Here is a 97,794-nt window from a genome sequence, read left to right on the forward strand (position 1 = left end):
TGTTACTCACCCGTCCGCCGCTATCCCCGAAGGGACCGCTCGACTTGCATGTATTAGGCACGCCGCCAGCGTTCGTCCTGAGCCAGGATCAAACTCTCCAAAAAGGTAAAAGTGAGACTTTGATCTACGATCAAAGATCCCTATAAAGCCTATTTGTTAAGCTGAATAGCTCAATTTCAAAGCTGACGAGATTTTGCAATCTCATTATAGTCACTTGCGTGACTTGCTGATTGTTTCATTCATTTGTTCAGTTTTCAAGGAGCTTTTTGTTGCTACCGTTTAAAGCGTTAATGCATCGCTTGTTGCGGTGACAAGTACATATACTATCAGGTTTCAAAACGAAATGCAAGCATCTTTATACATCCATTATCTTACAATCTGCAAACCTGCATTGTCATAAGGTTTTTGCGCCAAATCCCCTCTTTTCCCAACAAATGAACGCCGCCTATCCACTCATCAACGCCATTTAATTGAACGTAATCAAGCTCGTAATCAAGAACTCGTCTCCCGTTCTCGGTAAGCTGAAGTCGCCACTTAGCGAAATCGTCAGGAAGCTTCTCACCATGCCCCGGCAGTTGATTGCCCCCTATAAGAGTGACTAGCGGAACCTTGCACAGCCTTACACTATCCAGTATGCCCCAAAACTGCAAATCACCTAGGCCGTAGCCTCTGGAAATTTGACTCACTTGTTTGAAGAGCTCTAGAACGGTCATATCATTATGCCTGATTAGCTCCAGAACGAGCTGCTGAATACCAGACAGACCATTTTGAACCGAAGGGAAACGTTCCATATTAGTTTGTAAGGCTTTTGGGAGAAATGAAAGTGCAGATAGATTTTCTTTCAATATATTGGCCATAGCAAGCGGTTCAGAAGCCGAATAGGCGGTCCATACCCGATTGGCCAGAGACAATTGCTCATCCGCTACAGGATTCCACTTCTCATGAAGTTGTTTCACTTGTTCCACCGAAAGCTGGCCTAGCCCATAAAATGGTTCAACCCCGGGAAATTCACCGATACATAGCAAGGCTAACCGATATGATCGAGGACTTAGATTTGAAAATCGCGATAACAAGTAGCAGAGCATGAGCTGATCATACAGATCATATTCAAACCAAAGTACGACTTCATCTATATCTTGTGCAATAGCATCCAGAGCTTTTTCCTGCTGCAATGTTATTGTAGTAAACGTCTCTAGGGGAATCCGATGCCTCGTCTCCATATATTGCGCTCTTATAGACAGAAGGACGCTGTCAGACATTTGAAGTCCGACAGGTCCTTCATATAAAGATTCACGCCACGCCAAAATATCTCCGGGAATGTCTGATGCACGAAGCTTCTCAGCAAAGGCATCGCCATTCACAATATGAAGCAACTTAGGCACGGCGCTCACTCCTTAAATGTGGATACAAACTATGCTTCACCAAGCAATTGCAGAAGCTCTTGTTCATCGTCAATGATTCTAATGCCCAATTCTTGCGCTTTGGTCAGCTTGCTGCCTGCACTCTCGCCCGCGATGACGATGTCCGTTTTCTTCGAGACGCTGCCGGTGATTTTGGCTCCGAGCGCTTCCAGCTTTTTGGCGCATTCATCGCGTCCCATGGTGCTGAGCGTGCCGGTAAGTACGATTGTTTTGCCGAAAAACGGATTGTCCGGACTAGCTTGAACGATTGCGGGTTCCTCCGCAACCGGGTTAACTCCCGCTGCCAACATACGCTCAATGCTTGACACCATGACAGGGTCATGGAAAAACGTATAGATGCTATCAGCTACAATGCCGCCAACATCCGGAAGGGTAATCAGCTCCTCCGGGGTTGCTTCCATTAGCTTGGCCAGGCTGCGGTAATGGTCTGCGAGCACTTTGGTCGTTGTTTTGCCCGAGTTAGGAATACCTAATGCATAAAGGAAAGAAGCCAAATCGCGGGACTTGCTTTTTTCCAGAGCGTCCAGGAGGTTTCGCGCCTTTTTCTCGCCGAAGCGTTCCAGCTTGACAAGGTCTTCGAATTGAAGGTTGTATAGATCCGCAGGATCACGTACGTCCAGCTCCTGATGCAACTGAGAAGCGGTCATTTCGCTGAAGGTCTCGATATCCATGGCATCGCGCGATGCAAAATGCGCAATACGGCCAACCAGCTGCGGACTGCAGCCCAGTCGGTTGTTGCAGAACAGATGAGCGCCGCGCATCTCCAGCTCGCTGCCGCAGGACGGACAATGCGTCGGATAGACGATTTCCCCGCCGTCATTCTCTTCGGTCACCTTGCCGAGAATTTCAGGAATGACGTCGTTGGATCGGCGAATATACACGAGGCTGCCCAACGCATGCTTCAGGTTCTTGCGTTCGATATCGCCGATGTTATTAAGCGTACAGTTCTGAACAGTGACGCCCGCCAAGTCAACGGCTTCAACTCGAGCCAACGGCGTGATTTTGCCAGTGCGGCCTACTTCCCATGATACGCTTTGGAGGATCGTAGTCGCTTCTTCTGCCTCGAACTTGTAGGCAACTGCCCAACGAGGGAATTTCTCCGTATAACCGAGCACTTCCCGCGTACGCATGTCGGTGAGCTTCACAACGCTTCCATCAATCAGAAAATCAAAACTGTGGCGCTCTTCGGCAATCCGCTCAAGTTCAGCGGACACTTCTTCCATAGTAGCGAAAAACCGCGTACGGTCACTTACTTTAAAATGATTGTCCCGCAAAAACTGCAGCATCTCCGCGTGGTTCGTGAATTGAATATTGTCCGAATAGCCGACATTATAGAAGAAAGCGTTCAGTTTGCGCTCTGCCGTCACTTTGGGATTTAAATTGCGCAGGGCTCCGGCCGCGGCGTTGCGGGCGTTTTTGAGCGGTTCTGCGGCTGTCCGGTTGTAAGCTTCAAGCACAGAGAGGAACATCATGCCCTCACCTTGAACTTCAATCGTTCCCTGATCGTAAGGGATCTCCAGCGGGATGGATTTGATTGTCTTGATTTGGGCTAAAATCCCCTCGCCGACAGTACCTGTTCCGCGCGTGGAGGCTTGAACGAGCTGTCCCCGTTCGTAAGTCAGATTGAGCGTGAGCCCGTCGAACTTCAATTCCACGACATAGGATGGGTCAGGAAGCGGTTGCTCGGGATTTTTGCTGTTGTAATCGGCGATCAGCTTCAGCACTCGCGTATGCCAGGCTTGCAGATCCTCTGCGTTTTGCGCCTTATCCAGGCTCCATAGACGGGAAAGATGACGATGAGGCTCAAATCCCTTGAGGATTTCACCGCCAACACGCTGCGTTGGGGAGGAAGGCAGGGTGACCCCTGTCTCCTTTTCCATTGCGACGAGCTTATCGTACAGTGCGTCCCATTCCTTGTCGGAGATTGTTGGCTTGTCGAGCGTGTAATAGTTATGGTTATGTTGATTGATTTCTTGGATGAGGGTTTTCATTGCCGCGACGGTATCTGTCATTACGGGCTCTTCCTCTCTATTGGTCGATATTTAGATCAAGGTTAAATTACCTTAAGATTCTTTCGTGATTGGGGCGAACTTGGCGAGCAGGCGCTTGAGTCCCACAGGCGCCGGGAACGCGATTTGCAGCTCGGTATCATCGCCCGATCCTTTCACTGAAACGACGGTGCCGATGCCCCACTTGCCGTGCGACACTTTGTCGCCGGCTTTGTAATCCGGCACCGCGCCGCCCGCGGCGGGCTGCGGCGCCCGGAACGCAGCCGGTCTGGCCCCGGCTGCGGGGCTTGGCGCAGCCGCGCCCGAACCCGTCCGGCCGAAGGCGGACGGGCTGCCCCAAGCGGACGAGCCGCCACCGCCGCGGCTCGCTGTGCTGCCGGCAGCGCCGAAGCTGCTGCCGCCGCTGCCCCACGAGCTGGTGCGGCCGGCTCGGGAGAAGCCACCGCCGATGCCGCCCATCGAGACGTTCTCCACGAGTTCCTGCGGAATCTCGGTGAGGAATCTCGATGGGGCGTTAGCAGCGGTGCGGCCGAAGAGCGTGCGCATGCGGGCGCACGTGAGGAAGAGCTCTTCCTCGGCGCGCGTGATGCCTACATAGGCCAAGCGGCGCTCCTCTTCCAGCTCTTCATTGTCGGAAAACGCACGACTATGCGGGAAGACGCCTTCCTCCATCCCGATGACGAAAACAACGGGGAATTCCAGACCTTTGGCGCTGTGCATCGTCATCAGCACGACAGCATCCTTTTCGTCCGCGTCCTTATCCTTGTCCATCGTATCAATATCCGCGATCAGCGCCAGATCGGTAAGGAATGAAACGAGCGACTTATCCTCGTTGCGCTTTTCGAAGTCCATCGTCACGGACAGGAACTCGTCGATATTCTCGAGACGGGCTTTGGACTCGATGGTATTCTCGCGCTGCATTTCCATCCGGTACTGGGATAGCTCCAGCATTTTCTCCGTCAGCTCAGTAACAGACAGGTATTCAACCATACGATTGAGATTTTCAATCATCTCGCGGAAATCCGCTAGTGCGTGCTTCGCTTTGGTATTAATTTCAAGCGCGTCGACTTCCTCCAGCATGGCATAGAGCGAAATGCCTCTGCGTCCCGCCATATCGGCCACTTTATCCATCGTGGTATCGCCGATGCCCCGCTTCGGTACATTAACGATTCGATTCAAGCTGATGTCGTCATCCGGATTGGAGATCAGACGCAAGTACGCGAGAATGTCTTTGATCTCTTTGCGGTCATAGAACTTCACGCCGCCGACAATGGTATAAGGAATATCCGATTTGATCAAAATTTCCTCGATCACCCGGGATTGCGCATTCGTACGATACAGAATCGCGTGATCGGCAAACTTTTTACCCTTCGACTTATTCTTATTAATTTCATTCGTAACGAAGTAGCCTTCCTCATGCTCGGAGTCGGCCTGATAAACTTTGATCGCGCTGCCGCCTTCTTTATCCGTCCACAGGTTTTTGGGCTTCCGTCCTGTGTTGTTGGCAATCACTTTGTTCGCCGCCTGCAAAATGTTCGACGTTGAGCGATAATTTTGCTCTAACAGAATCGTTGTTGCATTCGGGTAATCCTGCTCAAAATTGAGAATATTCGTAATATCCGCCCCACGCCAACGGTAAATGGACTGGTCACTATCGCCCACGACGCAAAGCCGCTTATGCTTATCGGCTAACATTTGACACAACATGTACTGTGCGCGGTTCGTATCTTGGTACTCATCAACATGAATGTATTGAAATTTATTTTGGTAAAAGTCCAGAACTTCGGGAACTTCCTTAAATAGCTGAATGGTCGCCATGATAAGATCGTCAAAGTCTAGCGAGTTGTTGCTTCTGAGCTTTTTTTGATAGAGGGCGTAAATCTTAGCCGTGAGACCTTGGAAGTAGTCGCCGATCTTATTTTCATATTGCTGCGGGGTGATGAGTTCGTTCTTGGCTGTGCTGATTTCGGCTTGGAACGCCTTCGGTTCAAACTTCTTGGTGTCGATGTTGAGCTCTTTGCAGCACGTCTTGATCACCGAAAGCTGGTCGCCGGAATCCAGGATCGTAAAATTCGATGTAAAACCAATACGTGAAATATCTCTCCGCAGAATGCGTACACACATGGAGTGGAAGGTAGATACCCAGATATCGCTCCCCGCTCTGCCAACGAGCTTACCTACACGCTCTTGCATTTCCCGTGCAGCTTTGTTCGTAAACGTAATCGCCAAAATGCTCCAGGGCGCCGCCTTGCGCGTACCGATTAAGTAGGCAATTCGGTGCGTAAGCACGCGCGTCTTGCCGGATCCCGCTCCAGCCATGATGAGAAGTGGTCCGTCAACGGCCTCCACTGCTTTGCGCTGCTGCGGATTCAGCCTTTTGATCGCATCCAAAATATTTACCGTTTCGTTCATATGCTACCTTCCTGTTCTATCAATGTTCACGGTCTGAAGCGCCTGCTCCAGATCATTGTAAATAATGTTGCCGACTACGATCGTATCTGCCACTTCGGCCGCCTGCTGCGCTTTGTCCAGAGTGTCAATACCGCCGCCGTAGATGAGACGGGCATGTTCAAGAACGCTCCGTGTGCGGCGCACCAGCTCCATATCTCCAAAAACACCGCTGTATTCCAAATATACAATCGGCATGTGAAACAGCTTGTCCGCCATACGGGCGTAAGCCGTCACGTCTTTGGCATCCAGGTCGGTGCGGGACGATGTCAGCCGGGCGGCTGTCGCTTCGCTGTTTAATATGATATAACCTTCGGTTACAATTTCATCCCAATTCAAAATCGCGCCATATTCCTTCAGCGCTTCATGATGCTGTCCTACGATCCATTGCGGGTCATTCGCGTTCAACACGACCGGGATAAGGAACAAATCGAATCCGGGCACAATCGCCTCTTGATTGGAAATCTCGAGCACAACAGGAACTTCATACTGACGAACTCTCGCCAGCAGGTCCACGGTATTGTCAAAAGTCACACCGGTCGACCCTCCGACCATGATGGCGTCCGTTCCGGACTGGCACAGCCGATCCAGCGCCTCATCCGATATCTCACGATCAGGATCCAGTTTAAAAACATGCTTCCACTTGCTTATATCGACGATCAATTCTGTCCCTCCGATTAGGCGGCAAAAACGCCATACTACCACCAGTCTATGCTACGCATCCAGGTGTGTCAAATGACAAAAGACGGGCTATACGCCCGCCTTTTCAAGGAATATGCACTTTGCGCGACCTGGTCTAAGTCGGATCGACGTTTTCAACGAAATACAAACATTAGTTCTTATTTCTTCACTTCGATATTGAGAATTTTCTCCACATTGAGATCCGTATGGTCATTTTGCTGAAGTTTGAGCCTGATCTCGTGATTGCCTACCGCCAAATTTGTTAATTTTACAGGCGCGTTCTGAGTAAGCATAGCCTTCTGTTTCCCGTCTACATATAGATGTAAGTGCCCTTGACCTTGCACATTCTTTTGATCCTTATAGTCCGATAAATTAAAATTGGTCGTCGTATAGGTGATCGTGGCATTGCGTCCATCTTGCGTAACGGTTGCTTCAATGGCAGGTTTTGCTCCGGATGGCACAGTTTTCACACTGCTATCAGCACTGATCTGCGCGACCGTTGTCGTCGTTACCTTGGAGCCGCTTGCCCCCGTGATCTCCGTTTCGTCTTTGGAGCCGCAAGCTGTTGTTAGCGCACCTAGCAAGATTAAGGAAGCTGTTCCGTAAATCCACTTTGCTTTCATTGAGCGATCCACATCCTTTTCCATAGTTTGGACATCCTTTGTTCCTTATATATGAGTGACAAGCTGCATCCATACCATGATTATTCAGAAAGTGGGACAAAATATTGAAAACAATGGAAAAAGACGTCCAGCAGCCTGAGTAGCTGAGGACGTCTTTATTGAGCATTTTAGTATCGGTTAAAAACTATATTTGCTTCCCTCATTCTGTCTGCTGCTGTATGTGCCTTCACTTGTCGACGGGCTATGGCTGCTTGTTTGGCTGCGGGCAGCCGTGCCCTGGTTCGAAGATTTACCCGTCAAGCCAGTAATTTCAGAAGAGGTAAGCCCCGGCGGGGAGTAGCTTTGGGTTTGGCCATAACTCTGATCCTGATAGCTCTGTCCTTGCATACCGCTATAGGGCTGCTGCTGATTGTGTATGTTATGCACACTCTGTTGAATCCCTTGGCTGTAAACCGCATTCGGATATGCTGAGCTACTGATTGTTGGCGCGGGTTGGAATGATGTCTGCTGCGGAGCTGCAATTTGATTTTGGCTTTGGCTTGGCTGGAATTGCTGCTGTGTCATAGCCTGATTAGGCTGTTGCTGATAGCCGCCCGCACTGCCGGCTCTGCTCAGATTTTGCTGAACAAAGGACTGTAGCTTGGCTGCAGACTGATTTTGTTTTTGCAGCTCTTGCTGAAGTTGCTCCTGAGCTGCCGGTTGGGTATCATAGCCGCCCAATTTTTGAATTTCTTGAAAAACGGCGGCTTGATCTTGCAAGGTCTTTTGCAGCAAAGTTTGGAAAGCCTGACGAATTTGCGGGTTCGCAGCTTCCAATGTTGCCGTCGTATATTCACGGGCTGTTCTTTTCAATTCGGAAAGAACAAAATTTGCCAGATCCTGTTCTTGTAAATAAACCTGCGGCTGTGCGCCGTAGCCTTGCTGCTGATAATTTTGCTGATACACGGTTCATTCACCTCCTGGATGTACGTAATTAGTGGGTAATGCCGGATTGCTGCTGCAGGGTATTCATCAGAATACTGATGTTATGCAGACGCTCTTGAGAAAGATGAGCCAGCGTTTGCTTCAATGACGGACTTTGACACTCCACAGCACCTTGCACGCAGAGCTTCGTAAGCAACTCCTCATTTTTCAGCGAATCGGTTATGTACGATAGTTCCTTGCCGGATATTGCTTGGTTTCCTTGATTGTACATGCGAATGTTACCCTCCTTTCCATTGCTACCTATATGATTTCCAAATTATCCCGTTTTATGTAACGATGGAAAAAAAGTATAGAACGAAAAGACCGTCCGTTAAGCGCAAAACGCTCAAGGACCGGTCTTTTGTAATTAAGAGGCAGGCTGCTCCGGCTTGCCGGCGTAGACATCCGCGATTTTTTGCACATCTGCGGCTGTGAGCCGGTAAGCCCACTCGCCACCTTGCTTGGCGAGCCAAACTTGATCCTGGTCCAGCTTTCCTTCATAAATCTCTATCGATTCCTTACCATCCGCGGACAATCCGAGCTCCACCTTCAGCTCTCCACCTGCCGTCGGTTTCCGGGCCGAAGGCAGCGGAAGCTGTGTAGTGTGAAGGAAGGTCAGCTCGCTGAGCAGCGGACTGGCCTCAGAGCCCTTCAGCTCCTTATCGCCAAGCTTCCAGTTGGCTTCAGAAGCGACTTTGTCTTTATCCGATTTGGTTAACGTCCAAGTCTGACCTTTCCAGGTCAGCTTTACGCTCTGTACCTTGTCGCTATCAAACTGAAAAGGATTCGTCTGCGCGAAGTCCGCCGGCATCTTGTTTAACTGTTCTAAGGATTGATCACTCACCTGATAAACAACCGGAGATCCTTCCACCATCGCGTAAGAGTACCCTTGGATAGGGAGCGCTGCGCCGACTTGAATGCCTTTTTTCGATCCGTCCTTCATTGTGACTTCGTACACTTGGGCGGGCTTATCCAGACCATATTTGGCCGGATCAGCCGCCTGCTGCTCCACGATCTTTTCCTGATTGACTAATCCCAGAGAGCCCAACCAGCTATCCACCATGTTCGTGTTGATAGGGGCTGCCGCCGGCTTCTTCATCTCCCAGCCGGAGCCGCTGGCGCTGCGGCTTAATTCAATCTGCTGCTCAGCCGTACGCAGACTAAGCGACTGCACATTTTCTTGCTGGATCGTAAGGAGGGTCTTCGGTTCATCTTTCTTCTCTCGAAAGAAGTCTTTGCTCGAAGCGTACCAGAACGCCCCAATACAAATGACGACTAAAAGAATCGTAGGAATAAACCGCTTCATCCTCTTCTCCTCCTCCACCAAATCAATCCGCCGATAATCAGGAACAAGAGCGGTAAGAACACAATCGTCACGAGGAAAATCGTATTCGCCTGGCTAGGCGTAATTAGCGCTTGCTGGAACGCGTCGCCTTGACGCGGACGAATCGTCACTTGGTCTTTTTGCTCCTGCAGCCAGCCGATACTGTTTAGAGCGAAGTCTTTGTTCCCTTGATTCTGAATATCTTGATCCAGCACGAACGTTGATCCGCCCAAAATGACGGCTTTCGGCTTGTTATCCTTACTCTCGATCGCATAGCCGAGGTTTAAAGGACCTTTTACGTCTGAGGCATCCTGTTTCGTTTTGGACTGCGCAAGCAGGTTAATATCGGTTTCACCATAGGCTTTATCCGTTGTGCTGAGCAGCAGCGATTTTGTCCAGTCGCCTGCATTCTCGTCAGCTTTCAGGCTGACAGCCAACGATAACATCGTGACCAGATTGTTGCTGGACAGCTTATTGGTAATATCGTGCGCTCCGTATTCCGGAATAATGGTGAGCGGATCGAAAAGGGACGTTTGCTTCGCTTCGATCGCCACGGCATGCTGGTCTTGAACACCGAACGTGCTCATGATCGAATCGATATTTTTCCACTTGGTCGCCATATCCTTGTTAAAGCCCAGCGCGATGTAAATCTTTCCTTTATCCTTCAAATAGGCATTGATCAGCTCGGTTTCCTTATCGTTCAGGTCATTTTGAGGGCCCAGGAGCATGAGCATCTCCGCGTCGTCCGGGATTTTGCCCTCACGGTACAGATTCAGCTCTTTGACGACGTAATTCGCGCCTTCCAAGCTGCTTCTGAGAATCGTCATCGCGTTAAGCGGGTATTCCTGATGCCCCGAGAGCATATAGACGGTATGCTTTTCCGTGGATGTCAGACTTTTGATGGCCTGCGTAAATTTCTCTTCGCCTGTGAATGTATAGGAGCCATCCTGCTGACCGTTAAACATTTCATAGAAATTCACGGTCTGCTTCTTGTCGCCCAACTCAAAAATAAGCGTGCCGCCCTGATCGACGCCATACTGCTTGGCCATCGAAGGCTCTTTCAGCATATCGTACTGATCATACGTGATTTTACCGCTTTGCTTCTTATATTCAGCCGCCATATCCGTAACTTGACGCGTGATAAAGTCACTGTTATCCGCATTGTTCGTAAAGGCGATGATATGAATGTCCTGATTTAAATTTTGTAGCGTTGTCACCGTCTGTTCGGAGAGCGTAAAATTCTTATTCTTGGTCAAATCAACCTGGAAGCCCTTCAAAGAGTGAAGGAAGATCGTCAGGATGATAAAAATGCCGATCACGGCGATCGAGAGTACAGTCGCATTGGTCCCGCGTATCCATTTATTCATCCGGCTCACCTCCAACGCTTTCTTTCAAGAACTTGAATGCTTAGAACCAGGAATACTGCCGCCAATGTAATGTAAAAGACGATGTCTCCGCCGTGGAGGACGCCTTTTTGCAGATTCGTCATGTGACTCGTCAGCGAAAACTGCCCGATCCATTCTTTCAGCTTGCCGCCAAAGCTATCGCTAAGCCAATCCAGCAGCCAGAGCAGCAGCAGGAGAACAAAGCCGACCATGCCGCCGACCATCTGGTTATTGGTTAAACTCGAGGCAAATAGACCTACGGCCATCATGGCGCAACCAAGCAGGAACATGCTGAGATAGGACAGCCACATGACCGGCTTATCCAGGTCGCCGAAGGCCGACATAATGAGCGGGTAAATCAGGCTGATTGCAACCAGCCCCACTTGCACGACAAGCGCGGACAAGTATTTGCCGATCACAATTTCACTGATGCCCGCCGGCGAGGTAAGCAGCAATTCGTCCGTGCCTTGCCGAAATTCATCCGCGACCAGCCGCATCGTTAAGAGCGGGATGATGAACAGATAGATGAACGAAGTGTTTCCGACCACGGAACGCGCATCGATAATCGGCGGCTGACCGCTAACGAAATTGATATAGAAAAAGAAGCTCGAAAGCAGCACGTAAAAAGCGAACGCCACGTAAGCAATCGGCGAGAAAAAATACATTTGCAGCTCTTTGGAGCAAATGGCCCACACTCTACGCATCGGCGGCCACCTCCTCTTCGTTATCTGAAGGCGCTGCAGCTGTCGGTTCGTCCGTCGTCAGCTTGAGGAAAATATCCTCCAGGCTGAGGCTCTCCCGCTTCATTTCGAGAATCGGGTAGCCGGCCTGCGCCAGGCGGAAGAACAGCGCTTCGCGGATATCGGAACGATCCGCGGAGGTGACGAGCAGCTTCACGGAAGCTGCTTCTGCAGTTTCGGCAGCTGCGTCTGCGGACGCGGCAGCAGGTTCGGTCGGCGCGGCTTCGGCGCCGCCGAGCTCCTTGACCGCTGCGACGGCTTCCAGCCCGCGCAGCTCGGTGATAATCCGCTCGCGAGGTCCTTTGACCTCGAGCGATACCTCGAACGTCTCTCCCATCGTGCGGCCGAGGTTTTCCGGACGCTCGTCGAGGACGACGCGCCCTTGGTTAATAATGAGAACGCGGTTGCAGATCGCGTTGATTTCAGGCAAAATGTGCGTGCTCAGCAGCACCGTATGGTTCTCACCCAGCTCGTGTATGAGCTGGCGAATCTCGATGATCTGCTTCGGATCGAGCCCCGACGTGGGCTCATCCAGGATCAGCAGATCCGGCTTGTGCAAAATCGCCTGGGCTAAGCCAAGGCGCTGCTTGTAGCCTTTGGACAGGGAGCGGATGACCTGCTTCTCGCGCCCTTGCAGGCCAAGCTTGTCGATGGCTTCGCCGACACGCAGCTTTTGCTCCCGCGCCGGTACATCGCGCAGATTCGCAATGAAGCGCAAATAGGACTGTACCGTCATCTCCGGATACAAAGGCGGCGTTTCCGGCAAATAGCCGATCTTGCGCCGCGCTTGCTTCGGATGATCGGCCATCGACAGTCCGTCCACCCATATTTGTCCGCGCGTCGGATTCAGATACCCCGTAATCATTCGCATTGTCGTCGTTTTGCCAGCGCCGTTCGGCCCTAGGAAGCCAACGATCTCGCCGCGCTGCATCGAAAAATCGATGTTATGTACGCCGCGATCATTTTCGTACAGCTTGCTGACTTGTTTGACCTCAAGCATCGAAGATCCCCCATTCGTAACGTTCGTTCATATAAACCATCATCACTATATCCAAACAACAATAAACCAACCTTAAATGAATCTGAAAAATAGATTAAAAAAATGTGTCTAAATTGTGAATGAAAGAGATGGATCATGTGATAATGAGGGAAATGTACGGATCACCTGGATCCGGCTCCCGAGTAGGATCCAAGCCGGTTTCTCGTATGAACGGAAAACTATTCACTCTCTGCCTTTGGCATGACACCCGCGCTACTTAGCGACTCATAGGCTGTATTAGCGAATAGAAGGCTGTTGAGGAGTCATGTGGTACAATGGGCTCTAATCTTCAGCTTAAGAACAACGGTCGCTAGTAGCGAACGATTAGACTCAAAATTTGGAGGAAACATGTAAAATGTGGTTATTGGGAACAAAATTCTTTAACTAAAGAATCATATTCGTTCATTATGGAAACTTGTTCTCTATTCTACCCTTGGCGTGACACCCGCGTTCTTTTAGCGCCTCATAGGTCTGTATTAGCGAACAATAGGCGCTGTTGAGGAGTTATGTGCTATGCTGTGCTGTGCTGTGCCGTGCCATGCTGTGCTGTGCCGCGCCGTACCACTGATGATGATAATTAGCCGTATTTCGATAATTTTTCAGGATGGTGTATCTACCAAACCACATTCCTGGCTAATCAACGACAAGAACCTCCGCCACCACGCTAATGTGGAGACGGAGGTTCTTGAATAAAAAAATTACTTCACCAATTGCCCGCGCGTAACGCCAAGCTGGTTCGTCGCTTTGAGCGATTTCCAAACTTGCGTTCCACTGATCTCGCCGCGGATCGCACGACGGTACAACGAGATGATTTCCTGTACCTTCTCAGGCGACTCTTCCAGGAACTCCACACGGAACGAGCGGATGCCGAGCTCCATGAAATGGCTCAAATATTCCGCGCCCGACTGATCGATCGCATTGTAGACCGTGTTGCGACAGCCTTCATCCACGCGAACCGGATGCGACATGCCAACCCGATCCTGTAAGGATACATGGTGCTCCTCGCAAGGACGTCCACAGTTCGTATAGTCCGTACCTTCGCTCAGGAATGTACAGTACACGCAATGCTCTGTGTGGAACATCGGCATGTGTTGGTGAATAACAACCTCTAGCTTGGACGTCTCGGAGCGTCGCAGCAGATCGACCATCTGCTGAATGTTCAAATCGTACGAAGGAGTCACCTTGGAAAGACCCGCCTCCAAGAACAGCGCTGCGGTTTTGTGATTCGCAATGTTGAGTGAGAAATCGCCGATCAACTGCGGCTTCGGCCCATTCGGATTCTCCCATTGTTGCTTCAGGAAGTAATAAGCTGCACCGGTATTGCGCACCAGTACGGCATCCGGACCAAGCTTCAATATATTGTTAAAATAGCCCGTTTCCCCTGGCATGTGAATACGCGGAGTTACAAGCGCGATCTTGCGTCCGGCGGCATGAACGGCTTCCACCGCTGCAGGGAACTGCTTAATGAATTCAAAGTCCGCGTAAATGAAATTAACGTCTGTTTCCAGCACTGCCTTCACCTGCTCAAGGTTGCGGCAGAGCGCGGTCAACTGAACGTCTTGGGCAGCTTCAGGTACGCTGGCTGCCGGCTGTGGCACATCGTCGTACACGCCGATGTGGCGTTTCTGGTACGAGCGCGGCTTTTGACGCTCGTCTTCCATCAATTCAACAGCGGCGCGGCGCATGCTGTTGAGCTCGCGCATCGGCACGATTAACTCGCCGGCCAGTTGGACATCCAGCTGGTCGAGCTCGTAAATCGTGCCGCCGAGGCGGCCGAACTGCTCCTGAAAGAGCTGTTCGTCCATAGGGCGTTTTTCCGCGCGTACCAGCGGAAGTTCGGACTGCACAAAGACGGTATGGCCGCCGCGGATATCCGTCCACCAGCTTTTGAGCGGCTCGCCTTCTGCGCCGGTCACTTTCACATTAACCGGAAACGTCCGGTATGGCTTGTCGGTCTCGTACGTTTGGCGCAGCCGCTTGTCGAGATGCGGATCATTCGTCTTCCAGATGCGATCGCCGACATGCAGCCGCGACAAGTTCACGTCATTCCGTCCCGGAATGATCTCGATCAGGCCGCCCTCCGCTTCACCTTCGAGCTTCTCACCTCTACGGCGCAAATCGTAGATGCGCCCGCCCTCTTCCTTCTTCGTCGGGTCCCCGGCGTCGAACACGATCCCGTCGCCGCGTTTCACCGGAGCCTCCAGCTCACAGATCACCCCGTCGCGCAGGATCTGCTTGACGCGGCCGACAAACACCCCGCGGCTCTTCGGATACGTCCCCTCGACGAGTTGCTTATTGTTGGTTCCTTTCAGGAAACCAACCGTGAACCCTCGCGAGAAGCTTTGCTCCAGCTCGCGCAGCTCTTCCTTCGTCGGGCGGGGATTCTCCCCGTCGAAGTAGCGGTCGATAGCGCGGCGATACTTGCTCACGACGTTGGCAACATACTCGGGGCTTTTCAAACGCCCCTCGATTTTGAAAGACGTCACGCCGGCTTCGATCAGCTCCGGCACCAGCTCCAACGCCGCCAAATCCTTCGGCGACAGCAGATAAGCTACGTCGCCCATCGGCTTCTGCTCGCCGTCGACCATCAGGTCGTACGGCAGACGGCAAGCCTGCGCGCATTCCCCGCGGTTGGCGGAACGGCCGCCCCACATTTCGGAAGTCAAGCACTGACCCGAATAGGAAACGCACAGCGCGCCATGCACGAAAACTTCCATCGGCAGCTTCGCTTGGTCGCCGATTTGTTTGATTTGCTTCAGGTTATTCTCGCGTCCGAGCACGACCCGTTCGATATCGAACGGCTTCGTAAATTCGACTGCCTCCGGCGACGTAATCGTCATTTGGGTCGACCCGTGAATCGGGAAGTCCGGGGAGATTTCGCGAATCATTTTCACAAGACCGAGATCCTGAACGATGACCGCATCGACGCCCGCATCCACACAAGCTTCGATTAATTGCTTCGCCTCGTTTAGCTCCTCCTCGAATACAAGGATATTGAACGTCAGAAAACCTTTTACCCCATATAAATGAAGGAACGACATGATCTCCGGCAGCTCGTCCATCGTAAAGTTGTGCGCGCGAGCCCGCGCATTGAATTTTTCCACGCCAAAAAATACGGCATCCGCCCCATTGGCGACAGCCGCCCTCAGACAGTCCCAATCCCCCGCAGGGGCTAATAATTCTATATCTTCTCTGCGTATCGTACGCATGGCAGCAAATCCTTTCACAAATAGATCCTTAAGTTTCTCAAGTCTTCTCCTTAGTGTAACAGAAAGGATAGGACGGAAGCTAGGTCAGGGTCAGCGCAAAGTATGGCAGCAGACTTCGGAGCCTGATGTCGCTTTATGAGGGAATTAGAAGGAAATAGTGAAGTGTAGTCTCCGGCTTAAAGTTAACAAACCCCCTTATAAATGCTATAATGGCGAGGATAGTAACCATTTTAGCAATTGAGGGATATCTCTTGGTTTTGTCGAAATTTCGTTTTCACCAGCTGCTTATTGTCATAGCCCTAAGCGTGATCATTTTCTTTTCCATGCTCTTCTTCGTTACCAGAGTTGACGAAATTAGGCTCCTTTATGCAACGAGCGAAGACGCCTACGATTCGGCAGCCTACGGAAATTTCCAGCAAACCCTGCAGGCCGGCGTTCAGCTTGAACGGCAAGATCTGCATACCCTAACAGCGAACAAGCTGGGCCGGTACGACGCTATCTACCTGGATCCTAATCTTGTGCAAGATCCGCGTTGGTCCGAGCAATCCGCCAAATTAATGAAGTATGTAGAACATGGCGGGTATTTATTATTAGAAAACGGGTTCGCTGCCAGCTTCCCGCCAGAATTTCTGGGTGCTGGGCAAGTGGTTGATTTAAAGACAACCAAGGACCATAACGTAACTACACCTAGCTTGAATGCTGGAACGCCGAATTTCGCTTATCCGCAAGTTCCTTATAATCTGCAAGGCATTCAGCAAGTTTTCCAGTTATTTAGCCAAAGCTATTTTAAACACAATACATTGGATAGCCTTCCGGGCTTGAATTGGGGCTACGGTTTCATCCCTTCCTCAGCCCAATCGATCGTGACCTTGGATCAGGTTTCACTCTCCGTGGTGAATCGCGTTGGCGCAGGTGCGGTGCTGATCAGCAGCAATTTCCTGCCGAACCGTTACTTCCCGACGGGTTACGATATGCAGAGCGGAATGGACCCGAATCAAGGCTTCAGTCAGCTTGCACAAAAGTACGACGCACAGAGCAAGCCCGCAGCCGGAACGACTTACTTCTATAGAAGGGCTTTGCCGCTTGAGCCCTATTTTCATTTCGCCTTTGCGGCTGCAAATATGCAATACCGCAGTGAGCTGCTTGCTTATGTTTCGAAGGAAACACTAGGTTACAGTATCAAAAAGATACTGGGCCCCTATGGACGTCCTGCGATGGCGTTCCAGAACCACTTCGAGGCGATGCCCGCCTTCCAGCAAAAAGACGGCATCGCATGGGCGGAGCTGCTGAAAAAGTATGACGAAATCCCATCGTTCACGCTTGTGCGCAATGCCTTCTATTGGGGGCAATGGCGCGAGAGCGTAACCGTGCAGCTCAATACCGGGACGAACGCGGAGCCGAAGTTCGCCGGAGAGCTGCCGGGCTCGGGCTACGCGAGCGGGCTGCATGTGATGGCTGGCGGCAAGCCATTGCGCCAAGCCTTGTTCCCGCAATATCGCGATCTGTCGAGCGCGATCGAGCTGCCCTACCGCGCGTACCCGGCCGCGGCGGATCTGAACGGCGACGGCCGCATCGATCTGCTGGCCGGCAGCGCGGACGGATTCGTGTACGTCTACACGAATCAAGGGACTGAGGCGGCGGCCTACGCGAGCGAGCCGCCGCCTGAGGGCAAGGCGCTGCCGGACACGTTCGGCGCGCCGGAGAAGCTGCTGCTGGAGTCGGGCAAGCCGCTCCAGCTCAGGCCCTACACCACCGTTCACGCGGCAGACGTGAACGGGGACGGGCGCCCGGACCTCGTCGTCTCGGACGAGTCCGGCGCGGTGTTGCAGCTGCCGCAGCTCGCTAGCGGCAGGTTCGGCCCGCCCGCAGCCGTGCGCGCGGGCGGGAAGCCGCTGCAGATGCCCGGGGGGCCTGCAGCGGCAGCCGTCGCCGATGTGGATGGCGACGGCAAGCTCGACCTCGTCCTGGGCGCAGCCGATGGACGCGTGCACTTGTATAAGGGCCGCGGCGCAGCGGCCCTTGACCTACAAGCCGGCAGCGCACTCTTCGCGCTGCCGAACAAGGGCACGCACGCCGCACCAGCGGTACGTGACATGAACGGCGACGGCCGACCGGACATCGTGGTCGGCGGCAGCGACGGTGACCTGCAGGTGTTCCTCCAAGAGACCAACGGCGCTTGGTCCGATGCAGGTCCGCTTACGGGGGCGACCCGCAACCAAGTCGGCAACCACGCCTTGGTGGCCGGCCACTACTCCGTTCCGTTGTGGCTTGATCTCAATCACGACGGAGCGGATGATCTGATCGTCGGCGGTATCGAATTCGGGTCTCCCGTTTCGATCGACGATCCGCAGTTTCCTTATCAGTCTCAGCTGAACGAGTTCATTCAATACGCGAAAGCCAATCACCTGGATCTAGGCCCGCACGTGTTTGTCCATAACTTCAAAAGCACCGAGCAAGAACGTACGGAAGTAGCGCTGCACAAGCGAGCCTTCGATAAACTCGGCATCCCGTGGATGCATCCGGGAGCGAATCAGCATACCTGGCGCATCAATAACGAGGACCGGCAGCAAACGCTACGCAGCGAGCAGCAGCAAAGCCTGTGGTTTAACTTCGGATTTTTGCCGTCGGATTCGCCGGTCATCGCTCGTCCGGATGGGATCTGGTCGCTGCCGTTCCTGCTTCAGGACCAGAACGGTCAGACAGACGCGACCATGCTCATTCATACCCCGACGCCGGTATTGCGGACCGGGGATTACGCAACGACCGATATTTTCGAATCGATGGTTAAATTGGATATGCCGATTGATTATTTCGAGCATATCGAGTACCATTTTCCCGTACCCGCGAAGATCGCCTATTTAACCGAATTTGCCGATTACTTTAATAAACTTCGCACTAATCATGATTATAACTTTATGTCAGAAACCCAGATGGCCCAGTCCTTCTTGACTGCGATGAAAGGCGACGTCATCATCAGTCAATCCTGGGCATCCTATTTATTGGACAAGCTCAAGGATCGCCTTGCCGGCGGCAGCCCGCATTGGCATGCCACATTAACGCCTGATACGACGAAGGTGCCTGGCTTGGCGGGCGATTACAAGGATACACTCGGCGTCGTTATTGATAAAGGCGAGAAGCTGGTCCAGTTCTCCCTGCAAAGCGATTCCGATATCTATACAACTCAAGAAAATCGACTGTATATTGGCCTTTCTAAGCCGACAGCCATCAGCATTCAGCCCGGCAAAGAAAATTTCCATCTTATTCGTTCCAACGTACCGTTCACCTTGTCTCCAAAAGGTAGCGGCTATACCTTGGAGCTGAAATCAGCCGGCTTACAGCAGTTCAAACTTTATAGTCCTGATGAGCTAAGCTTCACTGGCTCAGATGATCTTAAAGTTAAGCACGACGCTGCAGCACGCACTTATACCATAACCCGTTATGGGGATTCCATACAGCTTACCATCTCGAAGGCGCAAACACCTTGATTTCCGCCTTCATTTTCTTTAACTACCCTATGAATCAGGAGGCTTAGCAACATGTCCAATGAAGAACTTGTAACCCAGCTAGAGGAGCATATTCGTGAGCGTTATGAAATTGAAGCAGACGACGACGATTTCGGCGTAGACGTCCACCTTTTTGATTACGGCTTTATCGACTCGATCGGCGCTGCAGCGCTCATCGCCCACATTGAAAAAACATACGGCATCCAAGTAACGAACCAAGATTTAATGCTTTACTCAATGAACACCATACGCGAGATTGCCGATTTTATTTCCAAGAAGACAGGAAGGTAACGAATCATGGAATGTAAAATTTCTTTAGAACAGCTGGCTGAAAGTCAGCATGGGCAAGTCAAATATGCCTCTGCCTTCGTCGATGAGCATATTGAAGATATTTATATCGCTGACGGACATCTCCATATTAAGCACAACTCGCCTAACGGCAACGAAGCCATTATCGAACGTGTAGGCCGCCTCGTTGAGCGTTTTTCCAAAGGTGATTTCGGCTTCAAAGAAAACATTCTGTTCGAGCATAAAGTCGATACTCCTTACGAGGGTGACATTATTGCTGAATTGGTAGAGCGTAAAGCCATTAAAATACTGGAACCCGGTCTCTTTATTTTCCGTGAGCCTTTCTCCAGCCTCATGCGTTTCTTCGACTATTCTTTTGTTACGAAAATCGCCAAGCGATTCGAGGGCATGCAAGAGGAACACTACCCTGCGGTGATTCACGCTGAAACGCTAAACAAAACGAATCACTTTACTTCGTTCCCTGAACATATTCATTTCCTGACGCACCTGCGCGAGGATTTGGATGTGATTGAGTCATTCTCCCAATCCATTCGCGAAGCCGGCGGCTGGAATAAAGATCATACTCTTGAGCTTGACCGTAACATGCCGAAGCCAAGTTTCACCATGAACCCATCCACATGCTATCACTGCTACGAGGGGTTACAGGATGAAACACTTGAAGGTGAAGGCATTGTTGTAACGGCCATCGCCAAGTGCCACCGCTTCGAATCCAAAAACCACAGCGATTTCGGCCGCTTGCTCGACTTCTCGATGCGTGAAATCATTTTTGTCGGCAAACCCGATTTCGTGAAAGAAAATCGATTGAAATCCATTGAATATTTGAAAGAGCTGGCTGTTGAATGGAATGTCGACAGCATGATGGAGATCGCCAACGATCCGTTCTTCACGAACGATTTCCAAGTAAAAGCCTCTTTCCAACGCAATCAAGAGATGAAATATGAGTTGCGCCTGACGATTCCTCATGTGAAAAAGTCCATCGCTTGCAGCTCTGTGAACTTCCACAGCAATACGTTCGGCAATGCCTTTAACATCAAAATGGGCAAACGCAACGCCGTGACCGGCTGCGTCGGCTTTGGCATCGAGCGCTGGGCATTCGCGTTCTTAGCGCAGTACGGCTTGGACGAGCAGCAATGGCCGAAAGCGTTCCGCGAGCAGTACCATGCGTGGCAGGAGAAGGCGCTGTAATGAAAGCCGCAACCTTTCTCAAGAAAAATAGTTTCGTTCTCGGCTTGCTCGCAGCCCTCGTCGTTTCCGACATGCTGATTGCATGGTGGAACCCGATGGTCAGCTCGCGCCGTTTTTACAAAAATGATTTTACCAAAACGCTCTACCATCACAACTGGTCCCAATCGGGACCGGTTTTCTTCGGTAATTCGGCCGTTACCGGCGCTTATATCGAGGAAAAGTCGGAAGCTCGCCTGGTCGAGATGGGTCTTTCTTACGGCAAGTTGACTGATTTAAAGGAAATTTTACAGCGAAATCTATATCAGGTACGGGACGACCTTGTTGTTGGTATCGACGTCCATACGATGATCGACAGCCTGGAAACCGACCCCACTTATCAATGGTTTAAGCCGTGGTATCAGCCGTACGTCTACACATACCGCGATTATTTTCGCGACTCCGGTCAAGAGTTTGCCAAAAATCTGTGGAAAGGCAGTCTTGCCTACGAGCCGCGTTGGATTGATAAAGAGCTGTACCCCGGGCGTAAAGACGATGCCTTTTTGAAAAGCAAGTGGGCCGACTACGACAAGCGCTTCGGTTCCATGACACTCAAAGATTTTCAGGCGAATCTCGATGCGCTTCAATGGGTCATCTCCTATGCGAGTGAGCATCAGCTTCCGATTCGCGTTATCTGGATGCCGTATAACAAAGCCTATGCAGATCCGCCTTATGTCGCTCCGCTCAAGCAGGAGGTCAATCGTCTGCTGCAGGCTGCGAACATCCCTACCCTAGATCTGATGCATACCTATGACCCGCGTTACTTCCATGATCTTGTACACTTGAACCGGGAAGAAGGCGCTCCACTGTTTACCAAGGAGGTTGACGCATGGTTAAAGTCATTCGCAAAACCATCGAAATCTTAGTCTATCTCGTCATGCTGTACCTGGTTTTCGTCTATTTCACTGGCAAGGGCTTGTTCATCTACGAGAAATTCTAGATTTTATCGGCGTAAACGTGGTTAGTAGCGCAAGCTTTTGAAGCGAGGAGTTCTATATCTATGTTTTATATGAATATGAACGCGATTATCGCTATGGCGGGTATGGTCGCCGTTCTGATGCTTACACGGAAGTGGGCAGGAAATAAGCGCATTTTAATGATCATCTTCAGCCTTTGCTTTTTACTGCTGTTCAGCACGAAGCTTTGTCTGTTCTATGCTGTCTATACGGTGGTTAACTATGGCGGCTTTGTTTACTTATGCCGGACGACGGTATGGCGGAAGGCTGCGTTTATCTTTGCGATTGCTGCCAATATTATCGGTGTATTCATCGGGGTTCGGCTATTTGTTATGGATATTTTCCATAATCCGCTGTTCGACGCCATTATCTACTTGGGCCTTATTTATAACGTCCTAAAAGTAATCGATGCGTATTATTTCGCTTATTTCTTCGGCAAAGACGGCCAAGTCCCGGCGATTGATTATGCGAACTATATTCTGTTCATCCCGACGTTCACCTCGGGACCGATTTTGAAATTCCGTGACTTTATGGCGGACAGCAAAAAGCCCTATTCGGTCGATTCAGCCCTATTTGAAGACAGCGTGAAACGGATAATTCTAGGGATGTTCAAAAAAATCGTCGTCGTCACCTGGATGACCGGTATCTTTGATCATGTATTGAAGCAGCAAGAACTGCATACGCACGAATCGTTGTTTTTGCTTATTTGGTTTTACGCACTTATTTACTTCGATTTTTCCGGTTACTCCGATATGGCAATCGGCTTCGGCCGCCTGATGGGGTATACGATGCCCGAAAACTTCAAGCGTCCTTTCCTATCGCCCTCCATGACGCAATTTTGGCGGAATTGGCATGCCACGCTCGGCGACTTTTTCCGGGATCATATCTTCATGTTCTTCTCTCGTTCCGTTCCAACGCGCTGGGTCGCTTCCGGACTTTCTATTCTGATCATGGTGCTCATCGGTTTATGGCACGGGTTTACATGGCTTTACTTCTTCTACGGCTTGTACCACGGCATTATTCTGGCTGTTGAAAATTTGCTTAAAATTACGACGGTGAACAAGAAAAAGGTGTCCAAAACCTATTTCTATTTCCGCTGCTTCGTCACCCAAGCGCTCGTTACAGTTTCTGTCATTATCTACAGTTCCAATTATGAAACCGTGCTTCGCATTTATAAGGGCTTGCTTCATTTTAACTGATTACAATGTTATAATTTGTAATGGTTCTTTTACCTAAATCTGGAGGTGTACGTAATGAAGTTAGGCGTTTTTATGGTTCTTTTTGGCGGTAAATCTTTTGAGGAAGCACTCGATTATATTGCTGCCAAAGGTTTGGATGCTGTAGAAATCGGCACAGGAGGCTATCCGGGTACGGCGCATTGCAAACCGGAAGAGCTGCTTGCCGACGCAGGCAAGCTCAAAGCTTTTAAACAAGCTGTCGAATCCCGCGGTTTGACGATCAGTGCGCTAAGCGTTCACGGTAACCCTCTTCACCCGCAAAAGCATATCGCCAAAGAATTTCATGACGCGATTATACAAACGATTGACCTGGCACAGCGCTTAGAAGTGCCTGTGATCAACACATTCTCCGGCTGCCCTGGCGACCATGAGGATGCGAAGTATCCGAATTGGCCGGTTGCGCCTTGGCCAAACGATTTCCAAGAGATTCTGGACTGGCAATGGAAGAACAAAGTGATCCCATACTGGACTGAAACCGGAAAATACGCTTCAGACCGCGGTATCAAAATCGGTCTTGAGCTGCACGGCGGTTTCTCCGTACATACTCCGGCTACCCTCCTTCGTCTGCGCGAAGCTGTCGGCGATGTGATTGGTGCAAACCTCGACCCAAGCCACATGTGGTGGCAAGGTATCGATCCGGTACAAGCTGTACACATTCTAGGTCGTGCCGGTGCGATTCATCATTTCCATGCCAAAGATACGACCGTTGATCCGATCAACGTCAACCGTTACGGTGTAACCGATATGCAATCCTACTCCAACATGCTAGACCGCGCATGGCAGTTCCGCTCTGTCGGCTACGGCCACGATCTCAAAACATGGGCTGACATCATCAGCGCGCTGCGTCTTGTCGGTTACGACTATGTCGTGAGCATCGAGCACGAAGACGGCCTCATGTCCGTAGAAGAAGGCTTCTCCAAAGCCGTTCAAAACCTGCAACAAGTTCTCATCAAGGAACCTCTTGGTGAAATGTGGTGGGTATAAGCGCATAATCATGCCAAAAAGCCCGCATGGGCTGATCTCTCGATCAGCTCTGCGGGCTTTTAACTGTTTCATAATTCAATTCGTGATTACCAGCCTCTAATCATGACGACATCCATGATGCCGAAAACGATCAAAGAGACTCCCGCGAATCCAAGAGCAAATAGATTTCTTTTCGGTGAGATTAATTGCTTAATGAAAGCAATTGCAATTACAACCGTGAAGATCAGTACATAAATATCAAAACCGCTGTATGTACTTGTTGTTGCTGCCGCTTCAGCTGCTAATAACATTGTGAATCCTCCTCATCGTAACTCGGTGCAAGGCACACGTCCTGCTATTTTACTTCTATGTTAGCTTGAATGGGCACTAGATGCAAGTGATTCCAGCCATGTGTAACAAGTTTGTCACCTTTTGTATAGAATCGCCACTTCCTACCGACAATATAACACATTTAAACGATTTGTATAACAAAAGCTTATACCATTTAAGATCCAATTACGTTTACCTCTCACGCTAAGTATGGTACGATCTAAATACATTCTTACTAAAGATGTCGGAATTAATTTGGCATGCCGCTATGGCTTTTTCAAATAAGCTTATGCTTTCAATGCCAGTTTGTCTGGCGAAAAATGCGAACACTCTAAGGAGGATCTTACAACGTGGCTTACGAACCGATATGGAACCAGGACCCATCTAAATTAAACAAAATGGAATTGTGGAAGCTAGAAAAAGACGGCCTCGATGTTATCCGTACGATTATTGAAGAGTATGCGCATAAAGGCTATGACTCCATTCCAGAAGACGATATGAATCGTTTCAAATGGGCAGGCGTTTACGAGCAAAAACCGAAAGACGGACATTTCATGATGCGCGTTCGCATCAACTCCGGCGTTATGACCAGCGATCAAGCTAGAGAAATGGCTGCGATTGCTAAACAATACGGCCGCGATCTCGTGGACGTTACGACGCGTCAGGCAATTCAATTTCACTGGCTGCGCGTTGAAGACTTGCCGGATATTTTTAACCGACTTGAAAAAGTGGGCTTGTACTCTTATGAAGCATGTGGAGACTGCCCGCGTACGATCGTTGGTAACCCGCTGGCTGACATCGATAAGGACGAACTGATCGATACCAAAGATCTGGTTAATCAAGTGAACGATTTCTTCTTGATGAACCGCGATTTCTCAAACCTGCCTCGTAAGTATAAAATGTCCATCTCTTCGAACATTTATAACTCCGGCCATGCTGAGATCCAATGCTTGGCTTTCACGCCGGCTACTAAAGTCATTGATGGACAAGAAGTGATCGGTTTCCACGTATGGGTAGGCGGCGGTCTCTCTGCGAAACCTCACTTGGCTAAACAAATGGATATGTTCGTGACACCTGAAGAAGTATTGAAAGTGGCTGTCGGTGTAACAACGGTTTACCGTGATCACGGTTACCGTGAAAAACGTCACCATGCACGTTTAAAATTCCTCGTAGCGGACTGGGGCGTTGAGAAGTTCCGTGAGGAAGTTATAAAAGTGATCGGCGAAATGCCTACCAAAGGCGACGACAAAACGGTTGGCTGGCAAGCAGCATACTTCGATGGCGTTCATCCGCAAAAGCAAGAAGGACTGAGCTATATCGGTCTTAGCTTGCCGGTTGGCCGTATTACAGCAGACGAACTTTTCGACCTTGCCCGTATTTCCGACCAATACGGCAAAGGCACCTTACGTGCTACCGTATCACAAAATTTGATTGTCTCCGACATTCCGAACGAGAAAATCGATGAAGTGCTGAAAGAGCAAGTATTTGAGCGTTTGACGCCAAACCCTAAGCATTTCATGAGCCGTACAGTATCCTGTACAGGTAACGAGTTCTGTAACCTTGCTGTCGTTGAGACAAAAGCTCGCGCTGTCAGCGTAGCGGAGTACCTCGATGAGCACGTTCAACTTGATGAAGAAGTGCGTATCCACTTCATCGGCTGCCCGAACGCTTGCGGTCAAAAGCATATTGCGGACATCGGTCTGCAAGGCGCTTTGATCAAGACCCCTGAGGGTATGGTTGACGCTTTCGACATTGCTGTTGGCGGTATCCTTGGACCTGGCGCTCAATTTAATACGACACTTAAAGGTCGTGTTAAAGGCGACAACGTCGGACCTGTCTTGGCTCAACTGATTCACTTCTTTAAAGAGAACCGCAATAATGGAGAGTCCTTCAACGAGTTCTTCAACCGCGTAGGCGCTGGCGCATTCCAAGAGAAGCTTACACAGATTATGGCTGATGCTTCATAATTACAATTGTATACCAAGCCGTATGGAGATTACTCCGTGCGGCTTTTTTACGACATAGGAAAGTATAAGTTTTCGGCTCCCGATAACCGCTTTCTTATTGGCGATAAAACCTACCTCTAAACGCGGTCGCACTTCATTGAATGGCCTCGATAGAGGTTTTCTCATATAGTTTCATCGTTTTAATTGATAATGATATTCATTTTCATTTAATTGTAATAGATTTTTCTACCTTTGTCTATAAAAAAGCAACCCTCGGCCTATTAGGTAATAAACAAACAGCATTCCATGCTGTTAATTTTCGCCAAACTGATCTAATTATCCATTTACCTGCTTTTTGTGCCGGTATTTGAGCTGTAATTTGAAAAAATCCTCTTAGATGGCTGAATTAACAGCAGCTTTTGCAGCTCATTTATCTTTCAAAAGAGATATTCTAAAAAATCAGGCACTATATGCTGAAAATATGATCTATTTACTTCTACTTGCCAGGTTTAGCCCGAGGTTCACGCCATACCCAGACAATGTGCGGTAAAAAAACAAGCTCTGCAATCCCGAAATGGAATCACAGAGCTTGCTTCATCAACAAATCTCTTATTTAAACAACAAGTTCATACAATAAAGTAGACTCTATCGTCTCATCCTTGATCATACTTTCTTTAGCGGCTTGCAGTTCTTTTTGCTGCCAGGCTTGATAGCGATTTGCGTCAATACCTAACGCTGCAATGATATCTTGTAATTCTAAAGTCGGTTTCATCTGAAATCCTCCGTACCCTATTTAATTTTCTCTCTATCGCTATTATCTTATATATTTATTATAGGGTTGATCGCCCAAAGGGGATAGAGGGTAAAAATGTCGAAGCTTGTATGATTCAGTTAAATCTTAACAAAATCCAGATTCAGTGCTCTAATTGAATAAAAAGCTTGGACAACGAGGCATTTCTGCCTCGTATGTCCAAGCTTTTACGCGATTAACCCACCGCGTCTTCTAATACTTCAAGACGTTTGGCATAATTCTCCGATCGCTCACGATCCCGCTCGAGGACCGGTTTCAAGTACTGTCCGGTGTACGAACCGGCCACTTTCACGACATCTTCCGGCGTACCGGAAGCGACGATCTGTCCGCCGCGGGTGCCGCCCTCCGGCCCCAGATCGATAAGGTGGTCCGCCGTCTTGATGACATCGAGGTTATGCTCGATGACCAGTACGGTCTCACCGTTCTCGACGAGACGGTGAAGTACCTTCAGCAGACGATCGATATCGTGGATGTGGAGCCCCGTGGTGGGCTCATCAAGGATATAGATCGTCTTGCCCGTACTGCGGCGGTACAGCTCCGCCGCAAGCTTCACGCGCTGGGCTTCGCCGCCGGATAGCGTCGTTGCCGGCTGGCCGAGAGTCATGTAGCCCAGCCCTACATCGAGCAATGTTGTCAATTTCCGATGAATGCGGGGCAAGTTCTTGAAGAACTCGCAGCCGTCTTCAATCGTCATCTCCAACACTTCAGAAATGCTCTTGCCTTTGTATTTTACTTCCAACGTCTCCCGGTTATAACGCTTGCCTTTGCATACTTCGCAAGGTACGTAAACATCGGGCAAGAAGTGCATCTCAATTTTGATAATGCCGTCTCCGCTGCAGGCTTCACAGCGTCCGCCCTTCACGTTAAAACTGAAGCGGCCTTTCTTGTAGCCGCGAACCTTGGCTTCATTCGTGTTCGCGTAGACGTCACGGATATCGTCGAACACCCCGGTATACGTCGCCGGGTTAGAACGAGGCGTACGACCGATTGGCGATTGGTCGATATCGATCACTTTGTCAACATGCTCCAACCCGTTGATCTCTTTATGCTCACCAGGACGAACCTTGGCCCCGTTCAGATCGCGTGCCAGCGTTTTGAACAGAATTTCATTGATCAGCGTGCTTTTACCGGAACCGGAAACGCCTGTCACGCATGTGAATACGCCAAGCGGCACTTTCGCCGAAACGTTGCGAAGATTGTTTTCCTTGGCTCCCTTCACCTCGATCCACTTACCGTTCGGCTTGCGTCTGGCGGAAGGAATAGGAATGAACTTTTTGCCGCTGAGATACTGTCCGGTCAATGAATTCGGGTCTTCCATTAACTCCTTGGGCGTACCTTGAGCAATCACTTGGCCGCCGTGAATACCCGCTCCAGGTCCGATGTCGATAATATAATCGGCAGCCATCATCGTGTCCTCGTCATGTTCTACTACAATTAAGGTGTTGCCGAGATTCCGCATGTGCTCGAGCGTTTGAATCAATCTCGTATTGTCACGCTGATGCAGTCCAATGCTCGGCTCGTCCAAAATGTACAGAACACCCATCAGACTCGATCCGATCTGCGTAGCCAAACGAATCCGTTGCGCTTCTCCGCCGGATAACGTACCTGCTGCCCGATGCATCGTTAAATAGTCTAATCCGACGTTAACCAGGAAGCCAAGACGGGCTCTAATTTCCTTAAGAATAAGATTAGAGATCGTCAGCTCTTTGTCGGTTAGCACGAGATTCCGGAACCATTCCTCAGCCTCACCGATGGACAGTGAAGTGGCATGGGCAATGTTCTTGCCGTTAATGGTTACGGCAAGCGTTTCCGGCTTCAGACGCTGTCCTTTGCACTTCGGACAAGGTTTAGTGCTCATATAGCTCTGAATGTGCTCGCGAATGCCTTCGGAGAACGTATCTTTAAATCTGCGCTCCAGGTTGCGAATAATGCCTTCGAAGGGAACCAGCGCTTCCTTCGTCGCTCCCATATCGTTCTCGTAACGGAAACGAATTTTTTCTCCGCCTGTTCCGTACAAAATCACTTTCATCTGATCATTCGTCAGTTCTGCAACCGGCATATCGCGCGGAATACCGTAATGTTCGCATACTGCCGCTAAATATTGCGGGTAATAGTTCGAAGTGCTGCCCGCCCAGGCTTCAAATGCTCCCTCTTCAATGCTGAGCTTATTATTCGGTACAAGCAGATCCGGGTCAATGATCATTTGGCTGCCAAGACCGTCGCATTCGGGACATGCTCCGAACGGACTATTGAAGGAGAACATTCTTGGAGCGAGCTCTTCAATGCTAAAGCCGCATTCCGGACAAGCCAAATTCTGGCTGAACATCAGTTCTTCCTGGTCGATCACATCCACAATGACGCGCCCGTTCGCCAGCTTGAGCGCCGTTTCCAAAGAATCGGCAAGGCGTGCGTGAACATCGTCTTTAACAACGATACGGTCAACGACGACATCGATGGTATGTTTTTTGTTTTTATCCAACTCGATCTTCTCAGAGAGGTCAAGGGTTTCGCCATTGACACGAACTCGAACAAATCCTTGCTTCTGAATATCTGTAAACAGCTTTGTATGTTCACCTTTGCGCCCGGATACGAGCGGAGCGAGAATTTGAAGCTTCGTACGTTCCGGATACTCCATGATCCGGTCAACCATTTGTTCCACGGTTTGCGACGTAATCTCAATGCCATGCGTCGGACAATGAGGCCGTCCGATACGGGCAAACAAAAGCCGTAAATAGTCGTAGATTTCCGTTACCGTTCCGACGGTGGAACGCGGATTGCGGCTTGTTGTCTTTTGGTCGATGGAAATCGCCGGTGACAATCCCTCAATGGAATCCACATCCGGCTTATCCATCTGCCCAAGAAACTGTCTTGCATAGGCAGATAACGATTCGACGTATCTACGCTGGCCTTCCGCGTAAATCGTATCAAAGGCGAGCGATGACTTGCCCGAGCCGCTCAGCCCCGTTAGCACAACGAACTTATCTCGTGGAATCGTTACGTCGATATTCTTCAGATTATGAGCTCTCGCTCCTTTAATGACGATATTATCTCTGGACACGAATACCCTTCCTCTCCAAGCCTTTTTATCTATTAAGCTGAAGCCTAAATTAGGCTTCAGCTTTCATTTCCATAATAGCGTCACGAAGCTCTGCGGCTCGCTCGAACTGCAGGTTCTTGGCCGCCTCTTTCATCTCGGCCTCCAACCTTTCGATTAACGAAGCGCGATCTTTCTTCGACATCTTCTCGCCCTTCATCCCGGTGAGATAATCCGCCTTCTGCTCCGCCACCTTCGTTGCCTCGATGACATCGCGTACTTTCTTCGCAATGGTTTGCGGCGTAATACCATGCTTCGCGTTATACGCCTCTTGAATGGTTCGGCGTCGGTTCGTCTCCCGGATCGCTTTATCCATAGAGTCGGTGATTTTATCCCCGTACATGATGACACGGCCTTCAGCGTTACGCGCCGCACGGCCGATCGTTTGGATCAGCGAACGCTCCGCACGCAGGAAACCTTCTTTATCCGCATCCAAGATGGCGACAAGCGACACTTCCGGCAAGTCGAGACCTTCTCTCAACAGGTTGATCCCCACAAGAACGTGGAACGTCCCCAGACGGAGATCACGCAGAATTTGCATCCGTTCGAACGTTTTGATATCGGAGTGCAGATAGCGCACTTTGACGCCAATTTCTTTAAAGTAATCCGTTAAATCCTCTGACATCTTCTTCGTTAGCGTCGTTACCAGGACCCGCTCGTCTTTGCGAATCCGGTCTTGAATTTCTGCCAAAAGATCGTCAATCTGACCCTTGGTTGGTCTTACTTCGATAATTGGATCAAGCAGCCCTGTCGGACGAATGATTTGTTGAACCATTTCCGGACATTGTTCAAGCTCATAGGGTCCAGGCGTTGCTGAAATATATAAAATTTGACTGAGTTTCTCTTCAAACTCCTCAAAGCGAAGCGGTCGGTTATCAAGAGCGGAAGGTAAACGGAAACCATGATCGACCAGCACTTCTTTCCTCGCCCGGTCGCCATTGTACATGGCCCTAATTTGCGGCAGCGTCACGTGGGATTCGTCGACCATAACCAGCATGTCTTTCGGGAAATAGTCCATAAGCGTGTACGGCGTCGCTCCACGTTCACGGAATGTTAATGGTCCCGAATAGTTCTCAATGCCGGAGCAGAAACCCATCTCCTGCATCATTTCCATATCGTAGCGCGTCCGTTGTTCCAGCCTCTGCGCCTCCAGCAGCTTCCCTTGCCCGCGAAGCTCCGCAAGCCGATCCTCCAGCTCCTGCTCGATATTCACGAGCGCTCGCTTCATCGTATCTTCGTGCGTCACGAAATGTGACGCCGGGAAAATGGCGGCATGCTCGCGTTCCCCGATAATCTCGCCCGTTAGCACGTTGATCTCCGTTATCCGTTCGATCTCGTCGCCAAACAGCTCAACTCTGATCGCATGCTCGCCTTGAGAAGCCGGAAAAATCTCAACGACATCTCCGCGCACCCGGAATGTACCGCGCACAAAGTTCAGATCATTCCTCTGGTATTGGATATCCACGAGCCTGTGCAAAATCTCATTGCGCGACTTCTCCATCCCTACACGCAAAGAAAGCAGCAGAGAGCCGTACTCCATCGGCGATCCTAAGCCGTAAATACACGATACACTCGCAACAATGATGACGTCCCGGCGTTCGAACAGCGAACTGGTTGCCGAATGACGCAGCTTATCAATTTCTTCATTAATGCTGGAGTCTTTCTCGATGTATGTGTCAGTGGAAGGAATGTAGGCTTCTGGCTGGAAATAATCGTAGTAGCTGACGAAATAGGAGACGGCATTATGAGGGAAAAATTCTTTAAATTCGCTGCACAGCTGTGCGGCTAACGTTTTATTATGTGCAATGATCAGAGTAGGACGGTTTAGCTTTGCGATCACCTGAGCGGCCGTGAACGTTTTCCCCGTTCCCGTAGCCCCAAGCAGCGTCTGGTACCTATTCCCCGCTTCGATGCTTTTGACAATTTCCTCAATCGCTTTTGGCTGATCGCCTTGCGGGGAAAATTCGGAAACGAGCTCAAACTTCTTTGAACTGACCACAATATCACTCATTAATTATCACCTACCATGGAAATAAATCGGACTTTTATCCTATAAACATTCGTTTTGCAGTTTCCGATAAAGAAGTAGAACTTCCAACATTTCCTTTTTATAAGAATGTTTGTTCTGGTTTTTCCATTATACCCTTTTTGCACATTTGATGCAAACTGGATTATTTATTCTCAACCCAATTTGCATCGTCGATGCAAACTGGATTATTTATTCTCGACCCAATTTGCATCGTCGATGCAAACTGGATTATTTCCCTCGATGCGAACGGCTATATCTACAATTATGCCTATTTACATCTTGCTGCAAACGGCTATATCTTCATAACACCTTTTAGGAGTGGTACAATTATGGATTTAACAACGGTCTTGGGATTACTATTAGGACTGGCAGGTTTAATTGGAGGTTACATGTGGGATGGCGGCCACATCAGCTCCTTGATCATTCCAAGTGCTATGCTGATCGTGTTTGGTGGCACGTTCGGAGCAGTTGCGGTAAGCTTCCCCGGTTCCATTTTGGCGAAAATCCCCAAAGCGCTTGGCATTGCCTTCAAACAGGAAAAACGTGATTCTGTTGCGACCATCGAAGAAATCGTCGACATGGCCACAGTCGCGCGAAGAGAGGGCGTACTTGCTCTGGAGCAGCGCGCTCAAGAACATCCGAACCCCTTCCTGAAGGACGGTCTGTTGATGGTGGTTGACGGAACGGATCCGGAGCTTACGAGACAAATTCTCGAGCTGGAAATGGATGCGGTCGAAAACCAGGTTGATCATATGGCTAAAGTATTCGAAGCCGGCGGCGGCTATGCCCCCACTATGGGTATCATCGGTACGGTCATGGGACTGATTCACGTTCTGGGCAACCTGGAAAACCCTTCAACACTGGGTCCGGCCATTGCTGTTGCTTTCACTGCAACACTCTACGGAGTTATGAGCGCGAATCTGATCTACCTCCCTATCGCAAGTAAAATCAAGCTGCGCGGCAAAGAGATGATGTCCGAAATGGAGCTGATGTTAGAGGGCATTCTGGCTCTGCAAGCCGGTGAAAATCCGGCATTAATCAAGAAAAAACTGACCTCCTTCCTTCATGACAAATCAGCGAAGAACCAAGTAGAGGCAGGTGCTGAAGATGGCGAGGAGAGGTAAGAAGCAGGAGGAGCATGTGAACCACGAAAGATGGCTCATCACCTACGCCGATTTGATCACCTTGCTCCTGGTATTTTTCATCATCATGTACGCCATGAGTAAAATCGATTCCCAAAAGTATGCCGTCCTCGCGCAGGTGTTAAACCTACAGTTCCAGAAAGCAGATTCGGTTCTCGACAAAGGGCACGGCATCAGCGGCCAAATGACGCCAAAACAAGGCGACGCAGACAGTAAAGATAAAGAATTCACGCAACATAATCAAGACGTTCAGAAGGAAGAACACGATAAAAGCAAGCCGGAAGACAGCGAGAAAGAAAAGCGTGAAAAAGAACTTCAAGACCTCTTAACGCAAGTCCAAGCCTACATAACGGATCAAAATATACAGGCACAGGTTTCAGCAAGCGATACCGATCGAGGGGTTGCGATAACCCTTAACGATCTATTCTTGTTCGATCTGGGTAAAGCGGATTTAAAAGCGGCATCTATCCCGATTCTTCAAAAACTCGCGTCGCTATTTCCTACTCTGAACAGCAAAGTCAGCATTGAAGGCCATACGGACAACCTCCCTCTGGCAACAGGCTCCCCTTTCAAAGATAACTGGGGCTTATCATTTGCCCGGTCGTTATCCGTACTTCGTTACTTTAGCGATACGGCCGGCCTTGATGATCATAAATTCATTGCCACCGCCTATGCTGATACGATGCCCAAAGTCAGTAATGACAGCGATGAAAACCGTGCAAAGAACCGACGTGTTGAAATTATCGTTCTGCGTAATGAATCGAATCCTGCCTCTGCCGCAAAATGAAATGAAGACCCTGCCTCTCGCCAAGAGAATCAGGGTCTTTTTGCGTAAGTAGACTTACATGGATTTAGTCGAGTCGTTCGATAGGAGCCCGGTCAACTTACCTCTTAGAAAGGAGAAAAGGTGCAGCGGCCTATGTTCCACATAATAAAGCGCTTGTTGATCCGGAGCCAAAATAATGCCGAGCTGATGGTGTTCACCGGAGAAAATCGCGCGCTGGAGAAAGCGTACTTCACCCTGATGATTCAGTACTTCCAGCTTACAAAAAGCAGCATTCAGCTGCATCGCAGCATGGAGATCGGTTTTGGTTGACACTTTGTGCCCATTTACCTTATGGATGAGCTCTCCCGCTTGGATGCCCAAGTCCTCCGCCGGACTGCCAGGTACAACGGCCAACACCATAAGCCCTTGCTGTGAGTGGACGAAGAACGGCCTTTCCTTCGATTCTATCCAACGATTGTAACCGATGAGAGCTTCATGTAAACCGATGCTCAGCACGGCAGCTACGATGATTAGCGGTGACCAGAAGTGAGCCGCGATTGCGGTCCCGAACAGAATCAAGCCATATAAGTACAATAGGCGGGAACTCATCTGCGTTTGTTTCCGCGGCAGCTTGGAGACGGTCAGCTCGGTGAAGCCGATCATCGCCGGGAATGCAAGCAGCGTCCAGCCTGAGGCGAGGTTAGCGCCAAGCAGCGTCCCCCAAGGAATCCCTTGCGTACTACCTCCGGCCAGCGGTACCAAAAGGAATAGCGGAACCGGCCAGAAGCCCTGAAGCTGGTAGCCGCCGATGATTTTACCCCGCTTCCCTTCGAGGAATAACGGACTCGCCATTCGCGACCCCTGAAATCCGACCAGCAAGCCCTCTAATAGATGGAGGATGGCGACAATCACCAGTAAAGATGGAATATCAGCATTAACCACGATGTCAAGGACCGGGACTGCTTCCTGTAAGCCGGACACATTCGGCAGCCACCCGACAACCGCATGAGCAATGCCCAAGATTCCAACCGCATAAGCAAGGCATAAGAATCTCACACGTACGATTAACAGCACCACCGTAATCGCCCACAACAGAATGACCGCATCCGCTTGCACAGTCACGCCAACGAAGAGCATGACCACAGAGGCGCTCAGACCGCCGATCCAGCCCCAAAGCACCGTGCGCCAAGTCTCGTCCAGCAATGAATGGAGCCTGGTGTGAAACAATTTACGCTCCAATTGCACTTGCTTCCGGTACTGCAGCACGATAAACAAAATGCCTATATAGTAAAAAGGATTCAAAAACAGCTGAAGTACACCATGCAGCAATCTTTCCAAGAGTTGAATCGCCAGATCCATAGATTCGGGGCTCCTTGATGAAAAAGAAATAGGAAGGCTGCCTCTGCAACCTTCCTAAACTATTTCGACCATGAGCGCTTATTTCCTGCCGCTGATGACGAATTTCCAACATCTGATCAACTTTATTTCCCGATCTGTTTTTGCAATTCCTGAACCGCCGCTTTCAATTGCGCATCGTTCTTCGGCTCACGAATTTGCGCCAGGATCGCTCTTTCCAGCTTATTCGCTGTTTCCGTATCCACTTCACCGGTCATCGGCAAACCGTTCGTACGCTGGAACGCCTTCACCGCTGTTGCGGTCTTATCGTTGAAGTAACCGTCCGATCGTTCCGTTGAGAAACCAAGTCCATTGAGCATCAATTGTAAGTTCTTCACATCGTCGCTGTTGCTATCCTGCTTCAGCACCGATTTCTTGGAGAGAGGCGCCGCTTTGAAATAGGCCGGCTGCTCGACCGGAATGTCCGGTTGGATGCCCTTTTTATGGATCCAATTGCCGTTAGGCGTTAACCACTTGTACACGGTCATCTTAATGTTGCTGCCATCGCCCATTTCCTTCTCGAAAGTCACCTGAACGGTTCCTTTCCCGTAGGATGTTTCCCCAATAACTTTGCTGCCTACAGCTTCCTGGAAAGCCCCGGCCAAAATCTCGGAGGCGCTGGCGCTGCCTTTATTCACCAGAACAGTAACCGGGTATTTCTTGCCTGTACCTGTCGAAGGCGTCGGCTCCCGCTTCCCATCGCGGTTCTCGACCTGCACGATCGGTTTACCGCTCTGTACAAACGGATTGACGATGTCTACGACCACATTGAGCAGACCGCCCGGATCGTTGCGCACATCGATGACAAGACCTTTCATCCCCTTTGCTTCAAGCTTCTTCAGCTCTTCCGCGAAGCGCGTTGCCGTATACGCCGAAAACTGGCGGATCTCAATCTTGCCGATTTGGTCCTGGAGCATTTCGGCATAGACCGTTTCCACATCGATATTATCTCGGACGACGATGACCTGAATCGGATCGTTCACGCCTTGTCGGATCAATTCCAGCTTCGCCTGCGTTCCTTTGGGGCCGCGGATTTTCATGACAGCTTGATTGAGCGTGAGTCCGTCCAGCTTATCGCCGTTAACCGAAACGATCACATCGTTGGCTTGAATGCCCGCTTTCTCAGCCGGCGATCCTTTGATCGGGGATACAATGACGAACTTTCCTTCATCGATCGAAACCTCAGCGCCAATACCTTGGAAAGAAGACGAAATACTTTCATCGAATTGTTTCGCTTCCTTCTGATCCATATACACGGTGAACGGATCCTCGAGCGCATCAAGCATGCCGTTAATCGCGCCGTTGACCAGCTTATCATGGTCGGTTTGGGTCAAATACTTGCTCTCGATCAACTGATAAGTCGTCGCGATTTTGTTCAAATCCTTGCTCGAAAGTCCTGAGGAAGTGGCGGCAGAGGCTGCGGCGCTGCCCGCCGGCTTCTCCTTCCATCCCCAGAATGTCGAGGAGTCAACAATCGTTAATGTCAAAATGCTGCTTGCAAACATCGCTAACAAGACAAAAGCAAGCACGGTGCGTCCTTTAAACTGCACAGCGTGATTCACCACCTTTTCATCCATAAACCCGTAAAATACCGAAAGCAGGCTTGCACTGTTGCTGCCAGGAGCCCGCTTTCCGTTCGAGTCCGCCTGTTTAGTATATGACAAGCCATCCTCGTTTTATAACCAAGTTGTCCTATCTCAAGTAGGGTTTGGGATCCACAGGTTTCTCATTGAGCCTTACTTCAAAATGCAAGTGGTTTCCGGTCGATTGACCTGTAGAACCTACGCCTGCAATCTTTTGTCCGCGTTTCACGGTATCGCCCACTTTGACATAAATGCCTTCATTCATGATGTGGCCATATACGGTCCACAAACCTTTGCCATGATCGATGATCACGCAATTGCCATATCCGTTCATCCAGGAAGCATAGATGACGGATCCGTTCTCGGCCGCGCGAATCTCGGTGCCTTTGGGCGCACCCAAGTCAATGCCTTTATGGTTCTCGGACCTTCCAGTTACAGGATTGATTCGAGCAACGAAATCAGAGGTGAGGGGTGCTTGAGAAGCTAAAGGATATCCAAGTTTCCCTCCGGTATAAGTGAAAGGAGATTTCGCCTTGGAAGCGGCTCGTTTCTTGGCCTGTAGATCAGCCTCCTGTTTGGCTAACTGGGTGAGCTGTCTTTCGCTCTCTTCCGAGATGTCTTCCAACACTTTTTCCTGCTTGGTTAAGGAAGCAATCTTCACTTCCTTTTCCTTCTCCTTGGCTTGCAATTCATCACGCACCGCATCCGCTTCCGCGTAGAGCACCTTTACTTCTTCAAGCTGCTGCTCGGTTTCATGCTTCTTTTGCTCAACCATGTCCCGATCTTTCTTATTCGATTCTAGAATCTCTTTATCTTGATTCACAATTGATTTCAGAGCTTCGAGGCGGTTCAAGAAATCGGAAAAACTGGTCGCGCTCATCAGTACGTCCATATAAGAAACAAAACCATTCATATACATGAGGCGCAGGCGGGATTTCAGCATTTGATCGCGACTCTCTACACGAGCCTCAGCCTCGTCCAGCTGCTTGCCGTTCTCTTCAAGCGTAGCGGATACCTGATCAATCTGATTGTTCAGATCGGAAAGTTTTTTGCTTGCCTCGTTCACTTGCGCGATAAGTGCTTTCATGTCCTTGGTGGTTTGCTCTTTCTCGCTATGCACCTTCGATATTTGATTCTCAGCTGCATTCGCTTTCTGCTGTGCTTCCGCCTTCTTCTTCTTAAGCTGAGACAGCTGCTGATCGATCTTTTCCGTCGTTGAAGCAGCGTAACCCGCGTAAGGTACAACCAATGTGCCGGCTATGCCCAGTGACAACAATATGGGCAGAATCTTCTTCTTCAAGCACGTAGCCTCCCCATTTTTCCAAATCAGGCCTGGAACTCTTATTCTAGCGAAACTAGGAATCTATTAATTTAGATTGAAGTTTTGAAAATCGGCTTTCAGAACCGAGAAGGTTGGACGAAAATTGGAGAAGGAGGAACGGAGCGTAGGCAAACCTACGTGAGTACCGGACTTCCCAATTTTCGTTCAAGATTCGATGCCGAACTTCTTCGATAGAATAACTTCGTTATCAAAGTCGGTTTTCAAAACATCCTATTAAACGCGCAAAAATTTACGGACGGAAATCAAGCTGCCCCAGACCCCAATTACCATGCCGATGCCTAACAGAAGCGCAGTTAAGGTGAAACTGATGTCACTGAAAGGCGTCAATTTAATCATCATTAAACTAAGGTCCAGTGAGCCTGTATTCATAAGCTTCCAATACCCTCCCAATATGAGGCCGATTGGAATGACTGAGCCTATGAAACCCAGCAAAGCGCCCTCGATGAAGAATGGCCAACGAATAAAAGAATTCGTCGCCCCTACGAGCTTCATAATGGCGATTTCTTTACGCCGCGCAAGAATCGTAATTTTGATCGTATTCGCAATGAGAAATACCGCTGTAAACGACAATAAAATCACAATGCCGAAACCAACCCAACGCACGATTTCAGTCACTTTAAATAGCGCTTCTACCGTACCTTTGCCGTAATTGACTTTATAGATCGGCTTCGGATCTTTACCAACGTTCAGAGCGCTGATTTGATCCGCAACAGCTGCAACGTTCCTAGGATCGTCCACCTCGACCGTGAACGCGTCGTTGAGCGGATTGTTATCTCCGTCAAACCCTTCCAGCAGCGCCTTCCCGCTTTCCCCCAGCTTACCGCGCAAATAGACAAGTCCCTCTTCCTTAGAGACGAACTTGATCGTCTTCACTTCCGGAATTCCCTTGATTTGACTCTCAAGCATATCGATTTGCGACTGTGGCGTATTGACTTCCAGATAAACATTGATTTCAACCTGTTTCTCAATCTGATTCGCGATATCGTTGACATTCAGCGTAATCAGCACAAAAATACCAAGAATAAATAAAGAAATAGAAATCGAACTGATCGACGCGAACGTCATCCAGCCGTTTCGAATGACATTTTTCGTTCCTTCCCGCAAATGACGGGAGACCGTACTAATCTTCATAGCCGTATTCCCCCCGCACTTCATCACGCGCGATGAGGCCCTGCTCAATGGCAATTACCCTTTTACGCATCGTGTTGACGATTTCTTTGTTGTGAGTGGCCATGACGATCGTCGTACCGCGGAAATTGATTTCCTCCATCAGTTTCATAATGCCCCACGACGTCTCCGGGTCGAGATTTCCTGTCGGTTCATCGGCGATAATGACGGATGGATTGTTAATTATTGCCCGGGCAATAGCCACGCGCTGCTGCTCGCCGCCAGAAAGTTGGGAAGGCAAGGAATTCGCCTTGTCCTTCAACTTAACAAGCTCCAAAACTTCCATCGTACGCTTCTTGATCTGCTTCTTAGGTGCCTCGATAACTTCCATGGCAAAGGCGATATTTTCGAACACGTTAAGTTTCGGAAGTAAACGATAATCCTGGAAAATAACACCAATATTACGGCGCACATACGGAATCTTGCGCTGCTTCAGTTTTTCCAAATTAAATCCGTTAACGAAGATCTGCCCTTTGGTCGGCTTTTCTTCTCTATACATTAATTTCATAAAAGTAGATTTACCTGCGCCGGATGGCCCAACAACATATACGAACTCGTTGCGGTCCACTTTTATATTAATCCCTCTCAATGCATGAGTCCCGTTGGAGTACGTCTTCCATACGTCCTGCATTTCGATCACAATATCACATCCTAATTAAATAGATAGCCTTTATCCTTTCGACATAAAAGCCGAAAATCCTTTAGAGGGTCCAGAAAATTCGTGCCAATTACCCTCATTATATCATTTTTTGAGAGAATATGATTCTTCTACGGCTAGCAATTTCAAGCATTGTTCTTATTGAAGTACTAAAACCCCGTCGCCGGCGATACAAATGGTAGTACAGGCATTCTTGTGTCCTAATGCTTGTATCTGAGTGTAAAGGAGCCGCCGTTCATGCCGCCAACCTCCCCCATTTTATCGCATACTCGTAAATACCTCCTGATTTTATCGTTCATCGTCGTCTTATCAGGCGCTGGCTGGGGAGCACTGTATGCCTACGGTACGGGGCAGAAACTGCCTGCTCATTTTCAGGTTGCCGGGTGGAAAGCCGGCGGTCTTACCCATACTCAATTTCTTCGGCAGTTAGATGAACAGTTGAAAGTTTATAATTCGCTAAAAGTACACCTGGCTTCACCAAGTTCAGAGATTAGAAGCAAAGACCTGACCCTAGCAGAACTAGGATTGGTTATAGATAGAGAAGAGCTCGATGAAGCCATTCAAAAAATGTTTCATGCTTCCGTGATAAACCGTATCGCGGCCAGATGGTCATTGCGTAATGCGCAATTGCCTCTGCGGATGTCTATTGATCCGGACAAACTGAACGCGGCGGTGAGGCAGCGCTGGAAAGAGCTGTACGACCGTCAACCTGTTGCCGCACGGCGTGTTGTGAATCCGGATGACTCCATCCGGTATGAGCCCGAACGTACGGTTCCCCGGCTGGATACGATTACGCTGCAGAAAGAACTTGAATCCGGAATCCCGCCTGTTACTGGATTGTTCAGTGGGCTTGGCCCATTGAAGTTGGCCATTCCCATTTACATAGAACAACCTTCGGTTACCGTAGATTCCCTTAAGAAACAAGGGGTTGAGCGCAAAATTGCAGAATTCGCGACGTCTTTTCCCCTTTCAGGAACAGGCCGCATTCATAACATCCGCTCGACGGCTACTTCGATCCAAGATATGCTGCTTGCGCCGGGAGAAACGTTCGATTACAGCAAAATCATTGAACGAACTGAAGCTCAATTCGGCTATCAAGAAGCGCCGGTCATATTGAATGGAAAGCTCGTCCCCGGTATTGGAGGCGGCATTTGCCAAGTCTCATCCACCTTGTATAACGCCGTGCTCCGGAGTGGCCTTGAAATCATCGAGCGGCGTAACCACTCCTTGCCTGTCAGTTATGTGCCATTAGGACAAGACGCAACCTTCGCAAGCGGATACATTAATTTCAAATTCCGCAATAATACAGGTGCATACTTACTTATCCGGGCAGTTACCACAGATCGCGACGTAACGGTGAAGCTTTTCGGCCGTTCGCCATCCACAGACACTTACGACATCGAATCCAAAATCATTGAAAAGATACAACCTACGATCAAATATTTGCATAATCCGGCCTTGCGATCAGGCTCCACCAAGCCAATCACTCAAGGCAAAGAAGGATATATCGTAGAGACTTACCGCTATAAAAAGGTGAATGGCATCGTAGTCAGCAAAGAGCTGGTTTCCAAAGATCGCTACGCTGCCGTTCCGACACTCGTGGCCTCCAACCTCGGGGACATCAAGCCGGATGAAGGTAATCAGGGCGAGAACAATAGCCAGATTCTGGAGGATGGTGTGAAGGGGCCGAGTTTTAGGTAAATATTTTTAATAAAAGTTGAAAAAGCCGGCTTTCAAAACCGAGAAGGTTGGACGAAAACGGAGAAGGAGGAACGGAGCGAGATGTGAGTACCGGACTTCCCGTTTTCGTTCAAGATTCGATGCGAATAGGCTTCAGCGATATCCTTTGTTTTCAAAGTCGGTTTTTTTAACCTCCGCTTAAAAACAATGACAGGTCATATGACTCTAGATACTAGGTCACTATGACTTTTTTCTTTTATTCTAAGTACAAGAGAGAAAATGTATGAAGGAGGCAGGAAGATGAGTAAATCGGATTACTTCAAAGAATTGAACTATCGGCTGCGCGGACTTCCTGAGAAGGAACGACAAAATATATTGTCTGTATATGAAGAATTGTTTCAAAAAGCACTTGAGAACGGAAAAAACGAGGAAGATGTAGCAGAATCGCTTGGTTACCCAAGAGTTCCGAACTGGGACGCTCCTTCAAAAGAGAAAGCGAACGTAGAGAAGGAACCTATGAAAAAACCTCCGGCGATTGAACAAGAGCCTCCTTATCGGAGACCCGATCCTTTGCCGCCTAAGTTGGAACCGTTTGAACCGGAACGGCATACACCTTATTCCCATTCTTATACCCCTCCATATCCGCCGCCATATCAGGCGAAACCGGAATCTGGCATCAAGGCTATTATTGTCAGCATAGCGCTTGGGTTTTTCAACCTCATTTTCGTCTTGGGGCCTTGGTTCGGCATTCTCTCCGTTTTGATCGGCTTTTTCGTCTCAGGCATTGCCTTGATCATCGCTCCTGTTATTGTTGTCATCGGCAGCTTTATCGATAATGCCGGCAGCGATCTTCGGTTGATTTTCTTTGTCATGTTAGCGTGCTTCGGTCTCGGAATTATTTTAACCACACTCAGCTCCTGGCTGTTCAAATGGTTCTTCAAGCTGACCTGGAGTTACATTCAATTCAACGCCAAACTGATTAAGGGGGCTTAAGCCATGAAACGTGGAGCCAAATTCTTCTTACTGCTCGGCTTCGCCTGCCTGGCCATCGGCATTGTAGGCGGTGCGATCTCGTTTAAGGAAACGGATTTTAGTGCAGGTACGACCAACATCGACATTGAAAAGAAAATTGCTGCAGCAAATATCGACACGCTTACGATTAAAAACGATTTTACCGGCATGACCTTCATTCCCAGTGAGACCGATGAAATCAAGGTTCGTCTCGTGGGAACCGTGACCAAAGACCGTGCGAAAGATTGCACGATCGATGCTGCAACGGAAGGGCCTAACACATGGAGAGTTAACGTTTGCCCGAATAAACATGATAATTTCAATTTCAGCTTTAACTTAGACGAATTGAAGAACCTGATCGCCAATTACGATGATCAACTGAGAACCGAAGTTACGCTTCCAGACAAAATGTATAAAGCGATTACCGTTTCCACAGATTCGGGTATTGTAAATTTAAAAGAAGTGAAGTCCGAATCCTTGACTGTCAACGCGGACTCGGGAGATATCAGAGTGGATCGCTTCGAGGGCAAACATCTAAATCTTCGAGTCGAATCAGGCCTCATTAACGTTGTTGATGGCCAAGGAAATGTGAATCTTCGGGCCAGTTCGGGCATGATTACAGCCAAGCTTCATGATATCGGCGACTCGGTATTACTGGAGGCAGACTCCGGCAGTATTGAACTTCAATTATCGCCTCCGCCTTCGTCAGCCAGCTTCGACGTTAGCGCCGATTCGGGAAAAGCAACGCTAGATGTTGCCGGGGTTTCGATCAAAGAGTCCCACTTCAATTCAGTGAAAGGCATCATTGGTGATGGCAGCAAAAAGGTTAGAGTCAGAGCGGACTCGGGTTTGGTTACCGTTACAGATTAAATAAAAAAGAAAACCTCCAGTGCCACGTGATTCCGTGGAACTGGAGGTTTTTGCGGTTTAAATGGCTTGCTTACTTGCTTTTTTCCAAATACGTCTGAAACCACTCATTCGACTCCTGGAGCACTTGCTCTGCACGGCCGATAGCATCGGACACTTGGTTGCTGGCCGTTCCGCCATAAACGTTACGGGCGTTAACGACTTGCTCCGGCTGAAGCACCTCATAAATGTCGGATTCGAAGAGGGGGGAGAACGTTTTGAACTCTTCGATCGTCATATCGAGCAGGTATTTTTTATTTTGAATGCAGTAGAGTACAGTTTTGCCGATCACTTCGTGCGCCTGACGGAATGGAAGTCCTTTGTTCACCAGATAATCCGCGATATCCGTCGCATTGGAGAAGTCTTGGTTTACGGCTTGTCTCATGCGTTCGGTGTTCACTTTCATCGTGGATACCATTGGCGCGAACAATTGGAGCGCACCCTGCAGGGTACGAACCGTGTCGAACATGCCTTCTTTGTCTTCCTGCATGTCTTTGTTATAAGCTAGCGGCAGCGACTTGAGCACGGTCATCAGACCGAACAAGTTGCCGTAGACGCGTCCGGTTTTGCCGCGGACAAGCTCGGCAACGTCCGGGTTCTTCTTCTGCGGCATGATCGAGCTGCCGGTGCAGAACGCATCATCGAGTTCGATGAATGCGTACTCGGTGCTGGACCAGAGCACCATTTCCTCGCAGAAGCGAGAAAGGTGCATCATAATCATCGACGCGTTAGAGAGGAACTCCAGGATGAAGTCGCGGTCGCTGACCGCGTCCAGGGAGTTCTCGTACACACGGTCGAAGCCGAGCTGCGACGCCACGAAATGGCGGTCGATCGGGAACGTCGTGCCGGCAAGCGCACCGGCGCCGAGCGGCAGAATGTTGATGCGCTTGTAGCTGTCCTGCAAGCGCTCCAGATCGCGCTGGAACATGCTGACATAAGCCATCATGTGGTGCGCGAACAGAATCGGCTGCGCCCGCTGCAGATGCGTGTAGCCCGGAACAATCGTATCGAGATTGTTCTTCGCTTGCTCCAGCAAGGCTTCCTGGAGCTTAATCAGGAGGCCGACGAATTCGACCACCCGCTTGCGCAGGTACAAGTGCATGTCCGTCGCCACTTGGTCGTTACGGCTGCGGCCTGTGTGCAGCTTGCCGCCCACAGGACCGATCAGGTCGATCAGCGTTTTCTCAATATTCATATGAATATCTTCGTTCTGAATCGTGTACTCCAGCTCGCCGCGGCGAATCATGCGCTGTACCTCATGCAGGCCGTCCTTGATCTTCTCCACGTCTTCCGCAGGAAGAATGCCGCACTTGCCAAGCATCGTCACATGCGCCAAGCTGCCTTGGATATCCTCTTCGGCGAGCTCCTTATCAAACAAAATCGATGCCGTATATTCTTCGACCAACTGGTCGGTTTGCTTCGTAAAACGTCCGCCCCAAAGCTTAGACACTATATGATTCCCCTCTCGTATTTACAGCCCAAAGGCTTTCCACGATGGGAAAGCCCGATTTCAAGAGCTATAGATTTATTTGTTCACGTTTTGCTGTACGCCTGAAGATACTTTCAAACGCAATGCGTTCAAGCGGATAAATCCGGCTGCATCGCCTTGGTCGTAAGCTTTGGAAGGATCCGCTTCCATTGTAGCGATATCCGGATTGTACAGGGATACCGGGCTTTTCACGCCGGCAGCCATGATATTGCCTTTGTACAGCTTCAAGCGCACTGTACCTGTTACGTTCTTCTGGCTTTCTTCCACCAGCGCCTGGATCGCCAAACGCTCCGGCGCGAACCAGAAGCCGTTGTAAACCAGCGTCGCGTATTTGGAGATCAGCGAGTCACGCAGATGCATCACATCGCGGTCCATCGTGAGCGACTCCATTTTGCGGTGAGCGGTGAAGAGAATCGTACCGCCCGGAGTTTCGTACACGCCGCGGCTTTTCATGCCGACGAAACGGTTTTCGACCATATCCACGCGGCCGATACCGTGCTTGCCGCCGATTTGGTTCAATGCTTCCATGACTTGCAGAGGCGTCATTTTTGCGCCGTTCAAGCCTACGCAGTCGCCTTTTTCGAAATCAAGTTCCAAGTATTCAGCTTGGTCCGGAGCATCCTCAGGGGATACGCTCAGTACGTACATATCTTTATTGGAATCTGCAGCCGCATCAAACCAAGGATCTTCCAACATGCCGCTTTCGAAAGAGATGTGCAGCAGATTGCGATCCGTCGAGTAAGGCTTCGCTGCCGATGCCGTAACCGGAATGCCATGCTTCTCGGCATACGCGATCATTTCCGCGCGACCCGGGAACTGCTCGCGGAATTCTTCCAGACGCCAAGGCGCGATGACGGACAGCTCAGGCGCCAGCGCCGCTGCTGTCAGCTCGAAGCGCACTTGGTCGTTGCCTTTGCCGGTTGCGCCGTGGGCAATCGCCGTAGCGCCTTCAGCGCGGGCAATCTCGACCATGCGTTTCGCGATCAGCGGGCGCGCAATGCTCGTGCCGAGCAGGTATTGCCCTTCATACAGAGCACCCGCTTGGAACATCGGGTAGATGAAATCCTTCGCGAACTCGTCGCGCAGGTCGTCGATGTAGATTTTGGAGGCGCCGGTTTTCAGCGCTTTTTCCTCCAGGCCGTTCAGCTCATCCGCTTGGCCGATATCCGCAGTAAAAGCAATAATTTCAGCGTCGTACGTCTCCTTGAGCCATTTCAGAATGACAGACGTATCCAACCCGCCGGAATAGGCGAGTACGATCTTTTCCTTAGCCATTTAACAATCTCTCCGTTTCTCCCATTGCTGGAATTAAAATTCTACTGAGCCTTTCCGACAACCATTATATGATTCTATCGGAAAGACTCCTATATCATCGTTGCGGCCATGATGGCCTTTTGCGCATGAAGACGATTCTCCGCTTGATCAAAAATAACCGAGTTCGCGCCGTCAATGACGCCTTCGCTCACTTCTTCGCCGCGATGTGCAGGCAGACAGTGCATAAACAGGTAATCCTGCTTCGCATACTTCACAAGCGCTTCGTTCACTTGATAATTCTTGAAGGCGATTTCCCGCTCCTTCTGCTCGGCTTCAAAGCCCATACTCGCCCATACGTCGGTGTAGACGATGTCGGCATTTTCGATCGCTTCACGCGGATCGGCGGTCACCACAATGCTGCCGCCCGTTTGCGCTGCATTATCTTTGGAGGTCTGAATCACTTGCGCATCCGGCATATAGCCCTCAGGCGAAGCGACGGCAAAGTTCATACCCAGCTTGCTCGCGCCCACCATAAGGGAGTGCACCATGTTGTTGCCATCCCCGATGTAAGCCACTTTGAGCCCAGCGAGCTTTCCTTTTTTCTCCAGAACAGTTTGATAGTCAGCCATGACTTGGCATGGATGGGCGAGATCCGTCAATCCGTTGATAACCGGCACCGTTGCGCCTCTGGCGAGATCGATCACCTTGCGGTGCTCGTAAGTACGGATCATAATGCCGTCGAGGTAGCGTGACAACGTCTGTGCTGTGTCCCACACCGTTTCACCGCGTCCAAGCTGAATGTCGTTCTTACTGAGGAACAGCGCTTGCCCCCCAAGCTGGTACATCCCGACTTCAAAAGACACGCGAGTACGCGTAGACGATTTTTCAAAAACCATGCCTAGCGTCTTGCCTTCTAGTATGCGATGCGGCACTCCTGCTTTTTGCTTGCGTTTGAGCTCGATGCCATAATGAATCAAATATTCGATTTCTTCCGTTGTATAATCGACCAAAGCAAGAAAATCTTTGCCCTTCAGCTGGGCAGCCAATTCTTCCTGTACGGTACTATTCATTTCATCCAACCTCTCTACTGTTAACTCTAACCCGCACTTGCTGCCGAAGCAGCAGCTTTCCGAGCGAGTACTTCGCACATGATGTCTAAACCTTTATCCAAGTCTTCCTGCGGGATCGTCAAAGCCGGCACTAAACGAATTACATTCGGACCAGCCGGAATAACCAGTACTCCTTGTTTATGAATTTCACTAATCATTTCGCCTGCAGGCTGGGTACATTCAATGCCGATCAACAAACCTACCCCGCGTACTTTCGCTACTAACGGATTGCCGGCGAGCTTGCTCTCAAGCTTCTCCACCGTGTAAGCACCCAGCTCAGCTGCGCGTTCAGGCAGTTTGTTAGCGAGCACCGTCTCGACAGCCGCAATACCCGCAGCCGTCGCAATTGGCGTTCCTCCAAACGTAGAACCGTGGCTGCCAGCGCTGAAGCCTTCCGCCAGATGCGCTTTGCCAAGCATAGCACCAATCGGGAAACCTGCGCCAAGACCTTTGGCCAACGTGAAGATGTCCGGTTCAATCCCATAATGCTCGTAAGCAAAAAGTTTACCCGTACGGCCAACGCCCGTCTGGATTTCATCCACGATGAGCAGCAGGTTTTCCTGCTTGCACAGGGCTGCAAGATCTTGAACGAACTGAGGGTCAGCCGGCAGTACGCCGCCTTCGCCTTGAATCATTTCGAGCATGATCGCACATGTTTTATCGTTCACAAGGCTGCGAACAGCCTCGATATCGTTGTAAGGGGCATACTTAAAGCCTTCTGGAAGCGGATGGAAGCCTTCCTTCACTTTATCCTGCCCTGTGGCGGTCAAAGTAGCCAGCGTCCGTCCGTGGAACGACATGTTGAACGTAATAATCTCGTAACGGCCGTTCTGCAGCACCTTTTGCGAATAACGACGCGCCAGCTTGATCGCCGCCTCATTCGCCTCTGCTCCCGTGGAACAGAAGAACACCGCGTCCGCACAGCTGTTATCCGTGAGAAGTTTGGCCAGCTTCTCCTGATTCGGAATGTGGAATAAATTGCTCACATGCCACAGCTGATCGAGCTGTTCCACCAGCTTTTCCTTCACTGCCTGAGGCGCGTGTCCAAGATTCGTCACCGCAATCCCGCTCATCAGGTCAATGTATTCCTTGCCCGTGTCATCCCACAGTCGGCTGCCTTCACCTTTCACCAGCGTAATTGGATATCTTGCGTAGGTTGGAAAGAGCGGGCTTTTTCCCGTTTCCGTCATGTACATTCCCTCCTTTATTGTAAAAAGAAATGCTTCGTCTTGCCTGATGTGCTCCTTAACGCTGAAAAACAGCGTTAAACCAGCTGTTACTTTCGATATTGCCCTTTTAACGCTGTTTTTCAGCGTTATTGGCCATATTCATACCGTGAATCAGCCATCTAATATGCTTTAACGATGAAAAACCGTCTTAAATCCACAAACACTCGCCATGCTCTATACCGCAACGCTGAAAAACAGCGTTAAAAACGTTGGCTGGCAAGCCGTTATCGGTTATCGTACAATGCGCGTGCCGATGCCCTCGCCCTTCAGCGCCTTGCTAAGCACTTGCGGCTCCGCACCATTCACGATGACAACTTCCTGCACCTTGCCCTGTATGCATGCAATCGCTGCGCGAACCTTCGGAATCATGCCTCCGTAAATCTCTCCGCTCGCGATCATGTCTTCAATCTGAGCCACGCTGACCACAGGCAGTACCTGCTTCTCTCCATTCATGATCCCGGGAACGTCCGTCACGACAATCATTCGCTCCACGCCCAAATGGGAAGCAACCGCGCCCGCAGCCGTGTCCGCATTAATGTTGTAGCGCTGTCCGCCATCCGAGCCAAGACCTACCGGTGCGATTACCGGGATATAGCCCATTCCCACGATGCCTTGTATCAGCTCCGCGTTCACCTTCGTCACGTCGCCGACAAGCCCGACTTCATGCGCATTGCTTACCGGCTGGGCTTCAATGAGGTGCCCGTCTACGCCGGACAATCCGAGCGCTGCTGCGCCTGTCAACTGAATGCGTCGCACGATCACTTTGTTGATCTGGCCGGAAAGCACCATCTCAACCACGTCGAGTACGGCTTCGTTCGTTTTACGCAGGCCATTCACGAACTCGGTCTCAATCCCCAGTTTCGTCAGCGTATCGGAAATCGCCGGACCGCCGCCGTGAACGATGACCGTGACGATGCCCTCGTCCTGAAGCTGCTTCATATCCTCGAAAAAACTACCCGGCAGAGCCGCTAACGTACTTCCGCCGCATTTCATTACAAAGCAATTATTTTTCACAGCTTCCGTTTCTCCTTTACCCGTAGAAGTCCAGATTAAGTCCGGTAAGCCGCATTAATCCGCACATAATCATATGTCAAGTCGCAGCCCCAGCCGGTTGCCTGGCCATTGCCCATATTTAAATTCACGTGAATTTGAATGGTGTCCGTTTTCAAATAAGCCAGCGCCGCTTCCTCGTCGAACTTCACCGGACGCGACTGTTCCAGAACGACGATGTCGCCCAAGCGAATATCGACGGTATCCACATTTACCGGCTGTCCCGAGTAGCCGACAGCCGCAATGATGCGGCCCCAGTTCGCATCGGCGCCGTATACGGCCGACTTCACGAGGCTTGAGCCGATGATCGACTTAACGATCTTGCGCGCCGCATCAACGCTCTCCGCGCCGACAACCGTCGTCTCGATCAGCTTCGTCGCACCCTCGCCGTCGCGTGCGATCGCCTTGGCGAGGTATTCGCCAACGTACTGCACGCCTGCGGCGAACGCTTCCCAATCCGGATGATCCGGTGTAAGCGCATCGTTCTCCGCGAGGCCACTTGCCATCACCACGACCATATCGTTGGTGCTCGTATCTCCGTCAACTGTGATCATGTTGAACGTGCTGTCCGTAATCCTGCCAAGCAGCTGCTGCAGGTATTGGCTTTCAATCTTGGCGTCGGTTGTCATAAAACCGAGCATCGTCGCCATGTTCGGGTGAATCATCCCCGAACCTTTGGCCGCACCGGCAATGTGGACTTCCTTGCCGCCAACGACAAGACGGACGCACGTCATCTTCTGTACGAGATCCGTGGTCAGGATCGCCTGGCAGAAGTCGTCGCCGCCGTCTGCCTTCACGCGCTGCGGCAGCTGCTCGATGCCGCTCAAAACCTTGCCCATCGGCAGCAGCTCGCCGATGACGCCCGTACTCGTCACGCCGACGTGGTGCTCCGCCACGCCTAGTGCCTTCGCAGCAGCGGTCCGCATCGTCCGCGCATCGTCCTCGCCTTGCTGACCGGTGCACGCGTTGGCGTTGCCGCTGTTGACGATCATCGCCTGCAGCTTGCCGTCTTGGGCGATGCTTTCCTGCGTCACGCGTAGCGGTGCCGCCTGAAACGCGTTCAGCGTGTATACGCCCGCCGCTGCCGCCGGCACATCACACACGATAGCGCCCAGATCGTGGCGCTCTGTTTTCTTCAAGCCGCAGTGCAGTCCGCCTGCGCGGAAGCCTTTTGGCGTCGTAACTGTGCCCTCCGGCACGACCGTGAATTTCCCCTGACCTGACACTGACATGTTCGCCCTCCGATTATGGATAAACTGGCGCGAACAACAGTCCTGTCGTCTCGTCCCAGCCCATCATGATGTTCAAATTCTGAATCGCCTGACCGGCAGCGCCTTTAACCACGTTATCGATGACCGACACGATCGTGACGCGTCCCGTCCGCTCATCCACCGAGAAACCGATATCGCAGTAGTTCGAACCGGATACTTCTTTGGTAGCAGGGGGTTTGCCGCTGCTGTTCCGGATCCGTACGAATTTACGTCCTTCGTAATACTGACGGTACAGATTCGTGAAGTCCTCAGCTGTATGCTCGCCGTTCACAGAAGCATACATCGTCGACATAATACCGCGCGTCATCGGCACCAAATGCGTCGTAAACGTCGTCACAACCGGCTTGCCCGCCACACGGCTAAGCGCCTGCTCGATTTCCGGAATATGTTGATGCTTATTCACTTTATAAGCCGTTAAATTTTCATTGGCTTCGGAGTAATGAAAGCCGAGATTCAAACCGCGACCCGCTCCGGATACGCCGGATTTGGCATCGATAATAATCGTCGAAGGATCGATCCAGCCCGCTTTTACTGCAGGAATGAGACCAAGCAGCGTAGCTGTCGGATAACATCCCGGGTTCGCAATGAGGTCTGCGCTTTTCACTTCATCCCCAAAAACTTCAGATAAACCATAAACCGCTCTTGCGATTGCCTCTTCAGGAGCTGCCGTGTGCTTATACCATTTTTCATAGTCAGCGCGTGATTTTAAACGCAAATCCCCAGAAATATCGATCACTTTCAGACCTGCTGCAAGCAGCTTTGGCGAAAGTTCCGCGCTAACCCCTGCAGGCGTAGCCAAAAATACGACATCCGCTTTGCCGGCAATCAACTCCACGTTTAGTTCGTCAAGTATATCAACCACAATCTCCTGCAAATGCGGAAAATGATCCGCTAACGGCGCTCCCGCATTGGAAGTCGAGATGACGGAAGTGATATTTACCTGTGGATGCGCCTGCAAAAGGCGAATTAATTCCGCACCGCCATAGCCGGTAGCCCCAATAATAGCCGCTCTAACCGAATTACTCATTAGAAATTCCCCCAAACGTCCCCAAAATATATGTATTATTATACAGTCGTATACATAATAATTCAATGAATTTTTTCACACTGCCATGTGCCCTCGGAAGGCTCCAAAATGAGCATCTGAGCGGTTTTTGTGCATTCGTAACGGATTTTTCCACGACCGTCTACCGTTCCTTTACAAGGTTACCTTTATTCAAATATGCAGTCGCCCATAGCAGTTATCTTATGTAATAGTTATATTATCCCAAATCCTGTACCCCTCTAGCAAATCCTACGCACCGCATAGAGGAATGACCAGATTTTTTATGCTAGAATCCAGCAAAATAGACGTACCTGCGTACGTCCGATTTATTATTTTAGGCTCATGCATGCCGCTTGAACCCTTCACCCAATACTTCATTCGTTTCGCTCAAAATGACAAAAGCCTGTGGGTCCACTGCACGGACCAGCGTCTTCAGACGCGTCACCTCGTTCTGCTTGACGACGACCATCATGACCGTTCGCGACTCTCCCGTATAGCCTCCATGCCCGTTAAGCTCGGTTAGCCCCCGATCCAAATCGTTCAAAATGGCCTTGCGCATGGCATCGGTCTTCTCTGAAATAATAAACGCCACTTTGGCATAATTAAATCCGAGCTGGACGATATCAATCGTTTTCGTCGTGACAAAAAGCCCGATCAGCGCATACAGCGCATTTTCCGGTGTGAACACGAGCGCTGAAGTTAAGATCACCAAACCATCGAAAATGGCCACAGAGAAACCTAAGCTTAACCCTGAAAATTTATGTAAAATTTGCGCAGCCAGCCCAAGCCCGCCGGTTGAGCCTCTTCCTCGGAATACGATGCCGAGACCTAATCCAACCCCAATACCTCCATAAACTGCAGCAAGTAAAGGGTTATGCGTTGGCGTCCCAATGTGAGTGGTTATAAATACGCATAACGGAAAAACAACGGAGCCCACCGCCGCTTTAAGCCCGAACTGTCCGCCCAGCAGCCATAGCGCCAGCAGGAAAATGGGGATATTCAGCCCCCACTGGATAATCGCCGGATTCAATCCGGTGAGATGCTGCGCAATTGTAGAAACTCCGGCTACTCCGCCGGATGCGATTTGGTTCGGATTGAGAAATGCATTAAAACTGGCTGCCATAATCAGCGAGCCCACAACTAGCAAAACATACTCAAAAACTGTATGCAAAGGGCTTCCCATAGGTAAACGCGGTTCTTTTCTGGGCACCGATGGCCCTCCTCTCACAAAAAAACCTACACCGTCAGGTGTAGGATGATCGTCTGGCAATGCTTGTATACGTATGCCGCCGATGGTAGGCAGCTGAGGCTGCGCGGTAATGCGCAGCCTCACTGAGAGCCTATTGTTGTTCTTCCGGTTTGCGAATTTGATGGCGGAGATAGGCGTCGATGAACACATCTAGATCACCGTCCATGACAGCACCTACGTTCCCAGTCTCTGCCGAAGTCCGATGGTCCTTAACCATACTATAGGGATGAAACACATAAGAACGGATTTGGCTGCCCCATGCGATATCCGACTGCTCACCGCGAATCTCGGCGAGCTGCTTCTCTTGCTCTTCGATCTTCTTCTCGTAGAGCTTGGATCGCAGCATCTTCATCGCTTTCTCGCGGTTCTTGATCTGCGAGCGCTCCTGCTGGCAGCTAACCACGACCCCCGTCGGCACGTGCGTGATCCGCACGGCCGAGTCCGTCGTGTTAATATGCTGACCGCCGGCGCCGCTGGCGCGATACGTATCGATCTTGAGATCCTCCGTACGGATCTCGATCTCCGTATCGTCTTCGATCTCCGGCATGACGTCGCACGACACGAAAGACGTGTGGCGGCGGCCGGATGCGTCAAACGGCGAGATCCGGACGAGCCGGTGCACGCCCTTCTCCGCCTTCAAGTAGCCGTAGGCGTTGAAGCCTGTTATTTGCAGCGTGACACTCTTCACGCCTGCCTCGTCCCCAGGCAAATAGTCGAGAACCTCGACTTTGTAGCCGCGCTTTTCCGCCCAACGGCGGTACATGCGCAGCAGCATCTCCGCCCAGTCTTGCGACTCGGTGCCCCCGGCACCCGGGTGCAGCTCGAGAATCGCGTTCAGCCGGTCGTACGGCTGACTGAGCAGCAGCTGAAGCTCGAAAGCTTCGAGCTTCTTTACGAGAGCCGCGATGCCGCCGGCAATCTCGGCGGCAAGGCTGGCGTCGCTTTCTTCCTCCTCGAGCTCGACCAGGACCATCAGGTCGTCGTACTCGGTGGAGAAAGCTTGGAACTGATCTACAACGCCTTTAATGGCGTTGAGCTCGGCGATGGTCTTCTGGGCCTTCTCGTTATCGTCCCAGAAGTCCGGCGCCGACATTTTTTCCTCAAAATCTCCGATCGCTTCCAGCTTATGATCTAAGTCAAAGAGACCCCCGTAATTCGGTTAGTCGCTTTGCTGTTTCTCTCAGGTCTTGCTTTACTTCTGGTTCCAGCATGTCTTACACCTCTTTTATTCTGGTTGTGCCTGGGGCTTAGCTGCCTTGTCCGTGGCACTGCTTAAACTTCTTGCCGCTGCCGCAAGGGCACGGATCGTTGCGTCCGATGCGCTGCTCGTCGCGTACGACCGGCTTTTTGCCGCCTGCTTCGTTCTTAGGATCGATCGCTTGACCTTCCGCTACCGCTTGACGCTCCAGGTTGCTTTGTACATGAGCTTTCATGATGTACATCGCAACTTCTTCACGGATGTTGTCGATCATCTCCTGGAACATTTCGAAGCCTTCAAATTGATACTCGCGAAGCGGATCGGTACCGCCATAAGCGCGAAGGTGGATACCTTGGCGTAGCTGATCCATCGCGTCAATGTGATCCATCCATTTGCTGTCTACCGCGCGAAGCGCCACGACTTTCTCGAACTCTCGCATGAATTCGGCGCCGATTTCTTCCTCACGCTCATCATAACGCTTGCTGACAAGGGCTTTAATATGATCAATAACCTCTTCCTGCTCTTTGCCCCATAGGTCTTGATCGGTAATATGCGATTCTTCGTTCAATAGATTATTATTGACGAAGTTCGCCACTTCTTGCAGTTCCCACTCTTCCGGAATTTGCTCTTCCGGGCAATGGGCTTTCACCACGCGCTCGATCACGGAGTTGATCATACCCTCGATGACTTCTCGGATGTTCTCGGACTCGAGCAGCTCACGGCGTTGTTTATAAATAATCTCACGTTGTTGATTCATGACATCATCATACTGGAGAACGACTTTACGCACGTCGAAGTTGTTGCCTTCCACCCGCTTCTGAGCCGATTCAACGGCACGCGTGATCAATTTGCTCTCGATCGGTTGATCTTCTTCCATACCAAGGCGATCCATCATTGCCATGATATTCTCAGCGCCGAAACGCTTCATCAGCTCATCTTCAAGCGAAAGGTAGAACTGAGAGGAACCCGGATCGCCTTGACGGCCCGCACGGCCGCGAAGCTGGTTGTCGATCCGTCTGCTTTCGTGGCGTTCTGTACCTATAATATGCAGTCCGCCCGCTTCATGTACACCTTCGCCCAGCATAATGTCCGTACCGCGTCCGGCCATATTCGTTGCAATCGTTACCGCACCGGGTTGACCCGCACGGGAAACGATTTCCGCTTCTTCGGCATGGTACTTCGCATTCAGTACTTTATGCTGCACGCCTTTGCGTTTCAGCATCTCGGAAAGACGCTCAGAGTTCTCAATGGACACCGTACCTACGAGAACCGGTTGGTTCTTTTTGTGGCGCTCTACGATTTCTTCAACTACCGCCTTGAACTTGCCGTTCTCTGACTTGTACACAACATCCGGCAAATCTTTACGAATCATCGGACGGTTGGTCGGAACGACGATAACTTCAAGACCGTAGATTTTCTTGAGCTCTTCTTCTTCCGTTTTCGCAGTACCCGTCATACCCGCAAGCTTGCGGTACATACGGAAGTAGTTCTGGAACGTGATTGTCGCCAGCGTCATGCTTTCGTTCTGCACTTGCAGCTGTTCCTTCGCTTCGATCGCTTGGTGCAGCCCATCACTATATCGACGGCCCGTCATAATACGGCCAGTAAATTCGTCAACGATCATTACTTCGTCTTCTTGCACGACGTAATCCACGTCACGTCTCATGATGAAGCGCGCTTTGAGCGCTTGCGTCACGTGATGGTTGATGGTTACATTTTGATGATCGAATAAGTTCTCTATGCCGAACGCACGCTCCGCCTTCGCTACGCCTTCCTCTGTCAGCGCTACGGCACGCACTTTGATATCAATCGTGTAATCCTCTTCTTCTTTCAGCTTGGACACAAAACGGTCGGCCGCATAGTACAAGTCTGTCGACTTGGCAGCCTGTCCCGAAATAATAAGTGGTGTTCTGGCCTCATCGACCAGGATAGAGTCAACCTCGTCAATAACCGCATAGTAAAGCGGGCGCTGAACCATTTGCTCTTTGTAGAGTACCATATTATCGCGCAGGTAATCGAAGCCGTATTCGTTATTCGTTCCATACGTAATATCACAAGCGTAAGCCGCTTGCTTTTCTTCATGAGACAGTTCGTGCAGATTAACCCCAACCGTTAGGCCAAGGAATTGGTAAATCTGGCCCATCTCCGCGCTATCGCGCTGAGCCAGGTAATCGTTGACCGTTACCACATGCACGCCTTTGCCCAGCAAAGCATTCAAATAAACAGGAAGCGTTCCTACGAGCGTCTTCCCTTCCCCTGTTCTCATTTCCGCGATACGGCCTTCGTGCAGCACCATACCCCCGATCAGCTGAACGTCATAATGACGTTTGCCGAGAACACGTTTAGCGGCTTCCCTAACCACCGCAAAAGCTTCCGGCAACAGATCATCCAGATCTTCGCCTTGCTCCAAGCGGTTTCTGAACTCTACCGTCTTGCCCTTCAGCTCTTCATCCGTCAGCGGCTGAATGCTGGCTTCCAGCTCGTTGATATGATCAACAGCTTTCAGCATCCGTTTAATTTCCCGATCATTGGAATCACCAAAAATCTTCTTCACAAGTCCTAGCATCGGTGAACCCCTTTCCCTTGCATTCGTATCCTTAAATTGTAACAGTTTGGCGGTCTTGCCGCAACAAACGCTCGTTTCTTATGGCTGTTTTTCCATTAACTACTACGAATATACGTATAATTTGCGCCATTGTTGCAAAAAGATAACATAACTGCTCATTTTTATAGTATGAAATCGATTATCGGATTGCATGCACAAAATACCCCACAAAGTGAAGTAGCACCTCTGAAGTATATTCCGTCCGCATTGAGCTTTGCTCAATCGGCGTCTAAACTTACCATTTATTTAGCGCTCATGCATCACCGAATTACTTCGATTAGAAGTTTAGACAATACTTTGTGGGGGCCCCAAAAAAAATAAAAAAAGCTTGACCGACCAAAGTCGAGCCAAGCCCTCTATTTCATCATCGTTTCCGGCCTCGCAGAGGCTCGTTTACATCGCCGGCTCTATCAGGCCATATTTGCCATCGTTACGTTTATACACGACGTTTACTTGATCGGTATCCATGTTGGAAAATACGAAGAAAGTATGGCCAACCATGTTCATCTGAAGAATGGCCTCTTCCACATCCATCGGCTTCAAGTTGAAACGCTTGTTGCGAACCAGTTCAAAATCTTCCTCTTCCTCCAAATACATCGTCGGTGAAGTTTCAATTTTAAATAAATCGCGCTTGCCGCCTTCCTGGCGAATTTTACGGTTAGCCTTCGTCTTATGCTTGCGAATCTGGCGTTCTAATTTGTCCACAACCAAATCAATGGACGCGTACATGTCATTATTGCGTTCCTCAGCCCGAAGCAGCACGCCTGCAAGCGGAATGCTTACCTCAATGGCTTGCATACCTTTGATCACGCTTAATGTTACATGCACATCTGATGTAAGGGGAGCTTCAAAGTACCTTTCTAGTCTCGTCAACTTCTTCTCGACATAGTCCCTGAGTGCTTCAGTTACTTCAAGGTGTTCTCCGCGAATGCTAATATCCATGTTCAACATCTCCCTTCCTCACTTACATTATACTACATTCCACCTCATCTTCAAAATTCCTTCATATTTCAATCTAACGATTTATATGCAAAAAAACACCCCGGAAATGCCTCCAGGGTGCTTTGATTACATTCGTGTATTCAAGCGGCTCTCTCAGCCGGATGATTATAATTTGCTAACGTTAGCTGCTTGCGGCCCACGTGCGCCTTCCACGATGTCAAACGATACAGATTGACCTTCCTCTAACGTTTTGAAACCTTCGGATTGGATCGCGGAGAAATGTACGAATACATCCCCACCGTCTTCGCGCTCGATGAAACCATAACCTTTTTCTGCGTTAAACCATTTCACTTTACCTTGCATGCCGTACACATTCCCTTCATTTTCAAATAATGTAAGCCCTTACTTTTCGACTATACCACCCGTCAGCTTGGCATGTCAATTTATTCCTTAACATATTGTTAAATTATTTGAAAATTCCGGTATACACATCCCGTGGATAAGTGAAAAATTTGTAGAACCTTGTCGTATCTAGCGCCTTTACAACTTATTCACAAAGTTATGCACAGGGTTGTGCACATTATCCACAGGTGGATGTTAAGAACTTTAAACCATACTCAATCCGCTTCTTTAAAATAAAAAAAAGGAATACAACGCAAGGTAAGTCGCTCACCTTTGTGTATTCCTTGATTCATTCTATTTTCTTTTATCGACGAAATGACTTTCAGACGAGTAATAAGAATTATATGCATTCTTGGTCTTCTGAGCATTGGAAAGTTTTGATATCTGTGACTCTGCCTCTGATTTATAAACAACCATCCGTTGTATAATGGTCAAGTCATGAGTTAAGATTTTCTGTATTCTTTCGCGTTGAGCTTCAGATGGAACAGAAGTCGAGAATTGACCTAGTTCACTAATAAGCTCGTCTCTATTCTCAACAAACTGCTCTAAAGCTTCCCACTCAATTGAGTCTATTTGCTGCAGGACATCAGCGGTTAGCTGTTCCAACTTTGCAATAACTTCATCCATTTTTTACACCGGAAGCCGTTTGCATAGTAACTAATTTCGATGCTTGAATCCAGGTTTCTTTCAGTTCAATCAGGTGCTGTACAACCTCTTGGGCTTGTTCTGGCGTTTTCTGAATATTTGATTCCATCAAACGATATACGAAATACTCGTATAACTTCAGCAATCCTTCGGCAATATCAGCGTTCCTATCCAGAGATAAAGATAATTCCTGGATAATTTCCTGTGCCCTACACAAATTTCTATTTGCTTCTTCATAGTTATTTTGATTAATAGCTTCGATACCGAACTTGCAAAAACGAATGGCCCCATCGTAAAGCATGATTAATAATTGGGACGGCCCTGCTGTCTGAATTGTAGTCTCCAAATATTTGTTTCGCTGAGCATTGAGCATTCGTATACACTCCTAACTTTCATTACTGTCAACCAAACTGCTTCGCTAGGTTGGCGGATTGTGCATTTAATCTGTTAATTGCCTGTTCCATAGCAGTAAATTGCCGATAGTATCTGTTTTCAATATCAATCAAACGACTGTTATATTTATCAATCTGCTGTCCTAGTTCATTCATTTGCTTACCAAGAATGCTGGTATCATTCAATATGCTAGATACACCAGTACGATCTTTAATGTCATCTAAAGCGTTTTGAAATGTTGTGTACATTCTTTCAGCAATTCCCACATCAGAGCCGTTTGATCCCTCCACGCCATTGGCAGTAAATAAAGCTGTAACTGCATTCGGATCTTCTTCAAGGGCTTTTCTCAACTTCGCCTCGTCATTGAGATATAGCTTTCCCTTCTCTGAGTATAATCCTGTTTCAATTCCAATGGAGCTTAAAGTATTATACTTAGAACTTCCTGTATCTACTTTTCCTGAAGCGGCATAACGCATTTCTGAGATCGTTCTTGTCAATATGGAATCATTTTTCAGCAGTCCGCTTTTCGCTTTTTCTTCCCATAGCTTGATATCATTTTCCTGCATGTCTTTCTTTTGTTCGTCCGACAGAGGCGTATAGTCCCGATACTTCGACTCCCCTACTTTGTCCTGGAGAGATTTGAGCATTTCATTATAGTCTTTGATAAATCCCTTGATCGACTCAATGACTTTGTCAGTATCGGATGTGATATTGATTACAGTGTCAGTTGCTCCGCTTTTCGCTTTCAATGTGAGTTCGACACCATTAACTGTAAGGACATTACTACTTGATGTTGTCTCAATTCCATTAATAAACGCCTTGGCATCGACTCCTTGGGTGGAGTCAACAGTCGGAGTATTACTTGCCGTATCAACCTTTAAGACATTCTGGAGAAAACCGTTATCATCCACAAATTGGATGTGTCCTGTTCCATTAATGAGACCCGTCTCTTTGGATGAAAAGGACACCTTACCATTGCTGTAATAAGCTGTCACTTTAGCGGAGCTACTGTTAATCCGGGATATTATATCATTTAACGAGTCGTTATTACGATTAAAGCTAATGTCAGTGCCATTAATTTTTATCGTGTAATCATCCTTTGTTAGATCACCGGACAGATCAGCATCTTCGTCCACTAACTTCTTGCTGGGATCAAAATTAGTTAAAGGCACATTCCTGATATCACCTGTGCTCCACTTCATCGCAGCCACAGCGACGGTATCTACTTTTACATTTAACGTTCCTGTTGAAGCGGTACCCGTAGCCTTTGCGCTCAAAACAGACGAATCTCCCGTAGTATCCACTTTTTTGGCGGTTAAGGTTGATTCCTTCTTAAACTCAAACAATTTGTTATTTCTGAAATCATACAACTTTGTATTTAGTTCCAGGTAGCTTTCTCGCTGCCATATCGTTGTCTGTCTTTTTTGGGTCAGCTTATCAACGGGAATACGATGAGCTTTCATTAATTCACTGATCATCGTATCAGTATCCATACCAGAAGCCAGTCCGCCAATTCTAAAGACCATGTTTCTTCCCCCTATCTTTTTTCGTCAACTAACAAGCCAGCCATCTCCCAAACCTTGGCCAGAAAATCGAGACTTTTCTCAGGGGGAAGTTCTCTGATGACCTCGCCACTCTCCCGATCCTTGACCTTCACCATAATTTTTTTCGTTTGATCATGAATTGAGAATTCCAAAGATGTGGAAGTGCCCTCCATCGCTTTGATAGCCCTTTCGACGGCACGAATTAATTGCTCGTCACTGATTGTAATTTGGTCTCCTTGTAACTCGGCTTGTCTCATTTCTTTAACCGAATGAATGGAAGATACCGTCTCTGTTTGGGAATATGTTGTTTTCACTTTAGATTCCGGTACAGTCCGTTCCGCACCAAGCGATCTGATTACTTCTCCGCCAATGGACATGTCTGAACTCATATTGAGAACCCTCCACACTGATATAGTCGTACTACTTATATCGGCAGCAACAGGAGGATGTTTTAGATTGAATTTTTAATAAACTTAAATTTTTCCATTAACATGAATCCTTATAGGAGTTGAGTTGCTTTTCCATCAGTCAGCATATAAGATCTGCCACATCCACATTTCGAGTTCATTTGAGAATCAAATGTGAGTCGCTCCCCGCAATCGCACACCCATCCGATGATCTTAGCCGGCACACCCGCCACTAGCGCATAATCAGGAACATCTTTTGTCACAACTGCTCCTGCGGCGACCATTGCTGATTTACCAATGGTACCTCCACAGACAACCGTAGAGTTAGCTCCAAGGGACGCACCTTGTTTAATAAGTGTTGGTAAGTAGGCCTCACTGGTATTTCGGGGAAATGCAGAACGCGGCGTCTTTACATTGGTAAACACCATGCTCGGACCGCAGAATACGTCATCTTCCAGAATAACCCCTTCGTATAAGGAGACGTTATTTTGAATTTTGACGTTATTGCCTACTTTAACGTTACTTGCAACAAATACGTTTTGCCCCAAATTGCAGCTCTCTCCAATGACTGCACCGCTCATAATGTGAGAGAAGTGCCAAATTTTCGTGTTCTTGCCGATTACAGCCCCCTCGTCGACAACAGAAGAAGGGTGAAGGAAATATTCACTCATCGCGGTTCAATCCTTTCAAACTTTTTGAAGCTTCCTCCAAAATGCGGATAACCTCCAAACCATTGGCCCCATCAGAAATAGGCTGTTTCCTCTCGGTAATACACTCCAGAAAATGTGCACATTCCAACTTTAAGGGCTGATCAGCCCCCTCAAACACAACTTCGCATCCATCGTCCCAATTAGAAAGATCGGAGCGAACTCCTTTACGGTGTAGCGTGACAGTTTGCCGCTCTTCGTCATAAACCAGCATTCCGCAGTCCCCGACAGCAACCAAGCGGCGCCTTAATTCAGGCCAAAGCCAGGAGGTATGCAAATGCGCTGAAATTCCATTGTTAAACGACAGGTGCAAATATACATCATCTTCAATATCCAATTGAAGTATCGCCTGGCCGCTGACCGATAAAGCTCTAGGCGGTTGTCCGATCAAATAGAGAAACACTGCAATATCGTGCACGCCGAAGCTCCACAGCACATTTTCGACAGATCGAACCCTGCCTAGCTTCATCCGTTCCTGATGAAGAGATTTCAAAGCGCCGATCACGCCTTGATCTATCAATGACTTCATCTTTTGGATTGCCGGTTGATACATCAGCAGGTGCCCTACCATTAAGATGCGCTGATGTCGTTCTGCAATGGCTATAAGTTCGTTGGCATCGTGAGAAGAGAGTGTAATCGGCTTTTCCACAAACACATCCTTACCTGCTTCCAGGGCATAAACAGCAACTTCATAATGAGTATGCGCAGGTGTAGCAATGACAACACCCGCAGATTCCGTTTTCGCAATCGCTTCTTTATAGTCTTCATACAGTGGAATATCCGGGTAGTTAACGGATAAACTTTCCCGCAAGCCTTTATCGAACTCGGCCACAGCGGCAAGAGCATGTAATTCATTAAATGTACGAACCAGGTTCTTCCCCCACTGACCCGCTCCGATCACGATAACTCGCTGCCCCATATAGTCTCCTTATAACCGGTATATTTTGCTACCAATCGTTCTTCGATCCTTCAATGCGTTCCGTGTATCGAAGATCACCTTGGAATGTTGCGCAATCATTTCGTAGTTAAAATTGGTATGATCTGTCGTAATGACCACAACATCGGCCGCCTCTAGGTTATCAACCATAAGCGGAACCCCTTCATATTTCCTTCCGCGATAAGCAAACCCTGAGATATGAGTGTCACTAAATATAACTTTAGCTCCCTTCTTCTCAAGAATATCCATAATTTTGAGGACCGGGGATTCACGGAAATCGTCTATATCTTTTTTGTAGGCTACACCCAGCAAGTAAACAGTCGATCCTTTAATTGGCTTGGTTTCTTCATTAAGAATCTGACTTATTCTCTCTACTACAAACTCAGGCATACTATTGTTAATCTCACCAGCGACTTCAATCAATCGCGTGTGATAATTGTATTCACGTGCTTTCCATGTTAAGTACCAAGGATCGATCGGGATGCAGTGACCACCAAGTCCCGGACCAGGATAAAATGCCATGAATCCGTATGGCTTGGTTTTCGCCGCATCGATTACTTCCCAAACATCAATACCCATTCTGTCGCATAGTATAGCCATTTCGTTGGCGAGGGCAATATTAATGTTACGGAAAGTATTCTCCAGTATTTTTTCCATTTCCGCCACAGCTGGTCGCGAAACCCGGTGCACCGCACCTTCAAGCACTTGTTCGTATAAAGTAGCCGCAACTTCTGTACATGCAGTTGTCATGCCCCCCACGACCTTCGGGGTATTCTTCGTGTTGAAATTTTTATTACCTGGATCTACCCTTTCAGGGGAGTACGCAAGAAAGAAATCAGTGCCGCACTTTAGGCCGCTGCTTTCAAGAATGGGCTTTACCACTTCTTCCGTCGTGCCAGGGTAGGTAGTACTTTCCAACACAACTAACATACCAGGACGCAAATATTTCGCAATCTGCTCCGTAGACGATTTAACGTAGCTAATATCAGGCTGCTGGTATTCATCAAGTGGAGTTGGGACACAAATCGCTACCACATCAAGATGATTAATTTCGCTGTAATCGGTTGTTGCACGTACACGCCCATCTTTGACCAATTCTCTTAGTTCGTCTTCTACTACATCGCCGATATAATTAATACCTTGATTGACCATATCGACACGATTTTGCTGCACGTCAAACCCAATAACATGATAACCGGTTTTTGCTTTTTCGACAGATAAAGGCAACCCCACATAACCAAGACCAATAACACCGAGAACGGCCGACCTGTCGTTCAGCTTTTCAAGTAATTTCTTATCGATGTTCATGAGTTCTCCTTTATGGCCTTTCACGGCTATTTTAAATTTAGCTGCTACTTCCTGTTCAATGCACTATCTAGTTGCTTTTTATCAGGAAAATTAACTAACACGCCCATCCCTTTATTCTGGAAAACAACCATGCTCCCAATACTAACCGCGGATGCTGACCCGTTAGTAACTACCTCCGCAATATGTTCAATTCGACCGGCTCCACCATGAGCAATAACTGGAATCCCTACAGCATCCGATACCATTTTTACCAGAGATGTATCGAATCCGCTCCATGTGCCTTCTCGATCAATATTCGTTAGAATAATTTCGCCAGCACCAAGCTCTTCTACATACTTGGCCCATTCCAGCAACTTGACTTTTTGCTTTTGAGTACCCGAATGCGAGTAAACGGTATACCCGCTTAATAAACCCTTGCGAACATCAATAGAAGCGACTATGCTTTGTGAGCCAAACGTATTTGCAATATCCAAAATTAATTGCGGTTTAGAAAATAAGATACTATTCAACACTATTTTTTCAAAGCCAGTAAAGAACAATTTTTCTGTTTGTTCCAGGGAGGTGATTCCTCCTCCATAGGAAAGAGGCATAAAACATTCGCTAACCAGGGATCCCAGTATCTTGTAATTGGGTTCCCTGCCTTCGCGACTTGCGGTAATATCGAGAATCATCATCTCATCAACTTCAAGCTCATTAAAAATTCGGCACGTATTGAGAGGATCACCGATATAGGTGAATTTATCGAATTTCGTTGGCTTTACAAGTGAGCTGTCGCGCAACAGCAAGCATGGAATTATTCGTGTACGTAACATGGCATCACCATTCCCTCCATCACAATCGGATGGCTTTCAGTTATAAATCGGCAAAATTGCGTAATAACTTCATACCAAATTTATGGCTTTTTTCAGGATGAAATTGTACACCGTAAATGTTATCTTTTTGGATGCCGGAATCGTAAGTAACCCCATAGTCGGTTCTTAACATGGAGTTTGCTGCATCTTTGACATGAACACAATAAGAATGGACAAAATAAAACCGGAACTCATCATCAAAGCCTTGGGTAAGCGGACTTGAATTCGATACGCTCACCAAGTTCCATCCCATATGTGGAACCTTAAGTTCAGGACGTTCCGGAAAATGGAATCTTGTTGTCTCCGCATCAATCCATCCTAACCCTTTCAATGTGCCTTCTTCGCTGCCATTCGTCAGTAACTGCATTCCTAGGCAGATTCCGAGTATAGGCGTTTTTTCCATTAGCACTTTTTTATCCAATACATCTCTCAATTGAAGCGCGTCTATCTTCTTCATTGCTGCATCAAAATGCCCAACGCCCGGGAGAATGAGTTTAGTCGCTTGCTCAATCATCTGAATATCGGATGTAATGGTTGCTTCAACGCCCAGCCGCTTGAACATATTCACGATGGAACCTAGATTGCCAAGTCCGTAGTTAACGATTGTAATCAAACTAATCCCTCTACTTTTCTCTAGTATCCTTCGATGTATACTTTACATAGAAACTCATAGGTACTAAATTTGCCTTGGCCAGCATATAAAAGAGCGGACGAAGTGTTTCAAACAACGGTTTGTATGTTTTATAATCTCTATACGTTTTGTTTGGAATTCTCATTAGCTCTTCTAACTGTGCGTCAGTAAGATTCATACGTTCTTTAAAGTAGTCGAGCAATCCCTCTTCTGCCTGTGGTGCATGATTAAAGAATATGTCTATCGCCTTATCTCGGGGCATAAGGCCCGATCTGGCAGCGGCAGAAAGACTCAAGTTACGGTTATCAATACCAAACTTCTGATAATTGTAGTAGGTATGCTGCATAGCGGTTATTCTATTCTCTAAGTGATGGCCGCCATAATATTCCCAGCCGAACTCCTTTTGCAAATATTCGCGGGCTTCTTCCTTGGAATAGTCTATATACCAGAATGGGCGTATTTTTCTGATCCGTTTAAATAAAGTCCACTTCATGAAAGATACAAAATCCATCAATGGATAAGTTTTCATTGGTAATTTACCAAACTGTTTATGGATTGATTTGATATATTTGCCGTCAAAGTACATGCTTCCGATCGGGGCTATACCCTCTGTGACAAAGGAATGACCTTCAATAACATATTTAACTCCGAATTTGGAAGCGGCTCGATACATAACTTCTGCTAAAGCCAGGTCGGTAGACGCATCAAGTTCTGGTACACCAGCCTTCATGAAGGATAGAAAAATGTCATCTGCTTCTTTGTTATCAACAACATAAGTAAATAAATCGACGTTAAGCTTGCCAAGAACCTTACGAATATTTTCAGTGGCAATAGCCGTATTCCATGTATTGTCGTAATGTACGGCAAGTGGTCTTAAACCCCATTCAATCACCTTTGCCAAAAGAAACGAAGAGTCTGTCCCACCGGAAACGCCAATGACACAATCATATTTCTTGCCTCTACCGTCTTTCTTTATTTGTTCTATGATTTCATTCAACTTGTTGATACCTTCCGATTTACCGGTTTGGTATTGTTCCAGCAAGTTATCCATCGTATAGCAAAAGTTGCATACTCCTTTATCGTCAAAGGATATACCGCTGATCGTTTCGTCATTGATACAACGACTACATACCTGCAGCTCTTTACCTTTATGAGTAATGGTAGCTTTCATTGTACCTCCCGAAAATAATACTTTTACTCTTTAGAACTGTAATCCAACTCAATTTCTCCATCCGCTCCAAAATGAACTTCACCTATCTTTTTCGCAGGAGTACCGGCAATAATTGTGTAGTCAGGAAAGCTTTTATTAACAAAACTATTGGCTCCTACAACACAGCCATTTCCTATTGTTACGCCCATAGAAATAATGCACATAGGAGCAATATAGCAATTGTCACCGATTTTAGTAGCACCTGATACCTTCCCGTGTTTTCCACCGGATAACGACCATTTAACCGTGTCATGCGTATAAATTTGGACGCCAGATGAAATGCTGCAAAAATCTCCGATGGACAGTCCCCCACCCGAACCGTCCAGCAAGGTATACGGGCCTACCCAAGTATTTTTGCCAATCTTGACATCGCCAAGGAGCATGCAGGAGTCATAAATACTTGTGCCTTCGCCGGCACCAACATATTTCGCCTTCTCCCATCGGTCGAATAGCAATTCATTACTGGGTAAAACCCTATTCCAATCCAGCTTCATTTGATCCCGCTTTTGGTTTAATTCATGGAAGGAAGAGCTCATACATGCAGGCTCCTGAGAGAGTTCGAATACCAGTCAAGGGTGATTTTAAGCCCATCGACAAAATCATATTCTGGCGTAAAGTGCAACACCTCTTTAGCAAGCTCAGAAGAAGCGCACAACTTTTTAACATCTGATTTCCGTTCCGGCCTTCTTTCAATTTCACCTTTATAGTCATAATAGTTGCATATCTCTTGAATAAGCTTATTAATGGAAATGTCATAACCCGATCCAAGGTTAATGATCTTTCCTCTGGACGCCGTATTTTCATAAGCCATCAACAATGCTCTCACCGTATCATTTACAAATATGAAGTCCCTTGTCTGCTCACCGTCACCTTCGATCACGGGCTTCTCCCCAAGAGCAATACGCTTAGCGGTTAGCGGGATGATGGCTGCAAGCGAACCTTCTGCATTTTGCCTAGGGCCATAGTTGTTAAAAGGTCTTATTATGGTACAATCGATATTTTCGGTGTTGTAGAAAGATTGCACCATCAAGTCCGCCGCGGCTTTTCCGGCAGCATAAGGCGTAGTGGGATTCAAAGGATGATTCTCATCCATTGGTGAATATTGCGCGGTACCATATGCTTCTGATGAGGACACATGTACGAGTGTCTTGTACGCGCCTGACTTTATAAGTTCCAGCAGCACATTTGCTATTTCGACATTAACCATATACGCATCGAACGGATTAAAGAAGGAGTAATTCAATGCGATTGTAGCCATATTGAAAACAACTTCAATCTTTTCTCTTTCTATTACGGATCGTACAACGCCAAAATGTCTGGCATCATCTCGGTATACGACAAAACGGTCGTCTGCTGAAGCATCTTTAATATTCTCATTCTTGCCAAGAAAAAAATTATCCAGCACAACTACTTTGCTGGCTCCCCGAATTAATAACAAGTCGCATAAATGACTTCCAATGAAGCCGGCTCCCCCTGTTACAAGAACACGTTTTCCTGCTATGTCTACCATCATAATTACCTCCGGTTATCCGACAATTAAAGCAACTGCTCACGCACTTTTTGAATCATGGTAATAACATCCTCTTGATCTTCATCGCTCATCTGAACGTATAAGGGCAATGTTATGGATAATCTGTCACAAACGTATGCCACAGGCAGATCTTGAGGTGTATAGCCATAGTTGTTTCTATAGTACCCTAACGTATGAACCGCATGTGTACCTTGTCGGGTTGAAATCCCGTTCTCCTCCAAGATAGCGAGTAAATCATTCCTAAAAGCCCCACACTTTTCGATATCATCAAAACCTAACACTTCTGGGTCCAGCATACAAACATAAGACTGATAGGAGTGATAGTAATCTTCCGGTACTTTAGGTGTAATGAGAAACGGCAATTTATCATTTATTAATCTGTTGTAGATTGCAGCTCTCCGATTTCTTTCACTAAGCAGCCAGTCCAATTTCTTAGTTTGTACTAATCCTACTGCCGCTTGAATATCGTTCATGCGGTAATTATAGCCCACTTCATTAAATTCGGGTAAGAGAAACCCTTTTCCAGAATGTCGTTGCTCCGCAGAAACGGATGCTCCATGACTTCGTAACGTTCGCATTCTGTCAGCCAGTGCATCATCATTCGTTAAAATCATGCCGCCTTCACCAGTCGTAATGGACTTGCGAGGATGGAAGCTTAAGCAGGATACATGACCAAATCCGCCTTGATGAATGCCGCCAATCTTTGCACCAACCGCACATGCGGCATCTTCCAATACTTGAAGATTAAATTCAGCAGCGATTTTATTTATTCTATCCATGTCCGCACACAAACCAAATTGATGCACGGCTACAATACCCCATAATCGATTGCCCGTTTTAGCATTGTAAAGTCCGCCATCTTTGGGCGTATACTTATCCTTGATCAGGCGATATATATAATCGGGATCAATATTATAAGTGTCTTTACAAATATCTGCTAAAACAGGTTCGGCTCCCGTCATTTTAATGGTGTTCACGGTAGCTACAAAAGTAAAAGAAGGTGCAATGACATCCATACCTTCTTGAATACCCAATACGACCATAGCTAAATGTAATGCAGTGGTGCAGGAGGTTGTAGCAATGCCATGGCGAACCCCTTCGTGAGCGGCAATTGCTTTTTCAAATTCAGCTACTTTTGGACCTTGAGCGACCCATCCGCTATCCAATACTTCACTTAAAGCATCCTTTTCATCTTGACTGAAATAGGGTATCATAACCGGGATTTTTTTCATTTCGTCATCACTTCCTCAAACTATTCATCGCTTCTTCAAGAATTCTCATAACTCTCAGGGAATGATCCGGCCCTGTAAGCGAAAGATTATTATTCCTAAAACATTCTACGAAATGCAACACACTGTTCTTTAGTGAATCCTCATACTTAATATTCGGAATGAAGATATCCCCCGTTCGGGTCTCTACCTCATAATGACCGTACTCTTCATAGCTAGTGATATCAAACCCATGATCATAGATAGTCAGTTTTTCTGTTAGCTTAACATCATCGAAGATTACCATCTTCTTAGAACCCGCGATCATCATGCGACGTTCTTTCATAGGAGATACCCAACTAGACTTGATATGTGCAATAAAGTTCGGGTATTTTAATGTCAGGTAAGTAATGGATTCTTGACTGCCGTATAACACTTGCCCTAGTGCAGATAGACCATTAGGCTGCTCACCATTTGATAAGTAATCGATCACAGCAATATCATGAACTGCAAGATCTAGCATAGCGTTAACATCTTTTCGAATGGGACCTAGGTTAATTCTTGAGATATCAATATACATGAGCTCGCCTAGTTCACCGTTGTCCAGCATCTTTTTCACATATCGGATTATCGGATTGAATACCATAATATGATCACAATGCACGATCAAACGGCTTTCTTCCGCTATTTTTTTGATATTCTCTGCTCTCTCTACAGTGGAAGCAATAGGTTTCTCTATAAAACAGTGCTTACCCGCATGAAGCGATTCCATAATGATTTGGTAGCTTGGCTCCGTTTGGGTTGCTATAACAACGGCATCAACGTCAGGATGCAAAATAAGATCTTTATAGTTATCTGTGTATATTTCAACCCGATCACCATAAAGTGATCTCGCCCTTTCCAGTCTTGCTGGATTCATTTCACATATGCCAACTAACCGTGCCTCGTCGATTTCAAGAATATTTCTCGCCAGATTGGGGCCCCAATATCCGTAGCCAATAAGTGCAATATTCATCTGAGTCCCTCCCTTTGAGTTCCAACCCTTAAGACATTTATTATGATGACGAAAAGGCAGTGTTAGGGGCTATTTGCAACTACTTTAAAACTTCCCTTAGTCCATCTGCCTTTGAAACTCAATATGGGTTATTCGATATCCACTCTATTTCCATCTTTATCTATATGGTAAAAGTATCGTGCAGGATTTCCCTTAACTAAGGTATAGGCCTCAACGTCCTTGGTAACAACGCTCCCAGCTGCAACCATAGCATATTCGCCGATGGTAACGCCGCAAATTATGGTGCAGTTAGCTCCTAAACTCGCCCCACGCTTTACTAGAGTGGGAGTGATAGTCCAATCATGATGAAATGCCCTTGGTACTTTATCATTTGTAAACGAAACATTAGGACCAACAAAGACATCGTCCTCAATAGTAACGCCATTGTACACCGAAACGGAATTTTGAATTTTGCAATTATCGCCGATCCGCACGTTCGTGTCGATGTAAGTATCTTTTGAAATAATACAATTATTTCCGATTGAAGACCCTTCTCTAATTTGCGCATTGATCCACACTTTTGTGTTTTCACCAATCTGAGCATCACTTGATACTTGTGCAGATTCATGGATGTATACGTTTTTCATTGGCCTCACCTGTTAACAATGGATTCAACGATATAATCCTGTTGTTCTCTAGTTAAATAAGGACTCATAGGTAAACTGACGATTTCTCTGGATACAACTTCAGTAACAGGGTACTCGTTAGGATTGATTTGAAGATAAGACAATGCCTCTTGTCTGTACATTGGAATCGGGTAATGTACCGCAGTCGGAATCCCGAGCGATTGAATGTGCTTAATAAAAGCATCCCGATCTTTTACACGTATCGAATATTGGGCGTATACACTAGTCCGATCGTCTTTTATCATAGGAGTAATAATTTGCTCTTGATTCGCCTGCTGGAAAAGCTCCGAGTAGCGCTTGCCAATCGCATGTCTTTCCAAAATTTCATCAGGGAAGTATTTCATCTTCACATTCAGTACAGCAGCCTGAATTGTATCTATACGCCCATTGATACCAATATATCGATGGCGATACCTTTCAACTTGACCGTGGCCAAGAAGCATTCTAATTTTAGGACCAAGTTCGTCATCATTGGTGAATATCGCTCCGCCGTCACCGTAGCAACCTAATGGCTTTGACGGAAAAAAGCTTGTACAGCCGATCGTCGACAAATTACCGGATTTTCTACCCTTGTACTCCGCTCCAAACGACTGGCAAGCATCTTCGATCACAGTAAGCTTATATCTCTCAGCGATATCATTGATTTCGTCCATATCCGCACATTGACCATATAGACTTACTGGAATAATTGCCTTTGTATTCTTTGAAATCTTCGCTTCGATTAGCGAGGCATCGATATTGTAAGTTTCCGGATCGATGTCAACGAATACAGGCGTTGCGCCTAGCAAGCAAATGACCTCAGCTGTAGCCATAAAAGAAAATGGCGTGGTGATAATCTCATCGCCCGGTTTGATATCCAGAGCCATTAGGCTTAACAACAGAGCGTCCGTTCCACTCGAACAAGCCATGGCGTATTTGGAATCGGTAAATAGAGACAGGGACTGCTCCAACTTTGCAATATCAGGCCCCATGATAAATGCAGTCGATTCCAAGACAGAAGAGAGAGCTTGATTGATTTCATCTTTGTGTCTTTCGTATTGCTGCTTCAGGTCAATAAAGTTAATTTGCATACCCTTAATCTCCATTACGGTTTAATTGTTTTATAAAGATCAATGAATTGTTTGGCGATGATCGTAACTTCATGATGTTCTTGGACATATCGACGCCCTTTCTTCCCAAGTTCCTCACGAAGCTCCCAATCTTTCAGTAATGGAATTAACGCTTCTTTAACTGTATCCGGATTTGCCGAAACAATCGGAAGCTCTTTGGGATAAGTCTCTCTAACATGTTCATTGATATACGTAATGAGCGGTTTTCCCATAGCCATTGATTCTAATGCCAAGATTCCATAGCTTCCGCACAACAACTCATCCAGAACGATATCTGCTTGTTGATATAATTGGCGTGCTTCTTCGTGAGATTTATTCTGAATCAGCATGAATTCAAAGTCGTATGTTTCCTTCAATTGTTCAACAGCTTGTAATATATACTTGGTTCCTTTGATTTCTGGAGAGGTCGGGGCATGAACAACAACTGGCTTTTTCTTTCTAAATTTAAAGCCTTCCAATGGTCGATACAGATCAGTATCAATAGTCTGCTTAATAAAATGAATATTTTTATGATACCCTTTTACATATTGATACAACTCGTGATCGGCTACTACGCAATGATCAATCATCGAACCCATATGCTCTAGTTTTCTCTTAATTTGGTCTTCATCAGCGAATTTAACTTGTACAAAGGGATTCCACTTTCTTGCGATAGATAACATCCTGACATCAGATCCCCAATAATGCATTAATACCGCTTTTTTGGCTTCTTTTAACAAAGGTAAGTCCGAATGGTCTACTCTTAGAGATGTCCCAAAATGGAAATGAAATACATCAAAATGTTCTATCGCTTTTAAAGAAATCTCATTAAGATCCTTCATCATTCTTTCACTATTAGGATTAGCCTGGATATCAAATTCATAGTCTGCATAGTACTTCAAGTAATTAGGTTGATAAGTAAGGCTTTTAGCAAATACCCCTGTTTGATTTAAGCCTCTTGTTAGCAGCGACATCTGGTTAGCAATCTCAATCGTCCCTTGAAGGACCTTAAGATTGTCACCAGCCTTGGTGGTTTGTTGTTCGATGGACAATAGAATGCTTTGTTTGGAGCTATCGGATTGAAGATTAGTAATGACAAGTTTTACAAGGTCAGCTAAGTAAGGGTATATTTCAGCTGCTTCCTTATAATAATCAAAAGCGTTTTTCTGATATCCTTTTGATAAGGCATCTTTGGCAAGGAAAAGGAGTATATAGAATTTATGCTCGACGTGATCCATTGTCTTATACATCATTCTTATACCTTGCATCTGATACAACGAAGCGACAAAGTTCATGCCCGCTTGCAGATAACTCTCAGACAAAGCTAAATACCGATTCGAGAGTTCAGTTTTATTCTGCTTCGTTTCCTCCACAGCTGTTAGAAAGAGAACATTACCAATGGAAGCAATTACTCGGTTAGTATGATGATCGTTTTCTCTTGCATTGGTGTTTTGGACAAACTCTTCAAAAAAACCTCGCAAATCTTTCGAACGGTCTATAACCAGTTTGATGCATTGCTTTATCTTCCCATCAGTCATCTTTTGAAGCAAAGCCCGTACAGGAAATTCCGCATTAATGGCGTAATCAATGACTTGTGAATATGGATTGAGTGGCAGGTTATTAAAATCATTACCATCTATAAACTTCTTTATAAGGGCTTTATCCGTTGCAGAAACTCTTATAGCATTGAACTCTGCGTACTTATCATCACCTTTACTAAACGCCTTGGAAATTTCCTCTACCTGCGACTGCTCCAGTAACGATAATTCATACTCCAAACATTCAATAAAAACAGGAATAAGCTCTTTGTTCTTGAGATTTCTATAATAATGAGCTATGGGCTCATATCTTTCCAGTTTAATCAGTGTACGCATGACTGCGAGACAAGTTTCTCTGCGTTCATCCATATATCGAATATACTTGAGTGCCTCTTCAAACTCTTCCTTATTGAAATAATATTCCACAACTTGGGAGGATGTAGCGGTTGCGATTCTGGAATCTACTGCATGAATCTCAATTCCAGTGAATTGCTTTAAATCAAGTCTATTCTCAAGATAATCGTCATATAGTTGTAAGTAGTTTTTGTAACTTTCTATAGCATCTTCTTGCTTGCCTAATTCTTGACTAGATAGCGCAAGATAATAGTGCATATCAATGTATTGAGGAGAAAGCTCTAGAATCTCTTTACAAATCTCTATACACTTCTCGTAATTCTCATTGTAACTGAGAATTCTACAGTATTCCCCATATACGTAGTAGTATGTCGCTCTTGAAGCAGGCCCCTCATTTTTTTTCACAAGATTGTAGGCTTGTTCCACATAACGTAAGGAATCAGCCGTATCCTTATGCATTAAGTAACTGCGAGCCAGTTGCCACAGATAGTAAATATTTTCTGGATCCTTCTCTAGCTCTTGTAACAACAATGCACTTGTACGCTTAAACTTTTTTTCCATTAGTTCCGCATCGTCGTTGTTATAACCATAATGGTTAATAAGCACATCCGTATTTAGCAAGGGATGCTTGTACCGTGGTTGATTATGAACCGAGCCTTCGTAACGAAAACTTCCATCATTACGAAACAACCGCTCCGAGATATGATAAATATCCCTCGGTGTCTTATAGGATAATATATTTTTTACTTGGAGGCGAATCGTATTTGCTTTATTTAGCTTCTCAAACTTCAAAACTTTAACTAACCCCTCGGGGTCATCCAATTCTTCATCTGCATCAAAAATAAAGATCCATTCCCCTTGAGCATATGAAATTGACATATTTCGCATATCAGAGAAATGGTTATTCCACTCATGAAAATACACTTTCTCTGTGTATCGGCGAGCAATCTCAACTGTACGATCGTTTGACCCGGTGTCAACAATAATCAACTCGGACGAAACTTGTTCCATTATAGGAAGAAGACTATCAAGGCAGCGCTCTAAATTACTTTCTTCGTTCTTCACAATCATGCAGATACTTAGCACATATGGTTTATGCATCTTGTAGAAGTTCACCCCAATACTCGAGTAAAGGCTTTAGTTCATATGATATCAAATCAGCAACATAGAGGTAGTCCTCATTCTCGGATTGCTCCAAAAGCGTGGAAAGTTTAGCGTTGAGTTCGTCCAGATCTAAAAGAGGGTACGCAGATTTAAGGATTGCAACAACTTCAGCTACAACAGAAATATCATCAATGAAATATGCTAATCTTTCATTTGCCTCAGCAAGCTGAAGGCTTTTGAATGAATCTGCGATGGAATCCATTCGTAACGTTAAATTATTAATAAGTTCTGTCAAATTAAGTTTCAGATCATGCAATTCCAAGGGATGTACCCCTTTCAACGAGAAATAGTAGGTATATGTATAGTTATCGACAAAATACTACTAATTCTGAATAGAAGATCACTTGCAAATTAAAGGAAAAAGCCGACTGTTAAAGTCGGCTTTTTCACTCGATATGAAGGGATGCAACCAATTAACGAAGCAATTGAAGTACACCTTGTGGGTTTTGGTTAGCTTGTGCAAGCATCGCTTGAGCAGCTTGGTTAAGGATGTTGTTCTTTGTGAAATCCATCATTTCCTTCGCCATGTCTACATCACGAATACGGGACTCTGCTGCTGCCAAGTTCTCGGAAGAAGCACCTAGGTTATTGATGGAGTGCTCCAAACGATTCTGATAAGCACCCAGCTTGGAACGCTGTGTAGATACATCATCAAGCGCCGCTTGAATAGCTGCAACTGATGCTTCAGCAGCACCTTTAGTCGCAACACTCAGACCATTTACATTAAGAGCAGTAGAACGCATGTCTTCAATGTTAACATTCATGACCTGCGAGGAGTTAGCACCGATTTGGAATGTCAAAGAGCTATCAACCATATCTGTCTCTTTATCACGTGTTGTGACCGTCATTTCTTCTCCAACATAGGAAGCCATTGTTGTTGCAACTGCACCAACAGCACCAAGGGTAACAGTAAATGTAGCTGCGCCAATGGTAACCATGCTTGCTGCACCTTGTAACATTTCCCCAGTAGCCGTTGCTCCTTTTGCGTCCGTAATTTGAACGGTGAAAGAACCACCAGTAGCGCTCGCAACACCTGTAATCTTGATGTTGAAGGAATTGTTTGTCAACGTACTGCTTCCAGCAACTGATGAGAAGACATTGGAGGATTTCTCATTAACAACTACAGTCGCACTGCTCACATTGGTACCGCCAACATTACCGTTCAACAACTTCTTCGTATTGAACTCAGTAGTGTTACCAATACGATCCAATTCTTTAACCAGTTGGTCAACCTCTTTTTGAAGCTCTTGACGGTCAGAGTCAGTGTTCGTATCATTAGATGATTGAACAGCAAGTTCACGCATACGTTGAAGGATGCTATGTGTTTCAGTCAAAGCGCCCTCAGCTGTTTGGATCAAAGAGATACCATCTTGTGCGTTACGTTGAGCTTGGTCCAAACCACGAATTTGTCCACGCATTTTCTCGGAGATTGCCAAACCAGCGGCATCGTCACCAGCACGGTTAATACGAAGACCGGAAGATAATTTCTCAAGGGACTTACCTACTGCTACGTTGTTACCAGTCAATTGACGGTGTGTGTTCAGTGCTGCAATGTTGTGATTAATTCTCATTTTATTCTTCCTCCTTGAAGTTAGGTAGATGAACCCACATCCATGTGGGTCGCTAATTAGAAGGTCGGCCGCCCTTCTAAACTAGCTTCTAAATATTTATATCGGCACATAGTTATTCATAGTTAAGAGCAAAAATAAAAATTTTTGTTGAAAGGATAACTATAAACAATAATTAAAAACAAATGACCCGCAGGAGGGTCACCTTTTACTAAGGATCTCTTCTGGAGCCATAAGTTTATGCGTTGTATGAAGCTTATTCAGCATTATCTTTTTGTTTCTTTATAGCCCCTACAATTTTTATCAAATCCATGATCCCAATTGTCGATTGGGCTGCCTTGTTTGCCTCCTGTATTTGAAGGTAGATTTCTTTCCGGTGCACTTCAATATGCTTCGGCGCTTTGATACCAATACGAATCGTCTCCCCCTCGACATCCAGGACCACCAATTCGATATGTTCCCCAATCATGATTGATTCCCCTTTTTTACGGGAAAGTACTAACATGAGGGTTCACCCTCTCTCACATTGCCCTCATCTTGCAAGACGGTTAGCTTATGTTTTGTTTTATAAGCTGTATCGTGAAGAACAACTTGCTTAGCTTTTCTCAGTTTGGGATTCATGACGATTGGAGCAAGTAAATTCATTGTTATCTCACCGTCGCCGGACTGCTGATGCACAGTAATAATCCCAAATACCATTACGTCCTCTTCAGATTTAATATCTAGCTCATCTTTTGCAATCTGGGACAATTCAAACTCGTATTCTGGGTAAAACGTGAAAGGGTTTGCTATAATAAATGAAATGTTACCATCATCAACAGATTGCAAATAAGAAAACGGTATTTCATCATCAAGATGGAGCAACACAAAACGTGAATAGTCCTCAAAGCCGGGCATACCGCTTGGGAAATGAATAATCTGATCCTCTTGAATTTCAATTTCTCCAAAATGAAGTGTCTCCTGCTTCACCATTACCATCTCCTATCCTAAAAATAAAAAATAAAGGCTGATGTCAGCCTTTTTATGCATTCTTCATATCTTTTGATCGATCACCGGAGGAATAATTTCAACATTTGCATGTTGCATCATATACATCTCTAACTTCCCTCTTTGAAACCTTAATTCTGGCGGGTTCGGATGTGTAGTAAGGTCGATATGACCATCTGTTACGTGAATTTCAGGTTTCCGCGCTGTATACGTAATATCAACATTGTCATAGGACGCCGGGCCTTCATAACGTAATTCCGGAAAAGTAAACACTAATTCCATAGCATTTTCTACGATCGCATTCCGTTTAGAAGTAATATCGGCTAGTCGGTTGCCGCGCTCGACGATTCGAGCAATTCCTTGTAACGCAACATTCTCCGCTTCCGAATATATTCTATTCATGGTCGTAAGAATGCCGCCTCTGCCATACGCATCCCACGCTTTACTCTGGTCAATGTTCAACTCACCTAACGGTTGACTCATTTCAAGCTTGGGAGCTGTGCGCCTCATTTCGAAGGTAGCCTTGGGCTGTTCCTGCTCGATCTTGGCGTGGTCGGCATCTATTCCAAGCTTAGCATACTGTTGTCTGATTTCAATTTGTGGAAATGTAACCATCGTTTTTCGCCACCTTGTTTGCCAGCGATCCCTTACTTATGTTTATCGAAGATAGTCAATTAGACTCGGTTGAATCAGTTTTGAACCAACAGACAACGAAGCTTGATACACATTCTCACTCATTTTCAGCTTAGTGATGATCTCAGCCATATCGGCATCCTCTGTCTTAGACTGAAGGGACTCCAAGTTGATGGATATGTCATCCAACCTATTTTCAATAAATTCAATCCGATTGGTTCTAGCCCCGATCTCGGAACGCATCTCTAATAGCTTCTCCATACGAGTGTCGATTGAATCAATTCCGTTGGAAACAGCCTGATAGTTGCCCGTACCTAAATTAGTAATAAGATCATTTACAATTTTGAACATACCGTCTGTAACTGCCGGGTCTATCGGGTCACCAAATGCCTGGTTTCCTGTGATATTGACAGGAAGCATCATTCCCGCTCCAACCTCAAATTTAATGATTCCATTATCAGTTGCTTCATTTACTGCATTAGCTGCCGTGTATGGCGGTGTATCCGTCATTTGTCCATTAAATACATACTTTCCTTTAAACTTACTGTTCCCTATATCAAGTAGCTGCTTATACAACTCTTCAACTTCGACTTTTAATGCATCCATTGCAGTCTGGGGATTTGATCCATTTGCCCCTTTTACCGCCAACTCACGGACCTTCTGTAACACATCGCCAGCTTGACCAAGCATCGTATCTAAATAACCCAGATTGGAGGTAGCCGCGTCTACATTTCGTTGGTATTGGTCATTAGCTCCAAGCTCCGTCCGATATCTCATAGAGTAAGTAATTCCAACCGGATCATCTGAGGGATTATTAATTCGACGACCTGTGGAAAGTTGTGTCTGTTCTTGATCCATCTTACGGATATTCTTGTTAATATTATTCAACAATTGTGTATTCATCATGCCTTGTGTTACTCTTACCGGCATTCAAATCACCTCACATTTCGATTACTAACGTCCTACTACGCCCATTCCATTAATAACTTTATCAAGCATCTCATCAAAAGTAGTTAACGATCTGGCCGCAGCATTGTAAGCATGCTGAAATTTAATCATATTGGCCATTTCTTCGTCCAGAGAAACTCCGCTTACAGATTGACGCCTCGACTCTACTTGATCAACAAGGTCTTTTGAATTGTTGGCCTGGCGTTTTGCTTCTGAGGTTTGAACGCCTAATTGCCCAACAACCGATCTGAAATAATCATCAACGGTTACTTGATCAGCATCATCTCCCGAGCCAGGAAAACTGAACTTGGCATCTTTAAGCTGAGAGAACAGGACTGCAAGCGTATTATCCCCTTTTACTATCTGTTCGGATGCGCCAGTTCCTGTTGTTCGCATAGAAGAAGCAATTAATTCAGGAGAATCGATAAACGCTGGATTCAGCTGAATATTAGCAGCTGTAAACGTTGTTCCTCCCCCTTTTACCGTAAAGAAATCCCCGCCGACGTAAGGTGATTTAAAGTTATATCCCAGTTTGTGCAATCCATTAACACCGTTCACCTTAACCGTCAAATCGCTAGTTAAAGTCCGAGCAGCTCCACTGTAGGTGACTCCATTTAAAACGGTTCCTTCAGGCAGTACGGATCCTTTCGGGATTGTTACGGTCACCTCTCCGGTCGTCAGCGTACTCGCAATTTTATCAAGTTCTTTAATATAATCCGCTACGTACGTATCTCTTGAAACGATCATGCCGTGAACTTCGCCGCTGTTTAAATCCCCTGATGCTAATGCTTCTTGTAATGACTCACTTGTAACAGGCGTAGGCGCAGTACCCGGTGTCAGAAGGGAGACGCTCCCCATGCTGATATTATATCCTCTGTCTGTTTCTACCACAGAGATATTCACGATATTAGATAAGTCATCCATCAGCAAGTCTCGCTGATCCCTCAGATCATTCGCATCATCACCAAGACCTTCAATTCTGCGAATCTCTAAATTTAATTTATCAACAGATGAAATAATGCTGTTAACTTGGCTTGCCTTCACACTAATATTCTCACTTAAGTCCCCACTGAGATCAGTGAGCCTTTTACTCGTTGAATTCAATGCATCTGTAAAAGCGAGCGCCGTCTCTCGGAGGATTTTCCGTCCATCGATGTTTTCCGGATCTTTACTTAAGTCTGACCAAGCGTTCCAAAATTTGGACATCAATGAGCGGATGCCTGAGTCCGAGGGTTCATTTACGATCTTCTCCAGTTTCTCAAGCGTATCTTGCCTTATCGTCCAGGTACCGAGAGACATATTTTCATTGTAGAATTGGTCGTCTAAAAACTTTTCTCTCACACGTGTTATACTCTCAAACTCGACCCCTTGTCCCAATTGTCCAGGGACGTTACTGCGCATCATTCCTGGGTATTCAATGGGTACAGAAGCTACCATGTTTACAACTTGACGTGAGAACCCCTTCGTATTTGCATTGGCAATATTATGACCAGTCGTTGAAAGAGCTGCTTGTTCTGTAAACAAGCCCCGCTTGGATATTTCAATTCCACCGAAAGTTGATCTCATGGTTTCCCTCTCCTATACCCCTTCTCGGGTAAACTGTTTCATGTATTACTTACGCTCTTGTATCAAACATACCTATACGATTTCCGCTTTTGTTCTGATGCGGGTTTCTATAGACCATATCATCCTCTGGAGCTCCGATCACCAAATCCAGTGAATAATTGATAAATGCAAGCGATTGTTCGATCAGTTGCTGATTAATCTCGTTGCAATCTTTTAGCTCCTTGATTGTTGCAAGCAGCTTTTGCTGTGCTTCCGACAGCGCCTGCTTATCCTCTGCCTTAAAAATCACCTTAACCAAATCGCTGACCGTGATTTTGGGGTTCGGATTATATCCCCTGGATATTAAGTAGGAGCCGATGAGCTGAACACGCTGCTGGTTAGCCTCAGTAATCGTTCTAACCCACTTGTTCTCTTTATTGACGATCATGTTTAACTGATCCACGTCATTGCGGACGAGAACTTGCGTCTTCTCTTGCGCAAGGCCGAGTAACGTTTCGTGCGCCTCTTGAAGTTGATCCATCGTTTCCAACAAAGACTGTATCGACATGTTCGTTCACCTGCTTCATCTGTTGTTTTTCGTCGTTGCTGTGATTACTTTAGGTATGGAAGAAGTTTCTCCGCGATTTTGTTAGCATCCACGTGGTACGTACCGGAAGCTACGGAAACTTTCAATTCTTCAATGCGACGAGTTTGCTCCTCCGTACGAGCGCTTCCCTGTGCATCAAGCAGTTCCTTAGCTTCAGCCGAAATCTCGACTTGGTCTTTGGGTCTGTCTTTTTTACCCGTTGTATGCGCGAACTTCGCATCGTCCGCTTTTTTATAAGGATTGATAGCGCCTATCCGCTGATTATTATTGATTTTCATCCTTCAACACTCCTATGTTTCTGACATAAAAATTAAAATGCCGATAATCTTTAGAACTATTATCGGCATCTGACATATGAAACTTTATATCTCTAGAGACCTATTTCAATAATTAATGCCGGTCCCGCAAACGCTCTTGAATGTTGAAGCTTACTTTGCCCTCTTGCTTCTTCAGCTCTTCACTCCGTCGCTGATCTTCCGCGTTGTTCCTAACATCCTTCACCAATTTCGTCCGACAAGGATCGCACATCGTATTCTCACGAATCAACGTCCCACACACTTCGCATGGAAACGACATGTTCGGCGCATTCATAATGGAAATCCGGCCTTCGCGGATGAATTTGGTGATTTGTTTAATGGAGACTTCTGTAGCCTCAGTTAATTCTTGGACGGTAGCTCCTCTATTATCACGTAGATATTTCAAACATTTTTCATATTGTTGTTCGATTTCTTTCTTACAGTTCGGGCAAACGTCCATGAATCCCTTTACAAAAATCTTTCCACAACGCGGACAATTCGCAACATTCATGCTCATTGTACAGCCCTCCTTCTACTATTCCCAACACCTGATTATTAATTCCAGTTTACCGCAATTCGACATCTTTTGCACATCAAAATTTTTCTGTTATTGTAAGCCCCTTCCTACTCTACCTGGCCCAGGTTAATCCAAATACTTCTGCAGGAAAACTCTCTTTAAGTACCTTGGCACATTGATTCATGGTGCTCCCCGTCGTGTAGACATCATCTACGACATATATGATAAATGAAGATCGAGATGTGCTTTTAACCAGCTCAGCACATGACGTGCTTACTTCGAAAACATGTTGCAAATCACCTAAACGCTCGCTTCTCTTTTTGAAGCTCTGCTTATCCGTATGCTTAGAGCGAAGCAGCAAGGGCATTACCGGCAACCCGACTCTACGGCCGAGCTCGACGGCCATCTGCTCCGCTTGATTAAACCCTCGCTCCAGTAAACGGCGCTCACTAATAGGTACGTAAGTAAAGAGTTCGAGCGTATCATTTGCAATCTTTTTGCTGCCATTCGGCCCATCATCCGCCTGAAGCAGCCCATATGCATGAACCATCATATGCCCAATCACTGATTTTAACCGTTCATCCCCACGATACTTGTAGCGAGCAAGCAGTTCTTTCATCGTATCATCATACCGCACAGCACTACGACTGCTCGAAAAATAAGCCTGCCCCCGGCGCAGGCAATCTGTGCAATTCTCGCCCCTACCACAAATTGGGCAAAGGACTCGTCGTATCCACGGAATCCGTGTAAAGCAAGCATGGCATAAGCCAAATGCATCACCCTGCAAATGACCTCTTTTCTTGCAAAGTAAGCACTCCTTACGACGTGGATGGAGCAGGGAATGCAATACACCAGAGGCTCGTCCCATCCAACTCCCCTTGCTCATGTTCATCTATTTCCCCCTTTTAAATAACCCATTTTGCGCGCAATGCGATTCATCTGTTTTATCTGGCGAACAGCCTCCTTCTGAGATTGTGTTATTTCTTTAGCTGCAAAATAAACCAGTCCAGCCGGGTCTTCCTTCGATCTGCCTACACGTCCAGCCATCTGAACAAGGGCCGCCTCGTCAAACAACTTTGAATCTGCATCTAAAATGAAAACATCGGATTTCGGAATCGTAACCCCCCGCTCAAGGATCGTGGTTGTAACGAGCACGCGAATTTCTCTGTTTCGAAAACGCTGCACTTTCCCGGTCCGATCCGGATCCTTGGAAGTTGTCCCCTCAATACCAACACCATTCCCGCTTATGTCACTTATCAGCTTCACCCTCAGCATCTCAACCATCGGCTCAACGATTTGAATGTTTGGGACAAAAACAAACACCTGCGCCCCACGCGTTACAGAAGCCTGCAGCCTAGTCAATAACGCCTGGGGTAACGTTTTGGCCTGAAGACACTTACGCATGGAGGTAACGGACAGGAGATGCGGCACCGGAAGCGGATTCCTGTGAAACCGTACTGGCACGCGCACATGGGCCAATCGCCCGCGTTCAGCTGCTTTTCTCACGGCTCGAGGCGGTGTAGCCGACAATAGGATGTTGCTGCCACAAGTCTTGACCGCTTTGGCAGCTGCGTAGGTCAACATCGGATCCCCATGATAAGGAAACGCATCAATCTCGTCAATAATGACAAGATCAAAAGCCTCAAAGAATCGCAACAACTGATGCGTCGTAGCGATCGTTATCTGCCCCTGCTCCCATCTCTGCTCGCTTCCGCCATAAAGTGTGACTACGTTGTATTCGGCAAATGCTCGCTCGATCCGGGGCTGCAGTTCCAGCACAACGTCTTTGCGAGGTGTAGCTATGAGCACACGTCCGCCTCTAGATGCTGTATAGTGGATGAATGGAAAAATCATCTCCGTCTTACCTGCGCCGGTTACAGCCCAGATTAAGAACCTCTTCTGATCCGCTTTCCGCTCTTTCCCAATCATCGTTCCTCTCCCAGGATCGTCACCGCCAATATACCGAAGCCCTTCCAGCGAAGCCGCTGCCTGCGCCTCACTCAGTCCCCATGGCTCAATATAGGCTTTGTAATCGCCCATTTTATCTAACCCGGCTGCGGCACTCCGCCCCCGAATGAGCAAAGAGCAAAATCGTGTCCGCCCCATCGTCAGGCACTCCTCACAATACGGGCACTCCTGCCCACAGTGAATACAAGCCGCCCAAAACATACGTTCTGAACCGCTTCCACACCTTTTACAGCTGTATGTCGTCTCTTTTTTGAAACCACGCCGCCAGTGCCGCTGCTCAACAATCCCTAAGCCGTTGTTCAACTTCAGTTCACCATTCAAGTGAGCAAGCTGCACATAAGGCAGCCATACCGTCGGTTCGACAACGCCAAAGCCAATATACTCCAATAATTGCTGAAACTCTTCAATTAGCAGCGCTCTGCCACTGCAAGCCTTCACAATATGCTTGTACAAATCAGCTTTAATCCGGATGCCAGGAAACATGCCTTGTTTCCACATTTCATAAGAGATGGTCTTTAAAAAGAAAGAATCGCTTACTCCGCTTGTTATATCGCAGTTCCGCGCTATTTTCTGAAGCTTAGCTCTAAGCATTGAGGGTGGTTGTTCGAATTTCCATGAGGCCGTTTCGGAGGTAGAAGCAATCATCTGAAGCATTTTCACAGCTTGCCCTAAAGAAATAAAAGGCTCCAGCAGTAGGATGCCGGCGTCGGCACCGTATTGCTCGAACCAATAATGAATGTCGGTGTTCGCGTGAATCGTCAGGTTCCACGTCCAACGCGATCCGTTATGCACTGCATAAAGTTGACCCTTCATCCTTCACCTTGCTCTCTTTATAGTGTAACCGTTTACTGCATCACAATTGGGATTTTCACAAGATCCTCCCGATTGCTGAGATTCACGACAATCAGCGGTTCATTCTCATGCCGACGCAAATAATCATCGACGAATTCATCATCCGTTCGATGATAGAATTCCAGCAAATGGGTATGGGATAATCGCTCAATGATTTTCAGCGTGTCATCCGACGAGCCCTCATCGAAGATCGCAGCGGTTACCTGGCTGCCTTTCACTCGCGAAAAGAAAAACAAAGAGCGAATATACCATTCAATTTGATTTTGATTGTTTTTGGTCACTAACAGAACTTTAGCTTGCTTCTTGCTTCTTCCCTTTCGGGAACCGAACAAGATATGAAGCACAACAATGCTGATTCCGTAACAACCGACGATCCAAAGCAATCCGATCCACATAGCGGCTCCCTCCCTTATCAGCATTGTATGCCAACAAAGAAGAGGGGGTTCCTTTAAGAGGTAGTTTAAAAAGACCACTTTGACCACATCAGACGAAAGTCTGATTGGCGAATAAACCTACCGTTTATCGCGGTCGTACAACTTCGGTTTGCTTCGATAAAGGTTTATCTCATAACGATGTTATTACTGGAAGTATCTCGGCATCGAATCTTGAACGAATCCGGGAAGTCCGGTACTCACGTAGCAATCCTCTACGCTCCGTTCCTCCTTCTCCGCATTGCGTCCAACCTTCTCGGTTCTGAAAGCGGACTTTTTAAACTTCTATTATAACGTCACCCAGCCATTCTTGATTGCAATAATAACCGCTTGTGTACGATCGTCGACCTCCATTTTTTGGAGGATGCTGCTGACGTGGTTCTTTACCGTTTTTTCACTGATGTACAGGAACTCGCCAATCAGTTTATTGCTTTTGCCTTCTGCCATAAGGCGAAGCACTTCGGCTTCACGTTTGGTAAGCGGACTGTTCGCATTATGTATGTACTTCAAGCCTGCATCCTTAACGCCTTGTCCGGGACCTACAACGCCTACGTCGTCGAGATAAGTCATTCGACGAAGCTGGTTGATCAGCTTGCCCGTCACTTTCGGATGAATATAGGCATGACCGGCTACGACGGAACGAATCGCATTGATGAGCGACTCTGCCTCCATATCCTTCAGCAAATATCCGGAAGCCCCTTTGCGGAGCGTTTCGAACACATAACTTTCATCGTCATGAATCGATAAAATAATCACTTTGATGTCCGGGAAAATGAGCTTCAGACGCTCGGTAGCGATAACGCCATTTTCCAGTGGCATGTTGATGTCCATCAGAACGATGTCAGGCGTGATTTGGTTGCAAAGCTCGATGACTTGGATGCCGTCACCGCACTCGCCAATCACTTCCATATCATCTTCCATGTTGATGATTCGCTTAACACCTTCGCGAAAGAGTTGATGATCGTCTGCAATCACAATGCGCACATTACGTTTATGACTCGCCGTGTTGTCCATTCTGATTTTCCTCCTTGTTCTCTGCTCTGCCGCCGATAGGGATCAGCATCGTTATTTTTGTACCCGAATCTTTTTCAGACTCCAGAATCATCGAGCCATCCAGCAGCTCAACACGCTCTCGCATGCCAAGCAAACCGAAATTGTTCCCCTTGGCAATACTTTGCTCAGTCTGAGCCACATCAAAACCGATCCCGTTATCTACAACATAGATTTGTACTTGATCACGTTCCAAAGTGAGCTCAACACTTACAAAAGTGGCTTTCGCATGTTTAATCACATTCGATAGAGCTTCCTGCACCAGTCGGAAAATAGCAATTTCAAGTCCGGACGGAATGCGAGTCTCCCTGCCCACAAGATTAAATTTTGTACGTATTCTATGCTTTTCCTCGAAATCCTGCACATATTTGCGCAGTGTAGGAACAATGCCCAGATCATCGAGCGCCATAGGGCGGAGGTTGAAGATAATCTTGCGAACCTCTTCCAACCCCCCTCTGACTTGTCCCTTCAAATCTACTAATTCTTCCCTGACTGACGGGATATCCTGTTTGATGAGCATACGTTCCGCAATTTCCGTGCGAAGTACGACATTGGCAAGCGTTTGTGCCATCCCATCGTGAATCTCGCGCGCAATTCGTTTCCGCTCTTCTTCCTGGGCCAAAATAATTTTCAAACCGAGCAGCTGTCTATTTTTGGCGGATTCCAAAATACGGGTAACTTGATTGAGATCCCCTGATAAGTATTCCAGCACCACATTCATCTGGGAGACAATGGTCTCTGCTCGTTCCACCTGCTTGTCCACATTTTTCACTCGCTGCTGTAAATCATTACGCCGAGACTTGAGGTGATTCTCTTTTTCCCTGGCGATAGTAAGCTGCAGTTGGAGCGCGATAGCGGCTTCATAGGCTGTCTTGATGTCTTCCTCACGGTACTTGTTGAAATCTCGACTAACTTCCGTAAGCCTAATCCGGGATCGCTTATACTCCTTTTCCAACTTGTCCACCAGATCAATTGTGACACTGGTTTCTTCTTGAATTTCTTCTAGTTCGCGATTCAGTGCCTCTTTTTCGAGTCGTGACGTTTCAGCAATCTCAAAAATTTGATATTTACTGCTCTCCATGACGTTAATGGCGTTTTTTATGACACGATCTATAGCGTCTGGCTGCAAGTGGAACAAGCTCCTTCTATGAAAACGATATTAGTCAATTAGTCTACCCCATATTGTAACACAATTCTAATGATTTGAAGTGTACTTCTAGCACTATTTATTCAAGTGTAATGCCTTGATTTTTAGGTTCCCAGCCTACCTTAAAGCCCAGTTTCTCGGAAATTAGTCGCAGAGGCACCATCGTGACGTTATTCATAATTTTTGGCGCTACTTCAGCCGTCACACGATCCCCATTCACCAACAAATCGGGATTATCAATCCACAAATCGATCAGCTTATCGCCGCGGATGACAGTCACTTTACGCTCCTTGTCATCCCACTTCACATTACCGCCTAGTGCCTCAGTTACAAAACGAATCGGAACCAGCGTATTATCATTAATGATAGTTGGCGCTTGCTCCAACGTCATTGCTTTATTATTTAAGCTTGCTTGTTTTTTGTTTACGGTAAGCTTTACAGAGTTTTTCGGCAGAGCCGCTATCTGGCCTTTATAAATGAAAGAAATATCGTCGATACTAATTTTCCCTTTCGATGCTCTTTCATCCTGTCCATTAGCTGGATTAGCCACATAAACGCTCTTTAATTTTACCGGAAACTTCAGATCAGATATATCTGCCGTAACCTTTCTCCAACCCGACCAATTCGTGTTTTCCGTAAAACTTCTCAACTGCTGCTTACCATCAGCATCCACAAATTCTGCGCGCACCCAGTTAAAACTTCCGTCACCAAATACTTTGGCCGTTATAAACTGCGGCTCACCATCAATTTGAACACCATTCGTGCCATCGAATCTGGCATAGGCAGCCTTCGTTCCTGCACCTTTTGTGAAATCGTAGCTGATATCCAAGGTTTTGTTGCCGTTCGTTTCTTTTGCAATATTTACAGTTGAAACGACTTCTGCAGGATACTTGTCCCCTGTTGTCAGTACCGCAGATTTATCCAGGTCGTACCATACTTTTTCTTGACCTACTGGTAATGTAACCATTGTACTGTACCCGTCATATCTGGCGATGACCTGAGCCGCTTGGCTTCCTGCCGCGCTATCCACGTGCAAAACACCGTCAGTAATCGTGCCCTTAATTCCACTTAATTCCCATTTGGCGGAGGTTGGCGGTAGATCTCTCGTTACCCCGCTCTTCGTCGTCACTGAAATAGGCAGCTTAAAGTCATTACCTTCTGTCAAAGAGAACGAGCCTGCACTAAATTTCATGGAAGATATTTGATCTCTTCCTACCACTTCAACATCCATTGTCGCGGAGCCTTTACCCGATTTGGCCACAATTTGCGTCTTACCAGGTTGTGTAGCCGTAAAAACATTGTCTTTGAACGAACCGTTTGTCGTGGAACTGCTCCACTGTGGAATAATAGAATCTACTGCAATAGGATTATAATAATCATCATAAGCTTTAAATTGATAAGTGCTGGATTCATTTATGAATATTACTTTTTGTCCTTTTAAAATAAGACCTTTCAACTCACCCTTAGGGGCCGTGGAATATATGCCAACACCGTTGACAACACTTCGCTGGTTGCCATATTCCGTTTTGTTCGTTAATTTGGGATCAAAATCTCCAAGCGGTCTAGTAACCATTTGTGTAGAACCGCCACCGTCCAAAACCATGCCTCTCCAAACACCAGCTTGTATCATAAACTGCTGCAGCTCCGGAAGCGTCATTCCTTTACTGCTGCCGTTATTATCGGAAGTGATCATATAAGCTGTCTTCATATCTTTGGAGTAACCAATCGCCGTCCGGGAGCGAGGCGTATATCCGCTAAAATCCTTAATTTCGCGCGTAAAATAACTCGGCTTCGCCTCATCCACCAGCAATGTATTGCCGCCGATCATCATTTTAAAATTTTTCCAATCATATTTCTTGGAAAGGTCATGCGGAACCATATCATACTTCGTCGTGACGGGATCCCCGACCTTCAAGTGATTCACGATAAACTCCCGGGCAAGTCCCGAACCTCTAAGAATATAGCCATCGGCAGGGGCCACCATCTTGATGTTCGTGTCCACTGCTATCTCTTTCACCACGCCATTCTGGATAAGCGCCTCCGTCGGAACATGCGTACCATCGACCGCACGCTGCGTCATCGCCCAGGCATTCGTATATAGGAAAAGACCATCAGCGATCATAGGTACATCATTATCATCCCAATAATAGGTCTTGTTGACGCCGCCTAGCTCGAATGTCGTGCCGTCCTTTGCTTTTACCGTCCCCTGAAAATCAAAAATATCAATAATCGGCTGATTATCCTTCGTGATCGCAAAAGAATACAGACCCGATATTTTGGCCGGCGTAGCCATCACCACGCCATTCGTGATCTGCGCACCTTCCGGCACACCCTCTGCTTGTGTATTAAAGAAGTCCCCATTCACACCGGCAACGGCGCCTGTATCCTTCACCATGCCGAGTACACTCTGGTTCTTCGTGAACTGATTTTTTGTACCTGCCATTGCATCGATCTTTACATTCGGATTCGTTAAATCTACTTCTATGACATTCGCATTGACGGAAACGTCCTTATTGCTTCTCGTCGTTGTCCATACATAGTTTTTAAGAATGGCGCCAGACGTAATCGTCTCCTGCGAACTCAGCGTTAATACCGGATCCGCCGCGAATACCGTCGTACCGCCTACCGTCAACTGCCATACCAGTGCACAAGCCAGCGCACCTATCCCCAATTGCTTTTGAACCTTCATGTTGCCTCTCCACTCTCCTCTTTCAGTCTAAGTCTAGTATCTATTTTTTTGGACATCTATATAGACTCTTAAACTATGGAAAAAGTTACGAATTTGGTAGGGTGGAAATATGTTGAATTTATACAGCAAAAAAGGCCGTTCGTCGAAGTGACGAACAGCCTTTTATAAAGTAATCAGAGATTAAGCTAGAGCTTGTGCTTTCAATGTCTCAGCTTTGTCTGTACGCTCCCAAGGAACATCCAGATCGTTACGGCCAAAGTGACCGTAAGCAGCTGTTTGACGGTAGATCGGACGACGCAGATCCAACTCTTTGATAATGCCGGCTGGACGAAGGTCGAAGTTTTTGCTGATCAGCTCAACGAGCTTCTCTTCGCTAACTTTTCCTGTACCAAATGTATCTACACTGATTGATACCGGTCTTGCTACACCAATTGCGTAAGCCAATTGAACTTCGCATTTATCAGCAAGCCCAGCAGCTACGATGTTTTTAGCAACATAACGCGCCGCGTAAGCACCGGAACGGTCAACCTTCGTCGGATCCTTACCGGAGAACGCGCCACCGCCGTGACGTGCGTAACCACCGTAAGTATCAACAATGATTTTACGGCCTGTCAAACCAGCATCCCCTTGTGGTCCGCCAATAACAAAACGACCAGTTGGGTTGATAAAGTAGTTTGTGTTCGCGTCCAGCAAATGCGCCGGAACCACTGGTTTAATGACATGCTCTTTGATATCAGCTTGGATTTGCTCCAAAGTGATCTCTTCACTGTGCTGAGTGGATACAACAATTGCATCTACACGTACAGGCTTGTCGTTCTCGTATTCAACGGTTACTTGCGTTTTACCGTCTGGACGAAGGTAAGGCAATGTACCGTTCTTACGAACTTCAGTTAAACGACGAGCTAATTGGTGAGACAGGGAGATCGGAAGCGGCATAAGTTCAGGTGTCTCGTTAACCGCGAAACCGAACATCAGACCTTGGTCACCTGCACCGATAGCTTCGATTTCCTCATCAGACATTTTACCTTCCCTTGCCTCAAGAGCTTTGTTTACACCTTGTGCAATGTCAGGGGATTGCTCATTCAAAGAAACAAGTACTGCAGAAGTTTGGTAGTCAAAACCATACTTCGCGCGTGTGTACCCAATTTCCTTGATTGTTTGTCTAGCGATCGCTTGAATATCTACATATTCAGAGCTGGAAGTAATCTCACCGATTACCAATACCAAACCAGTTGCTACAGAAACCTCACATGCTACGCGAGCATTCGGGTCATTGGCCAAAAAAGCATCCAATACCGAGTCAGAAATTTGGTCACAAATTTTATCCGGATGACCTTCTGTCACGGATTCGGATGTAAATAAACGACGTCCTTGAGCCATGTTATTCATCCTCCTAATCAATCTTAGTATGTTTGAAAAGCTTCGAATCGATGCCTGTATGAGAAATCAATTGTATTGGCTTCATCATTAAAGGCGACCGCATTTATTAAGTAGGTTTTATCACCCCACAGGGCGAATCAAGTGGGCCCGGCTTTAGCGGCAGCTTTTCACGCCAAACGGAATCCCTCTTATGCGCGCCTCGAGGTGCTACAAAGAACTTGAATTCCGGTATGGTAAAATATGTACGGTACAACAAAAAATGAACCTTTTCCGATTGGAAAAGGTTTGATTAAACATTGACCTTCAATTAGTTATCTTACTTTATTTGTCGTCTAGTGTCAATGAAACAATTGTTAAGATTTACGTGTATAAGTGCAAGGAATTATAGAGTGAATAAGACTTCTTCGGCTTTTTGAATCAGCCTTCTTGTGATGGTTCCTCCTACAGCCCCGGCATCTCTGGCAGAGATATGACCCCAATAATCTTCCTTGATGGAAGTTGAAGGAATTGCACCCAGTTCAGTTGCAAATTCTGTGTCTGCATTTAGTGAGAAATTCTTGCCAACAGGCAAGCCTAACTCAGCTGCAATTTCATACTTAAGAATATCCAGTGCCTGCTTAGATTCTGGAACCACCTTAACATTATTACTTCTAGCCATAACAATCGCCTCCTAAGCGTTTTTCTTTTTGAAAAACTGTCTTACGTAAGCTCCCGCTTTGTTGTGGTTACGCTCATTATTATGGCTAGAAATATAGGGGTCGAAACGCATAAGATGTTGTCAACAAGGGTAAAATTATGGAGTAGCTGTACTACCATCCTCATTCAGCAATAAGTAACTTCCGCGCACCATGACAAAGATGTCAGCCGTGTTCTTCGGAGCTGGCTTAATACCGCGTCCATCGCGCGGAAAAATCAAAAGATGATTCGTCGCGATCTCTGTTCCCGCGGCGATATCTTTACCACCGGTAACGTCGGGGATCCCGTTTTCGTCACTGCTCACTGCGATCACCTTACCGGATCGCACGATAAATTCGGCGCCAGCGCCGGCGTATAAAGTTTGTCCTGCTTTCAGCTGGACAACTGTCATCGCCGCTGGCGTCGTCCCAGTGCCGGTGCCTCCGTTGCTCCCGCTAGGCTGGCTGCCGCCAGCACTAGCCTTGAGCGCCGAGGCGATGAGCTCCTTCACCTTGGCTTCGCTTAAGGTGTTCTGTTCGAAGTAGCTCCGCGTGATGACCGGATCGGTCGCGGAGCCTGGGGTTGGGGCTTCGGCTTGGGTTGGGGTATTCATTGTAATTAAGCAGCTCATAATCAATGTAGTAATAAATAATTTGATCTTCATTGTGATTCTCCTAAATAAAAAGGAGGGGCATAATGCCCCCCTCTTTTTTATCACACTTTAAATATTATTGATTTTTAACGTAAGTTGTTACTACTTTACCATTTGCTGTGTAAGCTTTAAGGGTAAAGCCTGTTGCAGTACCAACATTAATAGCACCTGTTTTGGTATCAAAGGAAGTGACCGTACCGCCAACTACATCTTCAATCGTATAACGAACTTGAGTCAATGTATCGTAAGCGTTAATGTTACCTTCTTTGTACTCAACACCGTATTGGTCTTTCAACTTAAGGTTCATGTACTCCCAAGCGAAAGTTTTGTTTGTAGTGCTATCATACTTCTCGTCAGCAGTAATAGTTTCGATAGATGGTGTTTCGTCCTTAACTTCAACGCTGAAGGAGTCAGTTTTAATTCCACCTTTAGCATCGTTGTAAATAACATTAATTGTCGCAGTACCTTTTTTGTTACCAATTACTTTACCATTACCACCAGATGTACTTAATTCTTTTGCAACTGCAGCTGAATAAACGGAGCTTGTTACAGAAGTAATTCTGTCTTCTGGAATTGCTACACTGTTACCCGCAGAATCTTTAGCAGTAATTTTAATTGTTCTTGCTACTACAGATGTTGTTACATCTTTTTGTGCATCTGTCAACAACTTGCTATCCTGTGCAGCGAACAGAGTTGTCGGTTTGTCAAGAGCGTAAGTCAAGTCAACATTTGCCGGATTAATAGCTGTAATATCACGGCTCATCGTTGTTACTTCTTTCCAAGTAGTGCCGCCATCTATTGATTTTTGCAGAACTACTTTTACAGTTCCTTTTCCATAGAAGCCATCGTCTGTTTGGAATTTAAGACCTTTGTTAAATAGACCGAAGTTAGCACTTGTAAACGTGTAATTTTGACCATTTGCAAGTGTACCCAATACTGCTGTGGTTTCTGTTGCTTTACCAGTTAGTGTCACATGAGAGTTTGTATCAGCTGTGAATCCAACATATACAGAGTATGTTACAGTGTTCGAGCCTTCTGTAATTGTTCCTACAGTGTCAATCTTTTTACCATATTGGTCACGAACTTCAATTTTAAACTCGGAATCCGCACCCAATACCGCTCTTAATTTGTTTTCGTCAACCAATTTCAAAGAATCTGCAAAGCGAGGTTTGCCGATTTTGATTTGTTTGCTGATATTGCTGTTTACATTTACAGTAGCAATGTATGCATTCAAGTATGCAATGCTGTCTGCTGGACCTGTGAATTTATCAATTTTAATTTCACCTTTATGCTGACCACTTGTAGCGATGGATACTGCCGATACGTTAGAACCAGTTACTTTAATTCTAGCAACGTTCTCAGTGCTTGCAATATCATCTTTAGAAAGTTTATTTCCGTCAGCATCATAGGCAATCAATGGGATGTACTTATCTTCGTCAAGAGTTGCAAAATCCTCTGTTAGATCCCCAAACTCGATTTTCGTTGCAAGTTTAGTGGAACCAATTTTGAATTTAGCTGTAGCGCTGGAAGAACCAGAATATACTGTTACGTTATATTCTCCACTTTTGTCAACGTTACCTTTCAAAGAAAGCTTCACTTCACCAAAACCATTGTTATCGAAGTCGCCGTACTCCCAATCAATTTTCTCTTCATACGGGCTTACAATAACATTCACATTTGTTGCGCTGTTGTTTGCATCATCATAAGCAACTGGGTTACCGTATTGATCAAATTGATTCAAAGTAAATGTCGCAGTCTCACCAGTAGTAGTGATTGCTGTTTTCTTGTCTCCACTGTACTTAGCTTCACTAAGCTCAATTTTGGAAACAAAAGGAATAGATCCAAGTTTGAACGTTTTTTGCACACTAAGACGCGTATCATTGTTATATACATACACTGGGATCATTGTCAAACCAGGGCTTGTATCGGAAGTAGCACCCGTCATTCTCTTAGTGTTGATTTTTACGACAAGATATCCTTCGTTATCTTTTACCAAGCTGCTATCAAAACCGGAAACTACAGCTGTGAAATTGCTTGCAGACATATCTACAACTTCATCATATTGGTTTTTAGCTGCTAATTTAACTTGTGCTTTTGTTGTTTGAGCAATTGTATCAGCAGCAGAAACGAAGTCAAGTTTTTTAACTGCTTCAACTTCACCTTTGAAAGTCGCTGTAGTTGTACCTACAGTTTCAGCTTCAAGACCGGAAAGAGTAACAGTATAATCGCCATCTCCGATTTTAACATCTTTCAAAGTTAGAACTGCGGATTTTTTGTCTTCGTTAAATGCAGTTTCAGTAACTACATCAACTGAACCCTTTTTCAGAGCAAGCTTAGCTTTTGCAGTGTCAACCGGTTTGTTGAAAGTTACTGTAACTTTCTTAACGCCTGTTGCTTTTGCTTCAGTTACAGATACTTTACCAGCCGGTACGTATTGTTGCTTCGCTTCGTATGCGCCTGTCAAAAGCAGGTCGCGAGTTGCGTTGTCTTGACCGCCGAATTTGCCGTCAGCGCCAGCAGGAAGAAGTTTCAGTTCAAGAGCAAGAGCTACATAACCTTGTGCCCAGTCAGAAACAGTTGTATCTGTACCCGTTTTTGCTTTAGCATCAGCATCTTTACCCAATACGCGAACCAGGAAAGTAGCCAGTTGTTCTTTAGTTACTTTACCAGCTGGGTTGTAAGTACCTTCGCCATAACCATCAGTGATACCAGCTGTTTTCAAAGCTTCGATGAAAGGAAGAGCGTAGCCGTTAGCTGCGTCATCAACTTTAACATCGGAGAAGCTGGATGTTTTCAGGTCTTTATTAACTTCGATACCAGTGATCAAAGCTGCAACTTTAGCGAATTGAGCGCGGTTCATTTCGTCTTTCAGACCAAATGTAGTTTCGCTCACTCCGTCAAAGATACCAGCGCTAATCAGCGCGTCGAATTTCGCTTTTGTAGCTGCGTCAAGATCTTTAAGATCTGTGAAATCAGCAGATGTTTTACCAAATGCTACGGAAGAAAACATGGATAATGCCATTGCTGTAGAAAGAACTACGGATAAACTTTTCTTCATAACCTTTTTTTCTCCTCCTTGAATATCTTTCACTTTGTTTTGTAGGTTTGATCTAACAATATTAGAGCTCGATTCACTCATTGTCAGGTTCACCCCCTTTCCAGAGTTGAGCATTATATAACTAAGTTCGCTTGCAGCTCTAATTGCCGCATTGGAAACTAGTAAACTAGTTGGAAGAAATAGAAAGTCACACCAAAGTACATTATACAATGGTCGAATTGCGTCGTAAAGAGTTATTTTTTTAGGAATAACATAATACAAGAAAGGGAAAGTTTTTTGGTTTCCATCTTTTCAAAGTATTAAACGCAGTATTCAATAAAAAGTTGCGTTTCATTTAAAAAAAGTTTTTTATTTCTCAAAATTCAATTTTGTTTTATTCACTAATCATTTCCTATATGCATCATTTTATAATAATTTTTGGTACATACTAAAAAAAGAAAGGGGCAATTAAGCCCCTTTCCTTTGGACGATTCGATTATTGATGTGTTACGAAAGTTGTAACTACTTTACCGCTAGCAGAGATTGCTTTCAGTGTAAAGCTTGTTGAGTCGTTCAACGTAATTTGGCCAGTTACACTATTAATTGTTGCTGCAGTACCACCTGTTGGTGTTGTTGCATCTTCAAGCGTGTATCTGATTTGAGTTAATGCATCATAAGCATTGATCTCAGTTGTTGTATATTCAACACCATACTGATCGACTGCTTTCAGATTCATGTACTCGTATGCATACGTTTTGTTTGTCGTGCTATCGTAGTTCTCATCTGCTGTCAATTTGTCTACAGTTGGAAGCTCATCTTTAACTTCTACTTCGAAGGATGCTGTTTTAATTGCATCTTTAGCATCTTTGTACATCACGTTC

Annotated in this window: 82 protein-coding genes, 1 rRNA gene and 1 pseudogene; 12 read left to right on the top strand and 72 right to left on the bottom strand. The window is 47.1% G+C overall.

Annotated elements, in window-relative coordinates; all coding sequences use genetic code 11:
- From ICC18_RS28940 to ICC18_RS29000, 13 genes are all read right to left on the bottom strand, one after another.
- Positions 1–104, bottom strand: a 16S ribosomal RNA gene (locus tag ICC18_RS28940); the annotation flags it as partial.
- Positions 105–371: 267 nt separating this feature from the next.
- Positions 372–1,382: a DUF1835 domain-containing protein gene (locus ICC18_RS28945; protein WP_188177897.1), complete on the bottom strand. Its 1,011-nt coding sequence runs from the start codon at positions 1,380–1,382 to the stop codon at positions 372–374.
- Positions 1,383–1,411: 29 nt separating this feature from the next.
- Positions 1,412–3,433 (bottom strand): NAD-dependent DNA ligase LigA, encoded by a 2,022-nt coding sequence (gene ligA / locus ICC18_RS28950; RefSeq protein ID WP_188177898.1) that lies wholly within the window; start codon positions 3,431–3,433, stop codon positions 1,412–1,414.
- Between the two features lie 51 nt (positions 3,434–3,484).
- Complete coding sequence (pcrA, locus tag ICC18_RS28955) at positions 3,485–5,842, bottom strand: DNA helicase PcrA (RefSeq protein ID WP_188177899.1); 2,358 nt, start codon at positions 5,840–5,842, stop codon at positions 3,485–3,487.
- Positions 5,843–5,845: 3 nt separating this feature from the next.
- Positions 5,846–6,541 (bottom strand): heptaprenylglyceryl phosphate synthase, encoded by a 696-nt coding sequence (gene pcrB, locus ICC18_RS28960; RefSeq protein WP_188177900.1) that lies wholly within the window; start codon positions 6,539–6,541, stop codon positions 5,846–5,848.
- 176 nt (positions 6,542–6,717) lie between these two features.
- Complete coding sequence (locus tag ICC18_RS28965) at positions 6,718–7,206, bottom strand: hypothetical protein (protein ID WP_188177901.1); 489 nt, start codon at positions 7,204–7,206, stop codon at positions 6,718–6,720.
- Between the two features lie 153 nt (positions 7,207–7,359).
- Complete coding sequence (locus ICC18_RS28970) at positions 7,360–8,127, bottom strand: spore coat protein (protein WP_188177902.1); 768 nt, start codon at positions 8,125–8,127, stop codon at positions 7,360–7,362.
- Positions 8,128–8,155: 28 nt separating this feature from the next.
- The gene (locus ICC18_RS28975; protein ID WP_188177903.1) at positions 8,156–8,377 is read right to left on the bottom strand and encodes a hypothetical protein; all 222 of its coding nucleotides are present in this window, start codon (positions 8,375–8,377) and stop codon (positions 8,156–8,158) included.
- Between the two features lie 135 nt (positions 8,378–8,512).
- Complete coding sequence (locus ICC18_RS28980; RefSeq protein WP_188177904.1) at positions 8,513–9,451, bottom strand: DUF4340 domain-containing protein; 939 nt, start codon at positions 9,449–9,451, stop codon at positions 8,513–8,515.
- Entirely contained in the window at positions 9,448–10,836 is a 1,389-nt protein-coding gene (locus tag ICC18_RS28985; RefSeq protein WP_188177905.1) for a GldG family protein, read from the bottom strand. Before ICC18_RS28985 ends, ICC18_RS28980 begins: the two co-directional genes overlap by 4 nt.
- Before the next feature lie 5 nt (positions 10,837–10,841).
- A complete protein-coding gene (locus ICC18_RS28990) occupies positions 10,842–11,558 on the bottom strand; it encodes an ABC transporter permease subunit (RefSeq protein WP_188177906.1) in 717 nt (238 codons plus the stop codon).
- The gene (locus tag ICC18_RS28995; protein ID WP_188177907.1) at positions 11,551–12,594 is read right to left on the bottom strand and encodes an ABC transporter ATP-binding protein; all 1,044 of its coding nucleotides are present in this window, start codon (positions 12,592–12,594) and stop codon (positions 11,551–11,553) included. The genes ICC18_RS28990 and ICC18_RS28995 overlap by 8 nt, the downstream gene beginning before the upstream one ends.
- Positions 12,595–13,331: 737 nt before the next feature.
- Entirely contained in the window at positions 13,332–15,842 is a 2,511-nt protein-coding gene (locus tag ICC18_RS29000; RefSeq protein ID WP_188177908.1) for a U32 family peptidase, read from the bottom strand.
- A 257-nt stretch (positions 15,843–16,099) separates the two neighbouring features.
- On the opposite strand from ICC18_RS29000, the gene ICC18_RS29005 reads away from it, so the two are divergent.
- The 6 genes from ICC18_RS29005 to ICC18_RS29030 all read left to right on the top strand — a co-directional run bounded on the left by ICC18_RS29005 (position 16,100) and on the right by ICC18_RS29030 (position 24,053).
- The gene (locus tag ICC18_RS29005; protein WP_223192972.1) at positions 16,100–19,327 is read left to right on the top strand and encodes an FG-GAP repeat domain-containing protein; all 3,228 of its coding nucleotides are present in this window, start codon (positions 16,100–16,102) and stop codon (positions 19,325–19,327) included.
- 51 nt (positions 19,328–19,378) lie between these two features.
- Positions 19,379–19,636, top strand: a complete 258-nt coding sequence (locus ICC18_RS29010; RefSeq protein ID WP_188177910.1) for an acyl carrier protein — start codon at positions 19,379–19,381, stop codon at positions 19,634–19,636.
- 6 nt (positions 19,637–19,642) lie between these two features.
- Positions 19,643–20,839 carry a hypothetical protein gene (locus ICC18_RS29015; protein WP_188177911.1) on the top strand — a complete coding sequence of 399 codons (1,197 nt, stop codon included), beginning with the start codon at positions 19,643–19,645 and terminating at the stop codon, positions 20,837–20,839.
- Positions 20,839–21,741, top strand: a complete 903-nt coding sequence (locus ICC18_RS29020) for a hypothetical protein (RefSeq protein WP_188177912.1) — start codon at positions 20,839–20,841, stop codon at positions 21,739–21,741. Before ICC18_RS29015 ends, ICC18_RS29020 begins: the two co-directional genes overlap by 1 nt.
- A 134-nt stretch (positions 21,742–21,875) precedes the next feature.
- Positions 21,876–23,030, top strand: coding sequence for an MBOAT family O-acyltransferase (locus ICC18_RS29025; RefSeq protein ID WP_188177913.1), 1,155 nt, complete (start codon positions 21,876–21,878; stop codon positions 23,028–23,030).
- Positions 23,031–23,084: 54 nt separating this feature from the next.
- Positions 23,085–24,053 (top strand): sugar phosphate isomerase/epimerase family protein, encoded by a 969-nt coding sequence (locus ICC18_RS29030; protein ID WP_188177914.1) that lies wholly within the window; start codon positions 23,085–23,087, stop codon positions 24,051–24,053.
- 86 nt (positions 24,054–24,139) lie between these two features.
- Here the strand turns inward: ICC18_RS29030 and ICC18_RS29035 are convergent, their stop codons facing one another.
- Entirely contained in the window at positions 24,140–24,343 is a 204-nt protein-coding gene (locus tag ICC18_RS29035; RefSeq protein WP_188177915.1) for a hypothetical protein, read from the bottom strand.
- Positions 24,344–24,712: 369 nt separating this feature from the next.
- On the opposite strand from ICC18_RS29035, the gene ICC18_RS29040 reads away from it, so the two are divergent.
- Complete coding sequence (locus tag ICC18_RS29040; RefSeq protein ID WP_188177916.1) at positions 24,713–26,329, top strand: nitrite/sulfite reductase; 1,617 nt, start codon at positions 24,713–24,715, stop codon at positions 26,327–26,329.
- A 592-nt stretch (positions 26,330–26,921) separates the two neighbouring features.
- On the opposite strand, the gene ICC18_RS29045 is transcribed toward ICC18_RS29040, so the two are convergent.
- The 3 genes from ICC18_RS29045 to uvrB all read right to left on the bottom strand — a co-directional run bounded on the left by ICC18_RS29045 (position 26,922) and on the right by uvrB (position 32,224).
- Positions 26,922–27,080 (bottom strand): hypothetical protein, encoded by a 159-nt coding sequence (locus tag ICC18_RS29045; protein WP_188177917.1) that lies wholly within the window; start codon positions 27,078–27,080, stop codon positions 26,922–26,924.
- A gap of 214 nt (positions 27,081–27,294) precedes the next feature.
- Entirely contained in the window at positions 27,295–30,177 is a 2,883-nt protein-coding gene (uvrA, locus tag ICC18_RS29050; protein ID WP_188177918.1) for an excinuclease ABC subunit UvrA, read from the bottom strand.
- 49 nt (positions 30,178–30,226) lie between these two features.
- Complete coding sequence (uvrB, locus tag ICC18_RS29055; protein ID WP_188177919.1) at positions 30,227–32,224, bottom strand: excinuclease ABC subunit UvrB; 1,998 nt, start codon at positions 32,222–32,224, stop codon at positions 30,227–30,229.
- A 347-nt stretch (positions 32,225–32,571) separates the two neighbouring features.
- Here uvrB and ICC18_RS29060 point away from each other — a divergent pair, with 347 nt between their 5' ends.
- Entirely contained in the window at positions 32,572–33,366 is a 795-nt protein-coding gene (locus ICC18_RS29060; RefSeq protein ID WP_188177920.1) for a flagellar motor protein, read from the top strand.
- Positions 33,367–33,382: 16 nt separating this feature from the next.
- On the top strand, positions 33,383–34,171 hold the full coding sequence (locus ICC18_RS29065; protein ID WP_312029624.1) for a flagellar motor protein MotB: 789 nt from the start codon (positions 33,383–33,385) through the stop codon (positions 34,169–34,171).
- Positions 34,172–34,225: 54 nt separating this feature from the next.
- Here ICC18_RS29065 and ICC18_RS29070 read toward each other — a convergent pair whose 3' ends face one another.
- The 5 genes from ICC18_RS29070 to ftsE form a co-directional block, all read right to left on the bottom strand.
- Positions 34,226–35,509, bottom strand: a complete 1,284-nt coding sequence (locus ICC18_RS29070; RefSeq protein ID WP_188177922.1) for a PDZ domain-containing protein — start codon at positions 35,507–35,509, stop codon at positions 34,226–34,228.
- 122 nt (positions 35,510–35,631) lie between these two features.
- Positions 35,632–37,095 (bottom strand): S41 family peptidase, encoded by a 1,464-nt coding sequence (locus tag ICC18_RS29075; protein ID WP_188177976.1) that lies wholly within the window; start codon positions 37,093–37,095, stop codon positions 35,632–35,634.
- 142 nt (positions 37,096–37,237) lie between these two features.
- Positions 37,238–38,428 carry a murein hydrolase activator EnvC family protein gene (locus tag ICC18_RS29080; protein WP_188177923.1) on the bottom strand — a complete coding sequence of 397 codons (1,191 nt, stop codon included), beginning with the start codon at positions 38,426–38,428 and terminating at the stop codon, positions 37,238–37,240.
- A gap of 255 nt (positions 38,429–38,683) precedes the next feature.
- Positions 38,684–39,601: a permease-like cell division protein FtsX gene (ftsX, locus tag ICC18_RS29085; RefSeq protein WP_188177924.1), complete on the bottom strand. Its 918-nt coding sequence runs from the start codon at positions 39,599–39,601 to the stop codon at positions 38,684–38,686.
- The gene (ftsE, locus tag ICC18_RS29090; protein WP_188177925.1) at positions 39,591–40,277 is read right to left on the bottom strand and encodes a cell division ATP-binding protein FtsE; all 687 of its coding nucleotides are present in this window, start codon (positions 40,275–40,277) and stop codon (positions 39,591–39,593) included. Before ftsE ends, ftsX begins: the two co-directional genes overlap by 11 nt.
- A 255-nt stretch (positions 40,278–40,532) precedes the next feature.
- Here ftsE and ICC18_RS29095 point away from each other — a divergent pair, with 255 nt between their 5' ends.
- The 3 genes from ICC18_RS29095 (at position 40,533) to ICC18_RS29105 (ending at position 43,856) form a co-directional block, all read left to right on the top strand.
- Positions 40,533–41,996 carry a VanW family protein gene (locus ICC18_RS29095; RefSeq protein WP_188177926.1) on the top strand — a complete coding sequence of 488 codons (1,464 nt, stop codon included), beginning with the start codon at positions 40,533–40,535 and terminating at the stop codon, positions 41,994–41,996.
- 279 nt (positions 41,997–42,275) lie between these two features.
- Entirely contained in the window at positions 42,276–42,968 is a 693-nt protein-coding gene (locus ICC18_RS29100; protein ID WP_188177927.1) for an HAAS signaling domain-containing protein, read from the top strand.
- 3 nt (positions 42,969–42,971) lie between these two features.
- Positions 42,972–43,856: a DUF4097 family beta strand repeat-containing protein gene (locus tag ICC18_RS29105; RefSeq protein WP_188177928.1), complete on the top strand. Its 885-nt coding sequence runs from the start codon at positions 42,972–42,974 to the stop codon at positions 43,854–43,856.
- 70 nt (positions 43,857–43,926) lie between these two features.
- Here the strand turns inward: ICC18_RS29105 and argH are convergent, their stop codons facing one another.
- From argH to ICC18_RS29355, 50 genes and pseudogenes are all read right to left on the bottom strand, one after another.
- Positions 43,927–45,342, bottom strand: coding sequence for an argininosuccinate lyase (argH, locus tag ICC18_RS29110; RefSeq protein WP_188177929.1), 1,416 nt, complete (start codon positions 45,340–45,342; stop codon positions 43,927–43,929).
- Between the two features lie 75 nt (positions 45,343–45,417).
- Positions 45,418–46,656 (bottom strand): argininosuccinate synthase, encoded by a 1,239-nt coding sequence (locus ICC18_RS29115; protein WP_188177930.1) that lies wholly within the window; start codon positions 46,654–46,656, stop codon positions 45,418–45,420.
- 89 nt (positions 46,657–46,745) lie between these two features.
- Positions 46,746–47,705, bottom strand: a complete 960-nt coding sequence (gene argF / locus ICC18_RS29120; protein ID WP_188177931.1) for an ornithine carbamoyltransferase — start codon at positions 47,703–47,705, stop codon at positions 46,746–46,748.
- A gap of 26 nt (positions 47,706–47,731) precedes the next feature.
- Positions 47,732–48,934 (bottom strand): acetylornithine transaminase, encoded by a 1,203-nt coding sequence (argD, locus tag ICC18_RS29125; RefSeq protein WP_188177932.1) that lies wholly within the window; start codon positions 48,932–48,934, stop codon positions 47,732–47,734.
- Between the two features lie 270 nt (positions 48,935–49,204).
- Entirely contained in the window at positions 49,205–49,966 is a 762-nt protein-coding gene (gene argB / locus ICC18_RS29130; RefSeq protein WP_188177977.1) for an acetylglutamate kinase, read from the bottom strand.
- A gap of 56 nt (positions 49,967–50,022) precedes the next feature.
- Complete coding sequence (argJ, locus tag ICC18_RS29135) at positions 50,023–51,255, bottom strand: bifunctional glutamate N-acetyltransferase/amino-acid acetyltransferase ArgJ (protein ID WP_188177933.1); 1,233 nt, start codon at positions 51,253–51,255, stop codon at positions 50,023–50,025.
- 13 nt (positions 51,256–51,268) lie between these two features.
- Positions 51,269–52,321 (bottom strand): N-acetyl-gamma-glutamyl-phosphate reductase, encoded by a 1,053-nt coding sequence (gene argC, locus ICC18_RS29140; RefSeq protein ID WP_188177934.1) that lies wholly within the window; start codon positions 52,319–52,321, stop codon positions 51,269–51,271.
- A gap of 358 nt (positions 52,322–52,679) precedes the next feature.
- On the bottom strand, positions 52,680–53,522 hold the full coding sequence (locus ICC18_RS29145) for a YitT family protein (RefSeq protein WP_188177978.1): 843 nt from the start codon (positions 53,520–53,522) through the stop codon (positions 52,680–52,682).
- 157 nt (positions 53,523–53,679) lie between these two features.
- Positions 53,680–54,799, bottom strand: a protein-coding gene (prfB, locus tag ICC18_RS29150; RefSeq protein WP_188177935.1) for a peptide chain release factor 2 whose coding sequence is annotated in 2 segments (ribosomal slippage) — positions 53,680–54,726 and positions 54,728–54,799 — 1,119 coding nt in all. Because the reading frame shifts where the segments join, the coding sequence is not laid out codon by codon here.
- Between the two features lie 36 nt (positions 54,800–54,835).
- Entirely contained in the window at positions 54,836–57,352 is a 2,517-nt protein-coding gene (secA, locus tag ICC18_RS29155) for a preprotein translocase subunit SecA (protein WP_188177936.1), read from the bottom strand.
- Positions 57,353–57,784: 432 nt separating this feature from the next.
- Complete coding sequence (gene hpf, locus ICC18_RS29160; RefSeq protein ID WP_188177937.1) at positions 57,785–58,333, bottom strand: ribosome hibernation-promoting factor, HPF/YfiA family; 549 nt, start codon at positions 58,331–58,333, stop codon at positions 57,785–57,787.
- 165 nt (positions 58,334–58,498) lie between these two features.
- A complete protein-coding gene (locus tag ICC18_RS29165; protein ID WP_188177938.1) occupies positions 58,499–58,696 on the bottom strand; it encodes a cold shock domain-containing protein in 198 nt (65 codons plus the stop codon).
- Positions 58,697–59,029: 333 nt separating this feature from the next.
- Entirely contained in the window at positions 59,030–59,362 is a 333-nt protein-coding gene (locus tag ICC18_RS29170; protein ID WP_188177939.1) for a flagellar protein FliT, read from the bottom strand.
- Positions 59,355–59,753, bottom strand: a complete 399-nt coding sequence (gene fliS / locus ICC18_RS29175) for a flagellar export chaperone FliS (RefSeq protein WP_188177940.1) — start codon at positions 59,751–59,753, stop codon at positions 59,355–59,357. Before fliS ends, ICC18_RS29170 begins: the two co-directional genes overlap by 8 nt.
- Positions 59,754–59,781: 28 nt before the next feature.
- Entirely contained in the window at positions 59,782–61,299 is a 1,518-nt protein-coding gene (gene fliD / locus ICC18_RS29180; protein ID WP_188177941.1) for a flagellar filament capping protein FliD, read from the bottom strand.
- Between the two features lie 11 nt (positions 61,300–61,310).
- Positions 61,311–61,706, bottom strand: coding sequence for a flagellar protein FlaG (locus ICC18_RS29185; RefSeq protein ID WP_188177942.1), 396 nt, complete (start codon positions 61,704–61,706; stop codon positions 61,311–61,313).
- 110 nt (positions 61,707–61,816) lie between these two features.
- On the bottom strand, positions 61,817–62,395 hold the full coding sequence (locus tag ICC18_RS29190) for an acyltransferase (RefSeq protein ID WP_188177943.1): 579 nt from the start codon (positions 62,393–62,395) through the stop codon (positions 61,817–61,819).
- On the bottom strand, positions 62,388–63,350 hold the full coding sequence (locus ICC18_RS29195) for a Gfo/Idh/MocA family protein (protein ID WP_188177944.1): 963 nt from the start codon (positions 63,348–63,350) through the stop codon (positions 62,388–62,390). The genes ICC18_RS29190 and ICC18_RS29195 overlap by 8 nt, the downstream gene beginning before the upstream one ends.
- Before the next feature lie 9 nt (positions 63,351–63,359).
- The gene (locus tag ICC18_RS29200; protein ID WP_188177945.1) at positions 63,360–64,676 is read right to left on the bottom strand and encodes a nucleotide sugar dehydrogenase; all 1,317 of its coding nucleotides are present in this window, start codon (positions 64,674–64,676) and stop codon (positions 63,360–63,362) included.
- A gap of 44 nt (positions 64,677–64,720) precedes the next feature.
- On the bottom strand, positions 64,721–65,488 hold the full coding sequence (locus tag ICC18_RS29205; protein ID WP_188177946.1) for an AglZ/HisF2 family acetamidino modification protein: 768 nt from the start codon (positions 65,486–65,488) through the stop codon (positions 64,721–64,723).
- A gap of 40 nt (positions 65,489–65,528) precedes the next feature.
- Positions 65,529–66,140: an imidazole glycerol phosphate synthase subunit HisH gene (gene hisH / locus ICC18_RS29210; RefSeq protein WP_188177947.1), complete on the bottom strand. Its 612-nt coding sequence runs from the start codon at positions 66,138–66,140 to the stop codon at positions 65,529–65,531.
- Between the two features lie 10 nt (positions 66,141–66,150).
- Positions 66,151–67,329: an N-acetyl sugar amidotransferase gene (locus ICC18_RS29215; protein WP_188177948.1), complete on the bottom strand. Its 1,179-nt coding sequence runs from the start codon at positions 67,327–67,329 to the stop codon at positions 66,151–66,153.
- Between the two features lie 23 nt (positions 67,330–67,352).
- Positions 67,353–67,904 carry an acyltransferase gene (locus tag ICC18_RS29220; RefSeq protein WP_188177949.1) on the bottom strand — a complete coding sequence of 184 codons (552 nt, stop codon included), beginning with the start codon at positions 67,902–67,904 and terminating at the stop codon, positions 67,353–67,355.
- Positions 67,901–68,881: a dTDP-glucose 4,6-dehydratase gene (locus ICC18_RS29225; RefSeq protein WP_188177950.1), complete on the bottom strand. Its 981-nt coding sequence runs from the start codon at positions 68,879–68,881 to the stop codon at positions 67,901–67,903. The genes ICC18_RS29220 and ICC18_RS29225 overlap by 4 nt, the downstream gene beginning before the upstream one ends.
- A 23-nt stretch (positions 68,882–68,904) precedes the next feature.
- Positions 68,905–70,131: a DegT/DnrJ/EryC1/StrS family aminotransferase gene (locus ICC18_RS29230; protein ID WP_188177951.1), complete on the bottom strand. Its 1,227-nt coding sequence runs from the start codon at positions 70,129–70,131 to the stop codon at positions 68,905–68,907.
- 7 nt (positions 70,132–70,138) lie between these two features.
- Positions 70,139–71,122, bottom strand: a complete 984-nt coding sequence (locus tag ICC18_RS29235) for a Gfo/Idh/MocA family protein (protein ID WP_188177952.1) — start codon at positions 71,120–71,122, stop codon at positions 70,139–70,141.
- Positions 71,123–71,250: 128 nt separating this feature from the next.
- A complete protein-coding gene (locus ICC18_RS29240) occupies positions 71,251–71,748 on the bottom strand; it encodes an acyltransferase (RefSeq protein WP_188177953.1) in 498 nt (165 codons plus the stop codon).
- Positions 71,749–71,753: 5 nt separating this feature from the next.
- Positions 71,754–72,857 carry a DegT/DnrJ/EryC1/StrS family aminotransferase gene (locus ICC18_RS29245; RefSeq protein ID WP_188177954.1) on the bottom strand — a complete coding sequence of 368 codons (1,104 nt, stop codon included), beginning with the start codon at positions 72,855–72,857 and terminating at the stop codon, positions 71,754–71,756.
- 14 nt (positions 72,858–72,871) lie between these two features.
- Positions 72,872–75,868 carry a glycosyltransferase gene (locus ICC18_RS29250; protein ID WP_188177955.1) on the bottom strand — a complete coding sequence of 999 codons (2,997 nt, stop codon included), beginning with the start codon at positions 75,866–75,868 and terminating at the stop codon, positions 72,872–72,874.
- A complete protein-coding gene (locus tag ICC18_RS29255; protein WP_188177956.1) occupies positions 75,861–76,193 on the bottom strand; it encodes a DUF8042 domain-containing protein in 333 nt (110 codons plus the stop codon). Before ICC18_RS29255 ends, ICC18_RS29250 begins: the two co-directional genes overlap by 8 nt.
- Before the next feature lie 151 nt (positions 76,194–76,344).
- Entirely contained in the window at positions 76,345–77,502 is a 1,158-nt protein-coding gene (locus tag ICC18_RS29260) for a flagellin N-terminal helical domain-containing protein (protein WP_188177957.1), read from the bottom strand.
- A 253-nt stretch (positions 77,503–77,755) separates the two neighbouring features.
- Positions 77,756–77,968: a carbon storage regulator gene (locus tag ICC18_RS29265; RefSeq protein WP_376745677.1), complete on the bottom strand. Its 213-nt coding sequence runs from the start codon at positions 77,966–77,968 to the stop codon at positions 77,756–77,758.
- Positions 77,969–77,997: 29 nt separating this feature from the next.
- Positions 77,998–78,471, bottom strand: a complete 474-nt coding sequence (gene fliW / locus ICC18_RS29270) for a flagellar assembly protein FliW (protein WP_188177959.1) — start codon at positions 78,469–78,471, stop codon at positions 77,998–78,000.
- Between the two features lie 60 nt (positions 78,472–78,531).
- Complete coding sequence (locus ICC18_RS29275) at positions 78,532–79,101, bottom strand: DUF6470 family protein (protein ID WP_188177960.1); 570 nt, start codon at positions 79,099–79,101, stop codon at positions 78,532–78,534.
- A gap of 42 nt (positions 79,102–79,143) precedes the next feature.
- Positions 79,144–80,049 carry a flagellar hook-associated protein FlgL gene (gene flgL, locus ICC18_RS29280; RefSeq protein WP_188177961.1) on the bottom strand — a complete coding sequence of 302 codons (906 nt, stop codon included), beginning with the start codon at positions 80,047–80,049 and terminating at the stop codon, positions 79,144–79,146.
- Between the two features lie 24 nt (positions 80,050–80,073).
- Positions 80,074–81,633 (bottom strand): flagellar hook-associated protein FlgK, encoded by a 1,560-nt coding sequence (flgK, locus tag ICC18_RS29285; RefSeq protein ID WP_188177962.1) that lies wholly within the window; start codon positions 81,631–81,633, stop codon positions 80,074–80,076.
- Between the two features lie 49 nt (positions 81,634–81,682).
- On the bottom strand, positions 81,683–82,180 hold the full coding sequence (locus tag ICC18_RS29290) for a flagellar protein FlgN (RefSeq protein ID WP_188177963.1): 498 nt from the start codon (positions 82,178–82,180) through the stop codon (positions 81,683–81,685).
- Positions 82,181–82,224: 44 nt separating this feature from the next.
- The gene (gene flgM / locus ICC18_RS29295) at positions 82,225–82,497 is read right to left on the bottom strand and encodes a flagellar biosynthesis anti-sigma factor FlgM (RefSeq protein WP_188177964.1); all 273 of its coding nucleotides are present in this window, start codon (positions 82,495–82,497) and stop codon (positions 82,225–82,227) included.
- A gap of 112 nt (positions 82,498–82,609) precedes the next feature.
- Entirely contained in the window at positions 82,610–83,032 is a 423-nt protein-coding gene (locus tag ICC18_RS29300) for a TIGR03826 family flagellar region protein (RefSeq protein ID WP_188177965.1), read from the bottom strand.
- 112 nt (positions 83,033–83,144) lie between these two features.
- Positions 83,145–83,924, bottom strand: coding sequence for a ComFC family protein (locus tag ICC18_RS29305; protein WP_188177966.1), 780 nt, complete (start codon positions 83,922–83,924; stop codon positions 83,145–83,147).
- The gene (locus tag ICC18_RS29310; protein WP_188177967.1) at positions 83,921–85,813 is read right to left on the bottom strand and encodes an ATP-dependent helicase ComFA; all 1,893 of its coding nucleotides are present in this window, start codon (positions 85,811–85,813) and stop codon (positions 83,921–83,923) included. The genes ICC18_RS29305 and ICC18_RS29310 overlap by 4 nt, the downstream gene beginning before the upstream one ends.
- Positions 85,814–85,845: 32 nt before the next feature.
- Positions 85,846–86,247, bottom strand: a complete 402-nt coding sequence (locus ICC18_RS29315) for a hypothetical protein (protein ID WP_188177968.1) — start codon at positions 86,245–86,247, stop codon at positions 85,846–85,848.
- 324 nt (positions 86,248–86,571) lie between these two features.
- Positions 86,572–87,297, bottom strand: a complete 726-nt coding sequence (locus tag ICC18_RS29320) for a response regulator (protein WP_188177969.1) — start codon at positions 87,295–87,297, stop codon at positions 86,572–86,574.
- Positions 87,275–88,462, bottom strand: a complete 1,188-nt coding sequence (locus ICC18_RS29325; protein WP_188177970.1) for a sensor histidine kinase — start codon at positions 88,460–88,462, stop codon at positions 87,275–87,277. Before ICC18_RS29325 ends, ICC18_RS29320 begins: the two co-directional genes overlap by 23 nt.
- Positions 88,463–88,559: 97 nt before the next feature.
- On the bottom strand, positions 88,560–91,169 hold the full coding sequence (locus tag ICC18_RS29330) for a stalk domain-containing protein (protein WP_188177971.1): 2,610 nt from the start codon (positions 91,167–91,169) through the stop codon (positions 88,560–88,562).
- 180 nt (positions 91,170–91,349) lie between these two features.
- Complete coding sequence (gene metK / locus ICC18_RS29335) at positions 91,350–92,549, bottom strand: methionine adenosyltransferase (RefSeq protein ID WP_188177972.1); 1,200 nt, start codon at positions 92,547–92,549, stop codon at positions 91,350–91,352.
- A gap of 382 nt (positions 92,550–92,931) precedes the next feature.
- Positions 92,932–93,207 carry an alpha/beta-type small acid-soluble spore protein gene (locus ICC18_RS29340; RefSeq protein ID WP_188177973.1) on the bottom strand — a complete coding sequence of 92 codons (276 nt, stop codon included), beginning with the start codon at positions 93,205–93,207 and terminating at the stop codon, positions 92,932–92,934.
- A 135-nt stretch (positions 93,208–93,342) separates the two neighbouring features.
- Positions 93,343–93,888 carry a hypothetical protein gene (locus ICC18_RS29345; RefSeq protein ID WP_188177974.1) on the bottom strand — a complete coding sequence of 182 codons (546 nt, stop codon included), beginning with the start codon at positions 93,886–93,888 and terminating at the stop codon, positions 93,343–93,345.
- A gap of 64 nt (positions 93,889–93,952) precedes the next feature.
- A complete protein-coding gene (locus ICC18_RS29350) occupies positions 93,953–97,015 on the bottom strand; it encodes an S-layer homology domain-containing protein (RefSeq protein WP_188177975.1) in 3,063 nt (1,020 codons plus the stop codon).
- Between the two features lie 394 nt (positions 97,016–97,409).
- Positions 97,410–97,794, bottom strand: a pseudogene (locus ICC18_RS29355) (S-layer homology domain-containing protein); the annotation flags it as partial.

This window comes from Paenibacillus sedimenti (assembly GCF_014534655.1).
GTDB lineage: Bacteria > Bacillota > Bacilli > Paenibacillales > NBRC-103111 > Paenibacillus_E > Paenibacillus_E sedimenti.

Excerpts from the sequence above, each read along its gene's own strand:
- ligA (WP_188177898.1), bottom strand. The coding sequence starts at position 3,433 with ATGACAGATACCGTCGCGGCAATGAAAACCCTCATCCAAGAAATCAAT.
- pcrA (WP_188177899.1), bottom strand. The coding sequence starts at position 5,842 with ATGAACGAAACGGTAAATATTTTGGATGCGATCAAAAGGCTGAATCCG.
- ICC18_RS28965 (WP_188177901.1), bottom strand. The coding sequence starts at position 7,206 with ATGGAAAAGGATGTGGATCGCTCAATGAAAGCAAAGTGGATTTACGGA.
- ICC18_RS28975 (WP_188177903.1), bottom strand. The coding sequence starts at position 8,377 with ATGTACAATCAAGGAAACCAAGCAATATCCGGCAAGGAACTATCGTAC.
- ICC18_RS28980 (WP_188177904.1), bottom strand. The coding sequence starts at position 9,451 with ATGAAGCGGTTTATTCCTACGATTCTTTTAGTCGTCATTTGTATTGGG.
- ICC18_RS28985 (WP_188177905.1), bottom strand. The coding sequence starts at position 10,836 with ATGAATAAATGGATACGCGGGACCAATGCGACTGTACTCTCGATCGCC.
- ICC18_RS28990 (WP_188177906.1), bottom strand. The coding sequence starts at position 11,558 with ATGCGTAGAGTGTGGGCCATTTGCTCCAAAGAGCTGCAAATGTATTTT.
- ICC18_RS28995 (WP_188177907.1), bottom strand. The coding sequence starts at position 12,594 with ATGCTTGAGGTCAAACAAGTCAGCAAGCTGTACGAAAATGATCGCGGC.
- ICC18_RS29000 (WP_188177908.1), bottom strand. The coding sequence starts at position 15,842 with ATGCGTACGATACGCAGAGAAGATATAGAATTATTAGCCCCTGCGGGG.
- ICC18_RS29010 (WP_188177910.1), top strand. The coding sequence starts at position 19,379 with ATGTCCAATGAAGAACTTGTAACCCAGCTAGAGGAGCATATTCGTGAG.
- ICC18_RS29015 (WP_188177911.1), top strand. The coding sequence starts at position 19,643 with ATGGAATGTAAAATTTCTTTAGAACAGCTGGCTGAAAGTCAGCATGGG.
- ICC18_RS29020 (WP_188177912.1), top strand. The coding sequence starts at position 20,839 with ATGAAAGCCGCAACCTTTCTCAAGAAAAATAGTTTCGTTCTCGGCTTG.
- ICC18_RS29025 (WP_188177913.1), top strand. The coding sequence starts at position 21,876 with ATGTTTTATATGAATATGAACGCGATTATCGCTATGGCGGGTATGGTC.
- ICC18_RS29030 (WP_188177914.1), top strand. The coding sequence starts at position 23,085 with ATGAAGTTAGGCGTTTTTATGGTTCTTTTTGGCGGTAAATCTTTTGAG.
- ICC18_RS29035 (WP_188177915.1), bottom strand. The coding sequence starts at position 24,343 with ATGTTATTAGCAGCTGAAGCGGCAGCAACAACAAGTACATACAGCGGT.
- ICC18_RS29045 (WP_188177917.1), bottom strand. The coding sequence starts at position 27,080 with ATGAAACCGACTTTAGAATTACAAGATATCATTGCAGCGTTAGGTATT.
- uvrB (WP_188177919.1), bottom strand. The coding sequence starts at position 32,224 with ATGAGTGATATTGTGGTCAGTTCAAAGAAGTTTGAGCTCGTTTCCGAA.
- ICC18_RS29060 (WP_188177920.1), top strand. The coding sequence starts at position 32,572 with ATGGATTTAACAACGGTCTTGGGATTACTATTAGGACTGGCAGGTTTA.
- ICC18_RS29070 (WP_188177922.1), bottom strand. The coding sequence starts at position 35,509 with ATGGATCTGGCGATTCAACTCTTGGAAAGATTGCTGCATGGTGTACTT.
- ftsX (WP_188177924.1), bottom strand. The coding sequence starts at position 39,601 with ATGAAGATTAGTACGGTCTCCCGTCATTTGCGGGAAGGAACGAAAAAT.
- ICC18_RS29095 (WP_188177926.1), top strand. The coding sequence starts at position 40,533 with ATGCCGCCAACCTCCCCCATTTTATCGCATACTCGTAAATACCTCCTG.
- ICC18_RS29100 (WP_188177927.1), top strand. The coding sequence starts at position 42,276 with ATGAGTAAATCGGATTACTTCAAAGAATTGAACTATCGGCTGCGCGGA.
- ICC18_RS29105 (WP_188177928.1), top strand. The coding sequence starts at position 42,972 with ATGAAACGTGGAGCCAAATTCTTCTTACTGCTCGGCTTCGCCTGCCTG.
- ICC18_RS29115 (WP_188177930.1), bottom strand. The coding sequence starts at position 46,656 with ATGGCTAAGGAAAAGATCGTACTCGCCTATTCCGGCGGGTTGGATACG.
- argF (WP_188177931.1), bottom strand. The coding sequence starts at position 47,705 with ATGAATAGTACCGTACAGGAAGAATTGGCTGCCCAGCTGAAGGGCAAA.
- argD (WP_188177932.1), bottom strand. The coding sequence starts at position 48,934 with ATGACGGAAACGGGAAAAAGCCCGCTCTTTCCAACCTACGCAAGATAT.
- argB (WP_188177977.1), bottom strand. The coding sequence starts at position 49,966 with ATGAAATGCGGCGGAAGTACGTTAGCGGCTCTGCCGGGTAGTTTTTTC.
- argJ (WP_188177933.1), bottom strand. The coding sequence starts at position 51,255 with ATGTCAGTGTCAGGTCAGGGGAAATTCACGGTCGTGCCGGAGGGCACA.
- argC (WP_188177934.1), bottom strand. The coding sequence starts at position 52,321 with ATGAGTAATTCGGTTAGAGCGGCTATTATTGGGGCTACCGGCTATGGC.
- ICC18_RS29145 (WP_188177978.1), bottom strand. The coding sequence starts at position 53,522 with ATGGGAAGCCCTTTGCATACAGTTTTTGAGTATGTTTTGCTAGTTGTG.
- secA (WP_188177936.1), bottom strand. The coding sequence starts at position 57,352 with ATGCTAGGACTTGTGAAGAAGATTTTTGGTGATTCCAATGATCGGGAA.
- hpf (WP_188177937.1), bottom strand. The coding sequence starts at position 58,333 with ATGGATATTAGCATTCGCGGAGAACACCTTGAAGTAACTGAAGCACTC.
- ICC18_RS29165 (WP_188177938.1), bottom strand. The coding sequence starts at position 58,696 with ATGCAAGGTAAAGTGAAATGGTTTAACGCAGAAAAAGGTTATGGTTTC.
- ICC18_RS29170 (WP_188177939.1), bottom strand. The coding sequence starts at position 59,362 with ATGGATGAAGTTATTGCAAAGTTGGAACAGCTAACCGCTGATGTCCTG.
- fliS (WP_188177940.1), bottom strand. The coding sequence starts at position 59,753 with ATGCTCAATGCTCAGCGAAACAAATATTTGGAGACTACAATTCAGACA.
- fliD (WP_188177941.1), bottom strand. The coding sequence starts at position 61,299 with ATGGTCTTTAGAATTGGCGGACTGGCTTCTGGTATGGATACTGATACG.
- ICC18_RS29185 (WP_188177942.1), bottom strand. The coding sequence starts at position 61,706 with ATGAGTTCAGACATGTCCATTGGCGGAGAAGTAATCAGATCGCTTGGT.
- ICC18_RS29190 (WP_188177943.1), bottom strand. The coding sequence starts at position 62,395 with ATGAGTGAATATTTCCTTCACCCTTCTTCTGTTGTCGACGAGGGGGCT.
- ICC18_RS29195 (WP_188177944.1), bottom strand. The coding sequence starts at position 63,350 with ATGGGGCAGCGAGTTATCGTGATCGGAGCGGGTCAGTGGGGGAAGAAC.
- ICC18_RS29200 (WP_188177945.1), bottom strand. The coding sequence starts at position 64,676 with ATGAACATCGATAAGAAATTACTTGAAAAGCTGAACGACAGGTCGGCC.
- ICC18_RS29205 (WP_188177946.1), bottom strand. The coding sequence starts at position 65,488 with ATGTTACGTACACGAATAATTCCATGCTTGCTGTTGCGCGACAGCTCA.
- ICC18_RS29215 (WP_188177948.1), bottom strand. The coding sequence starts at position 67,329 with ATGAAAGCTACCATTACTCATAAAGGTAAAGAGCTGCAGGTATGTAGT.
- ICC18_RS29220 (WP_188177949.1), bottom strand. The coding sequence starts at position 67,904 with ATGAGCTCTTCCTTCCATGAATTAAACCAAAAGCGGGATCAAATGAAG.
- ICC18_RS29225 (WP_188177950.1), bottom strand. The coding sequence starts at position 68,881 with ATGATGGTAGACATAGCAGGAAAACGTGTTCTTGTAACAGGGGGAGCC.
- ICC18_RS29230 (WP_188177951.1), bottom strand. The coding sequence starts at position 70,131 with ATGAAAAAAATCCCGGTTATGATACCCTATTTCAGTCAAGATGAAAAG.
- ICC18_RS29235 (WP_188177952.1), bottom strand. The coding sequence starts at position 71,122 with ATGAATATTGCACTTATTGGCTACGGATATTGGGGCCCCAATCTGGCG.
- ICC18_RS29240 (WP_188177953.1), bottom strand. The coding sequence starts at position 71,748 with ATGAAAAACGTATACATCCATGAATCTGCACAAGTATCAAGTGATGCT.
- ICC18_RS29245 (WP_188177954.1), bottom strand. The coding sequence starts at position 72,857 with ATGCAAATTAACTTTATTGACCTGAAGCAGCAATACGAAAGACACAAA.
- ICC18_RS29250 (WP_188177955.1), bottom strand. The coding sequence starts at position 75,868 with ATGCATAAACCATATGTGCTAAGTATCTGCATGATTGTGAAGAACGAA.
- ICC18_RS29260 (WP_188177957.1), bottom strand. The coding sequence starts at position 77,502 with ATGAGAATTAATCACAACATTGCAGCACTGAACACACACCGTCAATTG.
- ICC18_RS29265 (WP_376745677.1), bottom strand. The coding sequence starts at position 77,968 with ATGATTGGGGAACATATCGAATTGGTGGTCCTGGATGTCGAGGGGGAG.
- fliW (WP_188177959.1), bottom strand. The coding sequence starts at position 78,471 with ATGGTGAAGCAGGAGACACTTCATTTTGGAGAAATTGAAATTCAAGAG.
- ICC18_RS29275 (WP_188177960.1), bottom strand. The coding sequence starts at position 79,101 with ATGGTTACATTTCCACAAATTGAAATCAGACAACAGTATGCTAAGCTT.
- flgL (WP_188177961.1), bottom strand. The coding sequence starts at position 80,049 with ATGCCGGTAAGAGTAACACAAGGCATGATGAATACACAATTGTTGAAT.
- flgK (WP_188177962.1), bottom strand. The coding sequence starts at position 81,633 with ATGAGATCAACTTTCGGTGGAATTGAAATATCCAAGCGGGGCTTGTTT.
- ICC18_RS29290 (WP_188177963.1), bottom strand. The coding sequence starts at position 82,180 with ATGTCGATACAGTCTTTGTTGGAAACGATGGATCAACTTCAAGAGGCG.
- flgM (WP_188177964.1), bottom strand. The coding sequence starts at position 82,497 with ATGAAAATCAATAATAATCAGCGGATAGGCGCTATCAATCCTTATAAA.
- ICC18_RS29300 (WP_188177965.1), bottom strand. The coding sequence starts at position 83,032 with ATGAGCATGAATGTTGCGAATTGTCCGCGTTGTGGAAAGATTTTTGTA.
- ICC18_RS29305 (WP_188177966.1), bottom strand. The coding sequence starts at position 83,924 with ATGAACATGAGCAAGGGGAGTTGGATGGGACGAGCCTCTGGTGTATTG.
- ICC18_RS29310 (WP_188177967.1), bottom strand. The coding sequence starts at position 85,813 with ATGAAGGGTCAACTTTATGCAGTGCATAACGGATCGCGTTGGACGTGG.
- ICC18_RS29315 (WP_188177968.1), bottom strand. The coding sequence starts at position 86,247 with ATGTGGATCGGATTGCTTTGGATCGTCGGTTGTTACGGAATCAGCATT.
- ICC18_RS29320 (WP_188177969.1), bottom strand. The coding sequence starts at position 87,297 with ATGGACAACACGGCGAGTCATAAACGTAATGTGCGCATTGTGATTGCA.
- ICC18_RS29330 (WP_188177971.1), bottom strand. The coding sequence starts at position 91,169 with ATGAAGGTTCAAAAGCAATTGGGGATAGGTGCGCTGGCTTGTGCACTG.
- metK (WP_188177972.1), bottom strand. The coding sequence starts at position 92,549 with ATGGCTCAAGGACGTCGTTTATTTACATCCGAATCCGTGACAGAAGGT.
- ICC18_RS29340 (WP_188177973.1), bottom strand. The coding sequence starts at position 93,207 with ATGGCTAGAAGTAATAATGTTAAGGTGGTTCCAGAATCTAAGCAGGCA.
- ICC18_RS29345 (WP_188177974.1), bottom strand. The coding sequence starts at position 93,888 with ATGAAGATCAAATTATTTATTACTACATTGATTATGAGCTGCTTAATT.
- ICC18_RS29350 (WP_188177975.1), bottom strand. The coding sequence starts at position 97,015 with ATGAGTGAATCGAGCTCTAATATTGTTAGATCAAACCTACAAAACAAA.